Consider the following 115,343-nt stretch of genomic DNA (forward strand, 5'->3'; position numbering starts at 1 on the left):
CGCTGACCCACTTCGCTATCACGTATCACGGCGCTCTACCACCTTACTCTGAGCGGCGTCGTTCGTGGATCGCTTACTCTTGAGCAGATCCAGTGCGACATCGACAATCATGTCTTCTTGACCGCCCACCATTTTGCGTCTGCCCAATTCGACGAGAATGTCGACGGTCTTCAGGCCGTACTTGTCGGCCGCGAGTTCGGCATGACGCAAGAAGCTGGAATAGACGCCGGCATAGCCGAGCGCAAGCGTTTCGCGATCCACACGTACCGGCCGATCCTGCAGCGGTCGGACGAGATCATCGGCAGCGTCCATGAGCCGGTATAGATCGCAGCCATGATTCCAACCCTGTCGCTCGGCCGCTGCAACAAAAACTTCTAGTGGGGCGTTGCCCGCGCCGGCGCCCATCCGGCCAGACTCGCATCGATGCGATCACACCCCTCTTCCACGGCAACCAGCGAATTCGCTACGCCGAGACTTAGATTGTGATGCGCATGCATCCCAGTTTGCGTACTGGCGTTGAGCACATCCTTGAATGCGCGAAACCGATCTCTGACATCGTTCATGCCTAGCGCACCCCCAGAATCGACGACGTACACGCACGTCGCGCCGAAACTTTCCATCAGCTTGGCCTGTTCGGCGAGCTTCTCGGGCGTCGTCATATGGCTCATCATGAGGAAGCCGACCGCGTCCATTCCAAGTTCGCGAGCAAACTCGAGGTGCTGGCGCGATACATCGGCTTCGGTGCAATGCGTCGCGACGCGTACCACGCGCGCACCTGCGTCGAAGGCATGGCGCAGATCGTGAGTGGTGCCGATGCCTGGGATCAGCAGTGTGGCGATTTTCGCAGTCTTGACGCTTTCGGCTGCGGCGGCAATCCACTCGACGTCGCTGTGGGCGCCGAATCCATAGTTGAAACTCGATCCTTCGATACCGTCACCGTGGGCAACCTCGATGCTGTCGACCCCGGCGTCGTCGAGCGCCGCAGCGATCGATTTGACGTGCGCAATGCTGTATTGATGACGGATTGCGTGGCTTCCATCGCGCAGGGTAACGTCGGAAATGTAGAGTGTTTTGCTAACAGAAGTCATTGCGTCGTCTCCTTGTAACCGCGCGCGATGCCAGCGGCGATCCGGCGCTCTGCCATCATGTCACCGCAGGCGAGTGCAGCCGACGTCATGATGTCGAGATTGCCTGCATACGAAGGCAAATAGTGCGCTGCGCCTTCCACCTCGAGAAACACCGATGTCTTGAGACCGTGCTTCAATCCAAGCCCCGGCACGTTGAGCGGCGTGTCCGGAGGGATTTCGTCGAACTGCACCGCCTGCTTGAGGCGGTATCCTGGAACGTACATCTGTACCTTTCGCACCATCTCAGCGATGCTTGCCTCAATGACTGCCTTATTGGCTTGTTCGGACAAGACGAAAACGGTGTCACGCATCATCAACGGCGGCTCTGCCGGATTCAGCACGATGATGGCTTTACCGCGTGCCGCACCTCCCAACGCTTCGATCGCAGCGCGTGTCGTTTCCGTGAATTCGTCGATATTAGCGCGCGTGCCTGGCCCTGCCGATCGGCTGGAGATGGATGCAACGATCTCCGCATAGTGGACCTTGGCAACACGCGAGACCGCAGCGACGATAGGAATAGTGGCCTGACCGCCGCATGTGACCATATTCATATTCGTCGCGTTCTCGTCTTCGAGATTGATCGCGGGAATCACATACGGGCCGATCGCGGCAGGAGTCAGGTCGATCACCTGGATACCATGAGCCTGCAATATGTTATTGTGGCGTCTGTGCGCCCCTGCTGACGTCGCATCGAATACGATGTCGATTTCCTTGAACACATCGAGTTTCAAGAGACCGTCGACGCCTTCCGCGGTCGTCGCTACATTCATACGTGCCGCACGAGCCAATCCTTCAGACCTCGGATCGACGCCGACCATAGCAGCCATCTGCAGGTGTCTGCTATTACGCATCACCTTTATCATTAGATCGGTTCCGATGTTGCCAGGCCCGATAATGGCGACTTTTACCTTGTCGTTCATGTGTGACTCCAAATGTGAATGGTCGCAAAAGCAACACAGGGCGTTACTTCAGTCTTTGACGTTGAAACTCGCGCATCCCAGTTGTTCCATGTCGACCGAAACATGTTGTCCGGGCCTGATCCATTCAGCCGGAGTCGCGCCGCCGGCCATCACAATCCACCCCGCTTGCAGCGGCTCTCCCGCTCGAGCGGAAACACGCGCCGCGGCTACCAGTGAACGGAGCGGATGACCAAGCAATGCAGCCGTTGATCCGACTTGTACGACGCGCCCATCGATGTTCAGGGTTAGACCAAGGTTCGAAAAATCGATGTGCGGGTCATGCCAGGCACCGATTACGAAGCCGCTAGACGACGCGTTGTCCGCTATTACTTCTGGCAGTGAGAACTTAAAGTCCTTGTATCGCGAGTCGATGATCTCAAGCGCGGGAGCGATAGCTTCGACTGCGGCCAACGCTTGTGGGCCAGTCACGTCGCCTTCAAGCGGTCGCTTCAAGATGAAAGCGATCTCCGGTTCAACGCGCGGATGCACAAAGCGCGAGAAGTCGATTGCCGTGCCCTCCTCAATTTGCATGTCGGCCGTCAAACGCCCCCAGATCACGTCCGACAAGCCCATCTGAGCCATCTTGGCGCGGCTGGTGAAGCCCATCTTCACACCTACGCGCCGCTGGCCTCGTTCGATGCGCCGTTGGATGGACGCGGCCTGAATGGCATACGCCGTATCAAGCGACAGACGCCCTTCAGGGTCGAACTGCGAAACTTCTGTCGCATTCACTGCCGCCTCATCGAGCAGCATTGCATATTCCAAAACATTGCTCATTGATGTGCCTTACTCACGTCGTGATCGAAAAGTGCGCGCACGGAACCGAGACCGTTTATCCGTGCCTCGAAGGCGTCGCCCGGGTTGACGCCGACCATAGGCCCTAATGCGCCTGATAGAACCAGGTCGCCCGCCTTCAAGGGCGTGCCACGCGCAGTCATCGTTCGGGCTAGCCAGACGACAGCATTGAGCGGGTTTCCCAGGCATGCCGCTCCGGCACCTACGGATACGAGACCGCCCTGCCGTTCCATCGACATCCCGCAAAGACGCAAGTCGAAACTCGATAGCTTGCGCGGCGCGCTGCCTAGCACGTACGCACCCGACGATGCGTTGTCAGCGATCGTATCGGTAATGCGGATATTCCAGTCGGCGATGCGACTACCGACGATTTCGAGTGCTGGCAATGCGTATTCGATCGCATTCAGAAGGTCGACGTGGCCCGGATTCGGCACTTCGAGATCTCGGCCCATGACGAAAGCGATCTCCGCCTCGATCTTCGGTTGGTGGAGAATCACTGCGGGAATGGGTTCTCCGTCGCCATAGCCCATGTGGTCGAACAACATGCCAAAGTCGGGCTGATCGACTCCGAGTTGCTTCTGCACAGTCAGCGAGGTCAAGCCAATCTTGCACCCTACGAGGCGGCGACCGTTGGCAAGATGATGATCAGTATTGATACGCTGGATCGCGTAAGCATCGTCGATGCTCATTTGTTCATAGGTCTCACGCAGTGGCGCGATACACTCACCTATCATTGCTGCATCGCGCAGCGCGGCCGCAGCCTGTTGAGTGTCCATAAGCTTCCTAATCTCTCCAAAGTCGACAACGAACGTCATTGCTGCGATGGGGACACGACCTAAAAGAACATGCTCTCAAGCGCCGCCCCGGGATCCTCGGCTCGAATCAGTGCTTCCCCAACGAGAAAATTGTTCACCCCGACTGAACGTAGCGTCTGCACATCGTCTCGGGATCGAATGCCGGACTCCGAGATGACGGTTCTGTCCTCGGGTATCAGGTGACGAAGTGCAATGGTTGTCGCAACGGACGTCTCGAACGTTGTGAGATCGCGGTTATTCACACCGATGAGAGGCGTCTTCAGCGCAAGCGCCGTTTCCAACTCCGCAGCGTCGTGCACCTCGACGATCACCGCCACCCCAAGGTCGGATGCAACGCTTTCGAGCTCCTTCATCGCGTGAACATCGAGCAGCGCTGCGATGAGGAGAATGCAATCGGCGCCCATAGCACGCGCCTCCCAGACCTGGTACGCGTCGACGATAAAGTCCTTCCTAAGCACGGGAAGGCGTGTGGCCGAACGCGCGGCACGAAGATCGGATGCGCTTCCGCCGAAGAACTCCCGATCCGTCAGTACCGAGAGGCATGCCGCCCCCGCCCGCTCGTATGAGCGCGCGATGCTGCCAGGATCGAAGTCCGGCCGCAGAACGCCTTGCGCCGGGCTGGCCTTTTTCACCTCGGCTATGACGCCAGGCAGCCCCGCGCTAGTCTTCGCGCGCAACGCACCGGCGAAATCTCTGACATCTCCGGTCGTCGCGATCTTCTGCAGTTCGGGAAGCGGCATGCGCTCGCCAGCCAGCCTGACCTCCTGAGTTTTGAGTTGAACAATTCTTTCTAGAATGGTGCTCATGCCGATATCCGAAGCCTTCGTCCTTCCAACATCACGTTATTGGTTTGTGCTACGTCCAACGCGTGCGACTCGTTAGTGGAACGGCAAGTCGGCGTCAGACCGCATCCGGCCTTTCAGAACTTGTGACGAATCCCGGCCACTACGGCCACTTGTTCCTTTGTACTCGATGGAGAGGACAAGAACAGGACGGCTGGTGCGTTCGATCCTGACGCACGAATATAGTTGGCGAACGCAAATACATCCGTTCTCTTGGAAAGGAAGTACTCCACACTCACCTGCCCCTGGTTCCAGTGCGGGTTGGACGATACGCCCCCGTAAGCGCCGTGGGTATAGAGATATGCAGCGGACAAAAAGAAGGCCGGCGTCACTCTGTACTGACCGACCACGCTGAGATTGTCGAGATGCAGACTTGTGTTGTCGAGATAGTTGTACCGGACATCAGAGACGATGCCTCCCAGGCTGAACTTCTCGAAGTTATACTCTGCCCCACCGGCGGCTACGCGCTGTTTGCGTACGCCGACCGAGTTGCTGAGAGGACTGGTATGGAACAGTTGAAAGGGCGCACCAGCATAATCGTCCGATACCGCACCGCTCGGATTCGCAGTTCCGGGGTGGTCGATTCTAAATAGACGAGCGAATATCGCTGACTGGTAAGGGCGTAATTGAGCCCGGCGCTGAATGCGCGGTTCTGCTGGAAACTGCCCGCCTTGTTGCTGAACGCATATAGCGCCTCGAACCCAAATCCGCCCCATACTGGGCTCGCATATTTGACCGAGTTGCTGTACCGAAAATTGCCTTCGATGTTGTCGTTGCTACCTACGCTGACACCGAGGCCCGGGCCCATCGCCTGTGGTTCGATACGGTCCAGGTAGTCCCATAGCATGTCGTACTGTCGACCGACAGTGAGCGTCCCGTAAGTCGAACTCGACAATCCGACAAACGCCTGCCGGCCGAACATTCGCCCGCCTTGCCCAAGCTTGCCGCTGTTACTATCGAAGCCGTTCTCGAGCGTTCCAACCGCGGATAAGCCGCCGCCCAGATCTTCGCCTATCTTGAATCCAACGCGATTATTCTGGTTGGCGCCGCTGATCATCGTCCAGTTGCTATGCCCGCCCTGGTTGCTGAAGTAACCGAGCCCGTTCGAGATGATCCCGTACAAGGTTACCGAGCTCTGAGCTAACGCGGTCGCAGACGCACAGAACGACACGACAAGCATACCTAACTTTAGCCTCATGACGACGCCTTTTGGGTTGGTGCTCTGCACTGGAGCAAGACTTCTTGCTGTTGGATTGAGCCGTGACAGTTCCGCTATTGCCGTTACGTACGGTCCACTGGTTTATCCCTCAGATCGGCTTTCCTGCGCTCGACTCCCAGTTCCTCATGAGCGCGTTGCTTGGCAGGGTCTCATCGATCATTTTCTTGGCGGTCTGAATTCCGGCGACCGGCAGCCCTGTGGGATCGAGAACGCCAATCTGTACCAGGACCGACGCCTGATCCCAGTAGATGTGCTCGTTATAGAGCTTGTCGCCTCGGAAGCAGATCACGGCGAGCATCGGAATCTCGATGTACTTGCCGGTCGGCGCTAGCCCGGGAAGCATCCAGTCAATCTCGCGATCGTGAGTGGCGCAGAAAATGAACTCATCGACGATGCGGTCCGCGCCGATGGTGCGCGAGACTGGAATGAAATGCGTGTCCGCCGGATTGGCGTGAACGAAGTGATACTTGTAGAACCGTTTCAGATCCTTGTAGCCTACTCCGCCCGTCATGGTCGGCACGTGATTGACATACGGCGCGGCCACCATGGTTGGCAAGATCGCATCGACATCGCGCGAATCGAACTCGTGGTAGCAGTGCAGTTCCCAGAGAGAATTCAGGTCATAGATGGGACCGAGCACTTTGCGCAACAGCGCGATAGTGCGCGAATAAGCCATCATCGCGGCCGGCTTGTCGAAGTGTTCACGTTGCGGAGTCGCAAAAGCGTGGTCACACCCTGGATACACGTACTGTTCGACTCCAGGTACCTTAAAGAGTGCCGACTGGATCGTCTCGCGTGTTGCCTCAGGACAAAGTGCGTCTTCCCCGGCGAAATGAAAAACCATCGGGCATCGGATCGACGAAACGTCTTCCAGATACGCATCGAGCCCCACACCGTAGTAACTCACGGCGCAGTCGAGATCGGTGCGGGCGGCAGCCAGCATCGCGAGTTTGCCGCCTAGACAATAGCCCACCGCGCCGACTTTTCCAACGTGTTGCTCGAGCGAACGGAGGCTCTTGATTGTCGACGAGATGTCCCTCATCGCGAGATCGACATCGAACTCGTTGTTATATCGCAGCGCCGTGGCGAAGTCCTCGCCGGTGTAGCCGAGATTGACGCCAGGCTTCATGCGCCAGAACAGATCAGGCACCAGCACGACGTAGCCTTCTTCGGCGAATCGATCCGCCATATCCATCATGTAGGCGTTGATGCCAAAAATCTCCTGCAACAGGATCAAGCCAGGTCCCGAACCTTGCCGGGGCCGCGCGAGATATGCACAGAAGGTTTGGCCGTTTCCAGCGTCAATGCCAATGTATTCACCGTTCATGATCTTCCTCGTTCGTTACTCAATACAACGTGATTGCGGCTCCCGAGAGTCCTCAGAGCGTCAAAAGGCGCGCGTGCAGGGCCTGACGATCCGCGGCCAGTCCACGAGCGATTTCCTGTGCCATCGTTCCCATGTAGACCTCGTCCGCGTCGCCTTCCAATGCTGCAAGCACGGCGTCGACTGCTTCTCCGACCGGGATTTTCGGGGGCGGGACGTTCCGGCTCATTTCCGTGTCGATCGGTCCGGGAAGGACAGAAATAACCCGCACGCGATGCGGCGCGAGTTCGGCTCGCGCGCCCTCCGTCATGCGAAGGGCCGCAGCCTTCGATGCACTTAGCGACGCCATTGAAGGCAGGGCGACGCGTGCGAGTATCGAGAGAACATTGATGATGGCGCCGCCGTCCGATTTGAGCGCGGGCGAAAATGCGCGCATCATGTTCAACGTCCCGAAGTAATTCACTTCCATCTCGGCGCGTGCCGCTTCTGCGTCATCGGCCTCTAATACCCGCTGGGTTCGGTTCAGCCCTGCGTTGTTGATGAGTAGCGTGGTGTCTTTGGCGTTCGACGCCGCCCTCGCCACCTGTCCGATGTTCGTGATGTCTACTTCAACCGGTACGACGCGCGGATCGCCATCAGCAACGCCTCCCATCTCCTTGACGCCCGCATAGACCTTGCTCGCGCCTCGCTTCAGCAACGCTTCGACCAGTCCCGCACCGAGCCCACGGTCGGCGCCTGTCACGAATGCCACGCAGCCTTCAATTTGCATCACAACCTCCTGAACCGGACGGACGCGCCAGATTGAAAAAACGTTGGGAATTGACGCCGAGAATCTTCTCCTTCGCTGCGTCGCTTAGTTGCGGGTGATTCGAGACCAGGTCGCCAACCCTCTTTTCGCCGAGCGGAAACGGATAGTCGGAGCCGAGCAACACACGGTCTTCGCCCATCGTCTCGACGAGTAAGCGCAGTGCGCCATCGCTGAAGACCGCACTATCGACATAGAATCGATCGACGTACGAAGCTGGTGGATTCGGGCAATTCTCTCGAACGATGTCTCGTTGCTCCCACGCGTTCTGCACGCGCCCCAACAAGAACGCGAAACTGCCGCCGCCGTGGGCGAAGCAAAGCTTGAGCGTTTTGGGGATGCGTTCGAACGCGCCCGAGAGAATCAGCGACACTATGCTTAACTGAGTTTCAGCCGGCATGGCGACGAGCCAGGGCAACATCCACTTCTTCATGCGCCCGTCCGTCATCATGTCCCAGGGATGCACCAGCACCGGTATATCGTCGTTAGCGCAATGCGTGAGGAACGTCACCAGGTGCTCGTCGTCGAGATCGCGCGGGCCGAGGTGATTGCCGATCTGCACGCCCCGATGACCGGCACGGTGTGCGCGCGTAGCTTCGCGGCATGCGAGTTCCACGTCCTGCAGCGGCACTTGAGCCAGCGGCATCAGGCGCTGCGGCGCGTGCGAGCAAAAATCCAGCGCGCGATCGTTCATTCGCATGGCCCATTCATGCGCCGCTACCGCGTCGTATCGATACCCGAACATCACGGGTGTCGCGCACATGAGCTGAATGTCCACGCCGCATCTGTCCATTTCGGCAATCCGCGTGGCGGGGTCCCACAAAGCGCGATAGACGGGTCGAAAGTCACGCTCGCCTGTCATGATCATCCCGGTTTCCCCGTCGGCCCCGATCCTGAGCCATGGTGCATGGTGTGGGTCAAGCGCCCTTGCTTCGTTTTGCGAAATGCGCGGAAAGAAGTGGGAATGCATGTCAATTCGAACTGTCATGTTGATTCGCTTTCGGCAGGTTCGGTTAATCGGTTCGGCCTTGCTTGCCCGGATGAACGACGCCGCAACGTGGACAGCGACGCTTGTCTTCCGATGCGTAAAAAGCGTCGAAGAGCGGCGGCAGGTCGTTGACAATGTTCTTGAGTTGCAGCTCGACGCGATGAACGCGCTCTCCGCATGCATCGCAATACCACTCGAACCCGTCCAGTGTGCCTTCCGGGCGTTGACGCTCTATCACAAGGCACGCGCTACCCGGCTCCGGTCGCTGCGGTGAATGGCGTACGTGCGGCGGTAACAAGAACACATCGCCCTCATTCAGCTCAACGCGCTCGCGTTTGCCGTCGATCCACAAATTGAGGTATGCGTTGCCGCGCAGCTGATAGAAGAACTCTTCGAGTGGATCGTCGTGGTAATCGGTTCGATAGTTCGGCCCGCCCACCACCGTGACGATAAAGTCACTGTCTTGCCATACCTGCTGGTTGCCCACCGGCGGCTTCAGAAGGTGCGCGTGCTCGTCGATCCAACGTTCGAAATTGAACGGCTTTCCGTAACTCAGCATGCTTGTCTCACTCAAAGGAATCGATATGTCATGCGTGCGGTTTGTTTTTCAACGTACCGGCAAATAAGCGACGGCCTTCATCTCGACAAGCAGATGTGGATGCGGCAACTGGTGAACGGCGACAGTCGTTCGGGCTGGACCTGTCTCGTCGAAATATTCCGCATACACCTCGTTGTAGCCACGAAAATCGCTCATGTTCACGAGGAAGGCAGATATTTCGACGAGGTTCGAAAGGTCCGCGCCCACGCTCTTGAGTATGTCGCGCATGTTTTCGATCACCGCGCGCGTCTGTCGACGGATATCGAGCGCGGCAGTGCCGAATTCATCAGCGAATGCGCCATCGATCGTGTTGTCCGGACGTCGAGAACTGGTCCCCGATACGAACAGGAAGTCACCGGCTCGCGTGATGTGCGGAAAGCGCCCCCGCGGCGTCGCCTTGCCCGGCACTACGCGCCCCTCAATGGTCTGATTCATGCGATCCTCACGCAGACGTTCGTCAATTCGGAATAAAAGTCGAGCGAATGGCGGCCGCCCTCACGTCCGAGCCCCGACAGCTTGGCGCCGCCGAACGGCGTGCGCAGGTCGCGCACGAACCAGGCATTGACCCATACGATCCCCGTCTCGATCTGCTTTGCGACCCGATGTCCACGCGCAAGCTGTGTCGTCCAGATGCTTGCGGCAAGGCCATACGCGCTGTCATTGACGCGTTTCACAACCTCGTCTTCGCTATCGAACGGCGCGATGTGGCAGACGGGTCCGAACACCTCTTCTCGTACGCATCGCGCGGAATCGGGCAAGCCCGTCCAGATAGTCGGCATCACGAAGGCACCTTCGTCCCGCGCGTCGCCAAAACTCGGTGCAGCGCCGCCGGTCACGACAGTCGCTCCTTCTTCGACGGCAAGGCGGAAATACGAGAGCACCTTGTCGCGATGGCCGCGCGAAATGAGCGGTCCCATCGTGGTAGCAGGATCGTCCGGCGCACCGACGCGCAGTGCTTCCGCCTGTTCCTTGAGCGCCGCGACGAAGCGCTCGAAGATTGGCCGCTCCACATACACCCGCTCGCTACAGAGGCAAACCTGGCCCGCATTCGTGAAGCTGGATTTGAGAACACCCGCGACCGCCGCATCGAAGTCCGCGTCCGCGAATACGACGGCCGCGTTCTTGCCGCCCAGTTCGAACGACACTTCCTTCACGCCGTCCGCAACGGCCTTCAAATCGCGCTGCCGGTGCGCGACTCGCCTGTGAAGGTAATTGCACTGATATCGCGATGACGCGTCAGGAATTCGCCAGCCGCGTTCTGACCGTGCCCATGAATGAGATTGAAGACGCCGGGCGGCAAGCCGACATCGTGCATGATCTCGGCGAGCAACGTTGCAGAGCTTGGCGTCTCCTCGGAAGGCTTGGCAACGACGCAGTTGCCCATGGCCAGCGCCGGCGCCACCTTCCAGGTGAACAACAAGAGAGGCAGATTCCACGGCGATATGATGCCGATCACGCCGAGTGGCTTGCGCGTTACATAGTTGATCAACTCACTGCCGTCCGCCGCGTGCGTCTCGAAGAATTCACCGCCTGCAGTGCGGATAAGATCCGCAAAGGTCCGGAAATTGGCAATGCCGCGTGCGATGTCGAGGGTGCGAGCCTGCGCGACGGGTCGACCGGTATCGGCGACTTCGGCGGCCACGAACTCATCGAAGCGGGCTTCGATGCCGTCTGCGATCTTATGCAGCCATGCGGCCCGTTGGGCAGGCGTGGTGTCCCGCCAGCCAGCCTTCTGAGCCGCGTGAGCCGCACATACGGCGCTATCGACCAGCGCGGCGTCTGCTTCGCAAACATCGGCTAGCTTGCGACCATCGACCGGACTCAGGTTCGGAAAGGTCGTGCCGTTCGCGACGAACTCACCGTTGATGTAATGGCGCAACAGTTGCCGGTCGCGCGACGTTGAAGCCAATTGAGATGTCACACCCTTCTCCTGCTCGATTGAATTTGCCTTTCCGTGCACTTCTTCGAAGCTGCATGGACCCTGACCCCTACCACGCTCTGCCCGCGTCGTTCCACGAACGATTGCCGCGTCGGTCAGGCGATCGGCAAGGCAAGAACGCGGTTCTGTTCGTCGATTGCAAGCCTGACGGTCTCGCCAGCGCGCACGACGCCCTTGAGTCGCGCGATGACGATCGGACCTGCATCCGTAGTCACGCTCGCAATAACTACGTCCCCGCCATCTTGTGCACCGACGCGACGGCGCACGGTTGTCAATTCGTCGACACTGCCGCGTTCGGCCACTCGCTCGCGCCACTCGGCGCCACCGCATTCAAAGCAGAGATAGCGCGCAGGGAACACGGTTGAACCGCACTGTTCGCATTGGAAGACTTTGAGTGTCATTGCACACCTCGCTCGACCGCTTCGAGCACCACGGCATTCGCGCACATGCCATAGCGATACTCGACCATTCCATAGCCACTCACGACCGCTAGTCGCGCATTCGGCACCTGCCTCTCGCCCGCACGCCCGCGCAACTGGGTCAGCGCCTCCACGAGACCATGCATGCCGCCTGCGGCGCCTGCTTGTCCCGCGGACAGCTGACCACCCGATGTATTCACTGGCAGATCACGCGATTCGATGCGCGCGATCATCGCGCGAAGATCGCCGTCGGGCGCGAAGCCGAGATCGGCCAGTTGTGCAATCGCCATTACGGGGTAGTCGTCGTAGGCCGAGACCATGTCGATGTCGTCCGGCGTGACACTCGCCTGCCGCCATAAATCGCCGGCGATCGAGGCCAATGCAGTCTGTGTGCCGTCCCCTGTTTGATGATCGCTGTTGTAACGGCATTGCAGCGCGCGCACACGAACGTTTCGGGCGCGACGCACGAGATCGGCGCGGGCGATGATCACTGCGTTCGCCCCGCTGACCACGGGTACGCAATCGAATCGGCCCAACGGATCGGCGATCATTGGTGCTTCTAAATACTCGTCGATTGTCAGCGGCGTTCTGTAGACTGCGCTCGGGTTCATTCCCGCCCACGCGCGTTGCGCCACGCAAAGCGCTCCGTAGTCGCGGCGGGTGAGGTTGTAATGCTTCGCGTGACGCTGCGTGAGCATCGCGAACAGTCCGTTCGGCCCGCCGAACTCCAGCGGCCGCAACCAGTTGCGCGTCGTCACGTTGTAGTGGTCGACCAGGCGTTTGAAGTCAGCCGGCTCGAACCGATCGCCGGACACGAGCGCAATGACGTTCGCATCGCCATGCTGGATTGCGCGTATCGCGTGTTGCAGCATGTTGATGGCGCTTGCTCCACCGTGACAATCGTCCATGCACCAGCGTGGACTGAGCCCCAGCCGCCAGGCTAGATCGATGGCATGGTCGGGAGCCAGCGTAAAAGACGCTACGCCGAGCCCATCGACGTCCTTTGCCGAGAATCCCGATTCGTCGAGGGCGGCGGCGAACGCGCGGGCCAGCAAGTCGCCTGTGGACTCCGACGTCGCCTGTCGCCGGTACGGCACTTCCACGCCGGCTGTCAGCAATGCTTCGTCGCGTGTATCGAGTGTCATCTTTAATTTCCTTGGGCCTGACGATCAATGCTCGCGACGGGCAACCGTCTCGTGTGTGAAGAGCAGTGAGATCACGGTGATCATGCCGAGCCCAGCCATGAGCAAGGCAACCGGCCATGCTGCGTGATAGTGAGCGAGCAGTGCCGTCGCCAGCATCGGTGACAAGCCGCCGGCAAAGACCGCGGAGACCTCGTGTCCGAGGGCCATGCCCGAGTAACGGACCTCCGTGCTGAATAGTTCGCCCATCAGCGCGGGTTGCGTGCCGAGCATGGCGCCGTGGCAGACAGCATTGCCCAGCAAGAATGCGAGCCAAATGAGTGCCGGAATCTTGGTATCGAGAAGCCAGAAAAACGGAAGCGCAACGATGACGACGCCCACCGCGCCCATCATGTACACGGGCTTGCGACCTATACGGTCTGACAGCCGGCCCCACAGGATCAGCGTGACCAGTTCCACAGCCATCGACACGATCACACCGGCCAGCATGATCTGATTGGGCACGCCGATGAATTTGCCGTACACGAGAGAAAAGGCGATGACAATGTACGACGTGCCGTTCTCCGCAACGCGCAGCCCCATCGCCATCAGGATTCGCTTCGGGAATCTGCGAATCACGTCGAGAACCGGCATGCGCGCTTTTCTTCCGGCAGCCTCGGCCTTGGCGAACTCTGTGCTTTCGGGCAGTCTCGACCGAACGTAGACGCCTACACCGAAGATGGCGATCGAAAGCAGGAAAGGAATGCGCCAGCCCCACGTCAGGAGCGCTTCTTTGGGCAGCATCTGGACGAGGAAGAACACACTAGCAGACAGCACGAAGCCGCCGCCGACGCCGATCTGGCTCATCGATGCATAGAAGCCGCGCTTTTCCGGCGGTGCCGATTCGCTGATCATCAGTACGGCCCCGCCCCATTCGCCACCGGCCGCAATGCCTTGCACGATTCGCAGAAGCATCAGCAACGCTGGCGCCCACAGTCCGACTTGCGAGTAAGTCGGCAAGAAGCCAATCAGAAACGTCGCGCCGCCCATCATCGATAACGTCCACACCAGAGCGCTCTTGCGGCCATAGCGATCGCCGATGTGGCCAAAGATGGCGCCACCGAATGGACGCGCGGCAAAGCCGACGGCAAAGCCCGCGAATGCCGCAAGCGTACCGATAAGCGGGTCGCCTCCTTTCGGGAAGAACAGATCACCGAATACGAGCGCAGCCGCAGTGCTGTACAGGAAGAAGTCGTACCATTCCAGCGCGTTGCCCGCGACGGACGCGAATACGATGCGCCTCAGGGAACGTTCATCGACGAGGGCGGCCAGAGGCTGGGTTGCCTCCTGGGGCGGCGTGATTGCTGCAGGAAACGTTCGCGTGCTGGTCATCAGAGTCTCCATGTGTACATCCGTCGGATGTACTCGATGTTGCTTTCTCGCTTGGCATGCGTTGCGCAGGTCGTCCCGTTCCGGAGCTTCTCGAAGGCCTCCGTGAACAGTCCGCAGTCACTTCATCGACGTTTGAGCCGATATCCGGAAGTTTCGAGATCCCATGTCGTCGCCGTGACGCCGGTCTCGCGCAATTTGAACTTCTGGATCTTGCCGTTCTCCGTCTTCGGCAGTTCTTGTTCGAAGTCGAGATAACGGGGTACGGCGAAGTAAGGCAGTCGCGGTTCGCAATAGCGGACCAGATCGAGCGGTTCTAACGCCTCGCCATCGCGCAGGCCGATTACGGCCATCACTTCGTCTTCGGCGAGCGTCGACTTGACGGCGAAGACCGCAGCGGTCTCGACCGAAGGGTGGCTCAACAACACTTGTTCGACTTCGTACGAAGAGATGTTTTCGCCGCGCCGGCGAATGGCGTCCTTCTGGCGATCAACGAATCGGTAATAGCCATCGGATTCCCTGATCACACGGTCGCCCGAGTGGAACCATAGATTGCGCCACGCCTTGACCGTCTCGCCCGCCATGCCCAGGTAGCCGCTCGCGAAGGAGAACGGCTCATCGGCACGCAGGATCAGTTCGCCAGGCTCGCCGTCCGCCACCGGTTGGTCATGTTCATCTACGACTCGTGCATCGAAGCCCCGATTCAGCTTGCCCATGTATCCAGGGCGGTGAGCGCTGACGTCGCCGCCCATCACTGAGTTGGTTTCCGTCGAGCCGTATCCGTCGATCAATGCGATGCCGCAGCGGTCGGTGAACTCTTTCTGGAAATGCCCCGGCACGCCCGGCGCAAGCGCGACGCGCACTTTATGGCGTCGCTCGTTGGCCGTTACTGGCCGCCCTAACAAGATCGGCACCATTGCACCGAGAACGTAGGTAACGGTCGCTTGCGTGTTCACCAGCGCGTCGAAAAAGCCGCTCGCCGAGAAACGCCGGCCAACAATGAGATGTGCATCGTTCACCAACGCCTGAAAGAAGCTGTTCAGCGCGTTGGTATGAAAGAGCGGCAAGCAGGTGTACAGCACGTCGCCCGCGACCACGCCAAGACCACCGCCTGTGTTACGTCCCCACCAGTAGAACTGGGCGTGTGGGCAGATAACGCCTTTGGATAAACCCGAGGTGCCAGACGTGTAAAGCACCGCAAACGGATCTCCGTCTCCGATTTCGCCCGCTGCGATAGGTTCCGCCGCCGGTGGAAGCGCAATCGTCTCGTACGCAGGGGAATGAGAGTCTGCCGTAGGTTCGTCGATGATCCAGATGCGCTGCAGCGGAAGGTCGTTCGCGGAGAGCGCATGAACAACATCGACGAGATGCGCTTCGGCGACGAGCAAGCGCGCGCCGCTGTTACGAAGGATATGTTCGAGCTGCGGGCCGCGCGAGGCCGTGTTGATCGGAACGACGACAGCTCCAAGCCATCCGCAGCCTAGGACCATCTCCATGAACTCCATCCGGTTCCCGCAGAGCAGCGCGACGTGATCGCCCCGCTTCACGCCATGCGCGGCCAGTGAACCGGCGCGGCGCGATGCGATCTCGAGGGCATCGGCACCGCTCCATACCGTCGATCCATCAGAAAAGAGAGGTTGGTTACCGCTTCGCGCCGCGCGCGCTGCAAGCAAGGCCGGCAACGTGCGTGATGAAAAGAGCCTCGGCTGCTCTGCGCGCTGTTCGACGACTGTTTCTGTCAATTCCATGAGCTTGGGACCTCTTTCAATGTTGGATCCCACTCTAGAATCCGATAGCATATCGGTCAAATCAATCAATTTTTTACCCCACATCGACATGGTCAATTTCCATCAGGTCGATTTGAACTTGCTACGCGTCTTCCAGGCGATCCTCGAAGAGCGCAGTCTCACGCGTGCTGGGCAAAGACTCGAGTTGTCGCAGCCAACGATCAGCTATTCGCTGGGGCGCCTGCGGTCGTTGTTCGATGATCCGCTGTTTGTGCGCACGCCGGACGGCATGCTTCCGACCCCTACTGCTGAGAGACTGGCGGTGCCTCTTGGCAGCGCCATTGCCTCCATTCGCGAAGCGCTGCGCGAAAGCGAACAATTCGATCCTTCGACGACCACGCGTGAATTTCGCTTGTCGATGTCTGATATCGGTGAACATGTCTTTCTGCCGCCTATCTGCGAAAGACTTCAGCGCGTAGCACCTCACGTCCGTCTGTCGACCGAGCAGATACCGGTGCGCGACGTAGAGGAAAAAATGCGACTCGGCCAGATCGATCTCGCCATAGGTAATCTTCCGTCGCTGATGCCGGTCACGAACCACGCGCTGCTGTTCCGCGATCAGTTCGTCTGCATGACGCGCAAGCGCCCTGGGTTGCCAGTTCGAACGCTATCGAGACAAAAATTTCTGGAGTTCTTACATGTCACCGTGACGACGAGTGACAGTAGCCATCTGACGATCGACGAGGTCTTGCGCAGTCAAGGTCTACATCGGCGGATTGCATTGCGCGTGCCGCATTTCACGGTAGTTCCGCACATTTTGCAGCGCACGAACTGGATGGTGACGCTTCACCGTGGAGCCGCCCAAATGTTCAATGAGACCGGCCACTTCATGATCTATCCAATGCCGGCGGAAATCCCTGACATCGAATCCACCGTCCATTGGCATCGCAACTTCGACAATGACGAAGGGATCCGTTGGTTCCGCGAATTGGTCATCGATACGCTGCATCGCGACTAAGCGCGCGCTCACTCATTCCTCTCGTGCTTTAGCTTCAACTTTGCTCGGTGAACCGCCGAACAGTCGCGGCGTTCAGCCCGATTGCGCTCAGCAACCGAACGCAGCGGCTTCCGAGCGCAACCCCAATAGCGTGCTTGAAGCCGCCATTGGCGAATGGGAGAACGCGTAGGGCAATGGCGGAAGTGCGTCGGCAAGCCGCGCAAGCGTGGTATCCGAACATTAAGCCCTTCGTTCGGCCGAGCCTCTTTCGCGCGAGCGAGTCGTCACTCAAGATAGAGCCGCTCTGGAGCGCAATCAGGGAACCCTCAGCCGCAAGGGCTGCGCTCAATAACGCCGCTCGGTTCTAGCAGCGCTAGGTTCAAGTCCGGTTGAAGCGATCTCGACAATGCCGCACAGGGGCGCCGCGGCTTATGCGTGTGTTGCGCCCGCAACCGCGAACAGCCGTAAGAAGTCACGAAGGCAAGTCTCATACGTGCGTATTCACGGCAGTACGGCAAATGAAGCGCCACTCACTGCGTGTCCGCTCGTGCCTTACGGCCAAGAAGCGAAAAAACGGGCAAAAAGCGCGATGAAACCCACGACAAATCACGGGTTAGTACCTACGACACCGAAAGCTTATGCATCAGATTCATAGCGGGTATTTTTGTCCCGAATTTGACCGAGCCCTGTCCTGGCTCATATCGTGGGCCCATCGCATCGGTACGACCCGCGCCGCTTCTTGAGCCTCAGGGAAGCGGGAACTATCACCTCATGTTTCCCTCCACCATGAACCCTGAAGCTCTGAATCCTGATCTAGGTACGCTCGTTCAAACTCGATCCGCCCGTCCTGCGAGCAACGTGCGCCGTGCCGTCACTACGGCAGTACTCGGCCAAATTCTCGAGTGGTATGACTTCTTCTTGTACGGCACCGCCGCCGCACTTGTCTTCGGCAAGCTGTTCTTTCCGGTTGGCACCGACCCATTGACGGGCACCATCGCTGCATTCGGTGGCTTCACGGTTGGTTTTATCGCTCGACCTATAGGCGGAATGTTATGCGGACATATCGGTGACCGATACGGTCGCAAAGTCGTGATGATGCTTACATTGCTCACGATGGGCACCGCAACCGCTTTGATGGGCGTCTTGCCAACGTATCAGCAAGTCGGCATTGCGGCGCCAATCATGCTGGTCCTTTTGCGTACTCTTCAGGGACTCGCGGCCGGAGGCGAATGGAGCGGCAGCATCTTATTGATTCACGAGAACGCGCCGCAATCGAAGCGCGGCGCGCTCTCGGCATGGAGCCCCTGCGGCGCGGCACTGGGCTTCGTTCTGTCCACCGCTGCGTTCCTGCTCGTGCAGAACTTGCCGGCGGGCGACTTCCAGAGCTGGGGATGGCGCCTTCCGTTTCTCGCTAGCGTCGCACTCGTTGTCCTTGGCCTGTGGATGCGCCGCTCGGTCGGCGAAAGCGCCGCATTCGCCGAAGCAAAAGCCACGCGCCACGAAAGCCGGATGCCTGTCATCGAGGTGCTGCGCCAATGTCCGCGCGAAGTGCTCACCGTCTTTGGCCTGCGCTTCGGCGAGGGCGCGGCGTCCTACCTCTTCTTCGCGTTTTCGATCGCATACGGGCAGTTTCTCGGCATCAAGTCGAGCTGGATCCTGAGCGGCCTGTGCATTTCGATGCTGCTGATGGTCCCCGTTTCGCTATTCTTTGGCTGGGCGACCGACAAAGTTGGGCGCAAGCCGGTTTATCTCGCGGGGGCGGTCGCCATCGTGCTTGTCGGATGGCCCTACTTCGCCCTGCTCGGCACAGGCGAGTACTGGAAGGTGGTTGCGGCGCTCGTCCTTGCCAACAGCATCACGCTGGGCATTCTTCAGGGCGCTCAACCCGCGTTCATCAGCGAAATGTTGCCAGTGCGTTTGCGTTTCTCTGGACTTGGCATCGGCCGGGAAGTGTCTTCCGTACTAGGTGGTGGCCTTTCTCCAATGATCGCCACCATGCTGCTCGCCCACTATCGCAGCGCCGTGCCGGTCGCCATCTATCTGGGCGCACTGGGGCTCATTACGGTCGTCGCTACGTTGCTCGCACGGGAGACGTTTCCCAAAGCGATGCGCGTCGCTGCACGTCGGCAGCCCGAATGACATCCGCATACATCGACCGAGAGGTATCACCTATGCAAGCCCTTCAAAGCGACGCAATCATCGATTCGTTAAACGACTATCCCGAGCATGCAGGACCGTTGTCGCTCGACGCGCTGATCGAAGAAGTCGAGCGCCGCCGCGACGAGTTCGACGCCCTGTCGCATGTGCCGCGCGATATGGTAGCTAAGATGAAGCGCGCGGGAATTTTCCGTTCGAGCACTCCTAAGCGTTTCGGCGGAGAGCCGCTTCCGCCCGCGCGCTTTCTTGAGATCCTCGAACGCATTGCGATAGCGGACGGGTCGACTGCATGGGTCGCAGCGTTCGGCTCCGCTAGCACGTACCTCGCATCATTGCCAGTCGAAACGCAGGCGCAGATCTATGCGACCGGTCCCGATCAGGTCTTCGCGGGCGGCCTGTATCCGCTGCAGAAAGCCGAACGAGTGCCGGGCGGCTTCCTCGTGTCGGGGCAGTGGCGCTTCGCGAGCGGTTGCAAGGGGGCGGACTGGATCGGCGTCGGAATCGGTGGGGTGCCTGCCGGCGCTGACGACAAGAACGCCGGCAAGCCGTTCACTGCGGTCTTTCCGGCGGGCGACGTCGAGATTGTCGATAACTGGAATGTGGTCGGTATGCAAGGCACGGGCAGCCACGATCTGCGTCTGAAGGATAAGTACGTCGAGGAACAATGGACCTTCGTGCGCGGGGGCGCGCCGCTGATCGATGAACCGTTGTATCGGTATCCCGCCATCGCCTACCAGGCGCAGGTGCATGCGGCAGTGAACCTTGGCCTGGCGCGCGCCGCCCTCGACCTGCTGGCAGGGATGTCCGGAGTAACGAAGACCACGACGGGTGCGCCCCGTCTTGCCGATCGCGCGTACTATCGATCGGGGCTCGCGCAGGCGGAAGCACAACTGCGCAGCGCGCGGGCATTCTTCTTCGAGTCCGCGGAAGCATCGTGGCGCACGGTGCTCGCGGGCGATCCGGTGCTGCCCGCAGAAGCCAACCTGTTGCGTCTGTCGGCGACGCACGCGGCCCACACCTGCGCCGATATCGTGATGCAGGCGTACAAGATGGCGGGCGTCGGCGCGATCTATCGCGAGAACCGGATGCAGCGTCTGGTGCGCGATTCGATCGTCGTCACGCAACACGCCTTCCTCGGCGAAGGCAATTACGACGCATCAGGCGCGATCTTCGTCGGCATTCCGCCGGTCACGCCTTATCCCTGAACTTGCAAACGTCGAAAGGACAACAGCCATGACGAACGATCAAGCGCGCACACAGTTTCGCAACGCAATGGCCTCGCTCGGCGCGGCCGTCAATGTCATCACCACTGACGGCCCGCACGGACGCTGCGGTATCACGGCGAGCGCCGTATGCTCGGTGACCGACACGCCGCCGACCATGCTCATCTGCATCAATCAGGCGAGCTATGTTCACGACGTGCTGCTCAATAATGGTCGAGCGTGCATCAACGTGCTGGGCGCGCACGCGCAGGAACTGGCGCGCGTTTTTGCGGGCATGGATGGATGCTCGATGGACGAACGCTTCGCCCGCTGCGGCTCGCGGCCGGGCGCACTGGAACTTCCCGTGCTCGATGACGCGATCGCAAGTCTTGAAGGCCGTATCGTCGACAGTAAGAAGGTCGGTTCGCATTCGGTGCTTTTCGTGCAGGTCGAGCACATTGGCTCGCGCAACGACGGCGATGGTCTCGTGTATTTCGGGCGGCAGTTTCATCGGCTCCCCCGCCCCGCTTCCTGCGAGGCAGCGTGATCATGCAAGTCTGCCCGCTTCTTATAGGTGCAAGCGGATAAGCGGCGCTGTGAGATGTCGCGCCGTTGAAGGACATCGGCGGCTTGCGCGGCCGTTGATGTGATGCACGACACCCTAGACTTCGCAGATAATGCGTCCTATCCTCACCTCTCCGCATTCGCGACGCATGGCGGCAAGCTCATCATCTTTCAAGGGTTCGCCGATGTCATTTAGGTGCCTGGAGCTGTAATTCTCTACCGCCAGAGTGTCGAGAAAGGCATGCCTAGTCAGTCCGATGAATTCATAAAGCTGTTCATCGCACAACGGGGAATAACCACTGAGTTCAATCACGCCTACGCGGGCGTCCTGTCGGATGACGGGACGCCCGCTCGTTTACGTGCGTTACGTGCTGCGAATGATGCGGGCGGGAAAGCTCTCACAGTACGCCTTGCCGAGCTTATGGGCTCGATTACAAGGCACGTTACGTCGCATTCCTTACTATCGGACCGTATGAAAGCAATTCATATAGCCCATTAATGTCCTGAATTTGACGGCAGAAACTCACTCTTCGATACTCGATTCCGCTCTGCGCCGCAGAGCCCGCCGCAGCAACGGGTCATGGCGGTAAGGTATCCGGGATCATAGAGGGGACGATGGCATCATGACTACACAGAGACGTAAAGCTCCAGCAAAAATCGAACAGGCTATGCTAAAGCAAGACACATCGATGCGCTTGCCCGCATTGCTTACCTTCCCCATTCTCGCTGCGGCGCTGTCTGCTTGTGGAGGTGGCGGCTCTTCGAATTCCGCCGATCCCACAATCGCGATGACGGCCGATGGTGCCGTGCAGGGCGTGGCGGCTAACGGCGTGGTGGCGTACAAGGGTATTCCCTTTGCGGCTCCTCCCGTCGGGAGCTTGCGCTGGCGCCCGCCCCAGCCCGTCTCTGCATGGAGCGGTGTGCGGCAGGCCACGTCTTTTGTTCATGACTGCATGCAAACGAGCGGCCCGAATTCCGCACTGACGGTCGCCCCGTCGGAAGATTGTCTGTACCTCAACGTCTGGCGCCCGCAAAACAGCACTGGCAAGAACTTGCCTGTGATGGTCTGGATCTACGGCGGTGCCTACGTCGTTGGCGGAACATCGATGCCGAAATATGACGGCACACAGTTCGCCAAAGAAGGCGTCGTTATCGTCACTGTGAATTACCGGCTCGGCCGCTTCGGCTTCTTTGCACATCCTGCACTCACCGCGGCCGCTGCCCAGTCCGGCGAAACGTTGGCTAATTACGGTTATATGGACCAGATCGCCGCCTTGAAATGGGTGCAGCGTAACATCTCCAATTTCGGCGGCGACCCCACGAACGTCACGATATTCGGGGAATCGGCTGGAGGTGAAGCTATCCACAACCTGCTGACATCGCCGTTGGCATCAGGACTGTTTGCGAAGGCGATCAATGAGTCCGGCAATGGACGCGTCAACCAGTACTATGGCCGTACGCTCACGCGTAACGCCAAGACGGTTGGGGCGTCGGCTGAAGAACAGGGTGCTTCATTCGCCAGTGGACTGGGAATCAACGGGAGTGATGCCAGTTCGCTGGACGCCCTACGTGCCCTCTCGGCAGATCAAGTTCTCGGCGGGTTGGACACCTCAACGTTGAATACATCGCATAGCCTGGCCACGTTCTCAGGCGGCGCGGTCATCGACGGTAAACTTGTGGTTGACGAACCGGAGAATCAGTACAAGGCGGGACACTTTGCGAAGATCCCGCTCATGATTGGGGTGAACAGTGCCGACCTCGGATTTTCGACTCAAGGCATTACGACGAAGGAGCAGGCGTACGCGATCTTCGGTCCTCAAAACTTGAGCGCTGCCGCTGCGGCGTTCGATCCGACCGGCACCGCCTCTGTGGCGTCCATTGAGAGCCAAATTTCTCGTGTCATTACGATGGATGAGCCCGCACGCTTTGTCGCCCGAATCTTTACGTCCAACGGCGCGCCGACGTATCTCTATCGCTTCTCGTATGTCGCTCAGTCGATCAAAAATAGCGTCGCCGGCGCCACGCATGGTGCCGAGATTCCGTACGTATTTGATACCCTTTCCTCTATCTACGGGACAGCTGTCACGAGTCAAGACGAACAGGTGGCGCGTAACATGATCGCCTACTGGACTGCGTTCGCAAAAACGGGAAATCCGTCTAACGCAGGTCTAACAAACTGGCCGGCATACAACATTGCACTCGACAACCAATTGGAGTTCAATGCAGCAGGCACCTTGCAGGTGAACCAGCCGAATCCGTTGAAAGCGCAACTCGATCTTGTTGAGCCGCTTAATGACGCAAATCAAACGGTAAATCGGCAGTATCAATAATTGATCCGCATGACTGGGCCGATGAGGTCGCTATGCGCGGCTGCCATCGACCCTCGTGATCTAAAGCGAGGTCGCCGATCAACTCGAGCGTGAGCGGCGCGCTGCTGCCCCTTTTTTGCTGTCGGAGCGGAGTGCGCAGTGTTTGCTGAACGCGGTACGGCGGATGCGGTGCCCGCACTTTATGCAGATCAATACGAGTTGTCCGGCGTCACGATCCAGATCGCCGAGGACACGGGCGCGCGCATGCTGGTGCAACTCGACGCGTTCGGCTGTTTCCGCAGGCGGAAGCGACGCCTGGAAATCAGATCAAATTTGACTGTGCTAATGACGCTTCATGGCCGACACCGAAACTTCTTCAGAATGATTGACCTCGTGAGGTCACTGCGTTAGACCGCGTTTCGAATTCGCCGATAGGGACATAAGTCGCCGATGCATTCGCCGGACGCGCCGGATAACTAGCACTTTCGTTGCGCATTACTTTGTTCAAGACTGCCTCGGCTCGCCGACATTCGCCGTTTGCTTAGTCGTCGCGCGCATCCTATATTCTTAACAGATAGCCTTCCCCGCAGGCCCTCTGTGTCGAGAGCAACAGCTAGTCTCGTGCACATGCCTGGCGACTCTCGATCAGACGACACAGCAGGTTGATCAAGCGATCAGCGTTGTACGATCCGACACCATGAAACTCGACCTGCGAAAGCTCTCTTGTGTCTTGCTTGTCTTGCTGACTGTCCCGTCGAAGACATTTGCGCACGACGGTGGAGTCGGTGAGAGCGACCGCGATCGCCACGATGGTCCTCGAAAGCTGCGGGTATTCGACAGCAGGGGCATTGTGGTCGGACCACTCGTTGATGCTCCATTCTCGAGTTTCTCGAGTGGTGCTCTCATCACTGTCAACGGCGCGAATGTCGTTGTCCCCATAAGGCGGATGACGGATAGCGGCGGTCACGTCTCGTCCACTCAATATGCGTGAGCGGAAGGAAAACCGTGGTACTCAACAACTGATTGCAGCGGGCCCCCGGTGATCATCGACACCTTCGCCGTGCTAAGACCGCTAGAAGTCGTACGACGCGGCACCGATGTGACAGCCTACATTGCTTCGGATACTGACACGGCTTCGGTCGACCTCAGGTCCTACTCCGACGCTAAAGATCGATGCAGCGCCTATGACCTTCCAGGCGTGGGAGGGGTCTGGATGACTGGGTTTGCTTATTCACTAACTCAGTATTTCCTTGAGCCGCTCACCGTCCACTATTGAACGCGATGACAGGACTGCGAGTACGCGAAGGAGTCTCTCGTGAAAGCTACAGTCAAGACTGCGGTGATTGTAGTGGCCCTTGCCTCGATGTGGAGCGGCCGCGGATCTGCCGACGATGTAGGTACACGGCATGAAGGTGAGCATCGCTCTCTGAGAGTTGTCGATGCGCGCGGAAGTTTCGTAGGCACCTTAACGTCCGGTCACACTGACTTCTTCGGCAACTCGTCCCCGGGTGTGGTTCTGACGGTGAACGGGGCCATTGTATTCGTACCGATTCACCGGGCGAGCGATGCGAACGGCCATACCGTCGCGTCGCAGTACGTCTGGGGCGATGTGTCTTACGCGTTCTCCTTCCGAACGAGCGACTGCAGCGGCCCGCCTTTCGTACGGGGAGAGCCAGCCGGCAACCTACGCCCTGTAGCCGTTTCGCGGCAGGGCGGCGAAGCGACGCTTTACATAGCGCCCGACTCATTTTCGTCCGACTTAGCACCGTCGGTACGCTCCACGCGGTATGTCGACGGCTCGTGCATAAGCATCATGCCCGTTGGTCGAGAGGAAGGCTGGACGCCCGAGAGCAGCTTCTCGCTCACCGAGCACTTCCCTGAGCCGCTGACCGTCCGGTAGCTCGCAAGAGTCCCATTGACGGGAGACCGAGATGTGCAAATTGCTTTCTGTCGTTACGCTCCTGTTCATCGCCACGCCAGCATTCGCCGGCAGTGACCACGACGGAGACGGTGTCCATGGCGACGGCCGACGGCACGGGCACGATGTCCTCAAGGTTTTCGACGCCAGGGGCAATGCGGTCGGCCCGCTCGCAATCGATAGCGTCGGCAAAGGCGTGGTTCTGACAGTCGGAGGAGCGCGGACGTTCGTAGGCGTTTATCGACCCTTCGACGAACATGGCCGGCAACATGCGTCGGAGTACGCTTGGTCGGCAGGCGGATTCTCCTTTCCAACCGCAGACTGTAGCGGCCCCCCCGCGATCGTCAATGCCTGGCCAGTGCTGAGGCCTTCCACTCTGGTCAGGAATGGCGCGAAGCTAACCCTCTATCTCGCGCCCGACGGCCCGACCACGACCATAGTCGTTCATTCGAGTTCGGGCGCGGGCTCCTGTTATACCTACCCGGGAGGTCACTCCGGTCCCCCACCTTACACGGCTGAAGCGTGGGGCATTGAGTCAGCTTACCCGCTCGACTACCCGGAGCCACTTACGATCCACTATTGAATGCTCGGCGATTCGCTGCGGGCACCAATGGGGAGGACCGGCCGCTACTCGGTATGCAAGGCAAGCGGTCGATCATATGTCGCCGAGCATGTCAGTTAGCCGAAGTGCGTCGCGCCCCTGCGATGAATGATCGAGGCCCGCCTGTGACTTCGGCGTGAGTGATCCCAGCCCAAAGCTTGGCTTTCGTCCCAAAGGCCGGTTCGCCGACGTAGGCTCGCTCGCAGCGCTCCCACTCAGTGACTCGACGAAGGTTGCCCGACTAGTGCGCGGCTCGGTGCACCGTGGACGGGTCGATGGAGTGCCATCGCTTGAAAGAGAGAGCGCTGCAGAGACTGCGGCTTTCTGCTCACGGATCGTACGTTCCTCGTGAGGGAGTGTGCCTTCACGAGTCACGAGAATATTCACAATCGGCATACGGTTCTCCAAGAGAAAGGGAGGCGCTGATTGCGCGCCTCCCTTAAGTTCAGCGCCCTGCGATAAGGCCGCCATCGACGTGGAGAATCTCGCCGGTCGAGAAGGCTGCGTCCTCGAGGTAGAGCACCGCTCGAACAATATCTTCGACCTCGCCTAGCTTGTTCATGGGGTGAAAGGCAGCCAGCTTTTCCACCATGCTCGGATCGTGCATGGGCGTGCGGATGACGCCCGGCGCCACTGCGTTCACGCGAATGCCGCGTGTGGCGTACTCGATCGCCATGCTCTTGGTGGCGGAATTCATCCCGCCCTTGGTCAGCATCGCGAGGAAAGCGGGAGAGCGAGAGCTCGCAAACTCCGCCGTCGAGGCAGTGATCTGGACAACGTGTCCGCTGCCCTGTTTCAACATCACCGGAATGACTTGCTGGGTCGTGAAAAAGAAACCGTCGAGGTTGGTCTTTAGCTTGAGACGATAATCTTCTTCGGTGTATTCAGTGAATGCCTTGCCGATAAAAATGCCGGCGTTGTTCACCAGCGTGTCGATTCGGCCAAAGCGGTCCAGCGCTGCAGCGACCACACGCTTGCCGGTCTCCGGGTCACCGATGTCGCCCGCGACGGTCACAAGGTCCGGGTCGGCTGAGGGCTGAATGGAGCGCGACGTCGCAACCACGCCGTAGCCGCGCGCGCGAAAAGCCTTGACGATCCCCTCGCCCATACCTTGGGAAGCGCCGGTGACAATGGCTACTTTCTTCTGACTCATGGTATTTCTCCTGGCTGTTGACTGAACTTGGGATGCCGTTGGCATCTCGTGGTATGGACAGGAGGTTAGCGCTGGACTTCGTGAACGGGGAGTCGCTATCCTTGCGCAATGACTGATAAAAAACGCACAGAACTCGACTGGCAGGACATGAGGATTTTTCTGGCGCTTGGACGCTACGGAAGCCTGTCTGCTACGGCACGCGCACTGCGCGTTAATCATGCAACGGTCGCCCGCCGTGTTCAGTCTCTCGAGGAGAGCACGGGTCAGAAGCTGGTCGAGCGCAGGCCAGAAGGATACGTACTGACTCCTGCGGGAAGAAATACGTTGCAGGCTGCAGCGGAGATGGAAGCTGCAGCGCAGAGAATGAAGCATGCCGAGGCGAGCGATGGAGACGGCAGCCTTCGAGGCCTGGTGCGTATCAATGCACCGCCCGCGCTGACGCAGGGCTTCATACTTGCCCGCCTTACCCGCCTCACCGAGTCCTACCCCGGTATCGATATCGATCTTGCGACGAACCTTCGTTCGGTCAGTCTCGATCGTCACAAAGCAGATATCGCGGTGCGCGTGGGTCGCCTTGCCGACGCGGACCTGATCGCCAAGTCACTCGGCCTCATGTCGTTCGGCTTCTATGGCACAACCGCGCAGTGTGAACGAGTCGAACGAGGAGAGCCGCCGGTTTTCGTGAGTTTCAACGAGGAAAGCGCCGACATGCCCGGCACGAGCTGGTTGTCGCAGCATTTCCCTCACTGTCGCGTTTCATTCCGCGCTGAAAATCACATACTGCAAGCTATTGCGGCTCGGGACGGCGCGGGTTTAGCTTTGCTGCCCCATTATCTAGGGCGAAGTCTGTCTGGGCTGCGGTTGTCCGCTCTAGGGCCGCTGCCTCCCCCGCGAGATATGTGGCTTCTCATACGCAGGCAGGACCGTAACGTGCCGACGCTAAGGGTGGTTACGCAGCACTTGATCGATTCATTCAAGGAAAGTGAGGCGCTTTTCAACGCATGACAGGCGATGGCCTGTTGGCCTACCATCGCCTTGCCCCGGCCAGTCGATCTCGGCCCTCAACCGCTGCACTCGAGGGCGAACATTACGTCGAAACGTCCGAGCGATGGCGCATCGACTGACGCTTCATGGCCGCGTGCCACCGGCTGCGGTCGGCTCTAGGCGACCTGTTGCAGCCGGTCGCGCAGTCGCCGTTTTCATTGGAGTGGAACCGTCATTCCGTGCCATCGCTTGCAGGACAGCCATCGGCCAGCTCGCAATGCACGACGCCGACGATCCGATCGCGCCCTATGCCGACTCGCGGCCTCTTCGGTCAAGCTGCCGAGAAACGGCAAGCTGAAAACCTGCAAAGGCTTCCCGCATCATGCAAAGACTGACTACCGCTCGTCCCTTTCATGATCGCGTCGAGCCGCAAACCCAAACACCATCATGCAGCCGATGCACGCAGCGCCTCGAGCGTCGGCCCTTTCGGTCGCAAGCGCATGCGTGCATCCAGATGGCGCCAGGGCAGATCCGCAGGATCGGCGGCCATCGGGCCGGGAGCTTTTGCAACGAGAATGCGCGCGGTAATCGGCTCGAAGTCGGCGCGAAAATGCACCGAGCTCTTGACCACGACGATTTTCATATGCTCCGGCTCGATGCCCGCGACGCGAAACAGATTTCGGTCGAACACCTGCATCTTGATGCTGCTTACCACGATGCGTAATCCTTCGATGCGCAGGCACGCGGTCGGCCCGAGTTCGCCTTTCATGCCTTGAAGCATCGGGCCGTCGAAACGAAATCGTCCATCCGACACAGACTCGACCTCGAACTCGCCTTCGACCGGTGAATCGCCCGGTACATTCGAGCCGCCGCCGAGCGCGAGTCTGATGCGCGCGCCCACGCCTGCGCGATGCGCCGCCCGCGCTGCCTGCTCGTCCCAGATGACGCCTACGGCCGCGTCGCGCGCACGGTGACGCAACAGTGCGCGCACCATGCCCATCGTGTTCGAATCACCGCCGACGCCGGGATTGTCCTGCGTATCCGCGATGACAACGGGCTTTGTCGCAGCGCGGCCGGCGGCGATGGCTTCCAGGACGGCTTCGTCAGGCGAAAGGAAAGACACGCCCCAACGCGCTTCGTCGTGGGTGATCCGCGTGTACAACGCATCGACCGCGTGCTCCGCGCTTGCCTGATCGAGCGCATATCCCCAGATCGCCGGACCGCACGCGACGAAATCCGATGCCGGAAAGCCGGGCGCGAACGATAGCGACACCACCGTCTTTTCCAGCGCCTCGATCGCACCGTACATGCCGCGCGCCGGCTCCACCAGCGTACACATACCGTTCACCGGAATCAGGAACGGCACGCGTCGCATCGCGCGTTTGAACGGCCTGCCGTGCGCGACGCGCTGCGCGAGGAGATGCGCTGCGCGCAACCCGGTCTCGGCCATATCGACGTGTGGATACGTGCGATACGCGACGAGCGCATCAGCGAGTTCCAGCATGCTTGCTGTGACGTTCGCATGCAGGTCGAGCGACACAACGAGCGGCATGTCGTCGCCCACGATGCGCCGCACGCGCGCAAGCAATTCGCCTTCGCCGTCATCGAGATGCTCGGTCACCATCGCGCCGTGCAGATCGAGATAGATTGCATCGAAGCCGCCTTTTTTCACCTGCTCGACGATGGCGCCCGCGATGCGTTCATACGCGTCCTCCGTCACCTGCGCCGATGCGCTCGCGCCAGCCCAGATCACCGGGATCAATTCGTGGCCTTGCGCCTCTGCCCACTTGATGAAGCCGCCGATCGGCACATTCACGTCACGCAGCGCGAGCACTTCGGCGCCGTGCGCCATCGGCGGGAAACCTTCGCCCTGAATGAAGCTCTGGTAGCTTGCCTTCGTCGGCGCGAAGGTGTTCGTTTCGTGCTGAAATCCTGCGATCAAGATCTTCATGTCCGTGGTCCGTGTATCTGTCGATAGAGAGTCAGGCTGCGCGCATTCTTGCGCTCGCGACCGTTCGCTTGTTGGCAAGAATCAGCACGCATGAAAGCGCAGCCATGCCTGCCATCAGGAGCAGTCCGCCGTTCGTGCTGCCGGTCGCGGCTTTCACCCAGCCGAGCGCCGCCGGCCCCCAGAACCCGCCGGAAAGCCCGATCGTATTGATGAACGCGATGCCTCCCGCCGCCGCGGGACCCGCGATGGTTTCCGACGGGATCGCCCAGAAGACCGTGTAGGCCATCCACATGCAGGCGGTGGCGAGGGTGAGCAGCGTGAGGGTCGCGAAGAGATGCCCGGACGCGTAAGGCGTCGCGACCAACAACGCGGCAGCGGCAAGCTCCGGAAGTGCGCTGTGATAGCGCCGCTCGCCCAGCTTGTCGGAGCGGCGGCCGGCTGCATACATGGCGATCGCGGCGGCCAGATACGGAATCGCCACGAACCAGCCGAGGCGGATCGTGTCGTTCACGCCCTGTTCCTTGAGCAGCGTCGGCAGCCAGAAACTGATCGCGTAGATCGAAAAGATGATGCAGAAGTACGCGAGTGCGAGCAGATAGACGCGCGGATTGCGCAGCACCTCGCGAAACGATTCGATGCGATGCTCAGAACTTGCGTGCGCGTCGACTTCCGCTTCGACGACACGTTGTTCGTCCTGCGTGAGCCAGCGCGCATCAGACGGACGATCAGCGAGCACGAACCACACGAGCGCGCCGAGCGCGATACACGGCAGGCCTTCGACGAGAAACATCCACTGCCAGCCGGCCAGTCCGCCGACGCCCGGGAGCGATGAAATCAGCCACGCCGAAAGCGGCCCTCCGATCACGCCGCCGAGCGGCCCCGCGACGAACACGATCGCAATGGCGCGGGCCATGCGCGTCGGTCCATACCAGCGCGACAGGTAATAGATCATGCCCGGTGCGAAGCCCGCTTCGAACACGCCGAGCAGAAAACGCATTGCGTAAAACGCGGGCACGCTGCGCACGAACAGCATGCATGCCGACGTCACGCCCCAGAGAACCAGAATGCGACTGAACGTGAGGCGCGCCCCGAGCTTCGGCAGCATCAGGTTGCTTGGAATCTCGAACAGCACGTAGCCGATGAAGAAGATCCCAGCGCCTACGCCGTATGCGGCATCGGAAAAGCCGAGGTCGCTTTGCATCTGAAGCTTCGCGAACCCTACGTTCACGCGATCCAGATACGCGAACATGTAGCACGCGATGAGCAGCGGTAAAAGCCGCCAATTGATTCTGCTATAGAGCGCCGAAACGGCCTGGCCGTCGCGCAACATCTGAATGGTCGACATCCGCGTCTCCTATTGGGTCTTCCCTCGTCGGGTGAGACCATAGTCGACGCATGCAGCCGTGCGAGCAAGAGCAACTAAGTTCACATGTCGTTGTCTTTCGAGCAACGCAAGGTTTCGAATCGGACGCCCGGTTCACGCGCGAGACCGATCAGCACGACGGTCGGAGACTGGCCAACGATGATGATCGCGGCGGGACGGTGCAGATGATCCGGTCATCGCCCGGGCTCAGCAGCCGCCGTTGAACAGGGAGTCGCCAGGGTCTACGTCGGGAAGCTGCGCTTGGAAGTCGCCAGGCAACTCGCGTCGGTCAGGCGGGAAAGAGCGCAAGATCGACCGCCGCAAGATGCTGATGGACGCAGCCGGCCATTACAACCGTCCCGAACTGCTCAGTCTGATGATCGACCGCACGCCGATGGCTCACGTGCATGAACGCGCGACGCTGTCGGCGCCGGCGCTGGGAAGCGAATCCGTCGCCTAAGACCATCGCGCTTCGGTAGCGTGAATAGGCATCTCAAAGCCATCGGCATAAAGCCAGCCTTACAGCACCATTCATACAACCGTACTCCGCGAGAGCCCATTGCGCACGGCAGCTTCGCAGAATGCCACGTTCTCCACGGCATCCATCATCGCTCCAGGTGCACCAGCACGGTCTCAACCTTATTAGCCCCTCTGTCCACCCGACGTCCATCCAAACGTACGGCTTTAGTAATCCACTCAGCGCCGAAATCCCACAATCGCAAGCTTTGTCACTTCCTTGTAATCCGGCGTCTTTAGCCTCGCTCCTCTAAACGATGTCTAAGACTAACGGAGTGAATCGAATGGCGAGCCTGCGTTTCTGGTCAATGGCCCTGGTGGGCAGTGTGTCTCTACTCGGTTGCGGCGGACATGACGCGTCGCATCCGAACCCTCCGCAGGCAACGCGCACCGTCATCATGGTGTGGGATGGACTGCGCCCCGACTCGGTCACTCAGGCCGATACGCCGAACCTCTACGCGCTCCGTCAGGCCGGCGTCAACTTCACCGACAATCACTCGACGTATCCGACCTTCACGATGATGAACGGCTCGTCGTTCGCGACGGGCTCGTTCCCGAAGACGAGCGGCTTCTACGGCAACACGTTCTGGACACCGCCGCAAGGCGCGTCGAACACCATTCCCGTCGGCAAGTCGGCTTCGGGCGGGAGTCAGGATTACGTCGATCCGGTGTTCACCGAAGACTATCAAGTCCTGACCACGCTCAATAACTACTACAGCGGCCAGTTGCTGCTCGTGAAAAGCCTGTTCGCCACCGCGCAGGCCGCCGGCATGGTGACGGCCGCCATCGGCAAGTCCGGCGCGGCATACATCCAGAATCTGAATCAGGGCGGTTACTTCCTCGACGAAAACACCGTGCAGCCGCGCAGCCTCGTGTCCGAGCTGCAGGCCGCGAACATCGCCGTGCCGAAGAACACGGTGTTCGGCTATTCCGGCAACGACGCGGTCACGCTCGCGTCCAGCAACGGCGATCCGACCGCGCGCGCCGGCTACGTCACGTTCAACACGACGGCCTACGACCCGGCGGGCAAGCTCACGGTCGCCGCGCGCGACAGCGCCGACACGACGCAAGGCGCGCCGGAAGACGCGGCCAACAAGTACATGATGTCCGTCTTCACGCAGTACATCCTGCCGAAGAAGCAGCCCATGCTGTCGCTCATCTGGTTCCGCACGCCGGATAACGTCGAGCACGGCTATGGCCCCGGCACGTCGAACATGAAGGCCGGCCTGCGTTCGCAAGACGCGCGGCTCGGCGAGCTGATCGCAGGCCTGAAAGCCAACAATCTCTACGAGACGACGAACATCGTCGTCGTGTCGGACCACGGGCATTCGACGGTGTCGGGTCCGCTCGCGCTGTATCCGCTGCGCGCGATCACGCCGTCCGCGACGCCGCCTTCGGGCAGCCCCGTCAACGGCTCGACGAGCGGCAGCGACGCCGCCGCGCTGGGCGCCGTCAACGCGAACGGCTACTCGTTCTCCGGCGACGTGCGCTCGGCCGACCTCCTCACCTTCCGCGGCTTCAACGCCTACGACGGCTCCGGCTGCGTCACCTCGGCCATGTACGGTCTGACGGCGAACGGCACGCCCACCGTGCCCGTGAAGAACGATACAACCGGCACGCTGTGCGGCGCGGCCAACACGAAGTATCAGGCGATCAGCGCGAACCTGCCCGCGCCCGTCGCGAGCTTCAAGGTGCCGGCCGTCGGCAGCTTGCCGGCGAACGGCATCGTCATTGCGGCGAACGGCGGCTCCGACTACTTCTACGTGCCGGGCCACGATCCCGCCACCATCCGCAAGCTCGTGCAAGTGCTGCAACAGCGCGAAGAGTTCGGCGCGATTTTCGTCGATAGCCGCTACGGCAACCTGCCGGGCACCCTGCCGATGTCGATGGTCAACCTCGAAAACGCCCAGCGCCAGAACAACGGCCAGCCGGACGTCGTCGCGAGCTTCACGTGGGACGACCAGACGAGCGTTCAGGGCATGCCGGGCATCGAGTTCGAGAGCGTGGGCGGACAGCGCGGCATGCACGGCAGCTTCGGCATCAACGACGTGCACAACACGCTCATTGCGAACGGTCCGTCGTTCAAGCCGTCGACGGTCGTCAGCACGCCGACCGGCAACGTCGATGTCGCGCCGACGGTAGCCTACCTGCTCGGTCTTTCGATGCCGCAGGCCGACGGGCGCATCATCAACGAATCGCTCAAGACTGCCGCGAGCAGCGCGACGCCGAGCGTCGCGGCGTCGGTGGTCACGCCGCCTTCGGTCGCGACGGGCTTGCGCTTCGAACTGCCCACGGACCCGACCGGCGCCACCGCCGACACGTCGCTTGCGCAGGGCACCTACACGATCAACCTCGCGGTCAAGGATCTGACCGTGGACAACAAGACTTATCGCTACTTCGACTATGCCAAGGCCATTCGCCATTAAGCGCGGCCGCGCGGCGATGCTCGCATCGCTGTGCGGCGCGCTCCTGATCTGTTCTCCCGCGCACGGCTCGCCGAAGAAGGTCCATGCGCCGACGTTCGAGTCCGCGTTTTCCGCGCAAGGCGAGCCGCCGACGCTTCACTTCACGGTGAAGTATGCGGCGCGCGACGGGCTCCACACGATGCAGGTCTGGCGCGACGGCGAGTCGCGCCTGCGCCGCCGCACCGACGATGCCGTCGATACGTACGTCATTCGCGACGCGTCGGACCCGACGGATTATCAGATGATCGTCGTCGACTACGACAAGCGCATCACGACGCGCATCGACCGGAACAACCTGGTGCGTCTCGGGCGCTTCTCGGACTGGTTCGATCTCTCGCACGGATTGCGGCATCCGGTCGGCGCGTACCGCATCGTGCCGGCCGAGGCGCCGCCGAACACCGACGCGCCTTTGGCGAGCTGCCGGTGGTATGGGATCGAGCAGGCGGGCGAGACGCATCGCGTCTGCTGGAGCGAGAAGGACCGTTTGCCGCTCGTGATCTGGTCCAGTGCGCAGGGCGTCGTCTGGCGGGTGACGGCGGTCGACCGTGAACGTCTGCCGCGCGATACCTTCCAATTACACGATGCCGGCTTCGTGCGCAATGATGCGAACGCCGAGCTTGACAACGACTGAACGCGCCTAAGGCCCGCCGCTCAATAGAACCAATACAAGCGCAGAGCGGGCCGGCGCGCCACTCACCTCTCAGTCAGCCGGGGATTTACCGGAGCGCACACGTACAAAGTGTTGCGCGAGAGCCGCGGCGCGCTTTCGCGACCGACCGGTCGGATTGCACCCTCCTCGGGCTCTTTCCTACAAATGCCCTTCACGCGGGGCTTTGCAGAACCGCATAGTGTGCGCCGTGCCACATTCGGGCGGCAACTGCGGCGCACCGCGCGCGCGATGACGGGTATCGTATGTCCGGTCGGTCAGATACCGCACTCATGACTTCGCCTGTGCATCTGCCGGTGCACACGGCCCTAACGCGTCCCCGCGCACAAAACATCGATTTAGCCGTAGGAGAATCAATATGGCAAAGAACCCCTATAGCCGCCGGACTTTCCTGAAAAGCTCCGCGTCCGCAGCGGCGTTAATGTCGCTTCCCATTCCCGGCATGACCGCTACCACGGGCCACGTCCGGGTGGAATGGCAAACGTTCAAAACGACGCCGCAATATGCGTCTTTTCTGAATGCCATCAAGCTGATGAAGGCCGTCACCGACGCCAGCAAGCCCACTTCGTGGAACTACTGGGTGAATGTGCACGTGAATTACTGCCCGCACATGAAGCCGTACTTCTTCGCATGGCACCGCGGCTATCTCTATTACTTCGAACAGCAACTGCGAACCGTTAGCGGAGACAGCTCGCTCACGTTGCCTTATTGGGATTACTACGCGCACCCGACCATTCCGAGCGAGTTTCTCGATAGCGCGACCGGTAATCCGTTATACGTGTCCGGCCGCGCGAACTCGAACGTCTATAACGCGCTGACCATGGCGCCGTTTTCGACGCAGGTCAATAACTTCCAGCGCGGCACCAGTAACTCGTACGAAGCGTCGTTCGAAAATGCGCCGCACAATCCGGTGCACGACATTATCGGTGGATGGATGGCCGACATGCAGTCGCCGACCGATCCGATCTTCTACCTGCATCATGCAAACGTCGACCGCCTGTTCGACGGATGGGCGGGCCTCGCGCGAACCAATTATCCGTCGCCGACGGATTCGTACTGGAGCGGCTCGTTCACGTATGCGTCCGGACTCACGATAGCGAAGTCGAAGACCTACCAGCCTTCGCTGCTGGGCTATTCGTACGCGAACAACTCGTTGCCGTCGTCCATGCCGCCGAGCGCGCAGGTGGGCAGAATCATCCGCGTGCAGGCGCAGATTCCGCCGATCCGCACGCGTCCGGCCATCGGCAACTTCAGCGCGACGGGGCCCCGCTCCATCGGCAACGGCCGCCGCTCGCTCGGCGGCGTGGCGAATCTGAAGCTCAACGAGCATTCGGTGAGCGCGGCGGTCTCGCTGGCATCGTCGGATGTGACGGCTCTGCAAACTGCGGTCACATCGCCGTTGACCACTCCCGCGGCCACGAACGCCAACCCGAACGCCCAGGCAGCGCCCGGCCAGGCCAAGTTCGCGAAGATCGTGCTCGACACCGTCACGGTCACGTCGCTCGGCAAGCAAGGCGGCTACTTTTATAACGTGTACGTCAACTTGCCGTCTGCCGGAGACGCCGATCCGAGCGCGCAAGCCCGCTTCGTCGGAACGATCGGACCGTTCGAAGTCTCAGCGGCCATGCACCATGCCGGCGGCACGCTGATGCTGCCTGCCAACGATGCGCTGCGCGGCCTGACGCCCGCGGAACTGAAGCAGGTCGTCGTCTCGCTCGTGCGCGTGAATGGCGACAATTCGCCGACGGGCGTCGTGATGTCGATGAACGAACTGCGCCTCGAACTCGCGACGACTGCCGACTGACGCTGCTGGCGGCATCTAAGCGAAGAAGCCCGTCGCATTGCGACGGGCTTTTTTCTTTGTGCTCGCGCTTCTCGTCACCCGAGCGCCCCGGCCTACTCGCTACCCATCGGCCCCTGAATGGTGAGGCTGTTCTTGACCGACGCGACGCCCGGCGTGTTCGACGCCGCGCGCGTGGCCAAGTCGATCTCCGATTGGTCCGCGACCGACCCTTGCAGCATCACGACGCCGTTTTTCACTCGCACCGTGATGCGCGCGGTGTTGAGCCCCTTCGTGCGGGTGAGCGAGCGGATGACGTCCTTGCGCAGCGCGCGATCCGCGGTCTTGTCTTGCTGACGAGCGGCGGAGGCGGCGTCCGCGCTCGCGGGAACGTCGCTCGCGGCTTGCGCATGCGCCAGCGCGACCGTCGCGCACAACACCGGAAGAAGGAGGTATTGCTTCAAATTCTTCAACATGTTTCCCCTGAAATGACCGCGCCAGTCGATGCAGGCGCGGCAAATGTTCTTCAGCGCTGGACCTGCAACGCCCGTCCGCTGTCGAACTCGAATTCATTCGGATCGCGAAACGCCGTCGCCCGCAATCCTCTTTGCACCGCAAGGATAGGCGCATTGTCCGATGTCCCGCCCCCCTCGTGAATAGGGGGCGCGACTGGCGAGCGCGGGACGGAAGGCCGCGCCTTACCGCGATTCGGTCGTGAGCAGCGCATGAATCATTCGTGCGAGCAGATACGGCGTGTCCGGCGCGGCGAGATAGTCGGGCCGTTCGAGCACCATCGCGCGGGGCAGCGCAAGCAGCGTGTGAAGCACCATGAACCGCGCCTTTTCCGCATCGCGCACGCGGATTTCCGACTGGAAGCGCGCCATCAATGCCGGCGTCGCGCCCGGATGCCAGATTTCCTCCGCCTTGACGAGATCGAGCCGCACGAGTTCGTCGTAGTGGATCGAGCGCACGTTGAAGGCCGGATCGAGCAGCATCTTCTTGCGATGCACGCCGAGCCCGACCGTCAGCGTCAGCAGGATGCCGTCGAACAGCGTCGCGCTGGGCGGCAATGCGGCGATGCCCGCGAGCAGCGCATCGCGCGATTCGTTGCGGTAGTCGTCGAACACGGCGCCGATCAGCGCATCCATCGTCGGAAAGTATTCGTACAGCGAACTGATCGCGACGCCCGCGCTTTCCGCCACGCGCAGCGCCGTCAGCGCTTCGCGTCCCTCGTTTTCCAGAATGCTGCGGCCGGTCTGCTTCAACGCCGTGACGAGCGCCACGGAGCGAGCCTGCCGCGGCGCCTTCCGAAGGCCGCGCGGCCGCTTCACGCGGACCACGCAGTCGTGCTCGGCCATTGCCACCGGACAATCCGTTCGATGCATCCCTTCTCCCGATGATGGCGGCCGCGCGCTGCGGTCCGCGACATGTCCGCCTCGACTATAAGCAGCCGCCGGGGCGCGCTCACCCCTCGTTTCGAGGGGCGGCAGCGTCGGTCACATGCGCCACCATGCCGGTCACAACCGGCACGGCCGCGGAGTCGTCGTCCGCCGCCATCAGAAGCGTGAAGGCCGGCGTCGTCATGCACTCAGACCACTCAGGAAGAACCATGAGCTACACCCCGCCCATCCGCGACATGATGTTCGTGATGACCGAGCTCGCCGGACTCGATACGGTCGTCGCGCTGCCGGGTTGCGCCGATGCCACGTGCGACACGGCGCAGGCCATTCTCGAAGAAGGCGCGAGGCTGTGCGGCGAAGTGCTTGCGCCTTTGAACGCGGCGGGCGACCGTCAGCCTCCAATCTGGCGCGACGGCGAGGTGAGCGCGTCGCCGGGGTTCGCCGAGGCCTTCGCCCAATTCGTGCGAGGCGGCTGGCAAGGCTTGATGCATCCGGTGGAGTTCGGCGGTCAGGGGCTGCCCAAGTTGATCGCTGCGCCGTGCCTCGAAATGCTGATGGCGGCCAACCTGTCGTTCGGCACCTGCCCGTCGCTGACCGACGGCGCCATCGACGCCTTGTTGCTCGCGGGCTCGGCCGAGCAGAAAACGCGGTATCTGCCGAAGCTCATCAGCGGCGAGTGGACCGGCACCATGAACCTGACTGAGCCGCAAGCCGGCTCCGATCTCGCCCTGCTGCGCGCGCGGGCCGAACCGACGGACGACGGCGCGTATCGAATCTTCGGCACCAAGATTTTCATCACATGGGGCGAGCACGACATGGCGTCGAATATCGTCCATCTCGTGCTGGCCCGCACGCCGGACGCGCCCGAGGGCATCAAGGGCATCTCGCTTTTTCTCGTGCCGAAGGTCCTGCCGAACGCGGACGGCTCGCTCGGCAAGCGCAACGACGTGCACTGCGTCTCGCTCGAACACAAGCTCGGCATCCGCGCGAGCCCGACAGCGGTGCTGCAATTCGGCGACGGCGGCGGCGCGACGGGCTTTCTCATCGGCGACAAAAATCGCGGCCTCGAATACATGTTCGTGATGATGAACGCGGCGCGCTTCGCTGTCGGCCTGCAGGGAATCGGCATGGCGGACCGGGCTTACCAGAAGGCCGCCGCGTATGCGAAGGAACGCGTGCAAAGCCGCCCGGTGGACGGCTCGTCGGAGCGGGCGGTTCCGATCATCCGCCATCCGGACGTGAAGCGCATGCTCGCCACCATGCGCGCGCTCACGGAAGGCGCGCGCGCCCTCGCCTACGCAGCGGCTTCGCATCACGATATCGCGCAGCACCATGCCGATGACGCCGTGCGCGCCGAACACCGCGCGATTTACGAATATCTCGTGCCGATCGTCAAGGGCTACAGCACGGAGCTGTCGGTGGAAGTGACGAGCATCGGCATTCAGGTGCACGGCGGCATGGGCTTCATCGAAGAGACTGGCGCGGCGCAGTACTATCGCGACGCGCGCATTCTGCCGATCTACGAAGGCACCACGGCCATTCAGGCGAATGATCTGCTCGGCCGCAAGACGCTGCGCGATCGCGGCGCGGTCGCCACGCAGATGCTCGCGCGCATCGACCGGACGCTCAGTGAACTGCGCGCGCATCCGGCGTTCGGCATTCGACCGGCGTTCGCGGCGATGCACGACCATCTCGATGCGGGCCGCGCCGCGCTCGCGCGCGCCATCGACTTCATGTTGACGCATGCGAAGTCGGATCCGAACGCGGTCTTCGCGGGCAGCGTGCCTTATCTGATGCTGTCCGGCACCGTGCTGTGCGGCTGGCAGATGGCGCGCGCGCTCATGGCCGCAGCGGCGCTGGAAGCGGGCGATCCGCTCTTCTACGGCGCGAAGGAGGCGACCGCGCACTTCTACGCGACGCATATTCTGCCGCGCGCCCTGACGCTCGAAATCGCGATTCTCAGCGCGCGGGGCGACGACGGCGTGCTCGCGCTGCGGGACGAGCAGTTCTGAGCGAAGGCGCTTTCGCTCGCAGCGTAGGCCCCGCAAGCACTGCACGCGCCGCCCCCCATTTCGGAGGGGGGCGGCGCATTGTTCAGCATTGCTATTCTCGCAACGTGCCGCATCGCCGGCGCCAGCAGCGACGCGAACATCGCGCGTCGGGCTTGCGGCATCGGCTTGCCAGCGCGTCGCGCGCCGCGCTCGCCGGCACTGACTCGCCGCCCGTCCGGCGGGCACACAACCATCGGAGACAGCATGAAACGTTTCATCCCGGCTCTGCTGCTGGCCGCGTCGGCGGCCGTCATCGCGGCGAGCCAGACGCTCGCGGCGCCATCCGTCAGCCCTTCCATCACGCAGCCCACGCGGGTCGAGAACCTGCCCGGCTACAACCAGCCGAACCAGTATCTCGCGCGCCGCGCCACGAAGATCGCGGACAACATGGAGCCCGTCGTCGAGCACGCCGATCAGGCCGACGAGGCAGCGCAAAAGCTCGCGGCGCTGCGCGGCAAGACCGGCAAGCGGCCGAACATCGTCGTCTTTCTGCTCGACGACGTCGGCTACAGCGACTTCGGCTTCAACGGCGGCGGCGACGCCGTGGGCAACGCGACGCCGGACGTCGACCGCATCGCGAAGCAAAGTCTCATTCTGAGTTCGGCGTATTCGCAGCCGAGCTGCTCGCCCACGCGCGCCACCATCATGACCGGCCAGAACATGGCGCATCACGGCATTCAGGTGCCGCCGATGTACGGTCAGCCCGGCGGACTGGCGGGACTCACCACCCTGCCCGAACTGCTGTCGCGTGCGGGCTATACGACCCAGGCGGTCGGCAAGTGGCATATCGGCGAGAACGAAGGTTCGCAGCCGCAGAACGTCGGCTTCGACGACTTCCGCGGGTTCCTCTCCGTCTCCGACATGTACACGGAATGGCGCGATCCGCAGTACAACCCCGAGGTCGCGCTTAGTCCGGAGCGGTATCGCTATGTCCTGAACCTGCCGTTCAACAAGAGCGACGTTCATGCGGTGAAGGGCGGCAAGATCGAAAACCTTTACGAGATCAACACGGACACCATCAAGGATCTCGACCAGAAGTGGCTGGACTACACGGTCGCGTTCCTCGACCGGCAGAAGGACGCCGCGAAGCCCTTCTTTCTCTATTACGCGCCGCGCGCCTGTCACTTCGACAATTATCCGAACGACTACTACCGCGGCCGTTCGGCGGCGCGCACGAACTACGGCGACTGCATCGTCGAGGTGAACGACATCTTCAAGAAGATGATCGACACGCTAGAAGCCAATGGCGAGCTGGAGAACACCATCATCTTCTTCGCCTCCGACAACGGGCCCGAACAGGAAGTGCAGCCCGCCGGACGCACGATGTTTCGCGGCGGCAAGGGGTCGACCTGGGAAGGTGGCGTGCGCTCGCCGTTCTTCGTCTACTGGAAAGGCATGATCGAGCCGCGCCGCTCGGACGGCCTGTTCGATTTCGCGGACATCTTCAACACGTCGGTGGCGCTCGCCGGTCAGCCCGGCGCGGCTGTGTCGAAGCTCGTGCCGGCGAGCAGCTATATCGACGGCATCGATCAGACTTCGTTCCTGCTCGCCGACAAAGGCGTGTCGAACCGGCGTAGCATCTTCTACTTCTGGAACGACGAACTCTCGGCGGTGCGCGTCGACGAATTCAAGCTGATGCAGAAGATGCAAGTGGGCGATTCCGTCACGCGGCAAGGCTACAACGGCGGCTTTTCCGGCACGATGCAGTCGGCGTGGGCCGGGCTCGTCTTCAACCTGTACAGCGACCCGAAAGAAGAGGAGTCCATTGCTGTCCGGCACATTCCGGTTTCGGTGCCGCTCGTGATGGAGATGCAGCGGTATCGCGACGTGCTCAAGAAATATCCGCCGCGGCACCAGATTTCGCTGAAGTAATCCGCGGCGCCCGCGTTCGCGCGAAGGCGGGCGCCACGGCCTGAACGAGACTCGACATGAAGCTCACGATTCGACAACGGCGCTGTGCGGGCGTCGTCGCGCTTGCCGTCGCGCTGGCGGGCTCCGCTCTCGCGTACTACGAATACGAGCGGCGCGAGCCGGCGGCGCTCACCGTCGGCGACGGCCGCAGCGGCCCGAACGACATGGTGTGGATACCGGGCGGCACGTTCACGATGGGCAGCGCTCACCCGCACGCCCTGCCGAACGAAGGCCCGGCGCACACGGTCAAGCTCGGCGGATACTGGATCGATCGACACGACGTGACGAATGCCGAATTCGCGCGCTTCGTCGCGGCGACCGGCTATGTGACCACGGCCGAGCGCAAGCCTCGCTGGGAAGATCTGCAAGTGCAGTTGCCGCCGGGCACTTCTCGGCCGCCCGAGAGCACGCTGGTCCCCGGCGCCCTCGTCTTCACCGGCACCGACGCCCCGGTGCCGCTCAACGACTACACGCGCTGGTGGAAGTTCGTGCCCGGCGCGAACTGGCGGCATCCGACCGGGCCGGACAGCAGCATCGCCGGCAAGGAAAATCATCCGGTCGTGCAGGTGTCGTACGAGGACGCGCTCGCCTATGCGCGCTGGGCGCACAAGCGGCTGCCGACGGAGGCCGAATGGGAGTACGCCGCGCGTGGCGGCTTGCAACAGGCGGACTTCGCGTGGGGCGCGGAATTCGCGCCGGGCGGCCGGCAGATGGCCAACACCTGGAACGACAGCGCCCACGTCTTTCCCGTCAATCTGCCGGACGCGCACGAGAAGGTGCAGGTCGGCACGTCGCCGGTCGGCAGTTTTCCGGCGAACGGCTATGGCCTCTTCGACATGGCGGGCAACGTGTGGCAGTGGGTCGCGGACTGGTATCGCGCGGACGCGTTTCGCATCGAGGCGGCTCGCGGCGGTATCGTGAGCAATCCGGCTGGACCCTCGCAGAGTTTCGATCCGGAGAACGGCCCCACCGCCTACGCGCCTGAACGCGTGACGCGCGGCGGCTCGTTTCTGTGCAGCGAAACGTATTGCCAGAGCTACCGCGTGAGCGCACGGCGCGGCACCGATCCGATGAACGGCATGTCGCACCTCGGTTTCCGCCTGGCGATGGACCAAAGCGAGTGGAACGCGGAGCGGGCGAATAGCCGTTGATGGCAGGATCCGGCCGCGCTTATGCTGGCCGGATTTGGAGTCGGAACGGCGCGGGACGTCGGCGGCGAGCGTCAGGCGCGGCGCATGTCTTTATCTTTCCGAAACGCCGATCCGAGCCGAGTCCGGGACCGCCCGCGGTCGCGGTCGGGCGAGCGCAAGGGTTCTGGCCCTCGGCGCTCTATTAGCAGCAGCGCATTTGCTTTCTGCCCCTTGAAGCACGACCGCGCTGGCCGGGACCTTCGGGTGCAGCGCCGTGTAAGTCATTCGGCATCCGAATTGATCATTCGCGTTAATGTCCGCAACGACCGGCGTTCGCCGTCGGGCGACAGCAAAACATCTGTCCCCCGACTCGACTTCGGCTTTCTTCTAACCGCGCGCCACAACCCCGCCTCAGCAAAATTCCGAATGCACGACGCATCGCCGTCGCACAGGCGCGTCGGCTCGGGCGCTCGCGGTAAGGCGAATCCGGAATCCCGCTGACGTTCGCGCGCAGATACTTGTCTGGCACGACCATCAGAGCGGCGCGCGTCCGCGCGCCGCCTTTCCGTCATTGCTGCCGCCCGAATCCATTCTCGACATGACTCTGCCAACCGAAGACACATCTCTAAAAAGCAAGGTGTCCCTGCTTCTCAACGCGCCCGCCGCACTCGCTGACTATTCGCATCAGCGCTGGAACCACATGCCGCGCGCCGAAGTGGATGCACTCCAACTCGCGGCTTTGCAACAGCGCTTCGCCGACCTGCGCGACCGCGTCCCGACGCTCAAGAAGCTGGCGGACGGCGAAGGCATCGAAAGCGTCGATGAGTTCGACGACATCGTGCCGCTGCTCTTCGAACACACGATGTACAAGTCGTATCCGCCGTCGCTGCTGGAGAAAAAGCAGTTCGCGCAGATCAACCGGTGGATCGGCAAGCTCGTCACGCCCGAACTGGCCGAGGCCATCGCCGCCGCCGACGTGAGCCGCTGCACCGGCCTCGACGACTGGTTCGCAACCATGGATCGCGCGGTGCCACAGTTTCGCATCAGCCATACGTCCGGCACGTCGGGCACGCTGTCGTTTCTGCCGAACAGCACGCGGGAATGGGAGAAGACGGCGGCCCTGCGCCGCATGATCGTCTGGAATACGGCCGGTCCCGATACGCCTTCGCCGCAACTGCACACGGTCTATCCGTACTATCGGCACGGCTATCTGTCGCACGTCCGCGCCAACGAGTTCCTGATTCCGGCGCTCTTGCCCGACGAAGCGCATTTTCACTGCGCCTATCCCGCCACGCTGTCCTCGGATGTGCTGCATCTCGGCGCGAAGATTCGCGCTCATCAGGCGAAAGGCACGCTCGACCGCCTCTCAATCAGTCCGGAACTGATGGCGAAGAAGAAAGCATTCGACCAGCTTCAGGCCGACATGCCGGGGCACCTCGCGCGCTTTTTCGAGCAGATGGCGTCGGACTTGCGCGGCCAGCGCGTGTTCATCGGCGCGACGTGGAACCTGCTGCACGCCATGGCGAAGGCCGGTCTGGAACGCGGACTCGAAGCCGTGTTCCATGCCGATTCGTACATCACGACGACCGGCGGCGCGAAAGGCGTGACGCCGCCCGCTGGCTGGCGCGAGGACGTGCTGCGCTTCACGGGCGCAAAGCACCTGAACGAGACCTATGCGATGTCCGAGATCGTCGGCGGCTCGCACGCGCGCTGCGAGCACGGCCACTTTCACTTCGCGCCGACCGTCATTCCGTATCTGCTCGATCCCGAGACGAGCCGGCCGCTGCCGCGCGCCGGACGCGTGACCGGGCGCGCCGCCTTCTTCGATCTGGGCGCCGATGCGCGCTGGGGCGGCTTCATCACCGGCGATGAAATCACGATCGACTGGGACGAGCCGTGCGCGTGCGGGCGGCCCGCGCGTTACGTCGTGGGGCCGATCCAGCGATACAGCGAGAAAAACGGCGGCGACGACAAGATCACCTGCGCGGCGACCGAAAGCTCGCATCAGGAAGCCATGGATTTTCTGAACCGTCTCGAGAACTGAAGCCATGCACATGTCCATGCCCATCGCCCCGATGATCATTCGCGGCGAAGTCATCACCGACAATCTGATCGAAGTGGGCGGGCGCGGCGGCGATCTCGCGTTCCTCACGCCCGACGCCCACCGCTACGCCGACGCGCTGCCGCTTTCCAACCCCGCGCGCCTCGCCGACCTGTACGCGCTGCGCTTCGAGGACATCCTCGACTATGCGCAAGCCCTCGGCGAGCGTCTCGACTTCGCGAAGAACCCTTACCTTCAGGAAGCCTGCGAGCTCTCGTATCTGACCGCGCCCGTGACGCCGAGCATCGTCAAGGGCGCGTACATAGGTCTCAGGAACCTGCTCGGCCGCGAGTTCATCACGGAGATGGTCGAGAAAACCGTGGGCATTCGCTATCTCGAAGGCTGGGTGAGAGAGCGCCTGCTCGACGGCACCGAGCTCGAAACCCGTTGCTTCGGCGCGCGCACGCTGCATATCGTCGCGGGCAACGCGGTGCCGCTGTCGCTCATCACGATTCTGCGCAACATGGTCTTGCGCAGCGACGCGATCATCAAGGCGCCGTCGAACGATCCGTTCACCGCGCTCGCCATCGCGCGCACGATGGTCGACATGGCGCCCGATCATCCGCTCACGCGTCACCTGAGCGTCGCGTACTGGAAGGGCGGCGACGAGGCGTTCGAGGCGCGGCTCTATCAGCCGCACAACATCGAGAAGATCGTCGCGTGGGGCGGATTCGCGTCGCTGCGGCACGTCACGCGCTATATCCAGCCGGGCCTCGAACTCATTTCGCTCGACCCGAAGCGCAGCGCGAGCATCATCGGCCGCGAGACGTTCGACGACGAGCGCGCGATGCAGGAAGCGGCGCTGCGGCTCGCGAGCGATATCGGCGCGCTGAACCAGAAAGGCTGCGTGTGCGCGCGCGTCGTGTACGTGCAAAGCGGCACCGACGCGGCGGGCCTGCAACGGCTCAACACCTTCGGCCGATACGTCTACGACGCCCTCGCCCGACTTCCGAACACGCTCTCGACGAAGCCGCGGCATTACGACCGGCAGCTCAAGGCGCACGTGGACGCGCTGCGCGTCGACGACGAGTGGTATCGCGTGATCGGCGGCGCCGATGGCGAAGGCGCGATCATCTGCTCGCAGCTTCCCGAAGCGGTGCCGTTCGCCGCGAGTCTCGACGACCGCACGGCGAACCTCGTTCCCGTCGATTCGCTCGACGAAGTGATGGACGCGGTCGACGCCTACACGCAAACCGTCGGCGTCTATCCGGAAAGCATCAAGGACGCGCTGAAGAACGTGCTGCCGCTTTACGGGGCGCAGCGCATCGTTTCGCTCGGCTACGCAGCGGCGATGAAGTGGCAGGCGCCGCAAGACGCCATCGAGCCGATGCGTCGCATGGGCAAGTGGATTTCCCACCAGATTGCATCGCCCGATGCGACGCCCGCGCCGTGGATGCGGCCGTCGATCGATCTCTGAGCGCCGCGCGCGCGCATCAACAATCCAACCACCGAGGACTCCATGACATCATGCACCGCTTTCGGCGTACCCGAAGCTCACGCCGATTTCACTCCGCTCAGTATCGAACGGCGCGAACTGCGCCCGGACGACGTCGCCATCGCCATTGCTTATTGCGGCATCTGCCACACGGACGCGCACTATGTCCACAACGACTGGGGCAGCTCGCGCTATCCGCTCGTGCCGGGCCACGAGATCGTCGGCCATGTGACGGCGGTCGGTTCGGACGTGCGGCAGTACAAGGTGGGCGACCGCGTGGCGGTGGGCTGTCTCGTCGATAGCTGCCAACATTGCGCGCCCTGCTCCGAAGGCGAGGAGCAAAGCTGCGCGCACGGTCCGACGCTCACGTATAACGGCCGCGACCGGCACACGGGCGAAGACACGTACGGCGGCTATTCGGAACACATCGTGGTGCGCGAGAAGTTCGTGTTGCGCGTGCCGGAGGCGCTCGACCTGCGTTTCGCCGGGCCGCTTCTGTGCGCCGGCATCACCGTATGGACGCCGCTTCGCAAGCACGGCGTCGGACCGGGCTCGAAAGTCGCGGTGGCCGGTCTCGGCGGGCTCGGGCACCTGGCGGTGAAGCTCGCCGTCGCGCTCGGCGCGGAAGTCACCGTCATCACGACATCGCCGGGAAAGATGAGCGACGCGCATGCGCTCGGCGCACAACACGTTCTGGTCGCGAAAGACGCCGAAGCCATGAAGGCGGCGGCGAGCCGCTTCGATCTCGTGCTGGACACGATCCCTAAGCAGCACGACGTCAACCCGTATCTCATGCTGCTCGGCCGCAACGGCGTGCTGGCGCTGGTCGGCGCACTGGAGCCGCTCGCGCCCATTCACGGCGCGTTGCTGATGATCAACAATCGCTCGATTGCCGGCTCCCTGATGGGCGGTCTGGCTGCCACGCAGCAGTTGCTGGACTTCTGCGCGGAGCATCAGGTGGTGCCGGACTGCGAGATGGTGAGCGTCGGTGAGATCAACACGGCGTTCAGGCGCATGCTCGCGAACGACGTGAAATATCGCTTCGTGATCGACATGGCCTCGATGAAGGACGCGCTTCGATAAGCAAAACGCCGCGCGCTTTCAGAAGCGCGCGGCGTTCCGGGCGACGCTCCCGCAGCGTCAGTGTTGCGCTTGCAGCACTTCGTCTTCGAGAATGACCGATTGCCCGAGTTCGGCCCACGCGCGGGCAGCCGACAGGTAACGCTCCTCGATACTGCCGCGCCTGATCTTCATCGTCGGCGTGAGCAGGCCGCTGTCGATCCGCCACGAATCCTTGACCACCACGATGAAGTCCAGTTTCTCATGGTCTTCCAGCGTCGCATTCACGTTGTCCAGCAACGCGCTCAGTTCCGCGCGCAACGCTTCGCGCGTCGCCGGGGCGTCGAGGTCGCCCTGTGCCGCCGCCGACAGCATCATGAGCGCGAACGGTTGCGCGAACGCCGGTCCCGTGACGCAGACCGCTTCCACCTTCGGATGACTCAGCCGGTTTTCGATCGGCGCCGGGGCCACGTATTTGCCCTTGCTCGTCTTGAAGATCTCCTTCACGCGACCGGTGATCTTCAGCCGGCCGATCTCGTCGAGCTCGCCGCGATCGCCCGTCTTGAAGAAGCCGTCTTCCGTGAAACTCTCGGCGGTCAGTTCGGGCTGGCGATAGTATCCGAGCATCATCGTGGGCGACTTGAGCAGAATCTCGCCGTTTTCGGCGATCTTGCATTCGACGTCGGGCATCGCCTGACCGGAATAGCCGAGGCGCACGAGGCCCGGGCGGCTGTAGTGCGAATACGAGAAGTTCTCCGTCATGCCGTAGACGTCCAGCAGTTCGAGCCCGAGCGCGCGATACCAGTTCGTGATCTGCTCCGGCAGCGGCGCGGAGCCGGTGAACGCGAGCCGCGTGGCGTCGAGGCCGAGCATGGTCAGAATCCGGCGCTTGAGCGCGGCGGCTTCGGGCGTGTCCGTATGCAGCACCGCCTGTTGCTCTTGCGGCAGTTTCGCGCAGATGCCCTGATAGAACTTGGTCCACAGGCGCGGCATGGAGATAAAGACCGTGGGCCGCGCCCGCAGCAAGTCCTGCGCGAACGTGGCGAGGCTGTCGTTGAAGAACACGCGAAAGCCGCGGCACAGCGAATTGGACTCGACGAAGGAACGCTCCGCCGTGTGGGCGAGCGGCAGATAAGAGAGCACGCGGTCGGCCGGCGTGTAGCCGCCGAAGTCGCCCGAACGCGTGGCGTAGGCGTAGATGGTGCCGAAGCTGTGCATGACGCCCTTCGGACGCCCGGTGCTGCCCGAGGTGTAGATGATCGTCGCGAGTTCGTCGGGCGAAGGCAGATGCACGTCTTCGAGCGGCGCGGTGTCGGCGACGATATCGCTCCACCACGACGCATCGGGCGTGGGCGGCGACATCGGCAGTCCGACGAGCCGCGCGTTCGCGGGAACCACCTTGCGGATGGCGTTCCATGCGTCGGTTACGCCGTCGAGCTTGCCGACGAATACCATGCGCACGTTGCAATGCTCGAAGACGTATTGGGCGGTATCGGGATTGATCGTGGGATAGAGCGGCACCGAAACGTGCCCGGCGAGCCAGATGGCCAGATCCGCGATGATCCAGTGCGCGCTGTTCTTGCCGACGATGGAGATGGAGCTGCCTGGCGGCAACTGTAACGAGCGCAGCCAGCCGGCCATGCGCCGCGCCTCGTCGCCGACGTCCTTCCACGTGTAGTCGACGACGTGTCCGTCCGGCGTCGGTTCGGTCAGATAGATCGCGTCGGGTTGCGCTTGCTCCCAGTGCAGAAAGCGATGAACCAGAGTTCCCGAATTCGTACCGCTCATGATGTCTCCCATTATTTTTTGATGATGTGCCGCGTCCGGGCTTGGTGGGCGTCTGCCGCGCGTGCCGCCTCGGCCGAAGGCTGACGCTCGCTCGCTGCAACGGTGCCGGCGCAATGCCGTCGCGGGCGCGCCGCCGTCGTACGCGAGCTGACACAACAATACGCTGATACCGTTCTGCGTCGCCCACCCGTAAATAGGGGGGACGCGGCAGCGGAAATGGATGAAGCGCGTGCTTAAGCGGGAGCGGCGCAGCTTAGGGCGAGCTCGGACTCGGATTGTATTCGGGAACATGCGCCCGGCGGCCGGGGCGCGGTGGCACGCAGCGGTGCCTGAATGACGAACGCGGCAGCCGCGGACTCCTCACGGAGCCGCGCGCCGCCGCGTGCAGCGCAGGCTCGCTTGCGCGAGCCCGGCATGGGTCGCCTGAACCTGTCGCTCAGGACTGAATGAACGCGAGCAGGTCGGCGTTGAGCGTTTCCGCGTTGACCGTCAGCATGCCGTGCGAGAAGCCGGGGTACGTCTTCAGCGTGCCGTTCTTGAGCAGCTTGATGGACTTGAGCGCGGCATCGGCGATGGGCACGATCTGATCATCTTCGCCGTGCAGCACGAGCGTCGGCACGGAGATGGATTGCAAGTCTTCCGTCTGGTCCGTCTCGGAGAACGCCTTGATGCCGTCGTAGTGCGCCTTGGCGCTGCCCATCATGCCCTGGCGCCACCAGTTCTGGATCACGCCCTGATGCGCGGTCGCGCCCGGACGATTGAATCCGTAGAACGGGCCTGCGGGAACATCGACGAAAAACTGCGCGCGGTTGTCGGCGAGCGCCTTCCGAAAGCCGTCGAACACGTCGAGCGGCAGACCTTCGGGATTCGCTTCGGTCTTGAGCATGAGCGGCGGCACGGCGCTGACGAGCACGGCCTTGGCCACGCGCCCCGCCGGTTCGCCGTGCTTTGCCACATAGCGCGCCACTTCGCCGCCGCCCGTCGAATGGCCGATATGCACCGCATTGCGCAGGTCGAGCGCCTCGACGACGGCAAAGGCGTCCGCCGCGTAGTGGTCCATGTCGTGCCCTTCCGAGACCTGCGTCGAGCGGCCATGACCGCGCCGGTCATGAGCGATCACGCGATAACCCTTCTGCACGAAGAAGAGCATCTGCGCGTCCCAGTCGTCGGAAGACAACGGCCAGCCGTGATGGAAGACGATCGGCTGCGCATCCTTCGGACCCCAGTCCTTGTAGAAGATTTCGACGTTGTCTTTCGTTGTGACGTACGGCATGGTCGTTTCCTTTTTGACGTTATAGAGCATGAGCCGGCGATCATTTTCCGGCGCCAATATGACAACCGCTACCGTGAGTGGCGGCTGGTACGACGAAGTACGCAACGCGATGTGGGGAGAGTACGGACGCCGGCATCTTGGTGGAAGAGCGGCGGATGCAATGCATTGTTGCACTGGTGCGACGTGCCTTGCAACGAAGGTGTCCGGATAACAGAGTTGGGGACGATGCGATGCTCAACGCTTAGCCGAATGAACGGCGCGGCGCGTTGCGCACGATGACGCCGCCGTGCGCGAAGCCGGTGCGAGTGTTCACTGATTCAGCGATATCTGCATGATTGCTGCGCCTGTCGTGCACCAGCAGTAAGCCGGTTGACGAACGTCTTGCGGTGAGTCCGCTATGCGCGGCCGATGAGATGCCTGCCGTCGTCCGCCGTTGCGCGTCACAGTTGCGTAGTACCGACCGGCTCGACCAGACTGCCGGTCTCGATGACGCCCTCTTCCACGACGCGAGCCGTGACGCCTCCGAAACCTCGCACCGCGTTGTATCCGCCGACACCGAACGTTTCTTCCATCCGCGAACAGGGATGACATTCACCCGTCACCAGAAGAACCGCGCCGCCGATGCGGACCTGCCGGTCCTTCAGCGCGTTCAGGTTGATGCCCTCGGTGACGATGTTGCGCCGAAGATCCAGTGGCGAGACGTGCTCGCGCCCGAGATGGCTCGCAATCGCCCGCAGACTTTCGGCTGCGATCAGCGTGACTTGTCGGTTGCCGCGCGTGCGGCTGTAGTGATCGCCTTCGAGCCCTTCGTTCGTCGATGCGCGAACCGAGCGCACTTCCACGAGCGGCGCGCGCCGCGCCGCGCGCAGGCCGATCCAGACTACATGGCCCGAGCGAACCGGCGCGAGCATGAGGCGAGTCAGCGGGGAATCGGGATTGAGCGGCATCGGTGAATGAGCGCAGCGCGGCAGTGGGCCATTCTCGCGCGGTTCAGCTATCGGCGCTGGTCGGCGTCCAGCCGAACGCGTCCTCGAAGCGCTCGCGAAACGGCGTCCGGATGCCGGCGGGCGATTGCCGGACATAGGCTTCGGCGCGGATGCGTTCTTCTTCGCCGAGCGATTGGAGGTAGGTCACCGCTTCATCGACACTCGGCATGCGGCCGTTGACCTCGCGCGATTTGGGCGGCAGCGCCGTCCAGATCACGGCGTCGGCCCCGTTGCGTTCGAGCCATGACGCGATGGCATGCGATTGCGGATACGCCATGCCATGAGGCGCGGGAATGCTCCCGATCCATTCGACTACATTGGCGCGGACATCCTCGCGCGCGCGCAACGCCTCGCGCGCGGCGTCGAGGGAGTCGAGAGCGACCCGTGCCCAAAATGTGGGTTGCAACGGTCCCGATTCCAGGACGACCAGACTCACGATCTCGCCGTCCGAATGACGCGCGAACTCCAGCGGAAGCAGCGCACCGCCCTCGCGCCATTCTCCGTCGATGGGGAACCCTTTTAGATTCCATAGCAACGACCCCCAAGCCACACAGACGATGTTCATGCCACTTCGCTTTCGATGTTGAGGCTGGAGGCACGGAGCACGCCGCGTGCCCATGAGATGCGGGGCGCGCGGCGCCAGCCATCATGCGGATTCGCGTTGACTGCCGGTTGGCGCGACGGCAAGCGTGGCCGGAGCCGAAGCGCGCCGCAATGCGACCAACAGCACGAGCGCCCCGCCGATCAGACCGAACGCCATCACGTCGAAAGCCACGTACAGGCTTCCCGTCGCGGACTGTATCGCGCCGACCGCCGCAGGACTGACGATGCCCGCCGTCGTGCCGATGCTGCTGATCATCGCGATGCCGCCCGCCGCGCCGCCCGGTTTGAGCAAGGCCGGCGGGATCGTCCAGAAGAGCGAGATTGCCGACAGTGCCGCCGCGCAGCCGACGCTCATCAGCGCGATGGACAACGCCAGATGGCCGCGCGCGAAGCCCAGCGCGATGAAGCAGCCGGCCCCGGCGCACATGGTCAGCGCGAGATGCCAGCGCCTTTCCTGACGGCGATCGGAACTGCGCCCGAGAAGGTACATGCCGGCGAGCGCCACTACATAGGGCAGGCTGGCTAACGCCCCGATCGTGCTCAGATTATCGATGCCCATGCTGCGGATCAGCGTCGGCATCCAGTAGGAAACCGTGTTGGATCCGCCGTAGATGCAGAAGTACACGAGTCCCATCACGTAGACGATCGGGTTGCGCAGCACCTGCGCGAACGATGCGTGTCCCGCCGCTTGCTGATGCTCTGCGGCCAGCGCCGCGGCGATCACCTGCTTCTGCGCGTCAGTGAGCCACTGCGCGCGGGCGGGCCGGTCCGTCAGCCAGAACCACGCGACGACGCCCATGACGACCGCGGGCATGCCTTCGACGACGAAGAGCGCTTGCCAGTCGCGCAGCCACGCGTCGTGGCCGACATGCGTCATGATCCAGCCAGCGAACGGTCCGCTGAGGATGCCCGCCACCACGCCCGACATCAGAAACGCAGCGGTAATGCGCCCGCGCAACGCGGACGGAAACCAGTAGCTGAGATACAGGATCATGCCGGAGAGAAAGCCTGCCTCCGCGACGCCGAGCAGAAAGCGCATCGCGATGAGCTGATTCGGGCTCTTCACGAACGCGGTCAGCATCGTGACCGCGCCCCACAGGATCATGATGCGCGTGAGCGTGGCCCGCGCGCCGGCACGTTGCAGATAGAGATTGGCCGGGACTTCGAACAGCACATATCCCAGATAGAACACGGCTGCGCTCAGGCCATAGGCGGCGTCGCTCAGGCCGATGTCGTGCGCCATGCCCAGCTTCGCGAACGATATGTTCACCCGGTCGATCGCGTTGATCATGAACGCGATGAGCAGAAACGGCATCAGGCGTCCGATCACCTTGCGATAAGCCGCGCTCTCCTCCTGCACCATAGCCCCGCCTGACAGCGCGGCCGGTTCGTTCAACTGGCTCATGAAGCTGCTCCTCACATGTTGATATGTTCTGGTTTGCGTAGAAGGATAATGCTTCGTACTTCGATGTATTAAACGCGTGCCTGAATTGCGTCATGCCTCGATGCGTCGCTCGCATGCACCGCCGTCTATCTAGCGGTGCATGCAGGCGTCATGCGCATCCGCGGGACACGCACGCGCGCCGCGTCGCGAACATCATTTCGATGCGGCTTGCGACGGTTCCGTTGCCGCGAGACTCTGCGCGCGCTTTCGGCCGGGCGCGCGTCGGACGGGCGCGTCCACTGGCGCGGGCGCTTCATTTGCCGATGCCACCTCTTCCTGCATGACGGCGGGCTCGGTCGCAACGGCCTGCGTCTCTGCGGGTTTCAGTCGGCGAATCGCCTCCAGTTCCGCGACGAGATGCCCGATGAGTTCCTGCGACTCTTCCTGCGACAGCACATGCCTGCACGCCGTGATGCCGAATTCCATCGACCCGGCGTAGCTTTGCACGGTGATGTTCACCGCGAGCCCGTGATACGGAATCGCCACCGGGTAGTAATGCACCATGCGGGCGCCGGCCATATAAAGCGTGGTCGGCAGGCCGGGAACGTTCGAAATCAGCACATTGGCGACGCTCGGCAAGCGGCTCTGCAAATCGGTTCGCCCGAAGAGCGAAGCCATGCCCGTCATCAGCCACGGCGCGCCGAAGACCGGCACCTGCGCGCCGAGCACCGGCTTCAATTCGCGGACGATGGCCTTCGCCGACTCCGACGACGCGTGGATCGCCTTGAAGCGCTCGGCGCGGTCGGCAATGTCGGTCGCGAGATCGACGCGAACCGCGGACACCTGATTGTTCATGGACCGGTCGTCGTCGCTGCGCAGGCTGACCGGCACCATCGCGATCAACGAGCTGTCGGGCAGCAAGTTGCGCTCGGCCAGAAAGCGCCGCAACGCGCCGCTGCACATGGCCATGACGAGCGTGTTCACCGTGCCGCCCACCGCCTTGCTGAGCGACTTCATCTCCTCGAACGGCAAGGACATGGTGGTGAACGAACGCTGATTGGTGATCGACGCATTGAAAATGGTCTTCGGCGCGATCCCGAGGTCGAGGCTGCGCTTGTCCTCGGTCAGCTTGCGCGAAGCGACCGCCTGCGTCGCGGTGCCGAGCGCCATGAAAGCCGTCGGCAGCAACGCGCCGATGTCGCTGTACATCTTCGTGGTGTTGGAGACAGCGGCCTGCAACAGTTCAATGACGCCGAGCGGGTTCGCGTGGCTGCGGCGCGTGCGGCGCGCGGGCGGCACCTCGCGGATCACCGGAGAAACGTCGTACAGCACCTTGCCCATTTCCACGGCGGCCTTGCCGTCGATGGTGCTGTGATGCACCTTCGTGTAATACGCGATCTGGCCGTTTTCCAGGCCGTCGATCACATACGCTTCCCACAACGGCCGGCTGCGATCCAGGAGCGACGAATGCAGCCGGGCGACCAGCTGCTCCAGTTGCGCCATGGTGCCCGGCCGACGCAACGTGAGACTGCGAACGTGATAGTCGATATCGACATCGTCGTCTTCCACCCAGATGGGATCGGCCAGTTCGAACGGCATTTGCGCGAGCTTCCGGTGAAACAGGCTGCACAGATGCAGGCGCTTGGCGAGCACCGCTTTGACGTCCTCGAAAAAATCGCCGTTATAGCCGTCCGGAAGCTCGAAAAGCATCAGACTGCCGATATGCGTCGGCGTCTCGGGTGTCTCCAGATGCAGATACGAAGCGTCCGTGCTGCTCAGATGGTCCATTACCGTGTCTCTCGTATTCATATAGTTTTCTGATGCCGATGGCACTCCGTGACCCGGATCGCTCTCGCTCCGGGTACGCCTGCCGATGGCCATTACGACATTTGCGACGTCTGCGACGTTTGCGACTGCTGCTGCGCTTCCGACGGCTGCAACGATCCTTGCAGATTCGTGACCCTTTCCTGCACACGGTCTTGCAGCACCTTCCAGGTCCTGTTGCGCACGGACCCTTCCAGCTCGATCAGCTCGCGTATCCCCTGCATGGCCCGCGCGAGCGACTTCTGCCCGATCTCGGCGCGCTGTGCGATTGCCTGCGGACCCGTCAGGCCGTTGATGAGTTCGGTCCATTGCGCCAGTTCTTCGAGCAGCAGCGCGTTGCGCCGCTCGACGATGGCATGGAAGCCGTCGTAGGCATCGCGGTTCGCCTGAAGCAGCGCGTCGATATCCTTGCGATGCGATTCGGCCATCGCCGACCAGTTGAGATAGCGCGCCCGGAGGCGTTCGATGAAATTGCCATAGGCGATCAGGCCCGGCGGAAACGCCGGCTGTTCGGTTTGCGGCGTAGGGTCCTGCGTCGTCGTGCTTGCCATGCATCCTCCTCGAGCGGGTTGTACAGGTGTGGAACGCTTTGAATGCGGGAACTCAGGCGGCGGCAGGCCGCTGGCCGTCCCCACGAGCCGGGTCGCCGTACACGAAACGCCGCCAGCCGGCCTCGCGGTCGAAGGGCCGCCACTGGCCTTCCGGCTGCGCGAGTCGGTCCGCGATTGCGTACAGCACCGCGGGATGGTGACCGAGACCGCAATGGCTGCTTTCGACCTCGATGTTCTCGGAGGTCGCGCTCACGCGTTCGAGGCAGCCCTGCCATGCCACGACGCCGTCGCTGCGGCTGTAGATCGCCGTGCTCGGCACGGGCGGCGGCTCTTTCATGAGTTCGCGTTGCGGCCAGTCGTCGGCTTTGCGCCCGCTTAAGTGCTCGTAGCAGCGCCAGCCGTGATTGGCTCTCGGCTCGCCCGCGAACGGACTGCCCAATGTGATGACGCTGCGCACGAGTTGCGGCGCATGGCGGGCAAGCTCCCGCGCGAACACGCCGCCGAGACTCCAGCCGATCACGCTGACTTTGCGGCCGGCACGCTCGGCGATGTCGGCGAGTTGCGCGCGCATGTTGTCTTCGACGCCGGAGCGCGGGCCGAGATTCGCGCCGAGCGTCCAGCCGAGCGCGTGATAGCCGCGATTGCGCAGGAACATCCGCAGGAGCCGGGTCGAGAAGTCGCTCGCGCCGAAGCCGGGCAGCACGAGGACCGGATGCCCGTCGCCGGTCGGCGCGAATTGGAGGAACGGGACGGCCGCGTAAAAGGCGCCGAGCTCGCAGATCGCGCGGGATTCGAGCATCAGAAGAAATCTCGACGGCGGCGCTGAAGGGTCGGACGGGGAATCCATGAGCATTCCTTGTTTGATTGAGGGTTGCCGCCGCGCATGTCGAACGGTCTGTTGCATGCCGAAGCGCAGCGTCGCCGTGCGTGACGGCGATCAACAGGCGGAAAGTGCGTCGAGAATAGGCAGGAATCGCAGCGCGCACACCCCCTCGAAGATAGGGGTATCGCGCGCCTCGTCGCGCGGGGCGATCGTTTTAGCCGATGCCATGCGAGGCCGGCCGCGTCAGCGAAACGCGGAACGCGCCGCCGAAGTCGCAACGCTCGTCATGGCAATGGCCCGGCTTTGCGGGCTCTGGCCGACGCCCGAATCCGGAATCGCGCGCGAGCTTCGTTGCTCATACTTTCGGGTCAGTGCGGATCAGAGCCGCAAGCCCCCTTTTCCGGAACGACCCATGACAACGTCCGAAGCGTGTAGCACCATCAACGGCGCCGAGAGTCTCGTCAGGACGCTGCTGGCCTGCGGCGTCGATACCTGCTTCGCCAATCCGGGAACGAGCGAGATGCATTTCGTCGCGGCGCTGGATCGCATTCCCGCCATGCGTTGCGTGCTCGGCCTGTTCGAAGGCGTCGTGACCGGCGCGGCGGACGGGTATGCGCGCATCGCGGGCAAGCCGGCCGCCACGCTGCTGCACTGCGGTCCGGGCCTCGCGAACGGTCTCGCGAACCTGCACAACGCGCGGCGCGCGCAGACGCCGGTGGTCAACCTCATCGGCGATCAGGCGACGCATCACCGTCAGTACGACGCGCCGCTCACCACCGACGCAGAAGCGTGGGCGCGCCCCGTCTCGGTGTGGACCCGAACCGTCGAACAGGCCGATGCCGTCGGCGCGGCCGCCGCCGCCGCGGTGCAGGCGGCCCGCGCCGCGCCCGGCGGAGTCGCCAGTCTGATCTTGCCGTCGGATGTCTGCTGGGACAGCGGCGGCGTGATTGCCGCGCCGCTCGAACCCGATCGCGCGGCGAGCGTGTCGCCGGACGAGATCGAGCGCATCGCGCGTGTGTTGCGGCAGGATCAGCCGTCGTTGCTGCTGCTCGCCGGCGCGGCGCTCGAAGAACACGCGTTGGCCTGTGCCCATCGCATCGCGGCCGCGACGGGCGCGCAGCTCATGTCGACGACCTTCAACGCACGCGTGCCGCGTGGCCGCGGGCGCTTTCCGATCGAGCGCATGCCCTACTCCGGCGATGCCGCACGCGCCCGGCTCTCGAGCATTCGTCAGGTGGTCCTGGTGGGCACGCCTGCGCCCGCCAACTTCTTCGCCTATCCGGGCAAGCCTGCGCGTCCCTTTCCGGACGATGCGGCGATCCACGTCCTCGCGCGCCCCGAGGACGATCTGCCCGACGCGCTCGCGCGTCTCGCCGACGCGCTGAAGGCGCCGGCCGTGCGCGTTCCCGCGTTCGCTTCGGCCACGCCGCGCGTCGGCACAGGCGCGATAAGTTCTCAGGCCGTGGCGCAAACCTTGAGCGCGTTGATGCCGGAAGAGGCCATCGTCGTCGACGAAAGCGTGAGCTTCGGACACGCCTTCTATCCCGGGACGGTTCACGCCGCGCCGCACGACTGGCTTCAGCTAACGGGCGGCGCCATCGGCGATGGCCTCCCGCTCGCGCTGGGCGCGGCAGTCGCCGCGAAGGGCCGGCGCGTGATTGCGCTTCAGGCGGACGGTTCGGCGATGTATACGCCGCAAGCCCTGTGGAGCATGGCGCGCGAAAAGCTCGACGTCACCGTGGTGCTGCTCGCGAATCGCCGCTACGCCATCCTCCAGCACGAGCTCGCCAGCGTGGGCGCGACGGCGGGCAAGACGGCGATGGACATACTGGACATCGGCAATCCGGATCTCGACTGGGTGAAGATCGCCGGCGGCATGGGCGTGGAAGCGGACCGAGCGAGCGACATGGCGCGCTTCAACGAACTCTTCGCGATGGCCGTGCGACGTCCCGGCCCGTTCCTGATCGAGCTTTGCATTTGAGGCGCGCGAAGTCGCAAAGTGATCAGCCGTTGAACCGCGCGTCCGGACGCACGACTCAGGCCGCTTGCGGCTCGAACGGAAACTGCTCGACTTCGCCGCCCTGCGCGACGACCACGGTGCTCTCCGGAATCTCCTGCCACCATCCGGGCAAATCGGCGAGCGGCTCGGACACGACGAGGAAAGCATCCTCTCCGGCCATCGCGATGCGCGGATCGTCGGGATACAACGCGTGCAAGTGACGGAACGACGTGTTGTGAAAGAGCGAGCGCGACTGCCGCTCGCTCGAATAGCGGACGGCCACGATTTGCTCGCCGTCGGTCGCGCAGACGGTCATGTTCAGCGGGTCGGCTACGCCGTGGCGGCGGGCGGTGTCCTCGACGAATGCCACCATCCGCTTGAGCGCGGTGACAGGCGCATGCGCCAGGCCGAACGTGAGCGCGAGAAAGAACAGCACTTCCGAATCGGTCGATCCTTCGATCGACGGAAACAGCTCGGGCGCGACCGCCACCATCAGATCGCGGCGCAACACCGGGTAGTTGCGCACGAGGCCGTTGTGCACGAAGAGCCACCGGCCGTAACGGAACGGATGACAGTTGGTTTCCTGCGACGGCGTGCCGGTCGCCGCGCGCACGTGCGCGACGAACAGCGGTGCGTGGATGGCGCGCGCGGCTTCGCGCAGGTTGCGATCGCTCCACGCCGGCTGAATGCAACGATAGCGAAAGGGAATGTCGGTCGGATGTCCGTACCATCCGATCCCGAAGCCGTCGCCGTTGGTGGTGGTCTGGCCGAGCCGCGCATGCAGGCTCTGGTCGATGAGCGAATGTTTCGCGTTGAAGAGCACGGTTTCGAGCTGAAGCGGATTGCCCGAATAGGCGAGCCAGCGGCACATGATCTTTCCTGTGGAAGGGGCGTGAGTCGGCGGCCGAAGTCTGCCGCAGCGGGCCGGACGATCAGTTCGAGCCGCGCCGGCAGAATCGACGATACACCGATTGTTCGCGCGCTGCCTTCGCCTGAGGATAGGTGCCGTGCCTGGCACTCAGCCAGACACTCGCGACGGCTTAAGCCCTCCGAAGATTCTCGAAGATCGCCGCGATGCCCTGCCCGCCTCCGATGCACATCGTCACGAGCGCGTAGCGTCCGTTGATGCGCTCCAGTTCGTGAAGCGCCTTGACGGTGATGACCGCGCCCGTCGCGCCGATCGGGTGCCCGAGCGATATGCCCGATCCGTTCGGGTTGACCTTTCGCGCGTCGAGTTCCAGCAGCTTCGTCACCGCGCACGCCTGAGCCGCAAATGCCTCGTTCGATTCGATCACGTCGAGATCGGTCGCGTGCAGACCGGCGCGCTTGAGCGCCGCGCGTGTCGCGGGCACCGGACCGATGCCCATGTACTGCGGATCGACACCCGCGTGCGCATACGAAACGAGACGTGCCAGCGGCCGAATCTCGCGCGCTTTCGCCGTCTGCGCGTCCATCATCAGAATCGCAGCGGCCGCGTCGTTGATTCCGGAGGCGTTGCCCGCCGTCACCGTTCCGCCATCTTTCAGGAACGCGGGACGCAAGCCGGCAAGCTCGCCTTGCCGGAGGTCGTGGCGCACGTGTTCGTCGGTATCGAAGACGGTGCTTTTGCCCTTGACGTGCGTGGCGATTGCAGCGATCTGGCCTGCGAAGCGGCCCTCGGTTATCGCGCGCGCCGCCCGCCGATGCGACTCCAGCGCGAGCGCATCCTGCTGCTCGCGCGTGATGCCGTACTTGCGCGCGACGTTCTCCGCGGTCATGCCCATGTGGATCGAGTGGAACGGGTCGTGCAACGCGCCGAGCATCATGTCGATGAGCCGGCTGTCTCCCATGCGCGCGCCGAAGCGAGCGTCCGTCGCAAGGTAGGGCGCGCGACTCATGTTCTCGGCGCCGCCGCCGATCGCGACGTCGGTATCGCCCAGCGAAATGGCCTGCGCCGCGCAGATGATCGCTTCCAGTCCGGAGCCGCATAGACGGTTGACGGTCATCGCGGGCGTGTGCTCGGCGAGGCCGGCGTCCAGCGCGGCGACACGCGCCAGATACAGGTCTCTAGGCTCGGTAGCGATGACGTTGCCGAACACGACCCGACCCACGTCCTGCGCGGGCAGGCCGGTTTTGGCCAGCACGTTGCGCACGACGTGCGCGCCTAGCGCCGTGGGCGGCTGGTCCTTGAGACTGCCACCAAACTTTCCGATTGCGGTGCGCGCACCGCTGACCACGACGACATCCCTTCGCATTGTTCACTCCTTCGAACTAGAACTGTTCACCCTGCAACGCGGGAACGCCTTCGACGTCGAGCCCGGCGACAACGGCCGCTTCGAGTGCGATCGCTCGCGGCAGCACGTGTGTCGCATAGGCATGCGCCGTGGCGATTCTCGTGTCATGGAAAGCAGGGTCGCTTTCTTGTTTGTCCGTGGCGGCGATCAATGAGCGCGCAAGTTGCCAGCCGCAGAGCACGATGCCCGCCAGCTGCAAGTACGGCACGCTTCCCGCGAACACGGCGTTCGGTTCGCGGCGCGCGTTGTCGACGACGAAGCACACCGAACGCGCAAGCGCGTCGTGGCCCGCGAGAAGATGCGCGTGCATCGACTGGAACGCCGCGCTCGTGTTGAAAGACGCGTGACTCTGTAACGTCACGATGGTTTCTTCGATGCGGGCGAGAAGACGCATCGCCACCGCGCCTTTGTCGCGCAGCGTCTTGCGACCGATCAGGTCGTTCGCCTGAATGGCGGTCGTGCCTTCGTAGATCGGGAGGATGCGCGCGTCGCGGTAGTACTGGGCAGCGCCAGTCTCCTCGATGAAGCCCATGCCGCCATGAACCTGAATGCCGAGGCTCGTCACTTCGAGCGCCATCTCCGTGCTCCACCCCTTCACGATAGGCACCAGAAACTCATAGATCGCCTGGTTCGCTTCACGCACCTTCGCGTCCGCATGTGCGTGAGCCCGGTCGGCATGCGCCGCCGCGACGTAGGCGAGCGAGCGGGCGCCTTCCGTCAGCGCGCGCATCGTCAAGAGCATCCGGCGCACGTCCGGATGCGCGATGATCTGCACCGGCTCGCTCGACGATCCGTCGACGGGGCGGCCCTGCACGCGCTCTTTCGCGTAGGCAACGGCCTTCTGATACGCGCGCTCCGACACGCCGATGCCCTGCACGCCCACGCCGAAGCGAGCCGCGTTCATCATGACGAACATGTATTCGAGGCCACGGTTTTCCTCGCCCACCAGAAAGCCTGTCGCGCCGCCGTGATCGCCGAACTGAAGCACGGCGGTCGGGCTCGCTTTGATGCCGAGCTTGTGTTCGATCGAGACGCACGTCACGTCATTGCGCTCGCCGCAGGAACCATCCGCGTTGACGAGCCGCTTGGGCACGATGAAGAGCGAGATGCCCTTCACGCCTGCCGGCGCCTCGGGCGTGCGGGCAAGCACGAGATGCACGATGTTCTCGGCCATGTCGTGCTCGCCCCACGTAATGAAGGTCTTCGTGCCGAAGATGCGGTACGTGCCGTCGCTCTGCCGCTGCGCCCGCGTGCGCAACAGCGCGAGGTCGGACCCCGCTTGCGGTTCGGTGAGATTCATGGTGCCGGTCCACTGGCCCGAGACGAGCTTGGGCAAGTAGGTCGACTTCTGTTCATCGCTGCCCGCGATAAGCAGCGCTTCGATCGCGCCATCGGTCAGCAGCGGGCACAGCGCGAGCGACAGGTTCGACGCGTTCAGCATCTCGGTGCACGCGGCTGCGATCAGCTTCGGCAGCCCCTGTCCGCCATATTCTTGCGGATGATGCACGCCTTGCCATCCGCCTTCGACGAAGTGGCCGAAGGCTTGCCGAAAGCCCCGAGTCGATTCGACCGCGCCGTCCTTCCATGTGCTCGGATTGCGGTCGCCTTCTGCGTTGAGCGGCGCCCAGACCTCGTTGCACAGCCTCGCGCATTCTTCGAGCACGCCTCGGGCCGTATCGTGATCTGCATCTTCGAAGCCGGGCAAGGTGGCGATATCGTCGAGGCCCGCAAGCTCGGTCATCGTAAAGAGCATCTCGTTCAATGGTGCGGCGTAAGTCATATTCGTTTAGTCCAGGTGTTGCAAAGTGATGTTCGTTAGGACGACTACATGCCGCCAAGCGGCTTTCTCACGGTCAGCTTGTTGGTCACCGACGTCACGCCGGGAACCGCCTTCGCGATGTCCTCGACCTCTTTGATCTGCTGCGCGTCCGTGACCGTGCCGCCGAGCGTCACGGCGCCGTCTTTCGCGATGACGCTGAGATCACCGGCACTGATCTCCTTGTGCTTGCCGATTGCCGCATACACCTTTCTGCGCAGCGCGCGATTCGCCTTTCTGCCGGTTTCGGGCGCTGCGCTGGCGGAAGCCGCCGTCGCTGAGGCGGCCTGTGCGCCGGATGCATTGTTAGTCTGAGACCAGACGCTCGCGGACGTTATTGCGATCAATGACGCCACAGCGACTTGTAGGGCGCGGACATGCTTCATGGGTTTCTCCCGTCGTTTAGGGTGGCGCGTTCAGAACACATGGCGAATGCCGACCATCGCGGCCGTGGTAGAGACGCCCGGCGCCACCGGTGCGCCGTAAATGATCGTCTGGTTCATGGTGCCCTTGTTGTCGACATAACCGACTTGCGCGTACGCCCGGGTTCGGGGAGATACGCTGTATTCGGCTCCCAGTGAGAATTCGCTGGAATGGTTAGCCGAATTGTTCCGGTCCTTCAGGTAGTAGAAACCGGATGTCACCTTGAAACGCGAGTGGAACTGATAGCCGAGACCACCGGATGCCATCTCGAAGTTCACGGTGTTGCTTCTGGACGGGTTCTTGCCGATGCCGTAAGACGCGGAAATCGACACGCCGTCGATGGTGTACATCGCGCCGAAGTAATAGAAGCGGTTGTTGTCCTGTCCGGTCGGCGTGATGGCGGGCGCAGCCGGATAGTTGATGGGATACGGATTGGTGTCGTGTCCGTTGTAGTAGACGGCGGACAGGTTGAGGCCGTAATTCGAATACTTGAGCACGGCCGATTCGCGCGTGCCGCCCTGAAACTGGCCCGCGACGCCGCCCAGCGCGTATTCCAGCGCAAGCGATGCGCCGTAGAATTTCGGCGTCGTGTAGACGAGCGCGTTGCTGTCATACAGCGCGCCGATGGGCGCATTCGTGCTCGTGCCGGGCCAGCCCGCAGCCTGATTCACGCCCAGCCACGCGGTCAGAATGCTGCCGAAGTACTGCGCGCCGCGCACGTCGGTTTCCGCCATCGCGTAGATCATCGGGATGATCTGCCGGCCGGCGTCGAATGTGCCGAACGGCCCCGATGCGCCGATAGTCGCGTACTGGTTGAAGATCGCTGTCGTGCCGGGAGTATCGGGCAGCCCCGTGCGGCCGTTCGCGCTGTTGAACGAGCCTTGCAGCTTGAAGTTGATCTTGTAGCCGCCGCCGAGGTCTTCGCTGCCCTTCAGGCCCCAGAAGCTCGCGTAGATGCCGCCGTCCTTGAGTTGATACACATGCCCCATGTTGCGCGCGGTCGGCAGGAACGTCGCCGCTGACGTGCTTTGATAAAGCAGCCCGCTGTCGAGCACGCCATACAGCGTGACCGACGATTGCGGGTGCGCCGCAGTCGCGAACATCAGCAGCGCCGCGGCGCCGCTCAACTTCAATTTCATTGCGTGTCTCCAACGATGTGCCGCATGCGAGCGGTCTTGTGTGAGTAGTGCCGGAACGAATCTGCGTCGATGCGGGCCGGTGTCAGCCCGGCACGAAGTAGTCCGTGAATTGATCGCGTAGTCGATGTTTAAGGACCTTGCCGGTAGCGCCGTGCGGCACCGAATCGATGAAGACCACCGCGTCCGGCATGCACCACTTGGCCAAGCGTCCGTCGAAGAAACGGAGCAGCTCGTGTTCGGTCACCGCGCTATCCGGCTTCTTCACGACGAGCAGCAACGGCCGCTCGTCCCACTTCGGATGCCTCGCGCCGATGCACACCGCAGTCGTCACGTCCGGGTGCAGACAGGCGATGTTTTCGATCTCGGCCGAGCTGATCCATTCGCCGCCCGATTTGATGACGTCCTTGCTGCGGTCCGTGATCTGCATGAACCCGTCGGGGTCGATCTTCGCGATGTCTCCGGTCGGGAACCAGCCGTCGGATAGCGGCGAGGCATCGTCGCTGCCGAAGTACTGGCGCGTGACCCACGGGCCGCGCACCATGAGATCGCCGGCGCTGCGGCCGTCCCACGGCAGTTCCGACCCTTGTGGACCGACGATCTTCATGTCGATGCCGAACACCGCGCGGCCCTGCTTCGCCTGAAGCGCGTAGCGGTCAGCGTCTGGCAGCGCGACTTGATGCGCCTTGAAGCTGCATACGGTGCCGAGCGGACTCAGTTCGGTCATGCCCCACGCATGCAGCACGTCCACCTGATAACGCTCTTGAAAGGCGGTAGCCATCGCCGTCGGACACGGTGCTCCGCCGATCACCGTGCGTCGCATCGACGAGAAGCTGCCCTTCGTTTCGTCGACATGCGCGAGCAGCCCCTGCCACACGGTCGGCACGCCAGCGGACAGCGTGACCTGCTCGCTTTCGATCAGTTCATAGAGCGACGCGCCGTCGAGGGCGGCCCCGGGGAATACCAGCTTCGCGCCCACCATGCAGGCGATATACGGCAAGCCCCATGCGTTGACGTGGAACATTGGCACCACGGGCAGTATCGAGTCACGCGCCGAGCAATTGAGCGAATCCGGCAGCGCGGCGGCGAAGGTATGCAACAGGGTCGAGCGGTGGCTGTACAGCACGCCTTTCGGATGCCCCGTGGTCCCCGATGTGTAGCAGAGCGACGACGCGCTGTTCTCATCGAGGAGCGGCCAGTCGAATGCGTCGCTGCTTGCGTCGATCAGATCCTCGTAGCACATCAGCATGGTGGACAGACCGTGCGTCTGTGGCATGTGCGCGCGGTCCGTCATCGCGACGAACACCTTCGGACTCTTGACGCGCGACGCGACCGATTCGATGAGCGGCATGAACGTCATGTCGAAGAACACGACGCGGTCTTGCGCATGATCGATGATGTAGGCCAGCTGGTCGATGTGGAGCCGAGGGTTCAGCGTGTGCAACACGGCACCCGAGCCGGAGGCCGCGAAATACAGTTCCATGTGCCGGTAGCCGTTCCACGCCAGCGTGGCCACCCGATCACCCGGCTGAATACCGAGCGCGGCCAGCGCGTTGGCCATGCGGCGCGCGCGTTGCGCGAGATCCCGATACGTGTAGCGGTGAATGTCCCCTTCCACTCGCCGGGACACGATTTCCCGGGCACCGTGATGCCGTTCGGCATGGGTGAGCAGCGAAGCGACCAGCAGCGGTTGCTGCATCATCAAGCCTTGCATGATTCGTTCTCCTGATGGCGCATCACGGCTGACGTTCCGGCGCGCGCTTTCAACGGGTTATGACACTACGCGGCATGCGGTGCAGACTGCCCGCATCCGTTCACACGAGTTCCTGAATGAGACGGTGCGCCATCTTCCATTCGCCGAAGCCCGACGCGGGGTTCAGGTGTCCCACGTCGCCGAGATCGACGAGTCGGCTGCCCCAGTCCTTCGCCATCCCGGACACGCGCTCGAAGCGCGCAAGCGGGTCATTGCGGCTCGCGGCGACGATGCTCGGAAACGGCAGCGTCCCGCGCGGAATCGGAAGCCAGCCGTTTTGCGCCAACGCTTCGAGCGTCGGATAGCCAGCGGGCAGCGGCGTCTCGAGATCGGCCGGGGCGGCCAGCACCGCACCGTGGATCTCGCGCCGGCGATGCTGCGCCCAATGTACGGTGATCATCACGCCCGCGCTATGCGCGACGAGAATCACGGGACCGTCTATCTTCGCGAGCGTTGCATCGAGCGCCGCCACGCGCGCCGCGCAACTGAGCGTGTCGTGTTCGAGCGGCGGCACGCAGGCGGACTTGGGCAATTCTTTTTGCAGCAACGTTTGCCAGTGTTCGGCGACATGACCGCGCAAGCCCGGCACCATGACAACGGTCGGCATCGTAGGTGAATTCATGAAGCGGCCTTTTTGTTATCAATAAGGCTTGTCGCCGATGATTCCCGCGCGCTCCATCTTGCGATGACACGGCGGATAGTCCATGACCGCATAGTGCTGCGTGCTCCGGTTGTCCCAGATGGCCACGCTGTTCTTCTGCCAGCGCCAGCGCACCTGATACTCGGGGATGTATGCCTGACTGATCAGATAGCGCAGCAGGTCGCCTGCGCCCGGATTGGCGTCCTGGCCGAAGCGCACGCGATCGGGCGTGTGATAGTTGGTGAAATGCGTCGTGAAGGCATTCACGAACAGAATCTTCTCTCCGGTCTCGGGGTGCGTGCGCACAACGGGATGTTCGGCATCCGGGAACTGCGCCTTGAGTGCATGGCGCTTTTCCGTCGGCATTGCAGCGCCGAAGCTCGCCTCGATGCTATGACGCGCGCGCAGGTCGGCAATCTGCGTCTTGATGTGCGCGGGCAGGTTCTCGTACGCGAGCGCCATGTTCGCCCACATCGTGTCGCCTCCGACGGGCGGACATTCCACGCAACGAAGCACCGCGCCGAATTGCGGCGCCTCGCGCCACGTTGCGTCCGCGTGCCATGCGTTCTCATACCGGTCGTTCGGCTGATCGGGTGTCTTGTAGATGCGCACGAGCCCGGGATACTCGGGGTCGCTGCCTGCCACCGGATGATCTTCCAGTTCACCGAAGCGGCGCGCAAACGCAACATGCTCGGCGCGCGTGATGTCCTGTTCGCGCAGAAACAGCACGCGATGCTTCAACAGCGCCGCTCTGATCTCGCTGAAGAGTCCGTCGTCGTGAATGCCGTCGGCCAGATCGACGCCGAACAGTTCCGCACCGATTGCACATGTGAGAGGTTCGATTCGCATCATGGCCTCCTTAGATGATGAACACCGATGAACCGGTCGTCTTGCGCGATTCGAGATCGCGGTGAGCTTGCACCGCGTCTTCGAGCGCATAGCGCTGATTCACCTGGATATCGATACGCCCCGCGGCCACATGCGCGAAGAGTTCGGCGGCGAGTTCGTTTTTCTCTGCTTCATCGGCGATGTAATCGGCGAGCGCGGGGCGGGTCAGATAGAGCGAGCCCTTCATCGCGAGTATCTGCGGATTGAAGGGCGGGACCGGACCGGATGCCGTGCCGACACAGACCATGAGGCCGCGGCGCTTCAACGAATTGAGCGACGCGTCGAATGTGTCCTTGCCGACGCTATCGAACACCACGTTCACGCCGACTCCGTCAGTCAGTTCGCGCACTCGCGCCGCGACGTCTTCCCGGCTGTAGTCGATCACGTGATCGCAGCCATGCGCGCGCGCCACTTCGCCCTTCGCTTCCGTCGATACGGTGCCGATCACGGTGAGTCCGAGCAGCTTCGCCCATTGCGACACGATCAGGCCGACACCGCCCGCCGCCGCATGCAGCAGAATCGTGTCGCCGGCCTTGAAGTCGTAGATACGGCGCATCAGGTACGCGCTCGTCAGACCGCGCATGGTCATGCCGGCAGCGGTTTCGAACGAGATCGCAGCGGGCAGTTTGATGAGCGGCGCAGCGGCGATCAAACGCTCCGTGCTATAGGCGCCGAGCGTATTGATGAAGCCTGTGTAGGTCACGCGGTCGCCGGGCGCGACGTTCTCCACGCCCGCGCCGACAGCTTCGACCACGCCCGCGGCTTCGACGCCCATACCCGAAGGCAGCGGCACCGGATAAAGACCACTGCGAAAATAGGTGTCGGCGAAGTTCAGCCCCACGGCCTCATGACGCAAACGGACCTGTCCCGGACCCGGATCGCCTACTGCGACCGTTTCGTAGCGCAAGACTTCGGGACCGCCGGTTTCATGGAAGCGAATCGCTTTAGCCATGTTCAATCTCCTCTCGATTACGTAACTGCTCAATCAATTTGGCCGTCGATGCAGGCGCGTTCAACGCACGGCCTGCTCGCGCAGCGTGTTCAGGCGATCCAGATCACCGGCGTAGTTGCGCTTGCCGATGTAGAACGCAATTCCGGCGACGAGCGGCGCGAACGGCACGAGTTGCAACGCGCCCAGCAAGCCGATCCGGTCGGCGATGACGCCGGTGAGAATCGCGGCGGGCGCGAGGCCCAACAGGTTGTTCGCCAGCGTGAGCGTCGCGAATGCCGATGCGTGGATCGACGGCGGCGTGAGATTGGCGACCATCGCGCCGGCCGGACCGCTTGCGCCTGCGCTCAGGAACATGCCAGCGCCGATCACGATGAGTTGCATGGGCCCGGCCGGCATGCGCAAACCGATAGCGAGCAACGCGGCACATGTCACGCAAAAGGCGATTGCGGCGGCCCACTTGGTTTCTCGCGAATGCTTGCTCAAGCGGTCGGCCAGATTCCCGCACACCACCATGCCGAGGCCGGTCACCAGAACGAATGCGGCTGCGCTCATCGCGGCCTTGCCGACCGGCATGCCGTAATAGCGGTTGAGGAAGCTCGGCATCCATGCCCACATCGCGGCGGGAACGAGCAGATGAATGCCGCTGCCGATATAGGCACACACCACCGACTTCGTGGAGAACAGTCCCTTCAACAAAGCGCGCAGACTGAGGCGCATGCCGACTTCGCGCGGGCCGCGGTTCACGCTCACGCTCGCGGGCTGAAGCGGTGCCAGCCGTTTTTCGGTCACGACGAACCGGTACACGACGACGAGCACGAGACCCAGCGCGGCCATGACGCCGAACGCCGGGCGCCAGCCGAGATGAGCCGCCACCGCGCCACCGAGCGCCATGCCCAGCACCGAGCCGAACGCGCCCCCTGCCATGAACGCGCCGGTCAGCGTCGCGCGTAGCCGTGCCGGGAAGATGCTCAGCACGACCGCGATGCCGACGCTGCCGTAGGCCGCCTCGCCGATACCGACGAATGCACGCGCGACCAGCATCTCGCCATAGTTGGTGGCGAGCGCGCAGCCGAGCGTCGCGAAGCTCCAGATCGCCGCCATCAGAAGAATGCTTTTCACACGCCCCCAACGATCCGCGAGCACCGATAGCGGAAAGGTCAGCACGCCGACCATCAACGCGACCACGCTGCTGAGCGACCCGAGGCGCGTGTCGGTCAACGCCCAGTTCGCCTTGAGTAGCGGGAATACCGCGTTCAGGACCTGCCTCGACATGTAATCGGACAGCAGCAATCCGACCGTCAATGCGAACACGACCCAGGCATAGCCGGGCACGTCCGCTTCCGATACCGCAACATCGCCCGTCGCGGGCTGCGCATGCTGAACAAGCATTGTTTGTCTCCTTCACGTCTGGCTGGTTACCGGTCGTCTTCACTAGCGGCAAGGGTTCGTCGGTGAAGTCGTTCACCGCCTCGCGCATGCACAGCCGCTTACGAAGCTATCTGATTACAACCGCGCCGTCATTGCACGATACGGGAACGGCAAACTACAATTTCGTGCTGAGCGCCATGTTTTTGTGTTTCCGTGCCACTCCGTGAAAACACCGATGAGCGGCGCGGGCGGCAAGCGGCAACGCATACACGCACCGAAGGAAAGCCATGGAGACGATGCTCCGGTCGATCGCGATGAGCGGTTATTTCGAAGTCACGCGGCGGCTCGGCATCAGCGCGGTCGATATGGCGCAGCGCGTCGGCATCGATCCTTCCGCGCTCGCGAATCCGGACAGTCGCGTTTCAGCTGCCGCCTGCTGCCGGCTACTCGAACTGACGGCAGACGCCGCGTCGTGTCCCACGTTTGCATTGCAAATGGCCGAAACGCGGCACAAGTTCGGCACAGGCGTGGTCAACCTGCTGCTCGCCCATAAGCGCACGCTGCGCGAGGTGTTGCTTGCCGCGGCCGAATATCGGCACCTGCTCAACGAAGCGCTCGCGATCTACGTGGAGGACGCCGGCGCGACGGTCACGATCCGCGAGGAACTCGTCGTTGCGCCGGGCACGCCGACCAACCAGGCAATCGAACTCGCACTCGGCGTGCTCGCGCGCCATTCGAGCGCTCTCTTAGGCGCGCACTGGAAACCGCGCACCGTCCATTTCACGCACGCCGGCCCCGCCGACCTCACGTACCACCGACGGTTCTTTGGTTGTCCTATGGAATTTGGAAGCGACTTCAACGGCTTTGTATGCGCCGCAACGGATCTCGACTACCCGAATCCTGCCGCCGACCCGGAGCTCGTCCGCTACGCCGAGAGTCTCGCCGCGCCGCTCAAGCAAGCGCAGGGCGATTCCATCACGCTGGAAGTGCGCAAGGCGATATACCTGCTCTTGCCGCTCGAACAAGGCACGGTCGAACCCGTTGCGCGGCAACTGGGACTGAGCGTGCGCACGATGCAGCGCCAGCTCGAGATGGCGAGCACCAGCTTCTCCGAACTCGTCGATGAAGTGCGCCGCGAACTCGCGGTGCGCTACATGAGCAACCCGCGCTATCCGATAGGACGCGTCGCCGCGCTACTGGGCTATAACCAGCAAGGATCGTTCACGAACTGGTTCACCTCGCGCTTCGGCATGACGCCGCGCGACTGGCGGAGCAGCCGGCGGCGTTGATCGGCGCCGGCTGCTCTATGCGCGGAGTCGATATCGGTACTTCGCGATACCGCGCCGTCAGACGGCCTTGCGCAAGAAGCCCTGCGTGCCGCCGTTGCGGTTGGGCGCGAAACCGTTCGCGACCAAGGTTTCCTCGACCGTGTCATAGAACACGCCGATCTTGTTGATGGCTCGCGCTTCATCGGCGGTGGCGATATCGCGGCCGAATTCGCGCGAGATGCGCACCAGTTGCTCGATCTGTTCGACGGAACTCATCTTTCGCGTGCGCGACTGATTCCACAGGTTGTCTTCGGTGCCACAGCGAACGTGCAGGCCCATGGCAATGCCCATCATGTTGATCGGCAGCACGTTGCGCATCGAGCTTTCCACGGTCAGCACCGCGCCATCGGGCGTCGCGCGCAGGAAGTTCGCGAGGTTATAGATGTTCGGCGCGTCCATGCCGCCACCGATGGCCACCCAGTTCATGACGAGCGGGCCTTTGTACACGCCGCGCCGGATCAATCGCTCGACGGACTCGAAGCTGTTGATGTTGTAGCACTGAAACGCGCTCTGAATGCCCGCCGCGTTGAGGCGGCGAATGTGCTCCTCGGCCCATCCCGGCTGCGCCGGCACGGTCATTTCTTTATATGCGTTATACACTTCGGGGTCCTCCATCGAGGTTCCCTTGACGTCGTCGTCTTCCCAATGCTCGACCACGTTCATTTGCGAGGTGTTGATGGTGACCGTGACCTGATCGGGCTTGGGATCGAGTTCGGCCAGCATATGGCGCGTGTCGTCGCTCAGCCATTTCGCTGCGGCGCCTTCGGATTCCGGCGCGAAGCTGATCGACCCGCCGACCTGGATGATCATGTCGGGCACTGCGTTGCGCACGCCGGCGATGAGTTCGTTGAACTTGGACAGCCGCTTGCTGCCCTTGCCGTCGAGTTCGCGCACGTGCAGATGAAGCACGGTGGCGCCGGCGTTATAGCAATCCACCGCTTTTTGAATCTGCTCGTCCATCGTGACGGGAATGTCTTCCGGGAAGTCGGAAGGCACCCATGCCGGCGCATACGGCGCGGCTGTGATGACGAGGGGCGGCTGATTTTCAGTGTAGAGGGAACCGTCGAGGAAGTTCATGGCGTGGTCTCAAAGGACAGGCTGCAAGCCGGGAAAGGATTGGAGCGTTCGCCGGTGTCGCACGCGGCGAACGAACCCGCGCGACTAAGTTACAGGCTGCCCGAGAATGGGATTTAGGCCGGCGCGCCAAGAATTTAGGCTTCGGTGCCAGTCAGCGTTTACACCGACGTTCACGCATTCTTCGCAAAGACTTCGCCCCGGTCAAACCTTTTCCTTCTGCACGATCGACTCGCGTTCCGGCTGGTCCTTCACCCACCGCCAGAAAAGCTTGTACGCCACCGCGAGCATGACCGGGCCGATAAAGAGTCCGATCACCCCGCCCGTCACCATGCCGCCCAGCGCGCCGATCAGAACCACGGGCATGGGCACTGCCACGCCACGGCCCAGCAGCAGAGGCTTGAGCACGTTATCGGCGAGCCCCGCTATGAAGACGTAGATCGCGAAAGCAATCGTCGCCGCGCTGAAGCCCTCGGTCAGCACGACATAGACGATGACCGGCAGCGTGATGAAGGTCGCGGGAAGCTGCATGATTCCGATGAGCAGCACGGCCAGCGCGAGCAGACCGGCACCGGGAATGTCCATCACGATGAACGCGATGCCGATCAACAACATCTGAATGAACGCGATGCCGACCACGCCCTGCGCGACGGCGCGGATCGTGGCCGTGGACAGATCGGCGATCTGTCGTCCGTTCTCCGGTCCTGAGATCCGCGATGCGATCAACACTGCGCTCTGATAGCCTTTCTCGCCGTGCGCCATGAATATGCCAGCGACGATCAAGGCCAGGAAGAACACGACGAGTCCCGCACCGAGACCGGTAATCGTGCCGAGCACCGCGAGCCCCGCTTGCTTCAACTGAGGCGTGAACTTCTGTGCGAGAACGGTGATATCGGTCGATGCTTGCGCCCAGAAGTCATAGACGTGTCGGCCCACGAACGGCCATGCGGCCACCGATTCGGCCGGCGGCGGAATATGCAGCGTGCCGCTCCGGATGATGGACATCGCGTGGTCCATCGAATTCGCTATTGCCACGCCGAGCAGGTACGTCGGCACCAGAATCACAGCGAACGCGACGAGGATGATGAGCGACGCGATGAGCCCGTTCCTGCCCCCGAGCGGACCGCGAAGCTTGACCTGTAGCGGATACAGCGTGACAGCCAGGATGAGCGCCCAGACCATGAGATTTAGAAATGGCACGAAGACGCGAAAGCAGAAGACGGCGAGAACGGCGACGAGACCTGCGCGAATCAGGACATCGAGTAACTCGCGCGAGAGCGTGCGTTCGGTAACGGGAGTGAGCATTTCGTGCCTCCTCGCGGCTTGCCGCGGAGCGTGACGCACGGCTGACCACGGTTGCCGGGACCATCGACTATGAGCGCGCCGGCTCGCGAACACAGCGCCGGTCCGACAAGATGCGACCACTGATCGCACGACGCGGATACGACGTGCACCCGCAGAGGCGCTGAGAAAAGCGTTCCCCGTCCAAGTCTAGGACGGACAATCCGACTTCTCAAACAAATCCAGTGCAATGCAGCGACGGGACGTGCCACGTTGTAATCGGGAATCGTTTGGCGCGGAGAAAACGGCTTATGACACGCGCATGGCATCCGCAGCACAACTCAACGCGCCGTAGGGACAAGCGAGGGTCGCGCTTCCGGGTCCATGTGCTATAACTTTCCTTGCACCCCGTGTCTCAATTCAACGCTTCGTTAGCCAAACGGTGGAAACCATGATGCAAAGACGAATTCTCGTGACGGCATCTTCCGCCGTCCTGGCGCTGAGTTGCCTCGCACTGACTGGCTGCACCACGAACAGAAACGCGGGCACCGAGCAAGCGGCGGGTGCCGCCGACCAGCGGCGCTCCATCGACGCCGATGTGGACAGCACCATCCAGCGGCTCTATGCCAGCGTACCCGGGTCGCGGGAACTCGTCGGCAAGGCCCGCGGCGTACTCGTGTTTCCGTCGGTACTTCAGGCCGGCCTCGTGGTCGGCGCGCAATACGGCAAGGGCGCGCTTCGCGTAGGCGGCCACACAGTCGGCTACTACAGCACGACTTCGGGCTCGTTCGGCCTGCAGGCCGGCGCGCAATCGAAGGCGCTCATCTTCCTCTTCATGACGCAGGAGGCGCTCGACAACTTCCGCAACTCCAAGGGCTGGTCGGCGGGAGCGGATGCATCGGTGGCGCTTCTCAAGATGGGCGCGAACGGCACGATCGATACCACCACCGCCACCAAACCGGTGAACGCGATCGTATTGACGAACGCCGGCCTGATGGCGGATGCCTCGCTTCAGGGCACGAAAATAAGCCGACTGGACGAATAAGTCCGCGTCGCTTCCTACGAGCATGAGATCGCGCAGCGCCCGCATCAACGGGATGCGCGATCCATCACGCTGCGCGCGTGACGCGCGATCATCAGTTCTTCGTTCGTGGGGATCACCCACGCGCCGACTTTGCTCGTCGCCGTGCTGATGCGTGTTTCTCCGCGCGCGTCGAACGCGGCGAAGCGCGGCGAGCCGAAGAGCCCTTCCGCTTGCCCGCGCGAAACGAGCGCGAGATCGGGGCTTTGCGCGTCGAATGCGCTGAACTTGATGCTCGATGAACCCGCGTTCAGAACCAGAATGACGTCGGCCATCTTTTCACCCCGTCACGTGCAGTTCTTCGCGGCGCTTGGCCGCGACCAGCGAGGCGATCGCGCACGAAGCCAGCCGCGATTGCAGCGAATCGGCGCGACTCGTCAGGATGATCGGCACGCGCGCCCCGAGCACGATGCCCGCCGCATCCGCGCCCGCGAGAAACGACAGGCTTTTCGCGAGCATGTTGCCCGCTTCGAGATCCGGCACGATAAGCACGTTCGCGCGCCCCGCGACCGGCGAGTCGATCTTCTTCGTGTGCGCGGCTTCGAGATCAATGGCATTATCGAGCGCGAGCGGCCCGTCGACGAGCGCACCCGTGATCTGATGCCGGTCCACCATCTTGCAGAGCGCCGCCGCTTCGATGGTGGACGGCACTTTCGGGTTCACCGTTTCCATCGCCGAGAGAATCGCCACGCGCACTTCCTCGAGGCGCAATGCATGGCCCAGATCGATTGCGTTCTGCACGATGTCGACTTTATCCGCGAGCGTCGGCGCGATGTTGATCGCCGCATCGCTGATGATGAGCGCGTTCTGATGCCCCGGGACGTCCATGATGAAGCAGTGGCTCACGCGCCGCGCGGTGCGCAGGCCGCCTTCGCGCTTTACGACCGCCGCCATGACTTCGTCGGTGTGCAGGCTGCCTTTCATGAGCGCTTCGACGCGCGCTTCGCGCACGCTGTCCACCGCCAGCTGCGCGGCCGCGTGGCTGTGCGGCGCGTCGACTAGCGGATAGCGCGAGATGTCGAGCCCGCACTCGCAGGCTATCTCGTGGATACGGTCGCTCGGCCCGAACAGTTGCGGCGCGATCAGCCCCATTTCGGCCGCCTTCACCGCGCCTTCGAGCGACGTCCGGTCGCACGGATGCACGACCGCAGTGGCAAGCGGCGGCAGCGTCGTGCAAATCTCGATCAGCCGTTGATACTTCTCATGCGTATGCTCCATGAATGCCTCCAGCAGGAATTTCAAGGGAGCGCAGGCGCGCTCATGACGTGACCTTTAAGGCGATCCCGATGACGCCCAACGATGCCGCCATGCCGACGGTCAACGCGACTCGCTCGTTGCAACGGTCTCGCGATATCTGGCGACGACATGCTCCAGGTTGTAGAACATGCGTGCCTCGCCCAACGACTCGCCGAGCGGCGAACGTCGCACGCTGTCGAGCACGCTCGGATTCAAGCCCGCGAGCCATAGCACGGTGCCGTTTGCGCTCAGGCGTTGTTCGGCTTCCGCCAGCATCTTGAGGGCGGTGTATTCGAGGTCGAAAACACGGCTCAGATCCAGCACGACGATGTTTGCATCGGATTCCTGAACGATCGGACGAATTTTGTCGGCCACGCGCTGCGCGTTGACGAAGAAGATTCGTCCTTCGGGACGAAGCAGGAGCATGCCGGGAAACGTTTCGTCGTCGGGATGTCGCGCCGATGCCGGCCGGAATACGTTGGTGCCGGGTATGCGCTTGAGCACGTACAGCGGCGGATTCGACACCTGATGCGCGAGCATCAGCAGCGAGACCACGATGGCGACGACAATGCCCGCGAGCGTTCCCAGCAACACGACGCCCACGCATGCAGTGAGCGCCCAGACGAACTCGGTCTTGCGCACTCTCAGGATCGCCCGAAATTCGGCCACGCTGAAAAGGCCGATCGAGTAATACACGACGACTGCGGCAAGCGTTGCGTGCGGCATCAACGCCATCAGCGGCGCGAATATCAGCATGACGGCTAGCGCGATGAGTGCCGTGACGATCTGCGCGCATTGCGTGCGTGCGCCGGCTTGGCGGTTGACGGCGGTCTGGCTCGTGCCGCCTCCAGCTACCATGCCTCCGAAGAGCGCGCTTCCGACATTCGCGATACCTGTCGCGAAGAGTTCGCGGTTGGCGTTGGGTGGCGGCTCGTCGTTGCGCGCGAACGCGCGGCCCGCCGCAATGCTTTCGGTGAAACTCATCAGCGCAATGCCCAGTGCGTGCGGCCACAGCGCAAGCGCAAGCGCCGGGTCCGGCTTCACCCACGAGGGCAGTCCTGCGGGAACCGCGCCCACGGTTTCCACGCCGCGCGAGCGCAAGCCAAAGACGGCGACGGCCGCAATCGCCGCCCCCACGACGATGAGCGGCGCAGGCGCGCGCGGCACGCAGCGCTCCAGCGCGATCAACGCGGCGATGCTGATGAACGCGAGCGCCATCGTGACCGGCGACGCGTGCGGGAGGTTGCCGATCAACGACGCCACGTTGTGAAAGAACGATTCCTTCGGGAAATGAATGCCGAATAGCTTCGGCAACTGATCCACGACGATCACGATGGCCACGCCTGCCTTGAATCCCACGAGCACAGGCTCGGAAATGAAGTCCGCGACGAAGCCCATTCGCAACACGGCCGCCGCCATGAGCATGCCGCCGACGAGAGCGGTCAGCGTGGCGTTCAGGGTCGCGAGCATCTGCGGGTCGCCGGCATTGCTCATCATGCCGAGCGTATCGCCCGCAAGAATCGCCAGCGTGGTGGTCGTGCTGACGCTCAGCACGCGCGACGCGCCCGTGAGCGCGTAGATGAGCATCGGCACGCACGCTGTGTAGAGGCCCACTTGCACGGGCAAGCCTGCGATCGTCGCGTAAGCGAGCGCCTTCGGAATGACGACAGCCGCAGCCGTCGCGCCCGCGATCACGTCGGCATGCGCCCACTGCCTGTCGTAGCGCGACAGCCACTCGGGGATCATCCCGGCGCGGGTGGCGCGAGCGGCGGATGCGCGTTCCGGCATGACGACTCCCTCGGTGGGCGGGCGGTGCGGCGTCGACGGAAACAGGCGTCAGAACCGCTCGGGCACGTACCTGAGCGGATGATCGCTCTCGCGATAGCCCTCCGGCTTCTGCCTTTTCGGCAGCTTCACCTTTTCGCGGGGAAGCACGGTGTAAGGGAAGTTATCGAGCAGGTGACTGATGAGATTGAGTCGCGCGCGCCGCTTGTCGTCCGAACGCACCACGTACCACGGTGCATCGTCGGTATCGGTGGCAGCGAACATGTCGTCACGCGCGCGCGAATAGTCGTACCAGCGGCTATAGGACCGCAGGTCCATCGGCGAGAGTTTCCAGATCTTGCGCTCATCGTGGATGCGCGCTTCGAGGCGGCGGGTCTGCTCTTCTTCGCTCACTTCGAGCCAGTACTTCAGCAGGATCACTCCGGAGTCGATGATCGCGCGCTCGACGAGCGGCACGCCCTTCAAGAAGGTCTGCACTTGCTCGGGCGTGCAGAACCCCATCACGCGCTCCACCCCCGCACGGTTGTACCAGCTACGGTCGAATAGCGCGATTTCGCCTGCGGCGGGAAGGTGCGGGATATACCGCTGAAAGTACATCTGCGTTTTCTCGCGCTCCGTGGGCGCCGGCAGCGCGATCACGCGAAAGATGCGCGGACTCACGCGCTCCGTGAGTGCCTTGATGGTGCCTCCCTTGCCCGCGCCGTCGCGTCCCTCGAACACCACGCATATTTTCGCGCCGGTATGCACGGTCCACTGCTGTAGTCTCACGAGTTCCACATGCAGGCGCGCCAGTTCCTTCTCGTACTGCTTTCCGCTCAGACGATTTCCCGAGCGCGCGCCTTCCGATTCCCCGGCAACCTTGTCTTCCATCGCGTTGGCTCCTCATTGGTTCTCGAGCTGTAGTCATGCGTGGCGCTCGTTTCAAGCGACGCACGCGTGCTTCACGTTTCGTTGCGCTCGGGCATGACCTGCGCCACGAGCGTGCGGTCCTTCCAGAACATGTTGTGGACGCGCGGCTGGAGCGTGCGCAACATGTGCGGCTCGAGCGAGTGAAAGCTCACGACCGCAGCGGGACGTTCGCCGGTGCCGGGAACGCGCTCTATCGCGTCGAACGCAGGAAACCCGTACTTGCAGAGAAAATCGCGAATTTCATCGTCCGTCGTGTTCGGTTCGACATTGCCTAGCCAGAGATCACTCATCGCGATGTCCTCCCTCAATGCACCGGTTAGAGCCAGGTGAGTTCGACGAGCCGCGTGCCTGGTCGTGTCGCGCGTCGGCTGCGTGATGTGCTTAACGAATCAACCGCGTTCGTCCCGCGCCTTAGATTTGCGCTGCGCGAGCGGATTGAGCGCGCTCACGAATATGACGATGCCCAATGCGAGCGCCAGCATGCCATAGCGGAATTCGGATGTGGTGTCATACAGAAGACCGTGAATCGTGGCATACAGTCCGCCCAGCCAGATGAAAACGCCGATTGCGGCACACACGCTTCGAACCTCGGTTCGTCTCATCCATGCCTCCGCGGTTGCCATGCATCGGATACTTCAGTTTAGGAAATTCTGAGTGGTCCTGTGGACACACTTGCTGCAATCCGCTTGGCGCGTTCGGCGCGTTGGACTAAATTGCTAGCGTATTGCCACTGAAATCGAGCCACTGCGCCGGTCCTGCGAGCGCCACCGGCGGCGCGAAAGGATGCAGGTACGACTTGGACAGCCGTGCATCTCAACAGAGGCCGAACATGCCGAACGCGATTCTGAAGCACGGCCGATTGCATGGATTCGTGGCTTCGTTGCTCTCGCTCGTTCTCTTGATAGCGATGGATCACGCACAGGCTCAGAACACGCCACCGCAGGCGCCGGGCCGCACGTTCGTCGGCGCGAACGTCAAGCAGTACGCGGACGCCGTGCTCGCCATCATGTCGTACACGGCCGTGCCCGACGTGACCACGAGCTCGCTCTCCATCAATAGCGGCACCACCGGCAACCCGGGATTCGGTCAGACGCAATTCGGCGGCGGCTTCACCATCAGCAGGTCGTTTCCGCTCTATCTCGAAGGCACGGTCGCTTATAGCCGCTACGATCCGACCTTCATCGCCACCGACGGCAATCAGGAACGTCCTGTGCCGACCAAATGGAACACGGCGAGCACGACGGTGGGCATCGGCTGGGACTTTCCGATTACCGATGAACTGCGCCTGCGGCCGATCGTGAACGGCATGGTGGGCCGCGTGGCGAGCGACCTGCGCATCGCGCAGACCGTCTTCAACCATGTGGCCGACGCGAACCTGCAATTCCTCGAAGACGGCGTGCTCAACGCCTATGGCGTCGGCGGGTCGCTGATGCTCGATCTCGAGCACTATCGCGAGCATTACGAAGTCGACGTGGAACTGCGCGCGACCGATATCTATCTACGCAGCTTCGGCTCGTCGTCCGACGCCGTGCAGGGATCCGCGACCGCGCAGCAATTCAGCCTGTGGGCTCGCTGGCGCGCGCCGACCGGCCTGAGCGCGTTAGACAGGCCGCTTCGCTACGTGCTCGAAACCGCGTACTCGCATTACTTCGGCGACAGCGCCGGCGCGCTCGGCTTCAACGACCTCACCTCGCTCGGCGTAGGGCTGGAACTCGACAGCAGCAAGTACCCGATCGTCATCACGCGCACGCGCGCCATGGTGCGGTATGTCTTCGGACACAACGTGCATGGCGTGTCCTTTGGATTCGCTGTTAGCTTCTGACTCTGTCGCCACATGCGGCCTTCACCGCTTCTTGATACGCCATTCGCCGCTTGCCTTCTTGCAGGCGACCGGTGTCCAGCTCTGCGTCTGCCCCTTCGCGACAGCAACGAGCGTCACGCTGCGGCACGTTTCGCCGCCGCTTTGCGTGGTGTCGCGCGGCGTGACGGTGCCTTCGATGTGAACCGGATTGCCCGTGCCTTCATTGTTCCAGGGAACCGACTGCCCGTCCTTCTGCGTGTCGAGCGCATGCTGGGCGGCACGGTTGAGCGCCTGGCGGTCAGCGGGCTTCATATAGCTGATCGGCGTGTCGCGCAGGAAGTTCAGATTGTTGGCGAACGCGCAGGCGCAGGACATCGAGAGCGTCGCCGCGACGCTGCATTTGGCGACCGTGTATGCGAGACCGCGCGATAGCCGGATCATGGTTCGGTGTCGTTCATAACACGTTGCGTTGGCTCGGATCGTACTTCGGGTCGGGCTGCTTCTGCGTTTGGCGCAGCACGCCTTGTTCGTCGAAATAAAAGTGGAACAGCATATGATCGATGTTGTTCTCCATGTACCGATACGACCACACGTCGCGATTCATTCGTTTGTAGTGCGCCGTCTCGAACGGGCGGCCGAAGTTCATCAATACGTCATCGCGCGTCCATTTGCCTACTTCCGCGCGGTAGAACTCGTTGTCCTGAAGCACTTGCCGGACGCTCACCACCTTGCCCGATGCATCGACATCGACGGCCGTGGTAGTGCTGCCCATCGGCTGCGTGGGCCACATGAGCCGCTTGCCGCCACCCGGCAAATCATACGTTTCCTTCGGCGTTCCCAGCCGCGCGACGATAGCCTGCTGATCCATACCCGGCTCGACGTGCTGCTCCGGCTGCGCGCAGCCTGCGAGCGCAAGCACGGCGATGCATGCGCCGCGTGATAACGCCACTGCGATGCGTTCTGGCATGGCTATGCCCGGATAATCCATGGTCGCGCGCTGCACCCTATTTCTTCGCGGCCGGTTCCACGGATATCGCGAGCGCCTCCGTATAGACGGCCTTCACCTGATCGCCCTTCTTCACGCGCTTGAGCCGGTCCGGGTCCTCCACATGCAGATCGACCGTATCGCCTCGCGGTCCGCGCAGCGTGACGGTCTTCGCATGCCGGTCCACTGCCACGACGTCGGCGATGATCGTCACTTCGCGGCCTATCTCCCCACCCGGCTTCGCGCCCACGGGCGCGCGTTCGGCCGTCGCCTTCTCGGACGCCGATGGCGACGTCTTCTTGTCGACGAGACTCAGCGTCAGCGATTCACGATACTGCGTGGTCACGAGATCGCCCACCGCAAGCTGGTCGAAATTGCGCGCCTCGTTGGTCACTTCCAGTTCCATCACCTTGCCGGCCGCTGTCTTGAGCGTCACGGTGCGCGTGGCCCGGTCGATGCCGACGATGGTCGCGGTCACTTTCGACACGCCTTGCACGGTAGCGCTGTTTGCGTCCCGCGTAATGGTCGCGTCGGTTTGCGGCTCGGCTGCGAATGCGGTTGTGAAAAGGACAAGGCACGAGATGACGACCAGACTGACACGCTTCATTTCGACACTCCTCATTCGATTGACGCAAGAAACCTCGCTAACGCTACTGGATCGAATAGCCGCGCCCCTGCATGCATGCGGCCCACGCGCGGTTATAGGTATCCATGGCGCCCTGGCTCTGCGCTTGCGCGTTGGCCTGCTGCGCGCGCCGGTTCTGACGGGCCCTCACGCCGCCCGCCATGGTGCCGGCTGTCGCGCCGATGGCCGCGCCCTTGCCGGCATCGCCCGCGATCGCGCCGATCACCGCGCCACCGGCCGCGCCGCGCGCCGCGCCGGCCACGCGCTCGCCGCCGCCGACAGCCGGGCCCGATTGCGGCGGCGGCGCCGTCGATGCGGTCGCGGGGTCGATACCCGTGTTGCTCTTCGCCCAGCTGTAGCACGCGCCGTCATCCTTCTGTTGTTGTTGCGCGCTTTGTCCTTTCGACGGATACGCGATTGGCTTGCTTTGCGCAAGAGCTTCCAGGGCGAGCGAGGCGATCACAATGGCGCAGAGCGCGCGCAAACACAGTGCGTTCATATGGACTCCTTCAATTGTCAGACTTTCAGCCTGCATCGCGACGCAGCGAGCCCTCCGTCACGGTTCGTTCACGCGCGTCCACGTCGGGTCCGGATCGAATTCCGTCAGCGGTTGCGCAGACGGGCCCCGGTTCTTCTGATACACCACGCCGTTGTTATTGACAATGAATGTCATGACGCCGCTCTCGCCGTATTGCGCCGGGTACGCCACCATCGCGAAGCCGGCCAGCATGCGTCCATTGATGATGTAGCTGAAAGCGCCTCCCGGCGCGTTCTTGCCTTGCCGCGTGAGAATGCGAAAGTGGTAGCCGTGATACGGGTCGCCCGCGTGACGGTCCGTGAAATAGGTCGAGCTCGCGGCGATCAACGGACCGAAGGGACTTTGTTCTTCGCCCCGACTCGCATCCGCCGGCCAATAGAGTCCGTCGCGCTTGCCGGGCGAACTGCCGAGCTTGCGCGCGTACTGCAACACGCCGTCCCCCATGCGATCTTGGGAAGCGTACTCGCGCTGCGCATCGAGATACGCGCGCAGCACCTTGATCGCCTCGCGCTCGTTCGCGCCGATACGCCGGTCCAGCACCTCCTGCTCGCCTTCTTCCGTGGCGAAGCGCCAGACGCCGTTCTCTCGAACGAGCGGAATGGGCATTGGCCACGCATCGTCGCCGATCACGAGAATGCGGCGGTCGGGCGAAGCCTCTTCGAGCCGGTGAAACGCCTCGAATTCGGCGAGCGCATTGGCGCGCAACTGGCGATTCTCGGCTTCGTCGGATGTCACGACGAGTCGCTTGTGCGCGCTGCCGAAGATGCCGATGAGCGCGGCGTCATCGTCCGATTTGAGCGCCTGCACGAGTGCGCTCACCGCTTCCTCGGGTGTCGCGAAGGTCTGCTGGTCGGTCGCTGCGAAGAGCGTCGCGGGCGCGAGCAACATCGCGACTGTCGCAAACGCAATGACGAGACGAGTCAACCGGCCATCGGTTCGATGAGTGTTCATAGGCATCCCCTAGCGACGACCCCCGCGGCCGCCGCCGAAGCTGCGACCGCCGCCTCCTGAGAAGCCACCGCCTCCGCCACCACCAAAGCCGCCACCGCCGCCCTGGAAGTTGCGACCGCCCTGGCCGCCTGCCATCGACTGCCGGCTCGCGGCCCCGCGCGCGCTGTCCGCGCGGGCGCTTTGGCCCGAGCCATAGCCGCTGAATGCATCGCCCCCGCGCGCCTGAAAGTTCGACGCGCCCTGCGCGCGAGGCGTGTTCTGCATGGCGGGTTGCGTGCGTGCGGACGCGCGCTCGGTGCCGCCGGCCCCGCCGAAACCCGCGCCTGCTCCGCTTCCACGCGAAGGCGCGTCGCCCACGCGCTGCATCGAGGACCGTCCGCCCGTGCCGGAGACCTGTCCCGGCTTCTTCTCGGAGCGCCATGTGCTCGACTGTTGCGTTGCACCCGATCCCGACCGGTTCGCCGCGCGATTGCTCAGGTTGTTCTGCACGTCGGCTCGATTGGCGTTCTGTTCGCGGTTGATGTTGATGGTGTTATTGCCGCCGTTATAGTTGGCCTCGTACCGTCCGCCGTTCCACGCCGCGGTGATGGCCGCGCCCCAGATCATGCCGGTGGCGAAGGCCGCGCCGGGTGCATACGGATAGTAGTAGACGGGGTAAGGCGCCGGAGCGTACGTATAGACCGGCGTCGGACTGCTCACGACCACTGTGGACGGGTTGTACTGCGGTACATAGATGACTTCCGGGTTAGACGGCACGATCTTGATCACTTCCTTCTCGACCACGACCGTCTGCTTGTCGTCGCTCTTTAAGTTGCCGACCGACTGAGTTTGCCGGCGAAAACGCTGCACGGCTTGCAAGACGGCGTTCTGATCCGCCACGACTGCTTCGCCGAGCGCAACCGTCCAGTCGAGATCCGAGCTCATCTTCTTCACGATCTCGGGATAGTTGAGCAGCGCCTTCACCGAGTCTTGCCAGCGTTCATCGACCGGAAGATTCTTGTCCGTCTTTCTGCGTTCGAGAAACCGGTCGGCCTGCACCACTTCGACCGGATACGTCGAAGCGGGAAGAATGATCGCAACGAGGTCGTCGGGATAGAGCGCGATGGGACCGACGAGCTTGTCCAGATCCGCGGCACTCATTGCCGCGGGCGGCGGGACGCTTGCCGCCGGCGCCTGAGCGAGCGCATGCGTGCCACCTGCGAGCGCCGACACGACCAGAAGCACGTTGATGAACTTGGGCATTGTTGTCTTACCACCGAGGTGGCCGTCTCTCGCCTGTTCTACCCATTCGCCCAAAGCGCAAGCTGTACCCCGCAGCGCATTGGGTCTTTCACCGATCGTTCAAGACAGTGAGACAAACTCATTCACTCTTGCTTAAGAAAAGCTTAAGGGCGTTTGAATACCTTATTGAGCCGAGTCATGATGGGCGGCGGCAATAGCTGCGTCACGTTACTTCGCGGCTTCCGCCTTCTTCTGGTCATAGATGAATCGCGTGGCGTCGGGCACTCTGGAAAACGAGGTGATCCGCAAGGAAATACACGAGCAAAGCAGCGTCGTCATTCGTTACTTTGGTTTCGCCGCTTGTAGCGCAACGCGCTAAAGAGCGCGGCCATGAGCACGAGATAGTGATTGAAAGATATGCGAACCCTTTGGCGAATTCAAGACTCGGGCGCGGTCATTTAGATGCATTCATCGGCTGACCGATCGATCTGACTTACCCGCCCAGCGCGATGATCGCCATCGTCAGAAGCACGCCCAACGTCACCATCGCCAACCCCGCTTTCAGCGCGCCCCATCCAGCATAGGATCCCAAAGCAACGCCGCATCCGAATAGCATGACGAGCGTCAGCGCACGTGACACGAGCAACGCAGTGGGAACATGCCGGATGATGACGAACGGAGCGGCGACCGGAAACGTGGACAGCACGATAAGGATGAAGATGCCGAGCGCGGCAAGAATATCGTCGCGCTCCAGCGAGGGACGCTCAGGGAGCGCATCGTATCGAGCGATCCGGCTGCGAATCGATTCGAGCTCGGCGTCCGTGAAGAATGGCGCGAGAAACGGCGGTAGTCTCGCGCGCAGTTCTCGCACGCCCTCTGCCGCGTCGAGTTCGCGCCTGATCGCAAACGCGAGCGTGCGCCGCCGCCCTCGGTTCACGAGCGTGCGCATCAGATACATGACGGCATCCGCGAGCCCCCAAGCAAGATTGCAGCCGAGGGCCGTGTACAGCATCTTGCGGCCGGCATCTTCGCCGCTCGTCGCTGCCGACACCGTACCGACGAACGTCAGCGCCATGAACAATCCGAAACATAGTTCGGAAACGCGGTCGACCGTGTCCAGCACGGGCGCTCGCGTGTTGCCGCGCGGTTCGACGAGTGCGGCGTCGGCGGTGGTGTCCGGCAGCATGAATATCACCCGGTCTTGACTTCGTTCACGAGCGGTTCGTTATGCTCGAACGCGGTGATGCTCGCGAGCGTGGTCTCACAGATAGTCGATAGCGCCTCGCGTGTCAAATACGCCTGATGCCCGGTCACGATCACATTGGGGAATGAGATGAGCCGCTGAATGATGTCGTCCGGAATGATTTCATTGGACAGATCGCGGAAGAATAAGTCCGCCTCCTGCTCATACACGTCGATCGCGAGTCCGCCTAGTTGCCCGCTTTTGAGTGCTTCGATCACGGCCCCCGTGTCGATAAGCGCGCCCCGGCTCGTATTGATGAGCAAGGCGCCGCGCTTGGCACGCTGAAGCGTGTCCGCATTGATGATGTGATGCGTCGCAGGCGTCAGCGGACAGTGCAGTGAAATGACATCGGCCTTTTCCCCGATCTCACCTGGCTGCGCATAACGCAGGCCCATCGCCTCGAATTCTTGCGAGGGATACGGATCGTAGCCGATGACAGTACAGCCGAAGCCGAGCATGATCTTCGCAAAGACGCAGCCGATCTTACCGGTGCCCACGACGGCCACCGTCTTGCCGCACAGATCGAAGCCGATGAGTCCGTCGAGAGAGAAATTGGAATCGCGCGTACGGTTGTAGGCGCGATGCACCTTTCGATTGATCGCGAGCAACAGCGCGACGGCATGTTCGGCGACTGAGTTCGGCGAATACGTCACGACGCGAACGACCTTCAGCCCGAGCCGCGCGGCGGCTTCGAGGTCGACGTTGTTGAAGCCCGTGCAGCGCAGCGCGAGCAATCCGGTGCCGCCGCTTTTCAGCGCCTCCAGAACGGCGGCGTCTGCCTTGTCATTCACGAAGATGCACACCGCGCCGAATCCCGCAGCCTCCCCGACCGTATCGCGATTCAGCGACACGTCGAGGTATTTGAGCCTGTGGTGCGCGGATTCGTTCGCCTGGTCCAGAAACTCGCGCTCATAACGCGTCGAACTGAATATCGCCACGTCCATGATTTCATCTCCGATACGAGAGCTAGCCGCTAGCCAGCGAGATTGCGATCTGCACGAACAGCACTTTGACGATGGTCATCGACGGGAAAATCATCGCGTACATGACGTCGGGCTGATCCGTGGGCGCGATACGATTGGCGAACGCGAGAATGGCAGGATTACCGGTCGCGCCGCATACGACGCCGGCCGAGGTATCGAAGGGCAGCTTGAATAGCCATAGGCACGACGCGGCCGTTACGCCCACGAGCACGAGCAGCGTGATCACGCCATAAAGAAGCAGCAGCGGCCCCGCTGTGCCCACGGTCGCCACGAACTTCGGCCCGCATGAAATTCCGACCTGCGCAAGAAAGATCGTGAGCCCGAGATTGCGCAGAACCAGATTCGCCGATAGCGGCATGACCCACACGAACGGTCCGTTGCGCCTTGCTTTGCCAAGGCACAGCGCGAGCAGCAGCAACGCAGCGAGACCGAGGCTGAAGCTGCCGAGGCCGGGAAACCGCAACGGAACGGCCCCTAGCAGCAGCCCCGCCGCTGCGCCGATTCCAAGGCAAATGAAGCTGAGGTCCGCTGTGCCCTTGATCGAATCGCCGAAGAACGCCCGAATCGTCGCGCGATGCGCGCGATTCACGAGCACGCCCACGCGGTCCCCTGCTTCGAGAATGAGATCGGGCGTCGAGAGTAAATCGGCGTCGCCCCGGCGCACATGCGCGATCGAACAGTTCACGCCGCCGGGAAATCGCAGCTTGCCGAGCGGCATGCCGACCACCGCCGAATTCGATGCGAACACCCGCATATAGTCGATGTCTTCGCGATCGCTCGCGATGCGTCCTGGCTGCGACTCGCCACATAATGCCGTGGCCTCGTCGAGCAAGCGCTTGTCCGTGGCGGTGACAAGCAGCACGTCGTCGGACTGCACGATGAAGTCGTCGGCGGGCAACTGATTACGATGCGCGCGCCGCACCGCCGCAATCGACACGCCCAGCGGCAAGCGGCTCAATAGTTCCGATAGGCGCAGCCCGAAGAAGCTCGCGTTCTTTAGCGCGATCTCTGCCGTTTCGAGTACCTTCGCTGGCGGCTTCGGAATCGAGACTTTCAGCAATACGTTAAGCGCATAGAGAAAGAGAATGGGACCGGCCACGCCGAACGGATAAGCGACGCTATAGCCCACGGCCGCATCATTGCTCTTCATCGAAGCAATGGCGACCTGAAGACTTGCCGTGCTGGTCCCGCTGCCTGCGAACATGCCCAACGCATCAGCGAGCGTGATGCCGAAGCGGATAAAAGCGCATGAGACGAGACCGGCCGCAATGACGCCGAGGCAAGCGGCCGCGTTCGCCTTCGCCCCTTCGCGGCTCGTGAGCCCTCTGAAGAACTGCGCGCCGTACTGAATGCCGATGCCGTATAGAAACAGCAGCAAGCCGAGCGTGCCGAGCAAGGCCGGCGGCGCCGACTTTGGCGCAAAGGCGCCGATGGCGAGTCCGACAAACAGCACGGCCCCCGAGCCGAGCGCGACGCCTTTGATCGTGATCTCGCCGATGAGATAGCCGAGTGCGATCGTGAGAAACAATGCGAAGAGCGACTGGCTTTCGAGAAACGTTCTGACTGCGTCCATGCGGCCTCCCGTTAATGAATCAGGCAACGCAGCGATACAGAATCATTAAAGGCGGTTTGTCTGAAGCAGTCCAGCGGTATTGACGAGCACGGTCAAGTTGCGTTTCGGTGCGATTCTAGGACGACCACGCTACGTGGCGCGACATGGCAGGCATCCGATTCCGCCTTCGCTGTTACGGTATCCGAAACAATATCGAGCGGCGATGCAAGCGATGTATCGACGATGCGCCGCCAAGTTTGCTTGTCGAGGACAGGCACCGCGACGATACGCGCGTCGTCGTTCATGTTCATGATGATGTGCAACATGGCTTCGCCCGGTGCTTGCGCGGCAAGCGTGAAGGCGACGAGACGTGCGGCGGGGTCATGCCACGGCGGCTCGCCCAGTCGCTCGCCGTGCCATGCAACGTCGGGATAAACGTCGCCGTTCGCAGGCCGCCCCGTCAAGAAGCGTCGGCGGCGCAGGCTCGCGTGCCGCTTGCGCAGTGCGATGAATTCGCGCACGAAGCGCAACATGTCGAGCGCATCGCGCGAGGTACGCCAGTCAAGCCACGACAGCTCATTGTCCTGGCAGAACGCGTTGTTATTGCCTCGCTGGCTGCGCAGGACTTCATCGCCCGCGAGAATCATCGGTACGCCCTGGCTCAAAAGCAGGATCGCCATGAAGTTGCGCGCCTGCTTGAGACGCAGACCGATGACCGCGTGATCGTGCGTCTCGCCTTCCGCGCCGCAATTCCACGAGAGGTTATCGTTGGTGCCGTCGCGGTTGTCTTCGCCGTTTGCCTCATTGTGCTTCGCGTTATAGCTCACGAGATCGAGTAACGTGAAGCCGTCGTGACAGGTGACGAAGTTGATGCTGTTGGCGGGCAGCCTGCCATCCGCCTGGTAGAGATCCGCGCTTCCCGCCATGCACGTACATACTTGCCCGATGAGCCCGGGGTCGCCGCGCACGAAGCGTCGAATCACGTCGCGGTAGCGTCCATTCCATTCGGCCCACGCCATCCCCGGAAACGCGCCTACGTGATAGAGGCCGCCCGCGTCCCATGCTTCGGCAATCAGCGGCACGCGCGAGAGCATTTCCGACGATTCTATCGCCCAAGGCAACGGCGGGTTGCGCATTAGCCCGCCGCCCTCGCCGCGCGTGAAGACGCTCGCGAGATCGAACCGGAAACCATCGACACCGAGGTCGCGTACCCAATACTCCAGACATCGCAGAATGAACGCGCACACCAGCGGATGATTGCAGTTGATCGTGTTGCCACAGCCCGTATAGTCGCGGTAACGGCCGCCATCGGCTGGATCGACGTGATAGAAGATATCGTTCGCGAGCACCTTGAAGTTGATGACGGGACCGTTTGCACCGGCCTCCGCAGTGTGATTGAACACGACGTCCAGCAGCACGCGAATGCCCGCCGCGTGCATGGCGTCGATGAGCGCGCGAAATTCCTGCGGCGCTCGTGCCGCTTCCACGCAATAGCGCGAATGCGGACTTTAGAAGCTATGCGTGCTGTAGCCCCAGAAATTCGTGAGTCCTTTTGCGGCTGCGGAAGGCGGAACGTCCTGCTCGTCGAATGCCATGACCGGAAGCAACTCGACATGCGTGACGCCCAACTCCTTCAGATAAGGGATTTTCTCGATCACGCCGGCGAACGTACCGGGACATCGGACACCGCTCGACGGATGCCGCGTGAAGCCGCCTACATGCAACTCATAGATGATGGCATCGTCCAGCGTGCGAATGTCGACGTCGTCCCGCGTTTCGAGAGGTTCCGTGACGATGGCTCTCAACGATGCGTGTGGCGCGCCTTGCGCCTCCGAAGCCTGCTGGCGGTTCCAGAAACGCTCGCTGACCGCCCGCGCGTGTATATCGAGCAGTTCCTTGCGGCTGGCGGCAGCGTCATCCATTTGGGGTACGCCATGTGGACCGCAGGCACGCCACGTGTAGCAACAGTGAACCGGTAGATCTTCGACAAAGACATGCCAGAAATAGAACGTCCGGTTCACCTCGGGCGCGAGCGAGACAATCTGGAACGGCTCGGTGCTTTCCGTCGAAGCGTAGAGCAACAGCTCCATGCCTGTCGCGTGCCGGCAGAACAGGCAAAAGTTGACGCCGCCCTCTGCGACTGTCGCGCCGATAGGAAACCGCGAACCCGGCTGCACACGATAGCTGTGCGCGCTGTCGACGTTAGCTCTGAGCAAGGTCGATCCTCACTGCCGACGTTTTCCAGATGCGCTTGCAGTATTCGCTGATCGCGCGGTCTGACGAGAACTTGCCCGAATGCGCGGTGTTCATGATCGACATGCGAGTCCATTGCTGCACATCTGCCCATGTTTCGCTTACGCGTTCCTGGCATGCGCAGTAATCCGCGAAGTCGGCCAATACGAGGAACGGGTCAAATTGCACGAGGTTGTCGACCAGCGGCCGAAATACATTCTTGTCGCCGCCCGAAAAGCGCCCTTGCGCGATGTCTTCGACTGCATCGCGCAAAACTTCATTCGACTCCATGTATTGAGCGGGCCGGTATCCTTCGCGCTTTGCCTGCTCGACCTGTTGAGCAGTGAGTCCAAAGAGAAAAAAGTTCTCGGCGCCCGCTTCCTCGCGAATCTCCACGTTGGCGCCATCCAGCGTGCCTATTGTCAGCGCCCCGTTCATCATGAACTTCATGTTGCCGGTGCCCGACGCCTCTTTTCCCGCCGTCGAAATCTGCTCGGAGAGGTCGGCCGCCGGATAGATCCAGTGCCCGTTCTTGACATTGAAATCCGGATAGAAAACGACTTTCAGCCGCCCCCTGATCGCGGCGTCGTTGTTGACGACATCCGCAATGCCCGTGATCAAACGGATAATGAGTTTGGCCATCGCATAACCGGGAGCAGCCTTTCCGCCGAAGATAAAGCAGCGCGGCGCACAGGGAATGTCCGGGTTCGCGCACAAGCGACGGTACAAGCTCACTATATACAGCGCATTCAAATGCTGGCGCTTGTATTCATGGATTCGCTTGACCTGTATGTCGAAGAGCGCGTCGGGATCGACGACGATTCCAGTGGCATCCCTGATGCGCTCCGCGAGCGCCGCTTTGTTCTCGCGCCGCACGGAACGCCACGCGTCATGGAACCCGCGATCATCCGCGAGCGCTGTCAGCGCATCGAGCCTCGATAGATCAGTGGCCCATCCGTCGCCGATGGTCGTGTCGAGCAGACGTGTCAGTCCGGGATTGCTCAACATCAAGAAGCGGCGCGGCGTCACGCCGTTGGTCACGTTGCAGAACCGTTCGGGAAACATGTCGGCGAAGTCCCGCATCACCGTCTGCTTGAGTAGATCCGAATGCAGTGCTGCGACGCCGTTCACTGCATGACTACCGACCGTGGCGAGGTGCGCCATGCGCACCTTTCTGTCGCCGGCCTCGTCGATGAGCGACATGCGCGCCACGCGGGCATCGTCGCCCGGAAAGGCGCGCCGTACATCTTCCAGGAAACGGCTGTTTATTTCATAGATGATTTCGAGCGCGCGCGGCAGCATGCTCTGGAAGAGCGGCAGGCCCCACGTTTCGAGCGCTTCGGGCAACAGGGTGTGATTGGTATAGGCGAACGTGCGCCGTGTGATGTCCCACGCTTCGTCCCACGGCAGGCCGTGCACGTCGAGAAGCAGACGCATTAATTCGGCTACCGCTATGGACGGGTGCGTATCGTTCAGTTGGGCAGCGAAAAGATCGGCGAAATGGTGTACCGACGTCCCTTTGATTGTCATTAGCCGCAACATGTCCTGCAGCGAGCACGATACAAAGAAGTACTGCTGCGCGAGTCGCAGTCGCTTGCCTATTTCCGGTTCGTCGTTCGGATATAGCACCTTGGATAACGTTTCCGACAAGACTTTCTCCTGCACCGCCTCGTAATATTGGCCGGCGTTGAAGTCTTGAAAGTCGAATGACTCGACTGCCTCGCTCTTCCACAGCCGAAGCACGTTGCAGGTGTCCACGCGGTAGCCTTGCACCGGGAAATCGCATGCCACGCCCTTGACCTGCTGCGCCGGTTTCCACTCGATGCAAAGACGGCCCTGATCGTCGGTGCGCTGTGTCGTTTGTCCTCCAAAGCCGACGTAATAGCACACGTCCGGCCGCGCGATTTCCCATGGACTGCCCTTCTCGAGCCACTTGTCCGTGACCTCGACCTGCCAGCCATCGCGGATCTGCTGATCGAAGATGCCGAACTCGTAGCGAATGCCATAACCGATCGCGGGTATCTCGAGAGTAGCGAGCGAGTCCATGTAGCAGGCAGCGAGGCGCCCCAGTCCGCCATTACCGAGGCCCGGTTCTTCTTCGACCGCAAGCAGGGCGTCGAGGTCTTGGCCGAGCGCATTCAACGCATTGCGAGCCTCGTCCTGCATGGCCAGATTCAGCAGGTTATTGCCGAGTTGCGGACCGATCAGGAATTCAGCCGACAGATAACACGCGACCTTCACGTCTTTCGCCGCATAGATTTTCATCGATGCGGCCCAGCGCGCCAGCATTCGGTCTCTCACGCTGAACGCGAGCGCCATGTACCAGTCTTGGCGAGTAGCGATGTCCGGGTAGCGCGCCTGACGACAAATCAGGTTCCTTACGATGTCGTGCTGCAACGGATTATCGGCGAGCTCATTCGTCGCTGACGCGCGACGGGAGGCTGCGTCTAGGACAGGAGCATCGTTCATGGTCGCCTCGTCATTCGATACGTTGCAAGGATATGTTAGGAGCTACAAATTTCAAGCGCTTGAACTCTGGCGCTTTCACGCTCCACTTTCTCCACGAAGACTATTCATTCACTTACAACATCTCTCTCAATGACGTCAGAGAGCAAGGCCACACTCTCAGGAAAAGGCGCCTTGAAACGAACACTGATTCGCCTAAAACGTATTCACGGCCTAACGACAAATGCGCGATGCATTGTTCCGTGCGCCATGTCTAACGGACCGGCCACGCATTCGGTTCTTCAACCGGGAAGTCAATGAAAAGAGCTGCCGAAAGCATCTGCGCGGTCGTCCTCGCAGCCCTCCTCATGCTCGCGTTGCCGGCCGCATCCCTGGCCGCCGGTTCAGAGACGCTCGCTCAGATCGAGGCGAGAGGCGCACTGCGGTGCGGCGTGAGCGAAGGCATAGCCGGCTTCTCGGCTCAGGATGCGTCCGGGCGCTGGACGGGAATGGATGCCGACTTCTGCCGTGCCGTGGCTGCCGCCGCCCTCGGCGATCCTGACAAGGTCGCATTCGTTCCTCTCAGGACGTCCGCACGCTTTCCCGCACTTCGAACGCGCCGCATCGACCTGCTCGCGCGCAATACGACCTGGACCTTGCTTCGCGAGGGGACGCTCGGCGTGCAGTTCGCAGGCGTTCTCTTCTACGACGCACAGGCGTTCATGGTGTGGACGAAGAACCCCATACGCGCGTCCTCGTCCCTGAATGGCGCGACCGTATGCGTGCTGCGCGACACGTCGAGCGAGGGCAATCTTTCCACGTATGCCGAAGCGAATGCGCTGGATATCAAGCCGCTCGTCGTCGGATCGGTGGATGCGCTAGAGCGCGCGTTCCTCGAGGGCCAATGCAGTGCGTCCACGGGGGACGCGTCGCTACTCGCTGCCCTACAAGCTCGCGCGCCGGGCGGGGCATCGTCGGTTGTCATTCTTCCCGAACGCATATCGAGGGAGCCGCTCGGCCCTGTCGTGCGAGACGACGATAGCGCGTGGCTTACCGTCGTGCGTTGGGTTCTTTTCACGTTGATCGCTGCCGAAGAACTCGGCGTGACGCGCGCCAATCATGTCGAACGCATGCGCGATCCGCGCGTGGCTCGCGCGCTGGTTCCGGATGCAGCAGTGACGACCATGCTCGGCCTAAAGCCCGGCTGGACAGCAAGAGCGCTGAACAGTGCCGGTAACTACGGAGAAATGTTCGATCGCAATCTGGGCAGTGCAAGTCCTCTGCAGATGAAGCGAGGACTCAATGACTCATGGACGCGCGGCGGCCTGATGTACGCCCCGCCGATGCAATGAAGAGGGAAGAACGCATCGTGAGCGACTGGCAGATCTATCTCGTCGTCGGGGTCTTCTCGGCGGTCATACTCGTGATCGCCTTTAATGTCATCGACATGACCGTGGCGGCGCTCGTCGGGGCCAGCATACTCATTGCGCTGCGCATTCTCGACGAACAGGACTTGCTCGCCACCGCGCGAACCTCGGCGGGCCCTATCAGCCTGCTCTTCGGCGGCATGGTCGTGGCGCGTATTCTGGCGACCACTGGCCTCTTCGACGTGATCGGCGACATCTATCTACGGGCCACCGCGGGAAGCGGCAAGCGCTTCCTGCTACTGCTGATCGTGGTGGTCGCGCCGTTGTGCGCCCTTTTGCCGAACGCGACGACAGTGATCCTGCTCGCACCAATCATCGTTCGCGTGGCCCGTGCATTGGATGTGGACATTGCGTCGCCGCTTATTCTCACCGCCATGCTCAGCAATGCTGCGGGGCTGCTGACGCTCGTCGGCGACCCCGCCACGTTTCTTGTCGGCAGTTCTATCGGCATGACCTTCGGCGAGTACCTCAGGTACGCGAGTCTCGGCGGCCTGCTGTCCATCGTCGCGGTCATTCCGTTGTTGCCGCTTATCATGCGGGACATATGGGGCGTCGTCAGGCCCGTGCCGAAGCGCGTCCAACATGCGAGGTTGCAAAGGCCGGTTTATGCAGCGCTGTCCCTTGTCGTGCTCGCGCTGATGATGCTGCTATTCATCCTGGGCGAGGAACTGCCGACGCGCATCGTTCCGCCAGCCGTCGCCGTGATCGCGAGCGCGCTCGCGCTTCTCGTGGCCTATGCGTTCAAGATCGAGCCGACCGATCGCGTGCTGCGCGACGTCGACTGGAAAACGCTCGTGTTTCTCGCGTGCATCTTTTGTCTCGTGCAAGCAATGGTCAAAACCGGCCTGCTTCAGGTGATGGCGCTCAGGCTTCATGAATGGTTCGGGACCAATCTGACGCTCGTCACGCTCGCGATGATTAGCGGCATCGGCCTGCTGTCGTCGTTATTGGCCAACGTCCCGGTTGCGGCAGCTTCCATCGTGATGTTGAAAGCCTATCTTGTGACTGCCGAATTCGTCCCTGAAGCGGCGATGGCCGATCAATTCACACAGTGGCCCCAAACAGTGATACCCGTATTCGTCGGCATGATGTATGGCGCGACGCTCGGGGGGAACGCCACGCTGATCGGGTCGGCGGCGAACATCGTCGCCGCGGGTGTCTGCGCGAACGAAGGACGCCCGGTCACGTTCGCCCGCTTCCTGCGCTATGGCTTGCCCGTCACGCTGTGTCAACTCGCGGTGACAGCGGCTTATGTGATGGTCCTGTCGAAGATACTGCGTTGACTTCGTATGAACGATTGCTGAACTCACGCTGCTACGCTGGGCTTCTTCTTTCCATCAATCTTTCGGGTTGTTCAACCACTGCACGGTGTCTGCATCAGCGATCATTTCTCTGACGCACTCGACGAGATAGGCCGGCTCGACTGGCTTGCCGATAACGCGCACTCCAGCCGGACGTCCGCTAATCTCGCTACCGAACCCGGATACGATGATCGCAGGCAGATGCGGGGCCGTCTGCCTGAGACGCTCGATAAGCTCTTGCCCGTTCATCCCCGGCATACGAAAGTCAGTGACGAGTGCGTCGATGGTCTCGCTCTGACTAATGGCAAGCGCGGCGTTTCCATCGTAGGCCGCAGAAACACGGAATCCGCGCAACTCGAAGTAGCGCTGAAAAACATAGGCGATCGCGACCTCGTCATCGACAATCAGTACGTGCCTTGTTCGGGTCTCATCCTTCATGGCGAAAACCATCAGCTGCCTGCGACGGAAACTTCTTCTCGAGCGAGGCGCGCACGTGCTCGGCCAGGTCGCTCACCCGATAAGGCTTCGTGAGCGTGGTGATGGGCGCTGCGGACACGTTCGCGGCGGGAAGCTGATCCATATAGCCCGTCGCGAGCAACACGGCGATATCCGGTTGTCGCTCTCTGACTCGCTCCACGAGCTGCAACCCATTCATTCCTCCCGGCATGATGATGTCAGTGAAAAGCAAATCGACATCGCCATATCGCTCGATGACTTTCAGTGCTTCCTCGCCGCTCTGCGCGGACAATACGCGATAGCCGAGATTCTTCAAATGGCCATACGCGAGTTCCCGAACGTCGCGGTTGTCGTCCACGACCAGCACCGTATGCTTGCCGAGAATGGCTTCGGTGCTCCAGTTCAGAGATTTGTCGCCTTTCTGGCTGACATCGGTTTCCGCCTGACTGACCACCGGGAAGATCATGCGTATGGTCGTTCCCTGTCCGGGCGTGCTGTCTATTTCGAGTCGGCCATGCGACTGTTGTACGAAGCCATGAACCATTGCGAGTCCAAGACCCGTGCCCGGCCCTTTGGTCGTGAAGAACGGCTCGGTGGCCCGTCTCACGACGTCCGGCGTCATGCCTTCTCCATGATCGATCACGCAGATCACGACATAGATTCCGGGCGTCAGGTTATGCGCCTCGATTCGCTCAGCGTCATTGATGACCGAGGTGGCGACCGTGACTCTCCCACCCTTCGGCATCGCGTCGCGAGCATTGATGAGCACATTCAGCAATGCCATTTCCATATGCGTGGCATCGAGGGTGCAAGCCGGCAAGCCGGGCTTCAGATCGAGGTGCAGGTCGATCTTGTCGCCGAGCGTTCTGACTAACATCTCACTGAACTCGACCACCAGCGTATTCAGATTGAGTTGTTTGGGTTCCAGGCGTTGCTTGCGAGCGAACGTGAGTAGTTGCTGAGTGAGTTTGCCCGCCTTCTCTCCCGCCGACATGGCGCGCCCGATTGCTTCGCGGGTTGCCTGCCTGTCGTGCAGAGACGCTGCGGCCAGTTCCAAATTCCCCGTGATGATCTGCAGCAGGTTGTTGAAGTCGTGCGCGAGCCCCGCGGTCAGTTGCCCGATGGCCTCCATCTTCTGCGCCTGCAGGAAGGACTGCTCCGAGATCCGGCGGCGAGTAATGTCCATCTGCGATGAGAAATAGTAGAGTAGTTTCCCATCCTTATTGAACACGGGGCCGATAAATAACGCATTCCAGAAGGGCTTGCCGCTCGCCTTGTAGTTCAGCACGTCCACTGCGACTGCCCGCTGCTCACGCAGGGCGTTACGGATTTCTTCCACAGCGCGCGCATCGGTTTCCGCGCCCTGCAGGAATCGGCAGTTGCGTCCGAGAACCTGCTCCTCGGTGTACTCGGTCAGGTCGAGAAACGCGCGGTTGGCGAAAACGACAGGGTTGTCCGGTTGATTCGGGTCGGATACGACCATCGGCATTCGCGTCATTTCGACGGCAGCGAAGAAGATATTGCTGCGGTCGTCCAGTCCAGGGCGGGAAATCTGGCTTGCCTGCCAGTGCTTGATCCCGGGATTGCCTAACGGTGAATAAGCGCTGCCTTCCAGTTCGCCGTCTGCCGGCCGGCCGATGCTCTGGCCATCTCCCTGTTCATCGCCGTGCTTGCTCAAAACTTCGTCTTTGTCGCTGCCCTTTGCCATATCTTATTCGCCAGTGTGTGTGATGTTGGCCCCATCGCGGAAGATGCATCGAGGGGATGCCGGCAACCTTCGGATAGTACCCTTTACTCGATGCAGACTCGTTCCTTGCTATGACTGCGCCTTCTCGACGCGGTGCAGCCACGCGAGCGAAATAAGCACGATAACGACCGTGATCGCGGCGAACGTGATCGTCGCGGGTGTGATGCCGATACGTTGCACCGCGACGCCTATCGCTATGACGGGCAGCGATATCGCCACATACAGCACGACGAAGAACGCCGCGGTCACTTCCGCCTTGCGCTCGGCCGGACTGCGATTGGATAGCTCGCCGAGTGCAGCACGAAAGCTGATGCCCTGCCCGAGTCCGCATAGCATCGTCCCGATGACAAAGGCGGTGGACGAACGCTGCCATGCGCATAGCGCAAGCAGCGCGAGACCGACGACAAGCGCGACCGAACCAGCAGGTTGTCGCCATCTTTGCGGGATACGTTTCTCGACCGCCTGACCGATCGCCGAGCAGAGAAAGATAAAAGACACAGCCAGGCCAATCAGCAAGCCGCTGTGATATCCGAGCACGTTGCGCATGAGTTGCGGCGAAACGGCGGTAAAGAATCCGACAACGACGAAGCCCGCAAATCCAGACAACGCTGCCGGCACGAACGCAGCACGCACCTCACGCGGGAGCGAGATGCGTTGCATATGCAATTTCGGGTGATCCGCCACGCGCACCGTTTCAGGCGCGGCGCGTAGCAATAGGAAGGCGAGCACCAGCAATGCGATATGCGCGAGGTACGAAAGACGCATGGGCCAGGACGCGAACTCGACAAGCGCTCCACTGAGGACAGGTCCCAAGCCGAGCCCGAGCATGTTCGACGACGTTGCAGCGAGCATCGCCTTCGAGCGCGAGTCGGACGGACTTGATTCGATCACCGCGACCGTCGCCGTCGACGTGAAGATGCCCGCCGAGATGCCCGAGACGAGACGACCGAGCAAGAGCATGAGGAGGCCGTCGGCAAATACAAAAATCAGCGCAGAGACGGCGGCGGCAGCAAGGCCCGCCTTGAGCATGCGCTTGCGCCCGAGTTGATCGGACCAGCTGCCCATCGCCAACAGCGCGCCGAGCACGCCGATCGCGTAGGCCGCGAAGATGACCGTGATGGTCGCGGGACTGAAGCCGTAGGTCGTCTGATAGTCGTGATAGATCGCGGTAGGCAACGTCGTGCCCGCCATGTTGATCATGAATACCAGTGCCAGTGCGAGATAAGCCGGCATGCAGAGGTGGGTCTATTTGTCGAAGGATGCGGGTGCTTTAGCACGCTCCGTGCACGCACCGAACTTTTCGCGTGCCGGCGGATGGATGCTGTCTTTTGAATACCGGCTTCAAGGACGCCTCATGCCGCGAGCGCTCCCCTCGCCACGTTCCGGTGCGAAAAAGAACGCCTTGACAGAGACTCTTACGATATATATCTTTAGATATGTTTTACGACATAAAGGGAGTGTGTCATGAGATCACGTTGCTTTCACGGCAAGCGCGACGATTCGCGCGGCTTCGGTTCCGGTCTTCCGTTCGATGCGCTGGACCGCCTCGATCGCCTTGCGTGGCGCGGCTGGGAGATGATCGGACGTCATCGGCACAGCGGCGGCGGGCGCTTTGGCGGCGGCTTCGGCGCGGGCGGCCCCGGTGGTGCGGGCGGTTTCGGCGGGGGTCCCGACGACATGGGCGGCATGCCGCGCGGCCGCAAATTCTCGTCCGAAGACCTGCAACTCTTGCTGCTCGCCATGCTGGCCGAGGCGCCGCGCCACGGTTACGAGCTCATCAAGGCGCTGGCGGATCGCTCCAACGGTTTCTATGCGCCAAGCCCCGGCATGGTGTATCCCGCGCTGACGTATCTGGAAGAACTGGGCTATGCGACGGTCGAGATGGAAGGCAACCGCAAGCGCTACGCGCTGTCGGATGCGGGCAGTGAATATCTCGCGGCGAATCGCGAACGGGTCGATCTGATGCTCGCGAAGCTTTTGCATTTTGCACGCAAGATGGACCTGGTACGGCGTGCCTACGCGGGCGAGCAGGCCGACGAGGATGCCGGCGACGGCGGCTGGGTGCCCGAACTCATCGCAGCGCGACGCGCCCTGAAGCGGGCGCTACTCCTGCGCACCGATGCATCGCCGCAAGAGCAGCGCCGCATCGCCGCGATTCTTGAACGCGCGACGGCCGACATCGAACAAGACAATGCGCCGAAACAGGCAAAAGGAACGACAGAATGAGCCATTCACTCGTCGAAGCACAACAAGGCCGCTCCGAACTGGAAGTCACGCGCGTGCGTCACCCGCTGAAATTCCGCTTGCTTCAGGTCAAGCGAGTCAGGCCGATTAATCCGCATCTTGTATGCATCACCCTGACGGGCGAGGCGCTCGCAGACTTCGAGAGCGCCTCTTTCGACGACCACGTGAAGGTCTTCTTTCCGCAGCCGGGCGGAAGCATGCCGGTGGTGCCGGAGGCCGGCCCGGACGGTCCCGTGTTCGATCCCGCCAAGCCGCGACCCATTGCCCGCGACTTCACGCCTCGGCGCTTCGACCGGGCGGCGCGCGAATTGGATATTGAATTCGCGCTTCACGACGCCGGCCCGGCGACCGCGTGGGCCGCGAAGGCCGCGCCGGGGGACTACCTCGGCATCGGCGGGCCGCGCGGCTCGTTCGTCATTCCGACGCGGTTCGACTGGCATCTGCTGGTAGGCGACGAGACCGCGCTGCCCGCCATCGCCCGTCGCCTGGAGGAGCTTCCGGCCGGCACGCGCGTGGCGGCGCTGCTCGAAGTCGCCGATCCCTCCGCGCGAATCGAATTCGATACACGCGCCAATCTGTATGTGCAGTGGTGCTACCGCAGCGAGTCCGCGTACGCGGGCGGCGATCTCTTGCTCGCGTTGCGCGGAACGTATCTTCCCGACGGCGAGGGATACGTGTGGGCCGCGGGCGAGGCTGCGCTCATGCGCGCAGTGCGCCAGCTGTTGTGCAATGAGCGAGGCATCGACAAGCGCCGCATTCGCGCCTCCGCCTATTGGAAGCGCGGCGAGCAAGGCGTGCATGGCACGATCGAAGACTGAACTCGCGTCCCGGCGTGCCGATAAACTAAACTGATGGCTATAACTCTTTCAGCATAGCCATGGATAACCGCGAACTGCTCAACCTCGCTTATCTGCGCGCGTTCAGGCTCGTGGCGCAGACGGGCAGCGCGACGCGCGCGGCCGCCGCCCTTTTTCGCGCGCAGTCCGCTGTCACGCGCTCCTTGCAGGAACTGGAAGCAGCCGTAGGCGAGACGCTGTTCGAACGTCGCCCGTCGGGCATGTTGCCGACACCTGCAGGTCGCGCCGTTCTTCTCCGTTGCGAACGGATCTTCGCGGAGCTCGAAGCGCTGGGTCAATGGTGCACCGCACGGCAGTCACGGCGACGCTCGGCTAACGGCAACGCGTTGCCTGCGTTCCTGCTGAATACGCGGCGGTTACAGCTATTCTCGGCATTGGCGCGTCATCGGCACATGCCGAGCGCCGCGCAGACGCTCGGCATCAGTCAGCCCGCAGTCAGCAGCGCGATCCGCATCATGGAAACGGGCGCAGGTATGCAATTGTTTTATCGCAGCCCGCGCGGCCTGTTGCTCACGAGCGAAGGCGAGACGTTCGTGCTGCACGTACGTCGCGCGCTCAACGAACTGCGCCACATCCCGGACGATATCGCGGCTCTGCGCGGCACCATTCAAGGCTATGTGACCGTCGGCGCGCTGCCGCTCGGCCGGACGCTGATTCTTCCGGGGGCGATCGCGCGCGTGGCCTCGCAGTATCCGGGCGTACGCATCGCCACGGATGAGAGCGCCTACGAACCGCTCGTGGCCGGCTTGAGAGCGGGCGATATCGACTTCGTTCTGGGCGCGCTCAGGCCGAACGATGCATCGAGCGGATTGACCAACGAGCGCCTGATGTCGGAGGACATGGTGGTCATCGCGCGGCGCGATCATCCGCTGGCTAAGGCCAAGGCTTTGACACTGAAAGAGTTGAGCGCCGCGCAATGGGTCTTGCCGCGTAGTCACGCGCCCGCACGCGGCATGTTCGAGGCGCAATTCAAGCGGCTCAGGCTCAAACCGCCGATGCCGACGGTCGAGACCGCCGACCTTGCCGTGATCCGTGGCTTGCTCACGCACACCGACATGCTCGCGGTCGTATCGGCCCAGCAGTTGTTCTATGAATGCGAGTCGAGGCAGCTCGTCGTGCTGGACATCGCGATGCAGAACACACGGCGCGATATCGGGCTTACGTTACGCGCGGGCAGCACGCCTTCTCCGGCCGCCCGCGCGCTGATCGACGCGATTCGCCTGACTGTCGATCAACTCGCGCATTCGGCGGGCGTCGCGAAGATATCGAAACATACGGCATGATGCGGCGATGCTGCCGACCGTTTCATCCATTACTCGTCTGGTACTCTTGAAACTCAATGAGTGATTCTTCGCGCGAAACTTCAAGCCATGAATGACCCCACAAGCGCTATCGACGCTATCCAATATGCTCAGGTGACCGGTAGCCTGTATCCGCTATCCATCGAATATCAATGGCTCAACCCCGAACTCAAAGACGCGCCTATTGCGGTATTTCTGCACGAAGGACTGGGTTCCATTGCGTTATGGAAAGACTGGCCGCAGTCGCTATGTGATCGCCTCGGTTGCCGCGGACTCGTGTATTCGCGTCCGGGTTATGGACGTTCGACGCCGCGTCGCGCAGACGAGCACTGGGCGGGCGATTTTCTGCATCATCAAGCGCAGGTCGTGCTGCCTGCGCTGCTGGATGCAATCGGCATAAACGAGAGCGAGCGCGCACGCATGTGGATCATCGGGCATAGCGACGGCGGGTCGATCGCCTTGCTTTATGCAAGTGCTTATCCCGAGTCGTTGGCGGGGGTCGCGGTGCTGGCCCCGCATGTGTTCGTCGAGCCGATGACCGTTCAGGCGATCACTCAGGCACGAAGCGCTTATGAGAGCGGCGCCTTGCGCTCGCGGCTTGAGCCCTACCATCAGAACGTGGATTCCGCTTTCTATGGTTGGAACGACGCATGGCTGGATCCCGCGTTCCTTCATTGGGACATTACGACGACGCTCGAATCCATCCGCCGGCCGCTGCTCGCCATTCAAGGCTACGACGACGAATACGCGTCCATGCAGCAGATCGACAAGATCAAGGCAGCGGTTCCTCACGCTCATCTCGTCAAACTGCCGGGCTGCCGTCATTCGCCTCACCGCGACGCAGCCGAAGCAGTGAATGAAGCCATCGCAGCCTTCTTCGATGCACAGCGCACTGCGTGAGTCAATTTTTCCGCCAGAGGCGTTCGGGGTTCGTTCGGCTACCGGGCAAGCATTTAGCTAAGTGTCCGATAAAGGAAACCTTGTCTGCGTTTATCGAAGGAGAAATGCCATGCTGCTTACCGATGAAGAACTCGCTCGTCTGGAAACCGTTGCGCCGTTCCTGCAGAGCGAAGCGCGAACATCCCTCGAATTCGAGGCGGACTACGACATCACGATGGAACTCGCGGAACATTTGCAACCGGGCTTGCGCGTGCGCGCTCCGGGCGCGACGGCGGCAACGGCCGCGGCGGCCGCACTTGCTGCTCCGCCGTATCCGCTCGACTTGTTCGTCGGACTTCCGCTCAGCGAACTGCGCTCGCTCGCGCATGCCGACGACCGGCGCCGCGATGACGCCATCGCGCTGTTCGGCGCAACATTTTCGCCGCGCCTCTTACGCGCCATTGCAAAGATGACGCCCAATGAAATCGACCTCGATGCCGGCGTGCAAAGCGAAGCCGGCACGCTCGCAGTGATGCTCGAAGAGAACGAAGGCGCATAAGCGGCACGCGCTCCGTATTTACCCGTGAACTCACGCGAGGCGCGCATTCGACGCGCCTTGCGTTGTTATAATCTTATCAACGTAAGACCAGAAACTCACATTCGGCGACGCGTGGAAAGCACTGCAAAACGATGGCCAAGATCGACCGCCTCCGCACGCTCTCGAGCGCATTAGAAAAACAAAACGTGATGCGTCTGCGCGATGCCGCCGCGCTTCTCGGTGTCTCCGAAATGACGGTGCGCAGAGACGTTGCGGCCAACCCCGGGCAGTTCACTTACCTGGGCGGCTATATCGTGAGCGCGGCGGACTTGCCGAATGCAGCGGGCTATACCATCGACGAAGAGAAGGATCACTTCGCGCAAGCGAAAGCCATTGCGTCGAGTCATGCCGCCCGCCTGCTCACGAACAACGAGACTGTGTTCATCGACTGCGGCACGACGTTGACGACACTAGCACGGCAGATTCCCGCTGAGATGCATCTGACCGTGGTGTGTTATTCGCTCAACGTCGCGGAGATTCTGCGCCGCAAGCCCAACATACGCATGATTTTGCTTGGCGGCGTGTACGTGCCTTCGTCGGAATCATTCGCCAGCGATGAAAGCGTCGAAACGCTTAGGCGCATGGGAATCAATAAGGCATTCATGTCGGCCGGCGGTGTCGATGAAGTACGGGGCGTGACGTGCTGGAACTTTCATGAAGTCGCCATCAAGCAGGCGGCCATGGCGAGCTCCGTCGAACGGCATCTTGTGGTCGATGCGAGTAAGTTCGGCAAGGTGAAAGCGGTGCGCTTCTCGCAGATCTCCGACTTCGACTCCGTCATCACCGAGGAAGGGCAACGGCGCACGGACTCACGCGAATAGCAGAAGCGTAAGTCCCGTAAGTCCAAATGCGCCGCGCGTTGCGCTACTGCCTGCGACCCAATGCGAAGAGCGTTCCTGCGATGAGAATGAATGCGCCGATGATGACCTTCTGCCACGTACTCGGCACGCCCACGAGAATCAGCACGCTATTGATGAGCGTGACGAGCACCACGCCGAGCAGCGTGCCCGTCACCGTTCCCGTGCCGCCGGTAATGCGCGCGCCGCCGAGAATCACCGCAGCGATGACATCGAGCTCCGTGCCGACGAGATCGAACGGATTGGCGAGCCGGTTCGTCGATACATGCAGAATGCCCGCTACGCCGGCGAGCAAACCCGTGTAGCCGAATACGAATAAGTGGATCGCGCGCAGGTTATAGCCGAGCCGTTCCGCAATGGCGAGACTGCCGCCCATCGCATAGACGCCGCGGCCCATCATCGTTCGATTCAGGAGCCACCATGTAACGATCGCCGCGATCACGAGCGCCAGCACCGACACAGGAAGGACCGCGCGCAAGCCGTCCGCCGTGTGGTAATAGAAAAGCGGCAAGCGGCCGAACACATCCATGCTGTGCGGAATGTTCATGAAGAACTGCGTGCCGACGAAGGTCAGCAACAAGCCGCGAAACAGGTATTGCGTGCCGATGGTGACGATCAGCGAAGGCGCTTTCAGCCGATGCACGAGCATGCCGTTGACCACGCCGAGCAGCACGCCGCCCAATGCGCCCGTCAACACGATCAGCGCGAACGGACATTCGGGCCACCATGCGAACACCGCCTTGGTGATCGAATACATCGTCAACGCAGCGATGGCGGTGAACGATACGTCGATCCCGCCCGACGCGAGCACGACGAGCGTCCCGAGCGCAAACAGCGACACCGTGGTCGCGGAATGCAGCATGTCGAAGAGCGTCGCGAACTGGAAGAAGCGCGGGTTGAGGCTACCCACGATCAGGCACGTGACGAGAATCAGCCCGACGGTGAACCACTCCGGCTTGCGCATCAACTGCGCGTAGAGACTGCCCTTGCGCACGCGCGGCGCGACATTGCTCACGGCTTGCGGCACGGTCTCGCTTGCGGCGCCGCGGATGGATTCGCTCATGCTCATGCTGCCTCAGAAAGTAGCGCGTGATACAGATCGGCCTCGGTCAGACGATCGGCGCGATATTCGCCGGCGACGCGGCCTTTCTTCATCATCAGAATGCGATCGCAGTTTTGCAGCAGTTCGGGCAGATCATCGCTGATGAGAATGATGCCGATGCCCTCCTTCGACAGCCGCTGCATGATGCGGTAAATGATGTCCTTCGAGCCTACATCGACGCCGACTGTCGGCCCATGCAGAATCAACACGCGTGGATTGATCGCGAGCCAGCGGCCGATCAGCACGCGCTGCTGGTTGCCGCCGGAAAGCGACTGCACTGGCTTGTCGACATCGGGCGTGGCGATTTGCAGATCCTTGACGGTGCGCTCGGCTAGCGCCTGCGCGCGCTTGCGATCGATTTGCCCGATGCGGTCGCGCAGGCTCGCAATCATCGCGGTCACGACGTTATCGCGGATGGGCTTGTCGAGAAAAAGCCCTTCGTTCAGGCGGTCTTCCGGCACATAGCCGATGCGTTGCGTTCTGGCATCCGCGGGCGATTGCAGGCGAACACGCATGCCGTCGAGCGTCACGACGCCGCTGTCCGCAGGCGCCACGCCCGCGAGCGCGCGCGCCAGTTCATTGCGGCCCGAGTCCAGCAGTCCCGTCACGCCGAGTATCTCGCCTTCATGCAGAGCGAACGATACGTCGGCAAACTGACCCTTGCGGCCGAGTTCCTTTACATCGAGCACGACGTTCGACGCACGCGCCTCGCCTTCTTCGCGGTAACGGTCGGTCGAAAGATGCTTGCCCGTCATGAGCTCGCTGATCTGCGCCTTCGTGTAGTGCTCGATCGGTCCTTGAGCCATCTTCTGACCATCGCGCAGCACGATGACTTCGCCACCGATCGCGTAGCACTCGTCGAGCTTGTGGCTCACGAACAGCACGGCCACGCCTTGCGCGCGCAGTCTCGCAAGCACCGCGATCAGGTTGTCGACCTCTTTCTGCGTGAGCGAGGTCGTGGGCTCGTCCATGATGACGAACTTCGCTTCACTCGCAATGGCGCGCGCGATGGCGACGAGTTGGCGCGTCGCCAGCGGCAATTGTTCGATCAGCGTCTTCTGGAACTCCGCATCGCCCGGCAAACCCACGGCTTCGAGCGCGCGTGCGGCGGTCGTCGCGAGCGCGCGCCGGTCGAACGTGCGCGCGAGCTTGCCCGCGTGCTCCGCGAGCTCGGAAGTCAGCGCGACGTTCTCGGCCACGCTCATGTTCGGCAGGAGCGACAAGTCCTGATACACGGTCTCGATGCCGGCCGACAATGCTTCGAGCGGCGAGAGCCGCGCATGACGCGCGCCTTCGATCACGAGCTCGCCTTCGTCCGGCGGCTGCGCGCCCGAGATGATCTTGATGAGCGTGCTCTTGCCACAGCCGTTTTCGCCGAGCAGGTGATAGATCTGCCCGCGCTGAAACGCGAGGCTCACGCCACGCAGCGCATAGACGCCGGTAAAGCGTTTATGGATATCGACGACTTCGAGGAGCGGTGTCTCTTGGGTCATGGCGTATGGATTCGGGCGGCGCGCGCGTCGAACGTCGAACGTCGAACGCTGTGCGCCGCGAACATCACATCAGTCGCATCAGAACGGGTATTGCTTGTAGTTCGTCTTGTCCACGTCCACCCAGCCGGTGCCGCGAACGATCACGCCCTTGCCCGGCCCTTTGCTCACCGTGACCTTGTTATAGCCGGTAATGCCGAGGTCCGCGCCGTTCTCCACCGTCTTGCCGTCGACGAGCATCTGCGCCACCTTGTTCATCGCGATGCCGGCGAGCTTCGGGTCCCAGAATGCGATGCCGTTGATGGCGCCGCTTTCGAGGAACTTGCCCGCTTCGGTGGGCAGACCCGTGCCGTACACGCAGATCTTGCCGACCTTGCCGGCCTCTTCCACCGCGCGCCCGATGCCGATCACATCCAGTGACGACGAGCCCTGAAAACCGGTCAGATCCGGATGCTTGCGCAGCACTTCCTTCGCGACCTGATACGCGCGCTCGCCGTCGTTATTCGTTTCGAGCTTCGGCTCGACGAGATCCATCTTCGGATACTTCGCCTTTGCGTTGCCGATGCCGCCGTCCGCCCATTGCACCTGCGAGCGGCTGCCGAGCGAGCCGACCAGCACCGCCCACTTGCCCTGCTGCCCCATGCACTTCGCGAGACGTTCGTTCAGGCCCGCGCCGTATGCCGTGTTGTCGAACGCTTCGATATCGACCATCGTGTTCTTTGCGTTGTCGGCTTCATGCGTGACCACCTTGATGCCGCGATCCATCGCCTTCTTGAGCGCGGGTTCGAGCGTCGGCGGATCGTACGGAACCACTGCAATCGCAGTGACTTTCTTCGCGATCAAGTCCTCGATGATCTTCAATTGCTGCGCGGCGTCGGCGCGGCCGGGTCCGGTCTGATAGACGTTGATGTTCGGGTTCGCCTTGCCGAACTCTTTCACGCCGTCGTCCATGCGATTGAACCAGTTGATGCCGGTCACCTTGACGACCGTGACGATGGTTTCGTTCGTCGCGGCCTGGGCGGCCATGACCGCGCCGGCAGCGAGCGCAATGGCGGTCAGCGCGGTGCCGAAAGTCTTGAGCTTCATCGTGTTGTCTCCTTTATGTTTGGAATGTCGTTCGATGGTCTTTTGAAGCAATCACACAGCGAGTGGTCAACGTCCCGTCGATGCTGGCGGCGGTGGAATCTTGGATGTGGGCCTGGCGCCGCCGATGCCGAAGATCGCGCGCACGCGTTCGCCACCCGCGAAGGCGAGCGACGCGAGCAGCAGGAAGCCCCACGCGCAATCGCCGAAAAACTGGGAGACGCCGAGCAGATTGAAGAGACTCGACAGGAATTGCAGGACCGTTGCCGCGAGAAACACGCAGACAATGCGTCCATAGCCGCCCGCCGGATTCACGCCGCCCATCACCGCGATCAGGATCGCGATCAAGAGATAAGAGTTGCCGTAATCCCACTTCGCGCTGGACGTATGCGTTGCGCTGATGAGACCCGCCAGCGATGCGAGCACGCCGCACATGCCGTAAGTCAGAATCAGCATGCGCGCGCGCGGAATGCCCGCATAGAAGGCGGCTTTGGGATTCGTGCCCATGAGGTAAAGCCGCAGGCCGAACGGCGTGCGCTTGAGCACCCAGCCGAGCCCGAGCACCGCCGCAATGAAGATCCACAGCGAAATGGGCACCTGAAGAAACGTGCCATTGCCGATGTTCGAGAGCGGATCGACATATTCGACTCGCACCGATGCGCCGTTGCTCAACACGACGGCAATGCCCGTGAAGAGCAACTGCGTGCCGAGCGTGCAGAGAATCGGCGTCAGCCTGAGCTTGGCAATGACCACGCCATTCAGCAGGCCACCGACCACGCCCATCGCAACAACGATGCCGACGAACACGGCCGTATAGAGCGCGGGCGAATCGTCGGCGGAGACGATATGCGGCAGAGCCATCGCCGCGACCATGCCCGAGAGGTTCGCGAGGCCGACGCCCGAGAGGTCGATGCCGCCATTGCCCGAGACCATCGACAACATGATGCCGAGCGCGAGCAAGCCGAGTTCGGGCAATTGGCCGCCCATCGACTGAAGATTGTCGATGTCGAGAAACTGGCCGTGCGAAAGCCATGTCGCGACGATCACGACCAGCAGATTCACGCCGATCAGAAAGTTGAACTGCCGGTCAGCGAGCCACTTCGACGCCTTCATTGCGTCACGCTCCTTTCGCTCAACAATGCATTGATTTCGTCGAGGCGAGGCATCGAGGGCGCGGTGCCTGGCCGCGTGACCGAGATGCTCGCCAACGCGCATCCGAAGCGGACCGCATCGAGCGCGCTGTCGCCGCGCGCGAGCGCCGCCGCGAAACCACCGGTGAAGCCATCGCCCGCGCCGGCCGTTTCGACCACGCGCCCGCATTCGAACGCAGGAACCAGCACCGATTCGTTCGCGCTATGCAAAAGCGCGCCCGCCTCGCCCAACGTGATGATCGCCGCGCGCGCGCCCTTGCTCAACAGAACATTAGCCGCGCGACGCGCATCGTCGACAGACTTCACGGCGACTCCGGTCAACGCCGCCGCCTCGGTTTCATTCGGCGTGATGTAGTCGCAAAGCGGATAGATATCGTCGTCGAGCGCGAGCGCAGGCGCCGGGTTGAAGACGGTCGTCACGCCATGCTTCCGGGCCAGTTCGAGCCCGCGTTTCGCGGCCGGAACCGGCTGCTCCAGTTGCGTGACAAAGACGGCTGCCTTCGCGATGTCCGCTTCGATCGCATCCACGTCATCGGGGCCGAGCGTGCCGGCCGCGCCCGCCGCGACGATGATCGCGTTGCCGCCGGTGTTCTCGTCCACATAGATATGCGCGGCGCCGGTCGCGATATCGTCTATCACGCTGGCGCGCGATGTGATGCCTTCGGCCGCCCACGTGGCTTGCGCGATCTTGCCGAACACATCGTTGCCGATGCGCGTGCAGAAGACGACGTCCGCGCCCGCGCGAGCGGCGGCCACGGCCTGATTCGAACCCTTGCCGCCCGGTCCCATCGCAAACGCGGAGCCCGCCACCGTTTCGCCAAGCAAGGGCATGCGCTGCGCGCGAAAAGCGAGGTCCGTCACATAGATGCCGAGGATGACGACGCTGCCGCTCATGGCGCGTCCCCTTGCGGCGCATCCGGCGCGAGCTGCACGCCTTTCTTGAAGATGAAACAGCCGTAGCCGCGCGTCTCGCCCGTGCGGATGACGCAATACGCCTTCTTCGCGCGTTCATAGAACGCGAAGCGTTCGATCGGCGCGAACGCCACTTCGCGGGCTTCCGCGTGATCGACTTCGCGTTGCGCTTCGCGCTGCACGGCGGGTAACGCGGTCGCGTCGCCGACGACTTCCATGCGGCCTGCGGGATCGTCCACGAACGTGTCCAGCGGCATCACCGACAACACCGCGCGCACGACGCGCGGCGCATTCGCGCCGTCGATCCGCAAGAGCTTGCCGAGCACCGTCTGGCGCGCGACCGAATCGCCGGGAAAGTTCGCGTCGCAAATGACGACTTCATCGCCGTGTCCCATCGCGGCGAGCGCGTAGAGAATGTCGGCGTTCAGAAGCGGGTCAATGTTCTTCAGCAAGAGCGTCTCCTCCATGCATGGCGCGTCCTGTTTTCGGATCTGCGCCGTTGAACCTCGGATTACGAGTGCCGCAAATCAATCTCCATACGGCACCCAGATATTCTTGACTTGCACGGCTTGGCGCAAGAAGGGCAAACCTTCACTCGATGCATCATGCCAGTCGAACAGTCGTCCGTGATCGACAAAGGTTCGCTTCAGATTGCCGACCGATTCGCGCTCGGCCATCGCCGAAAGCGCCGCGCCATTGAAGCACCAGAGCGCGTCGACGTCATCGTGCTGGGCGAGCGTTTCGCCAAGCGAGCGCGCGTCGCCGGTCACGATGTTGAGCGCGCCGCCCGGCACGTCGGACGTATCCGCGACCTGATAGAAATCTGTCGCCATGAGCGGGCACGTCATGCTCGGCACCGCCACGACCGTATTGCCCAGCGCGAGCGCGGGCGCGATCAGCGAGACGAAACCGAGCAACGGCGCTTCGTCCGGACAGATGACGCCGATCACGCCGACCGGCTCGTGCATCGCCAGCGCGACGCCATGCAACGGCGGCGCATGCACCGCGCCGTCGAACTTGTCGGCCCACGCTGCGTACGTGAACAAGCGGGCAATCGACGCCTCGACTTCGCGCTTCGCATCGCGTTCGCCGGAACCCGCGCGCGTCACGAGTTGGCGCGCGAATTCCTCCGCTCGCGCGCTCAGATTCTCCGCGAGGTAATACAGCACCTGCGCGCGGTTGTGCGCGCTCGCTGCCGCCCATTTCGTCATGCCGCGCGCCGCCGCCACAGCATTGCGAATGTCCTTGCGATTGCCCTCGGCCACTTCGCCGACGATCTCGCCCGCAGGCGAGCGAACGAGCCGCGAGTAACCGCTATCCGGCCGCGTCTGCTTGCCGCCGATGAAGAGCTTCGCCGTGCGGTCGATCGCGCTGACATTAGCCGACTCCATCAGCGAGTCCGGCTCGACGGGCGGCGCTTGCGTGTCGGAGCGCATCGGCAGCTTGGACCATGCGCGCGGCTTGAGATATTCGTATATGCCCTCGCGTCCGCCTTCCCGCCCGAAACCGGACTCGCGATAGCCGCCGAAGCCCACTGCCGCATCGAACAGATTCGTCGCGTTGATCCATACGACACCGCACTGCAGGCGCGGCGCGACGTCCAGCGCGCGGCTGATGTTCTCGCTCCAGACGCTCGCGGCGAGGCCATAGCGCGTGTTGTTCGCCAGGGCGACGGCTTCGTCGGGCGTGCGAAAGCTCATCGAGACGAGCACGGGCCCGAAGATTTCTTCTTGCGCAAGCGTCGATGCCGGCGCGACGTTGGTCACCAGCGTCGGCGCGAAGAACGCCCCGCCTTCGGGCAACGCGAGACGCGAGGGCTGATGAATCTCGCATCCTTCGCTTTCGCCCTTCGCCACGAGCGCGCGGATGCGTTCGAGTTGCACGTCATCGACGATGGCGCTCATGTCGACGCCCTTGTCCAGCGACGGCCCGACGCGCAGCGTTTCTATGCGGCGCTTGAGCTTGTCGATAAAGCGTGCTTCGATGCCTTCCTGCACGAGCAAACGCGAACCCGCGCAGCACACCTGGCCTTGATTGAACCAGATCGCATCGACGACGCCTTCCACAGCCGAGTCGATATCGGCGTCGTCGAACACGATGAACGGCGACTTGCCGCCCAGTTCCAGCGTGAGCGATTTGCCCGAGCCCGCTGTCGTCGAGCGAATCTGGCGGCCGACTTCGGTCGATCCGGTGAACGCGATCTTCGCGACGTGCGGATGCTCGACGAGCGCCGCGCCCGTGCGGCCATCGCCGGTCACGACGTTGAGCACGCCCTTGGGCAAGCCGGCGCGGTGCGCGAGTTCCGCGAACAGCAACGCCGTGAGCGACGTGTATTCCGCGGGCTTGAGCACGACGCAATTGCCGAGCGCGAGCGCCGGCGCGATCTTCCACGCGAGCATCAGCAGCGGAAAATTCCACGGCACGATTTGCCCGATCACGCCGAGCGGCGCCCAGTCCGCGAACTCGCGATCCTGCAATTGCGCCCAGCCCGCGTGATGCAGAAAATGCCTTGCGACGAGAGGGATGTCGATGTCGCGCGATTCGCGAATCGGCTTGCCGTTATCGAGCGATTCGAGAACGGCGAAGAGGCGGCTATGCCTTTGCACCATGCGCGACAGTGCGTACAGGTGCCGCGCGCGGCCCGCACCGCCGATGCCTTGCCATGCTTCCAGCGCATCGTGCGCGGCTTGCACGGCGGCATCCACGTCGCCGCTCGATCCTTGCGCAATCGACGCGAGCACGCGGCCCGTCGCCGGCTCGCGCGAATCGAAGCGATGTTCGTCCCCGCCGTCTCGCCATGCGCCGTCGATGAAATGGCCGAAGCGTCCGGCGTGTTGATCGAGCCATGCGCGCACGGCGCGATCGTCTTCCGGTGCGGGTCCGTATTCCATCGAAGAAAAGTAGTGGGCTACGCTCATGAGGCTTGTGTCTGTATTGGGCTGGTTCAGGCGACCGGATGGCGGTTGAACGCCGAATAGCGCCCGCTCACGTGATGTTCGAGTTGCCGCTCGATATCGGCAAGCAGGCTGGACGCGCCAATGCGAAACAAGTCCGCTTCGAGCCATTCGCGCCCGAGTTCCTCCTTCATGAGAATCTGATAGTTCAGCACCGATTTCGCGGTCGACACGCCGCCCGCCGGCTTGAAGCCGATCGCGATCCCCGTGCGCGCCAGATATTCGCGAATCATGCGCACCATCACGAGCGACACGTCGAGCGTCGCATTGACGCCTTCCTTGCCCGTGGATGTCTTGATGAAATCGGCGCCGGCCATCATGCAGATCATCGAAGCCTTTGCAACGTTGGAGAGCGTGCGGATGTCGCCGGTGCCGAGAATCGCCTTGACGTGCGCGTCGCCGCAAGCCGCGCGGAAGTCGCGCATCTCGTTGTAGAGCGCTTGCCAGTTTCCGGTCAGCACGTGCTCGCGCGTCACGACGATGTCGATCTCCTTCGCGCCGTCCGCCACCGATGCTTCGATCTCGCGCAGCTTGAGCGCATGCGGATTCAGGCCGGCGGGGAATCCGGTGGACACGGCGGCGACCGGAATGCCGCTATCGGCGAGCGCGTCAACCGCCGTCTTGACGAAGCGGTGATAGACGCACACGGCGCCTGTCGTGATCGGCTGATCCGACATGCCGAGCGCGTCGAGCAAGTCCTCGCGCAGCGGGCGGCGCGCCTTGGCGCAGAGCCGTTGCACGCGCGCGGTGGTGTCGTCGCCGCTTAGCGTCGTGAGGTCGATGCAGGTGATCGCCTTCAAGAGCCACGCCGCCTGCGCGTCTTTCTTGACGGAGCGACGCAGGCCGAAGCTCGCTGCCCGGCGCGCGACCGCCGATTGATTGACGCGCAGTCCTTCGAGCCATGCGAGGTCGAAAGGGACGCCGGGATTGCGCGCGCGCGTGGCCGGGTGAGCGGTTCCGGGCCACGCGACGATGGACTTCGATGCGGTTTCCAGCATGAGATCGGTAGGCTGTGCGCTTGCGCAACGCACAACAGCTTTTTGATAGATTGATCTCAGTCTATCGCAACGTTGTTACGATCGTAACATAGGGAAAGTGCGGAGATGGGCGGCTTCGGCGTACCGCCTTTTGTCGACGTCAGGCCGCCCGCGCTTCGGGCTCCACCGCAGGCGCGCCCCGGCCCGCCGGTATCGCGAGTCCCAAGTGTCCGCGCAGCGTCGTGCCCTCGTAAGCGCGACGGAAGATGCCGCGGCGCTGAAGGATCGGCACGACGCCTTCGGTGAACGCTTCCAGACCATCGGGCAGCACGTCCGGCATCAGATTGAAACCGTCGGCCGCGCCGTTTTCGAACCAGTGCGTGATGTCGTCGGCTACCTGTTCGGGCGTGCCGACGATCACGCGATGCCCGCCGCCGCCCGCCAGCGCACGCACCAGTTCGCGCACCGTATAGCCG

The 115,343-nt window shown here is 62.4% G+C and carries 97 protein-coding genes and 4 pseudogenes (1 of these 101 running past the window's edge); 29 read left to right on the forward strand and 72 right to left on the reverse strand.

The features are described from left to right. Positions 1 to 18: 18 nt before the first annotated feature. The 16 genes and pseudogenes from dmpG to NCR34_RS19460 all read right to left on the reverse strand — a co-directional run bounded on the left by dmpG (position 19) and on the right by NCR34_RS19460 (position 16,088). Positions 19 to 1,088, reverse strand: a pseudogene (gene dmpG / locus NCR34_RS19380) (4-hydroxy-2-oxovalerate aldolase). Further along, entirely contained in the window at positions 1,085 to 2,047 is a 963-nt protein-coding gene (locus tag NCR34_RS19385; protein ID WP_248324734.1) for an acetaldehyde dehydrogenase (acetylating), read from the reverse strand. Before NCR34_RS19385 ends, dmpG begins: the two are co-directional and overlap by 4 nt. Before the next feature lie 48 nt (positions 2,048 to 2,095). After that, the gene (locus NCR34_RS19390; protein ID WP_248324735.1) at positions 2,096 to 2,863 is read right to left on the reverse strand and encodes a 2-keto-4-pentenoate hydratase; all 768 of its coding nucleotides are present in this window, start codon (positions 2,861 to 2,863) and stop codon (positions 2,096 to 2,098) included. Then, a complete protein-coding gene (mhpD, locus tag NCR34_RS19395) occupies positions 2,860 to 3,657 on the reverse strand; it encodes a 2-keto-4-pentenoate hydratase (protein WP_284506629.1) in 798 nt (265 codons plus the stop codon). Before mhpD ends, NCR34_RS19390 begins: the two co-directional genes overlap by 4 nt. 59 nt (positions 3,658 to 3,716) lie before the next feature. Continuing rightward, a complete protein-coding gene (gene trpC, locus NCR34_RS19400) occupies positions 3,717 to 4,502 on the reverse strand; it encodes an indole-3-glycerol phosphate synthase TrpC (protein ID WP_248324737.1) in 786 nt (261 codons plus the stop codon). A 113-nt stretch (positions 4,503 to 4,615) separates the two neighbouring features. Then, a pseudogene (locus tag NCR34_RS28365) lies at positions 4,616 to 5,718 on the reverse strand (porin). Positions 5,719 to 5,845: 127 nt separating this feature from the next. Then, on the reverse strand, positions 5,846 to 7,084 hold the full coding sequence (locus NCR34_RS19415; RefSeq protein WP_250501000.1) for a dienelactone hydrolase family protein: 1,239 nt from the start codon (positions 7,082 to 7,084) through the stop codon (positions 5,846 to 5,848). Between the two features lie 52 nt (positions 7,085 to 7,136). Next, positions 7,137 to 7,850 carry an SDR family NAD(P)-dependent oxidoreductase gene (locus NCR34_RS19420; protein ID WP_248324739.1) on the reverse strand — a complete coding sequence of 238 codons (714 nt, stop codon included), beginning with the start codon at positions 7,848 to 7,850 and terminating at the stop codon, positions 7,137 to 7,139. After that, positions 7,840 to 8,874: an amidohydrolase family protein gene (locus NCR34_RS19425; RefSeq protein ID WP_248324741.1), complete on the reverse strand. Its 1,035-nt coding sequence runs from the start codon at positions 8,872 to 8,874 to the stop codon at positions 7,840 to 7,842. The genes NCR34_RS19420 and NCR34_RS19425 overlap by 11 nt, the downstream gene beginning before the upstream one ends. A 25-nt stretch (positions 8,875 to 8,899) precedes the next feature. Continuing rightward, positions 8,900 to 9,433: a 3-hydroxyanthranilate 3,4-dioxygenase gene (locus tag NCR34_RS19430; RefSeq protein ID WP_248324743.1), complete on the reverse strand. Its 534-nt coding sequence runs from the start codon at positions 9,431 to 9,433 to the stop codon at positions 8,900 to 8,902. Between the two features lie 48 nt (positions 9,434 to 9,481). Then, positions 9,482 to 9,907 carry a RidA family protein gene (locus tag NCR34_RS19435; protein WP_248324745.1) on the reverse strand — a complete coding sequence of 142 codons (426 nt, stop codon included), beginning with the start codon at positions 9,905 to 9,907 and terminating at the stop codon, positions 9,482 to 9,484. Next, positions 9,904 to 11,393, reverse strand: a pseudogene (locus NCR34_RS19440) (2-hydroxymuconic semialdehyde dehydrogenase). Before NCR34_RS19440 ends, NCR34_RS19435 begins: the two are co-directional and overlap by 4 nt. A 113-nt stretch (positions 11,394 to 11,506) precedes the next feature. Continuing rightward, positions 11,507 to 11,812 carry a Zn-ribbon domain-containing OB-fold protein gene (locus NCR34_RS19445; protein WP_248324746.1) on the reverse strand — a complete coding sequence of 102 codons (306 nt, stop codon included), beginning with the start codon at positions 11,810 to 11,812 and terminating at the stop codon, positions 11,507 to 11,509. Beyond that, positions 11,809 to 12,975, reverse strand: a complete 1,167-nt coding sequence (locus NCR34_RS19450) for a thiolase family protein (protein WP_248324748.1) — start codon at positions 12,973 to 12,975, stop codon at positions 11,809 to 11,811. The genes NCR34_RS19445 and NCR34_RS19450 overlap by 4 nt, the downstream gene beginning before the upstream one ends. Positions 12,976 to 12,999: 24 nt before the next feature. Then, the gene (locus NCR34_RS19455; RefSeq protein WP_248324750.1) at positions 13,000 to 14,355 is read right to left on the reverse strand and encodes an MFS transporter; all 1,356 of its coding nucleotides are present in this window, start codon (positions 14,353 to 14,355) and stop codon (positions 13,000 to 13,002) included. 110 nt (positions 14,356 to 14,465) lie between these two features. After that, on the reverse strand, positions 14,466 to 16,088 hold the full coding sequence (locus NCR34_RS19460) for an ATP-dependent acyl-CoA ligase (RefSeq protein ID WP_248324752.1): 1,623 nt from the start codon (positions 16,086 to 16,088) through the stop codon (positions 14,466 to 14,468). An 88-nt stretch (positions 16,089 to 16,176) separates the two neighbouring features. Between NCR34_RS19460 and NCR34_RS19465 the strand changes: the two genes are divergently transcribed. The 4 genes from NCR34_RS19465 (at position 16,177) to NCR34_RS19480 (ending at position 20,970) form a co-directional block, all read left to right on the forward strand. Beyond that, positions 16,177 to 17,085, forward strand: coding sequence for a LysR family transcriptional regulator (locus NCR34_RS19465; protein ID WP_248324781.1), 909 nt, complete (start codon positions 16,177 to 16,179; stop codon positions 17,083 to 17,085). Positions 17,086 to 17,850: 765 nt separating this feature from the next. Further along, positions 17,851 to 19,203, forward strand: coding sequence for an MFS transporter (locus NCR34_RS19470; protein ID WP_371747514.1), 1,353 nt, complete (start codon positions 17,851 to 17,853; stop codon positions 19,201 to 19,203). Between the two features lie 32 nt (positions 19,204 to 19,235). Beyond that, a complete protein-coding gene (locus NCR34_RS19475; RefSeq protein ID WP_248324755.1) occupies positions 19,236 to 20,426 on the forward strand; it encodes an acyl-CoA dehydrogenase family protein in 1,191 nt (396 codons plus the stop codon). A 28-nt stretch (positions 20,427 to 20,454) separates the two neighbouring features. Next, positions 20,455 to 20,970 carry a flavin reductase gene (locus tag NCR34_RS19480; protein ID WP_248324757.1) on the forward strand — a complete coding sequence of 172 codons (516 nt, stop codon included), beginning with the start codon at positions 20,455 to 20,457 and terminating at the stop codon, positions 20,968 to 20,970. A 114-nt stretch (positions 20,971 to 21,084) separates the two neighbouring features. Here the strand turns inward: NCR34_RS19480 and NCR34_RS19485 are convergent, their stop codons facing one another. Next, positions 21,085 to 21,300, reverse strand: a complete 216-nt coding sequence (locus tag NCR34_RS19485) for a hypothetical protein (protein ID WP_248324759.1) — start codon at positions 21,298 to 21,300, stop codon at positions 21,085 to 21,087. A gap of 310 nt (positions 21,301 to 21,610) precedes the next feature. On the opposite strand from NCR34_RS19485, the gene NCR34_RS19490 reads away from it, so the two are divergent. Together NCR34_RS19490 and NCR34_RS19495 are read left to right on the forward strand one after the other, a co-directional pair. After that, a complete protein-coding gene (locus NCR34_RS19490) occupies positions 21,611 to 23,317 on the forward strand; it encodes a carboxylesterase/lipase family protein (protein ID WP_250501001.1) in 1,707 nt (568 codons plus the stop codon). Between the two features lie 138 nt (positions 23,318 to 23,455). Further along, entirely contained in the window at positions 23,456 to 23,707 is a 252-nt protein-coding gene (locus NCR34_RS19495; protein WP_248324761.1) for a hypothetical protein, read from the forward strand. Positions 23,708 to 23,909: 202 nt separating this feature from the next. On the opposite strand, the gene NCR34_RS19500 is transcribed toward NCR34_RS19495, so the two are convergent. Both NCR34_RS19500 and NCR34_RS19505 read right to left on the reverse strand, forming a co-directional pair. Continuing rightward, positions 23,910 to 24,263 carry a hypothetical protein gene (locus NCR34_RS19500; RefSeq protein ID WP_250501002.1) on the reverse strand — a complete coding sequence of 118 codons (354 nt, stop codon included), beginning with the start codon at positions 24,261 to 24,263 and terminating at the stop codon, positions 23,910 to 23,912. Positions 24,264 to 26,260: 1,997 nt separating this feature from the next. Further along, on the reverse strand, positions 26,261 to 26,968 hold the full coding sequence (locus NCR34_RS19505) for an SDR family NAD(P)-dependent oxidoreductase (protein ID WP_248324252.1): 708 nt from the start codon (positions 26,966 to 26,968) through the stop codon (positions 26,261 to 26,263). Between the two features lie 108 nt (positions 26,969 to 27,076). Here NCR34_RS19505 and NCR34_RS19510 point away from each other — a divergent pair, with 108 nt between their 5' ends. Beyond that, positions 27,077 to 27,973 carry a LysR family transcriptional regulator gene (locus NCR34_RS19510; protein WP_250501003.1) on the forward strand — a complete coding sequence of 299 codons (897 nt, stop codon included), beginning with the start codon at positions 27,077 to 27,079 and terminating at the stop codon, positions 27,971 to 27,973. A gap of 424 nt (positions 27,974 to 28,397) precedes the next feature. Here NCR34_RS19510 and NCR34_RS19515 read toward each other — a convergent pair whose 3' ends face one another. Together NCR34_RS19515 and NCR34_RS19520 are read right to left on the reverse strand one after the other, a co-directional pair. Then, complete coding sequence (locus NCR34_RS19515; protein WP_248324254.1) at positions 28,398 to 29,903, reverse strand: M81 family metallopeptidase; 1,506 nt, start codon at positions 29,901 to 29,903, stop codon at positions 28,398 to 28,400. A gap of 31 nt (positions 29,904 to 29,934) precedes the next feature. Next, positions 29,935 to 31,248 carry an MFS transporter gene (locus NCR34_RS19520; protein WP_250501004.1) on the reverse strand — a complete coding sequence of 438 codons (1,314 nt, stop codon included), beginning with the start codon at positions 31,246 to 31,248 and terminating at the stop codon, positions 29,935 to 29,937. A 343-nt stretch (positions 31,249 to 31,591) separates the two neighbouring features. Between NCR34_RS19520 and NCR34_RS19525 the strand changes: the two genes are divergently transcribed. The 4 genes from NCR34_RS19525 (at position 31,592) to NCR34_RS19540 (ending at position 36,718) form a co-directional block, all read left to right on the forward strand. Further along, positions 31,592 to 31,726, forward strand: a complete 135-nt coding sequence (locus tag NCR34_RS19525; protein ID WP_350029444.1) for a hypothetical protein — start codon at positions 31,592 to 31,594, stop codon at positions 31,724 to 31,726. Between the two features lie 340 nt (positions 31,727 to 32,066). Beyond that, positions 32,067 to 34,208 (forward strand): alkaline phosphatase family protein, encoded by a 2,142-nt coding sequence (locus tag NCR34_RS19530; protein ID WP_250501005.1) that lies wholly within the window; start codon positions 32,067 to 32,069, stop codon positions 34,206 to 34,208. A 16-nt stretch (positions 34,209 to 34,224) separates the two neighbouring features. Then, positions 34,225 to 34,878 carry a hypothetical protein gene (locus NCR34_RS19535; RefSeq protein WP_250501006.1) on the forward strand — a complete coding sequence of 218 codons (654 nt, stop codon included), beginning with the start codon at positions 34,225 to 34,227 and terminating at the stop codon, positions 34,876 to 34,878. Positions 34,879 to 35,272: 394 nt separating this feature from the next. Further along, positions 35,273 to 36,718 (forward strand): tyrosinase family protein, encoded by a 1,446-nt coding sequence (locus NCR34_RS19540; protein ID WP_248324257.1) that lies wholly within the window; start codon positions 35,273 to 35,275, stop codon positions 36,716 to 36,718. 92 nt (positions 36,719 to 36,810) lie between these two features. Here the strand turns inward: NCR34_RS19540 and NCR34_RS19545 are convergent, their stop codons facing one another. Together NCR34_RS19545 and NCR34_RS19550 are read right to left on the reverse strand one after the other, a co-directional pair. Beyond that, positions 36,811 to 37,170 carry a BON domain-containing protein gene (locus NCR34_RS19545; protein WP_248324258.1) on the reverse strand — a complete coding sequence of 120 codons (360 nt, stop codon included), beginning with the start codon at positions 37,168 to 37,170 and terminating at the stop codon, positions 36,811 to 36,813. A gap of 222 nt (positions 37,171 to 37,392) precedes the next feature. Beyond that, the gene (locus NCR34_RS19550; RefSeq protein WP_248324259.1) at positions 37,393 to 38,079 is read right to left on the reverse strand and encodes a TetR family transcriptional regulator; all 687 of its coding nucleotides are present in this window, start codon (positions 38,077 to 38,079) and stop codon (positions 37,393 to 37,395) included. A 224-nt stretch (positions 38,080 to 38,303) separates the two neighbouring features. On the opposite strand from NCR34_RS19550, the gene NCR34_RS19555 reads away from it, so the two are divergent. From NCR34_RS19555 to NCR34_RS19580, 6 genes are all read left to right on the forward strand, one after another. Beyond that, entirely contained in the window at positions 38,304 to 40,106 is a 1,803-nt protein-coding gene (locus NCR34_RS19555) for an acyl-CoA dehydrogenase (protein WP_248324260.1), read from the forward strand. Between the two features lie 243 nt (positions 40,107 to 40,349). Further along, complete coding sequence (locus NCR34_RS19560) at positions 40,350 to 42,017, forward strand: sulfatase-like hydrolase/transferase (protein WP_248324261.1); 1,668 nt, start codon at positions 40,350 to 40,352, stop codon at positions 42,015 to 42,017. A 56-nt stretch (positions 42,018 to 42,073) separates the two neighbouring features. Next, positions 42,074 to 43,207 (forward strand): formylglycine-generating enzyme family protein, encoded by a 1,134-nt coding sequence (locus NCR34_RS19565; protein WP_248324262.1) that lies wholly within the window; start codon positions 42,074 to 42,076, stop codon positions 43,205 to 43,207. Between the two features lie 616 nt (positions 43,208 to 43,823). Then, positions 43,824 to 45,230 carry a phenylacetate--CoA ligase family protein gene (locus NCR34_RS19570; RefSeq protein ID WP_250501007.1) on the forward strand — a complete coding sequence of 469 codons (1,407 nt, stop codon included), beginning with the start codon at positions 43,824 to 43,826 and terminating at the stop codon, positions 45,228 to 45,230. A gap of 10 nt (positions 45,231 to 45,240) precedes the next feature. Further along, positions 45,241 to 46,704 (forward strand): acyl-CoA reductase, encoded by a 1,464-nt coding sequence (locus tag NCR34_RS19575; protein ID WP_248324263.1) that lies wholly within the window; start codon positions 45,241 to 45,243, stop codon positions 46,702 to 46,704. Between the two features lie 42 nt (positions 46,705 to 46,746). After that, the gene (locus tag NCR34_RS19580; protein WP_248324264.1) at positions 46,747 to 47,805 is read left to right on the forward strand and encodes an NAD(P)-dependent alcohol dehydrogenase; all 1,059 of its coding nucleotides are present in this window, start codon (positions 46,747 to 46,749) and stop codon (positions 47,803 to 47,805) included. A gap of 57 nt (positions 47,806 to 47,862) precedes the next feature. Here the strand turns inward: NCR34_RS19580 and NCR34_RS19585 are convergent, their stop codons facing one another. From NCR34_RS19585 to NCR34_RS19620, 8 genes are all read right to left on the reverse strand, one after another. Further along, positions 47,863 to 49,569, reverse strand: coding sequence for an AMP-binding protein (locus NCR34_RS19585; protein ID WP_248324265.1), 1,707 nt, complete (start codon positions 49,567 to 49,569; stop codon positions 47,863 to 47,865). Positions 49,570 to 50,005: 436 nt separating this feature from the next. After that, positions 50,006 to 50,842: an alpha/beta fold hydrolase gene (locus NCR34_RS19590; RefSeq protein WP_248324266.1), complete on the reverse strand. Its 837-nt coding sequence runs from the start codon at positions 50,840 to 50,842 to the stop codon at positions 50,006 to 50,008. Positions 50,843 to 51,282: 440 nt separating this feature from the next. Further along, on the reverse strand, positions 51,283 to 51,789 hold the full coding sequence (locus NCR34_RS19595; protein WP_248324267.1) for an MOSC domain-containing protein: 507 nt from the start codon (positions 51,787 to 51,789) through the stop codon (positions 51,283 to 51,285). A gap of 43 nt (positions 51,790 to 51,832) precedes the next feature. Next, on the reverse strand, positions 51,833 to 52,447 hold the full coding sequence (locus NCR34_RS19600) for a hypothetical protein (RefSeq protein ID WP_248324268.1): 615 nt from the start codon (positions 52,445 to 52,447) through the stop codon (positions 51,833 to 51,835). A 27-nt stretch (positions 52,448 to 52,474) separates the two neighbouring features. Further along, positions 52,475 to 53,836, reverse strand: a complete 1,362-nt coding sequence (locus NCR34_RS19605; RefSeq protein WP_248324269.1) for an MFS transporter — start codon at positions 53,834 to 53,836, stop codon at positions 52,475 to 52,477. Positions 53,837 to 54,028: 192 nt separating this feature from the next. Further along, a complete protein-coding gene (locus tag NCR34_RS19610) occupies positions 54,029 to 55,624 on the reverse strand; it encodes a WS/DGAT/MGAT family O-acyltransferase (RefSeq protein ID WP_248324270.1) in 1,596 nt (531 codons plus the stop codon). Between the two features lie 71 nt (positions 55,625 to 55,695). After that, positions 55,696 to 56,190 carry a phasin family protein gene (locus NCR34_RS19615; RefSeq protein WP_248324271.1) on the reverse strand — a complete coding sequence of 165 codons (495 nt, stop codon included), beginning with the start codon at positions 56,188 to 56,190 and terminating at the stop codon, positions 55,696 to 55,698. Positions 56,191 to 56,242: 52 nt separating this feature from the next. Beyond that, on the reverse strand, positions 56,243 to 57,037 hold the full coding sequence (locus tag NCR34_RS19620; protein ID WP_248324272.1) for an esterase/lipase family protein: 795 nt from the start codon (positions 57,035 to 57,037) through the stop codon (positions 56,243 to 56,245). Between the two features lie 415 nt (positions 57,038 to 57,452). On the opposite strand from NCR34_RS19620, the gene NCR34_RS19625 reads away from it, so the two are divergent. After that, a complete protein-coding gene (locus NCR34_RS19625) occupies positions 57,453 to 58,994 on the forward strand; it encodes an acetolactate synthase large subunit (RefSeq protein WP_250501036.1) in 1,542 nt (513 codons plus the stop codon). Between the two features lie 55 nt (positions 58,995 to 59,049). On the opposite strand, the gene NCR34_RS19630 is transcribed toward NCR34_RS19625, so the two are convergent. From NCR34_RS19630 to NCR34_RS19675, 10 genes are all read right to left on the reverse strand, one after another. Further along, positions 59,050 to 59,883, reverse strand: a complete 834-nt coding sequence (locus tag NCR34_RS19630) for a class II glutamine amidotransferase (protein WP_248324274.1) — start codon at positions 59,881 to 59,883, stop codon at positions 59,050 to 59,052. Between the two features lie 169 nt (positions 59,884 to 60,052). Then, positions 60,053 to 61,246 carry an acetyl-CoA C-acyltransferase family protein gene (locus NCR34_RS19635; RefSeq protein ID WP_248324275.1) on the reverse strand — a complete coding sequence of 398 codons (1,194 nt, stop codon included), beginning with the start codon at positions 61,244 to 61,246 and terminating at the stop codon, positions 60,053 to 60,055. A gap of 16 nt (positions 61,247 to 61,262) precedes the next feature. Next, positions 61,263 to 63,065, reverse strand: coding sequence for an acyl-CoA dehydrogenase (locus NCR34_RS19640; protein WP_248324276.1), 1,803 nt, complete (start codon positions 63,063 to 63,065; stop codon positions 61,263 to 61,265). Between the two features lie 44 nt (positions 63,066 to 63,109). After that, positions 63,110 to 63,487 (reverse strand): BON domain-containing protein, encoded by a 378-nt coding sequence (locus NCR34_RS19645; RefSeq protein WP_248324277.1) that lies wholly within the window; start codon positions 63,485 to 63,487, stop codon positions 63,110 to 63,112. A 30-nt stretch (positions 63,488 to 63,517) separates the two neighbouring features. Next, the gene (locus NCR34_RS19650) at positions 63,518 to 64,663 is read right to left on the reverse strand and encodes a porin (protein WP_250501008.1); all 1,146 of its coding nucleotides are present in this window, start codon (positions 64,661 to 64,663) and stop codon (positions 63,518 to 63,520) included. 82 nt (positions 64,664 to 64,745) lie between these two features. Next, positions 64,746 to 66,374, reverse strand: a complete 1,629-nt coding sequence (locus NCR34_RS19655) for a 3-(methylthio)propionyl-CoA ligase (RefSeq protein ID WP_248324279.1) — start codon at positions 66,372 to 66,374, stop codon at positions 64,746 to 64,748. Positions 66,375 to 66,474: 100 nt separating this feature from the next. Beyond that, positions 66,475 to 67,035 carry an RBBP9/YdeN family alpha/beta hydrolase gene (locus tag NCR34_RS19660; RefSeq protein WP_248324280.1) on the reverse strand — a complete coding sequence of 187 codons (561 nt, stop codon included), beginning with the start codon at positions 67,033 to 67,035 and terminating at the stop codon, positions 66,475 to 66,477. A gap of 18 nt (positions 67,036 to 67,053) precedes the next feature. Further along, complete coding sequence (locus NCR34_RS19665; protein ID WP_248324281.1) at positions 67,054 to 67,902, reverse strand: TauD/TfdA dioxygenase family protein; 849 nt, start codon at positions 67,900 to 67,902, stop codon at positions 67,054 to 67,056. Between the two features lie 10 nt (positions 67,903 to 67,912). Then, the gene (locus tag NCR34_RS19670; RefSeq protein WP_248324282.1) at positions 67,913 to 68,893 is read right to left on the reverse strand and encodes a quinone oxidoreductase family protein; all 981 of its coding nucleotides are present in this window, start codon (positions 68,891 to 68,893) and stop codon (positions 67,913 to 67,915) included. 60 nt (positions 68,894 to 68,953) lie between these two features. After that, entirely contained in the window at positions 68,954 to 70,282 is a 1,329-nt protein-coding gene (locus NCR34_RS19675; protein ID WP_248324283.1) for an MFS transporter, read from the reverse strand. Between the two features lie 266 nt (positions 70,283 to 70,548). On the opposite strand from NCR34_RS19675, the gene NCR34_RS19680 reads away from it, so the two are divergent. Further along, positions 70,549 to 71,550 (forward strand): AraC family transcriptional regulator, encoded by a 1,002-nt coding sequence (locus NCR34_RS19680; RefSeq protein WP_248324284.1) that lies wholly within the window; start codon positions 70,549 to 70,551, stop codon positions 71,548 to 71,550. Positions 71,551 to 71,607: 57 nt separating this feature from the next. Here NCR34_RS19680 and NCR34_RS19685 read toward each other — a convergent pair whose 3' ends face one another. Beyond that, entirely contained in the window at positions 71,608 to 72,666 is a 1,059-nt protein-coding gene (locus NCR34_RS19685) for a beta-keto acid cleavage family enzyme (protein WP_248324285.1), read from the reverse strand. A 201-nt stretch (positions 72,667 to 72,867) separates the two neighbouring features. Next, positions 72,868 to 73,968 carry an AI-2E family transporter gene (locus NCR34_RS19690; protein WP_248324286.1) on the reverse strand — a complete coding sequence of 367 codons (1,101 nt, stop codon included), beginning with the start codon at positions 73,966 to 73,968 and terminating at the stop codon, positions 72,868 to 72,870. Positions 73,969 to 74,398: 430 nt separating this feature from the next. Here NCR34_RS19690 and NCR34_RS19695 point away from each other — a divergent pair, with 430 nt between their 5' ends. Next, positions 74,399 to 74,989: a BPSL1445 family SYLF domain-containing lipoprotein gene (locus NCR34_RS19695; protein WP_248324788.1), complete on the forward strand. Its 591-nt coding sequence runs from the start codon at positions 74,399 to 74,401 to the stop codon at positions 74,987 to 74,989. 44 nt (positions 74,990 to 75,033) lie between these two features. Here the strand turns inward: NCR34_RS19695 and NCR34_RS28225 are convergent, their stop codons facing one another. The 6 genes from NCR34_RS28225 to NCR34_RS19725 all read right to left on the reverse strand — a co-directional run bounded on the left by NCR34_RS28225 (position 75,034) and on the right by NCR34_RS19725 (position 79,557). Beyond that, positions 75,034 to 75,300, reverse strand: coding sequence for a hypothetical protein (locus NCR34_RS28225; RefSeq protein WP_350029445.1), 267 nt, complete (start codon positions 75,298 to 75,300; stop codon positions 75,034 to 75,036). Positions 75,301 to 75,304: 4 nt separating this feature from the next. Then, a complete protein-coding gene (locus tag NCR34_RS19705) occupies positions 75,305 to 76,243 on the reverse strand; it encodes a phosphate acetyltransferase (RefSeq protein ID WP_248324287.1) in 939 nt (312 codons plus the stop codon). A gap of 99 nt (positions 76,244 to 76,342) precedes the next feature. Then, a complete protein-coding gene (locus NCR34_RS19710; protein WP_248324288.1) occupies positions 76,343 to 78,049 on the reverse strand; it encodes a SulP family inorganic anion transporter in 1,707 nt (568 codons plus the stop codon). Positions 78,050 to 78,097: 48 nt separating this feature from the next. Continuing rightward, a complete protein-coding gene (ppk2, locus tag NCR34_RS19715; RefSeq protein ID WP_248324289.1) occupies positions 78,098 to 78,916 on the reverse strand; it encodes a polyphosphate kinase 2 in 819 nt (272 codons plus the stop codon). Between the two features lie 71 nt (positions 78,917 to 78,987). Further along, the gene (locus NCR34_RS19720; protein ID WP_248324290.1) at positions 78,988 to 79,245 is read right to left on the reverse strand and encodes an RNA recognition motif domain-containing protein; all 258 of its coding nucleotides are present in this window, start codon (positions 79,243 to 79,245) and stop codon (positions 78,988 to 78,990) included. 99 nt (positions 79,246 to 79,344) lie between these two features. Further along, the gene (locus NCR34_RS19725; protein WP_248324291.1) at positions 79,345 to 79,557 is read right to left on the reverse strand and encodes a DUF2964 family protein; all 213 of its coding nucleotides are present in this window, start codon (positions 79,555 to 79,557) and stop codon (positions 79,345 to 79,347) included. Positions 79,558 to 79,862: 305 nt separating this feature from the next. Here NCR34_RS19725 and NCR34_RS19730 point away from each other — a divergent pair, with 305 nt between their 5' ends. Further along, positions 79,863 to 80,777 carry a hypothetical protein gene (locus tag NCR34_RS19730; RefSeq protein ID WP_248324790.1) on the forward strand — a complete coding sequence of 305 codons (915 nt, stop codon included), beginning with the start codon at positions 79,863 to 79,865 and terminating at the stop codon, positions 80,775 to 80,777. A 21-nt stretch (positions 80,778 to 80,798) separates the two neighbouring features. Here the strand turns inward: NCR34_RS19730 and NCR34_RS19735 are convergent, their stop codons facing one another. From NCR34_RS19735 to NCR34_RS19785, 11 genes and pseudogenes are all read right to left on the reverse strand, one after another. Further along, entirely contained in the window at positions 80,799 to 81,197 is a 399-nt protein-coding gene (locus tag NCR34_RS19735; RefSeq protein WP_371747497.1) for an RT0821/Lpp0805 family surface protein, read from the reverse strand. A 13-nt stretch (positions 81,198 to 81,210) separates the two neighbouring features. Beyond that, the gene (locus tag NCR34_RS19740; protein WP_248324292.1) at positions 81,211 to 81,723 is read right to left on the reverse strand and encodes a hypothetical protein; all 513 of its coding nucleotides are present in this window, start codon (positions 81,721 to 81,723) and stop codon (positions 81,211 to 81,213) included. Positions 81,724 to 81,760: 37 nt separating this feature from the next. Further along, positions 81,761 to 82,348, reverse strand: a complete 588-nt coding sequence (locus NCR34_RS19745) for a hypothetical protein (RefSeq protein WP_248324293.1) — start codon at positions 82,346 to 82,348, stop codon at positions 81,761 to 81,763. A gap of 43 nt (positions 82,349 to 82,391) precedes the next feature. Continuing rightward, complete coding sequence (locus NCR34_RS19750; protein ID WP_248324294.1) at positions 82,392 to 82,865, reverse strand: glycine zipper family protein; 474 nt, start codon at positions 82,863 to 82,865, stop codon at positions 82,392 to 82,394. A gap of 57 nt (positions 82,866 to 82,922) precedes the next feature. Next, positions 82,923 to 83,855, reverse strand: coding sequence for a DUF2950 domain-containing protein (locus NCR34_RS19755; RefSeq protein WP_248324295.1), 933 nt, complete (start codon positions 83,853 to 83,855; stop codon positions 82,923 to 82,925). A 9-nt stretch (positions 83,856 to 83,864) separates the two neighbouring features. Further along, positions 83,865 to 85,097, reverse strand: coding sequence for a DUF3300 domain-containing protein (locus NCR34_RS19760; RefSeq protein WP_248324296.1), 1,233 nt, complete (start codon positions 85,095 to 85,097; stop codon positions 83,865 to 83,867). A gap of 472 nt (positions 85,098 to 85,569) precedes the next feature. After that, positions 85,570 to 86,262, reverse strand: coding sequence for a hypothetical protein (locus NCR34_RS19765; protein WP_248324297.1), 693 nt, complete (start codon positions 86,260 to 86,262; stop codon positions 85,570 to 85,572). Between the two features lie 5 nt (positions 86,263 to 86,267). Then, positions 86,268 to 87,263, reverse strand: a complete 996-nt coding sequence (locus NCR34_RS19770; protein WP_248324298.1) for a 2-hydroxyacid dehydrogenase — start codon at positions 87,261 to 87,263, stop codon at positions 86,268 to 86,270. A gap of 22 nt (positions 87,264 to 87,285) precedes the next feature. Beyond that, positions 87,286 to 88,875 carry an aspartate-alanine antiporter-like transporter gene (locus tag NCR34_RS19775; RefSeq protein ID WP_248324299.1) on the reverse strand — a complete coding sequence of 530 codons (1,590 nt, stop codon included), beginning with the start codon at positions 88,873 to 88,875 and terminating at the stop codon, positions 87,286 to 87,288. Positions 88,876 to 88,967: 92 nt separating this feature from the next. Next, positions 88,968 to 91,031 (reverse strand): annotated as a pseudogene (locus tag NCR34_RS19780) (glycogen debranching protein). A gap of 25 nt (positions 91,032 to 91,056) precedes the next feature. Then, positions 91,057 to 93,555, reverse strand: a complete 2,499-nt coding sequence (locus NCR34_RS19785) for a glycogen/starch/alpha-glucan phosphorylase (protein WP_248324300.1) — start codon at positions 93,553 to 93,555, stop codon at positions 91,057 to 91,059. Between the two features lie 293 nt (positions 93,556 to 93,848). On the opposite strand from NCR34_RS19785, the gene NCR34_RS19790 reads away from it, so the two are divergent. Both NCR34_RS19790 and NCR34_RS19795 read left to right on the forward strand, forming a co-directional pair. Then, positions 93,849 to 94,883 carry an amino acid ABC transporter substrate-binding protein gene (locus NCR34_RS19790; RefSeq protein WP_248324301.1) on the forward strand — a complete coding sequence of 345 codons (1,035 nt, stop codon included), beginning with the start codon at positions 93,849 to 93,851 and terminating at the stop codon, positions 94,881 to 94,883. After that, positions 94,880 to 96,241: an ArsB/NhaD family transporter gene (locus NCR34_RS19795; RefSeq protein WP_248324302.1), complete on the forward strand. Its 1,362-nt coding sequence runs from the start codon at positions 94,880 to 94,882 to the stop codon at positions 96,239 to 96,241. The genes NCR34_RS19790 and NCR34_RS19795 overlap by 4 nt, the downstream gene beginning before the upstream one ends. Positions 96,242 to 96,295: 54 nt before the next feature. Here the strand turns inward: NCR34_RS19795 and NCR34_RS19800 are convergent, their stop codons facing one another. The 3 genes from NCR34_RS19800 to NCR34_RS19810 form a co-directional block, all read right to left on the reverse strand. Further along, complete coding sequence (locus tag NCR34_RS19800) at positions 96,296 to 96,697, reverse strand: response regulator (protein ID WP_248324303.1); 402 nt, start codon at positions 96,695 to 96,697, stop codon at positions 96,296 to 96,298. Then, on the reverse strand, positions 96,687 to 98,423 hold the full coding sequence (locus tag NCR34_RS19805; RefSeq protein WP_248324304.1) for a histidine kinase famiy protein: 1,737 nt from the start codon (positions 98,421 to 98,423) through the stop codon (positions 96,687 to 96,689). The genes NCR34_RS19800 and NCR34_RS19805 overlap by 11 nt, the downstream gene beginning before the upstream one ends. A gap of 108 nt (positions 98,424 to 98,531) precedes the next feature. Next, on the reverse strand, positions 98,532 to 99,695 hold the full coding sequence (locus NCR34_RS19810) for an MFS transporter (RefSeq protein ID WP_248324305.1): 1,164 nt from the start codon (positions 99,693 to 99,695) through the stop codon (positions 98,532 to 98,534). A gap of 231 nt (positions 99,696 to 99,926) precedes the next feature. Here NCR34_RS19810 and NCR34_RS19815 point away from each other — a divergent pair, with 231 nt between their 5' ends. The 6 genes from NCR34_RS19815 (at position 99,927) to NCR34_RS19840 (ending at position 105,162) form a co-directional block, all read left to right on the forward strand. Next, complete coding sequence (locus NCR34_RS19815; protein WP_248324306.1) at positions 99,927 to 100,688, forward strand: PadR family transcriptional regulator; 762 nt, start codon at positions 99,927 to 99,929, stop codon at positions 100,686 to 100,688. Then, complete coding sequence (locus NCR34_RS19820; protein ID WP_250501009.1) at positions 100,685 to 101,524, forward strand: siderophore-interacting protein; 840 nt, start codon at positions 100,685 to 100,687, stop codon at positions 101,522 to 101,524. Before NCR34_RS19815 ends, NCR34_RS19820 begins: the two co-directional genes overlap by 4 nt. A 59-nt stretch (positions 101,525 to 101,583) precedes the next feature. After that, positions 101,584 to 102,846: a LysR family transcriptional regulator gene (locus tag NCR34_RS19825; protein ID WP_248324308.1), complete on the forward strand. Its 1,263-nt coding sequence runs from the start codon at positions 101,584 to 101,586 to the stop codon at positions 102,844 to 102,846. Positions 102,847 to 102,933: 87 nt separating this feature from the next. Then, positions 102,934 to 103,764, forward strand: a complete 831-nt coding sequence (locus NCR34_RS19830) for an alpha/beta fold hydrolase (protein WP_248324794.1) — start codon at positions 102,934 to 102,936, stop codon at positions 103,762 to 103,764. A gap of 109 nt (positions 103,765 to 103,873) precedes the next feature. Continuing rightward, positions 103,874 to 104,302 (forward strand): hypothetical protein, encoded by a 429-nt coding sequence (locus tag NCR34_RS19835; protein ID WP_248324309.1) that lies wholly within the window; start codon positions 103,874 to 103,876, stop codon positions 104,300 to 104,302. Positions 104,303 to 104,433: 131 nt separating this feature from the next. Beyond that, complete coding sequence (locus tag NCR34_RS19840; protein WP_206470872.1) at positions 104,434 to 105,162, forward strand: DeoR/GlpR family DNA-binding transcription regulator; 729 nt, start codon at positions 104,434 to 104,436, stop codon at positions 105,160 to 105,162. A gap of 43 nt (positions 105,163 to 105,205) precedes the next feature. Here the strand turns inward: NCR34_RS19840 and NCR34_RS19845 are convergent, their stop codons facing one another. From NCR34_RS19845 to NCR34_RS19885, 9 genes are all read right to left on the reverse strand, one after another. Further along, positions 105,206 to 106,267 (reverse strand): ABC transporter permease, encoded by a 1,062-nt coding sequence (locus NCR34_RS19845; RefSeq protein WP_371747498.1) that lies wholly within the window; start codon positions 106,265 to 106,267, stop codon positions 105,206 to 105,208. Next, entirely contained in the window at positions 106,264 to 107,793 is a 1,530-nt protein-coding gene (locus tag NCR34_RS19850) for a sugar ABC transporter ATP-binding protein (protein ID WP_248324310.1), read from the reverse strand. The genes NCR34_RS19845 and NCR34_RS19850 overlap by 4 nt, the downstream gene beginning before the upstream one ends. 78 nt (positions 107,794 to 107,871) lie before the next feature. Next, positions 107,872 to 108,876, reverse strand: coding sequence for an autoinducer 2 ABC transporter substrate-binding protein (locus NCR34_RS19855; protein WP_175945355.1), 1,005 nt, complete (start codon positions 108,874 to 108,876; stop codon positions 107,872 to 107,874). Between the two features lie 66 nt (positions 108,877 to 108,942). Continuing rightward, complete coding sequence (locus NCR34_RS19860) at positions 108,943 to 109,986, reverse strand: ABC transporter permease (RefSeq protein ID WP_248324311.1); 1,044 nt, start codon at positions 109,984 to 109,986, stop codon at positions 108,943 to 108,945. Beyond that, positions 109,983 to 110,918 (reverse strand): ribokinase, encoded by a 936-nt coding sequence (rbsK, locus tag NCR34_RS19865; RefSeq protein ID WP_248324312.1) that lies wholly within the window; start codon positions 110,916 to 110,918, stop codon positions 109,983 to 109,985. The genes NCR34_RS19860 and rbsK overlap by 4 nt, the downstream gene beginning before the upstream one ends. Then, entirely contained in the window at positions 110,915 to 111,388 is a 474-nt protein-coding gene (locus tag NCR34_RS19870; RefSeq protein WP_248324313.1) for an RbsD/FucU family protein, read from the reverse strand. The genes rbsK and NCR34_RS19870 overlap by 4 nt, the downstream gene beginning before the upstream one ends. 75 nt (positions 111,389 to 111,463) lie before the next feature. Beyond that, the gene (locus tag NCR34_RS19875; protein WP_248324314.1) at positions 111,464 to 113,854 is read right to left on the reverse strand and encodes an aldehyde dehydrogenase family protein; all 2,391 of its coding nucleotides are present in this window, start codon (positions 113,852 to 113,854) and stop codon (positions 111,464 to 111,466) included. A gap of 26 nt (positions 113,855 to 113,880) precedes the next feature. Then, positions 113,881 to 114,888: a deoxyribose-phosphate aldolase gene (deoC, locus tag NCR34_RS19880; RefSeq protein ID WP_248324315.1), complete on the reverse strand. Its 1,008-nt coding sequence runs from the start codon at positions 114,886 to 114,888 to the stop codon at positions 113,881 to 113,883. 139 nt (positions 114,889 to 115,027) lie between these two features. After that, positions 115,028 to 115,343: the 3' end of an LLM class flavin-dependent oxidoreductase gene (locus tag NCR34_RS19885; protein WP_248324316.1), read on the reverse strand. Its footprint extends 1,043 nt past the window's final position; only the last 316 of its 1,359 coding nucleotides appear in the window; its start codon lies beyond the right edge, outside the window; its stop codon occupies positions 115,028 to 115,030.

It is taken from the genome of Caballeronia sp. GAWG1-5s-s, assembly GCF_023631445.1.
Lineage (GTDB): Bacteria > Pseudomonadota > Gammaproteobacteria > Burkholderiales > Burkholderiaceae > Caballeronia.

Bases quoted from the DNA above. Each gene is read 5' to 3' on its own strand.
- NCR34_RS19590 (WP_248324266.1), bottom strand. From the start codon at position 50,842: ATGCCGTACGTCACAACGAAAGACAACGTCGAAATCTTCTACAAGGAC.
- NCR34_RS19535 (WP_250501006.1), top strand. From the start codon at position 34,225: ATGCTCGCATCGCTGTGCGGCGCGCTCCTGATCTGTTCTCCCGCGCAC.
- NCR34_RS19765 (WP_248324297.1), bottom strand. From the start codon at position 86,262: ATGCTGCCGGACACCACCGCCGACGCCGCACTCGTCGAACCGCGCGGC.
- NCR34_RS19710 (WP_248324288.1), bottom strand. From the start codon at position 78,049: ATGCCGGAACGCGCATCCGCCGCTCGCGCCACCCGCGCCGGGATGATC.
- ppk2 (WP_248324289.1), bottom strand. From the start codon at position 78,916: ATGGAAGACAAGGTTGCCGGGGAATCGGAAGGCGCGCGCTCGGGAAAT.
- NCR34_RS19820 (WP_250501009.1), top strand. From the start codon at position 100,685: ATGAGCCATTCACTCGTCGAAGCACAACAAGGCCGCTCCGAACTGGAA.
- NCR34_RS19830 (WP_248324794.1), top strand. From the start codon at position 102,934: ATGAATGACCCCACAAGCGCTATCGACGCTATCCAATATGCTCAGGTG.
- NCR34_RS19420 (WP_248324739.1), bottom strand. From the start codon at position 7,850: ATGCAAATTGAAGGCTGCGTGGCATTCGTGACAGGCGCCGACCGTGGG.
- NCR34_RS19835 (WP_248324309.1), top strand. From the start codon at position 103,874: ATGCTGCTTACCGATGAAGAACTCGCTCGTCTGGAAACCGTTGCGCCG.
- NCR34_RS19455 (WP_248324750.1), bottom strand. From the start codon at position 14,355: ATGGAGACTCTGATGACCAGCACGCGAACGTTTCCTGCAGCAATCACG.
- NCR34_RS19520 (WP_250501004.1), bottom strand. From the start codon at position 31,248: ATGTCGACCATTCAGATGTTGCGCGACGGCCAGGCCGTTTCGGCGCTC.
- NCR34_RS19465 (WP_248324781.1), top strand. From the start codon at position 16,177: ATGGTCAATTTCCATCAGGTCGATTTGAACTTGCTACGCGTCTTCCAG.
- NCR34_RS19735 (WP_371747497.1), bottom strand. From the start codon at position 81,197: ATGATCCGGCTATCGCGCGGTCTCGCATACACGGTCGCCAAATGCAGC.
- NCR34_RS19850 (WP_248324310.1), bottom strand. From the start codon at position 107,793: ATGACCCAAGAGACACCGCTCCTCGAAGTCGTCGATATCCATAAACGC.
- NCR34_RS19505 (WP_248324252.1), bottom strand. From the start codon at position 26,968: ATGAGTCAGAAGAAAGTAGCCATTGTCACCGGCGCTTCCCAAGGTATG.
- rbsK (WP_248324312.1), bottom strand. From the start codon at position 110,918: ATGAGCGGCAGCGTCGTCATCCTCGGCATCTATGTGACGGACCTCGCT.
- NCR34_RS19720 (WP_248324290.1), bottom strand. From the start codon at position 79,245: ATGAGTGATCTCTGGCTAGGCAATGTCGAACCGAACACGACGGACGAT.
- NCR34_RS19695 (WP_248324788.1), top strand. From the start codon at position 74,399: ATGCAAAGACGAATTCTCGTGACGGCATCTTCCGCCGTCCTGGCGCTG.
- NCR34_RS19490 (WP_250501001.1), top strand. From the start codon at position 21,611: ATGACTACACAGAGACGTAAAGCTCCAGCAAAAATCGAACAGGCTATG.
- NCR34_RS19725 (WP_248324291.1), bottom strand. From the start codon at position 79,557: ATGAGACGAACCGAGGTTCGAAGCGTGTGTGCCGCAATCGGCGTTTTC.
- NCR34_RS19655 (WP_248324279.1), bottom strand. From the start codon at position 66,374: ATGCAAGGCTTGATGATGCAGCAACCGCTGCTGGTCGCTTCGCTGCTC.
- NCR34_RS19550 (WP_248324259.1), bottom strand. From the start codon at position 38,079: ATGCATCGAACGGATTGTCCGGTGGCAATGGCCGAGCACGACTGCGTG.
- NCR34_RS19785 (WP_248324300.1), bottom strand. From the start codon at position 93,555: ATGAACGATGCTCCTGTCCTAGACGCAGCCTCCCGTCGCGCGTCAGCG.
- NCR34_RS19525 (WP_350029444.1), top strand. From the start codon at position 31,592: ATGCTGATGGACGCAGCCGGCCATTACAACCGTCCCGAACTGCTCAGT.
- NCR34_RS19390 (WP_248324735.1), bottom strand. From the start codon at position 2,863: ATGAGCAATGTTTTGGAATATGCAATGCTGCTCGATGAGGCGGCAGTG.
- NCR34_RS19775 (WP_248324299.1), bottom strand. From the start codon at position 88,875: ATGGACGCAGTCAGAACGTTTCTCGAAAGCCAGTCGCTCTTCGCATTG.
- NCR34_RS19705 (WP_248324287.1), bottom strand. From the start codon at position 76,243: ATGGAGCATACGCATGAGAAGTATCAACGGCTGATCGAGATTTGCACG.
- NCR34_RS19445 (WP_248324746.1), bottom strand. From the start codon at position 11,812: ATGACACTCAAAGTCTTCCAATGCGAACAGTGCGGTTCAACCGTGTTC.
- NCR34_RS19875 (WP_248324314.1), bottom strand. From the start codon at position 113,854: ATGAGCGTAGCCCACTACTTTTCTTCGATGGAATACGGACCCGCACCG.
- NCR34_RS19660 (WP_248324280.1), bottom strand. From the start codon at position 67,035: ATGAATTCACCTACGATGCCGACCGTTGTCATGGTGCCGGGCTTGCGC.
- NCR34_RS19460 (WP_248324752.1), bottom strand. From the start codon at position 16,088: ATGGAATTGACAGAAACAGTCGTCGAACAGCGCGCAGAGCAGCCGAGG.
- NCR34_RS19800 (WP_248324303.1), bottom strand. From the start codon at position 96,697: ATGAAGGATGAGACCCGAACAAGGCACGTACTGATTGTCGATGACGAG.
- NCR34_RS19530 (WP_250501005.1), top strand. From the start codon at position 32,067: ATGGCGAGCCTGCGTTTCTGGTCAATGGCCCTGGTGGGCAGTGTGTCT.
- NCR34_RS19760 (WP_248324296.1), bottom strand. From the start codon at position 85,097: ATGCCCAAGTTCATCAACGTGCTTCTGGTCGTGTCGGCGCTCGCAGGT.
- NCR34_RS19555 (WP_248324260.1), top strand. From the start codon at position 38,304: ATGAGCTACACCCCGCCCATCCGCGACATGATGTTCGTGATGACCGAG.
- NCR34_RS19580 (WP_248324264.1), top strand. From the start codon at position 46,747: ATGACATCATGCACCGCTTTCGGCGTACCCGAAGCTCACGCCGATTTC.
- NCR34_RS19730 (WP_248324790.1), top strand. From the start codon at position 79,863: ATGGATCACGCACAGGCTCAGAACACGCCACCGCAGGCGCCGGGCCGC.
- NCR34_RS19470 (WP_371747514.1), top strand. From the start codon at position 17,851: ATGAACCCTGAAGCTCTGAATCCTGATCTAGGTACGCTCGTTCAAACT.
- mhpD (WP_284506629.1), bottom strand. From the start codon at position 3,657: ATGGACACTCAACAGGCTGCGGCCGCGCTGCGCGATGCAGCAATGATA.
- NCR34_RS19595 (WP_248324267.1), bottom strand. From the start codon at position 51,789: ATGCCGCTCAATCCCGATTCCCCGCTGACTCGCCTCATGCTCGCGCCG.
- NCR34_RS19605 (WP_248324269.1), bottom strand. From the start codon at position 53,836: ATGAGCCAGTTGAACGAACCGGCCGCGCTGTCAGGCGGGGCTATGGTG.
- trpC (WP_248324737.1), bottom strand. From the start codon at position 4,502: ATGAGCACCATTCTAGAAAGAATTGTTCAACTCAAAACTCAGGAGGTC.
- NCR34_RS19575 (WP_248324263.1), top strand. From the start codon at position 45,241: ATGTCCATGCCCATCGCCCCGATGATCATTCGCGGCGAAGTCATCACC.
- NCR34_RS19510 (WP_250501003.1), top strand. From the start codon at position 27,077: ATGACTGATAAAAAACGCACAGAACTCGACTGGCAGGACATGAGGATT.
- NCR34_RS19770 (WP_248324298.1), bottom strand. From the start codon at position 87,263: ATGGACGTGGCGATATTCAGTTCGACGCGTTATGAGCGCGAGTTTCTG.
- NCR34_RS19620 (WP_248324272.1), bottom strand. From the start codon at position 57,037: ATGGATTCCCCGTCCGACCCTTCAGCGCCGCCGTCGAGATTTCTTCTG.
- NCR34_RS19745 (WP_248324293.1), bottom strand. From the start codon at position 82,348: ATGAAGCGTGTCAGTCTGGTCGTCATCTCGTGCCTTGTCCTTTTCACA.
- NCR34_RS19795 (WP_248324302.1), top strand. From the start codon at position 94,880: ATGAAGAGGGAAGAACGCATCGTGAGCGACTGGCAGATCTATCTCGTC.
- NCR34_RS19435 (WP_248324745.1), bottom strand. From the start codon at position 9,907: ATGAATCAGACCATTGAGGGGCGCGTAGTGCCGGGCAAGGCGACGCCG.
- NCR34_RS19630 (WP_248324274.1), bottom strand. From the start codon at position 59,883: ATGTGCCGCTGGCTCGCCTATTCGGGCAATCCGCTTCAGCTCGAAACC.
- NCR34_RS19425 (WP_248324741.1), bottom strand. From the start codon at position 8,874: ATGACAGTTCGAATTGACATGCATTCCCACTTCTTTCCGCGCATTTCG.
- NCR34_RS19855 (WP_175945355.1), bottom strand. From the start codon at position 108,876: ATGAAGCTCAAGACTTTCGGCACCGCGCTGACCGCCATTGCGCTCGCT.
- NCR34_RS19810 (WP_248324305.1), bottom strand. From the start codon at position 99,695: ATGCCGGCTTATCTCGCACTGGCACTGGTATTCATGATCAACATGGCG.
- NCR34_RS19750 (WP_248324294.1), bottom strand. From the start codon at position 82,865: ATGAACGCACTGTGTTTGCGCGCGCTCTGCGCCATTGTGATCGCCTCG.
- NCR34_RS19825 (WP_248324308.1), top strand. From the start codon at position 101,584: ATGGATAACCGCGAACTGCTCAACCTCGCTTATCTGCGCGCGTTCAGG.
- NCR34_RS19680 (WP_248324284.1), top strand. From the start codon at position 70,549: ATGGAGACGATGCTCCGGTCGATCGCGATGAGCGGTTATTTCGAAGTC.
- NCR34_RS19690 (WP_248324286.1), bottom strand. From the start codon at position 73,968: ATGCTCACTCCCGTTACCGAACGCACGCTCTCGCGCGAGTTACTCGAT.
- NCR34_RS19755 (WP_248324295.1), bottom strand. From the start codon at position 83,855: ATGAACACTCATCGAACCGATGGCCGGTTGACTCGTCTCGTCATTGCG.
- NCR34_RS19515 (WP_248324254.1), bottom strand. From the start codon at position 29,903: ATGAAGATCTTGATCGCAGGATTTCAGCACGAAACGAACACCTTCGCG.
- NCR34_RS19675 (WP_248324283.1), bottom strand. From the start codon at position 70,282: ATGCTTGTTCAGCATGCGCAGCCCGCGACGGGCGATGTTGCGGTATCG.
- NCR34_RS19545 (WP_248324258.1), bottom strand. From the start codon at position 37,170: ATGTTGAAGAATTTGAAGCAATACCTCCTTCTTCCGGTGTTGTGCGCG.
- NCR34_RS19610 (WP_248324270.1), bottom strand. From the start codon at position 55,624: ATGAATACGAGAGACACGGTAATGGACCATCTGAGCAGCACGGACGCT.
- NCR34_RS19565 (WP_248324262.1), top strand. From the start codon at position 42,074: ATGAAGCTCACGATTCGACAACGGCGCTGTGCGGGCGTCGTCGCGCTT.
- NCR34_RS19475 (WP_248324755.1), top strand. From the start codon at position 19,236: ATGCAAGCCCTTCAAAGCGACGCAATCATCGATTCGTTAAACGACTAT.
- NCR34_RS19480 (WP_248324757.1), top strand. From the start codon at position 20,455: ATGACGAACGATCAAGCGCGCACACAGTTTCGCAACGCAATGGCCTCG.
- NCR34_RS19665 (WP_248324281.1), bottom strand. From the start codon at position 67,902: ATGCGAATCGAACCTCTCACATGTGCAATCGGTGCGGAACTGTTCGGC.
- NCR34_RS19740 (WP_248324292.1), bottom strand. From the start codon at position 81,723: ATGCCAGAACGCATCGCAGTGGCGTTATCACGCGGCGCATGCATCGCC.
- NCR34_RS19635 (WP_248324275.1), bottom strand. From the start codon at position 61,246: ATGCGAAGGGATGTCGTCGTGGTCAGCGGTGCGCGCACCGCAATCGGA.
- NCR34_RS19845 (WP_371747498.1), bottom strand. From the start codon at position 106,267: ATGAGCATGAGCGAATCCATCCGCGGCGCCGCAAGCGAGACCGTGCCG.
- NCR34_RS19560 (WP_248324261.1), top strand. From the start codon at position 40,350: ATGAAACGTTTCATCCCGGCTCTGCTGCTGGCCGCGTCGGCGGCCGTC.
- NCR34_RS19685 (WP_248324285.1), bottom strand. From the start codon at position 72,666: ATGAACTTCCTCGACGGTTCCCTCTACACTGAAAATCAGCCGCCCCTC.
- NCR34_RS19790 (WP_248324301.1), top strand. From the start codon at position 93,849: ATGAAAAGAGCTGCCGAAAGCATCTGCGCGGTCGTCCTCGCAGCCCTC.
- NCR34_RS19805 (WP_248324304.1), bottom strand. From the start codon at position 98,423: ATGGCAAAGGGCAGCGACAAAGACGAAGTTTTGAGCAAGCACGGCGAT.
- NCR34_RS19450 (WP_248324748.1), bottom strand. From the start codon at position 12,975: ATGACACTCGATACACGCGACGAAGCATTGCTGACAGCCGGCGTGGAA.
- NCR34_RS19415 (WP_250501000.1), bottom strand. From the start codon at position 7,084: ATGAACGGTGAATACATTGGCATTGACGCTGGAAACGGCCAAACCTTC.
- NCR34_RS19860 (WP_248324311.1), bottom strand. From the start codon at position 109,986: ATGAAGGCGTCGAAGTGGCTCGCTGACCGGCAGTTCAACTTTCTGATC.
- NCR34_RS19615 (WP_248324271.1), bottom strand. From the start codon at position 56,190: ATGGCAAGCACGACGACGCAGGACCCTACGCCGCAAACCGAACAGCCG.
- NCR34_RS19640 (WP_248324276.1), bottom strand. From the start codon at position 63,065: ATGACTTACGCCGCACCATTGAACGAGATGCTCTTTACGATGACCGAG.
- NCR34_RS19600 (WP_248324268.1), bottom strand. From the start codon at position 52,447: ATGGGCACGCGGCGTGCTCCGTGCCTCCAGCCTCAACATCGAAAGCGA.
- NCR34_RS19840 (WP_206470872.1), top strand. From the start codon at position 104,434: ATGGCCAAGATCGACCGCCTCCGCACGCTCTCGAGCGCATTAGAAAAA.
- NCR34_RS19430 (WP_248324743.1), bottom strand. From the start codon at position 9,433: ATGCTGAGTTACGGAAAGCCGTTCAATTTCGAACGTTGGATCGACGAG.
- NCR34_RS19585 (WP_248324265.1), bottom strand. From the start codon at position 49,569: ATGAGCGGTACGAATTCGGGAACTCTGGTTCATCGCTTTCTGCACTGG.
- deoC (WP_248324315.1), bottom strand. From the start codon at position 114,888: ATGCTGGAAACCGCATCGAAGTCCATCGTCGCGTGGCCCGGAACCGCT.
- NCR34_RS28225 (WP_350029445.1), bottom strand. From the start codon at position 75,300: ATGGCCGACGTCATTCTGGTTCTGAACGCGGGTTCATCGAGCATCAAG.
- NCR34_RS19645 (WP_248324277.1), bottom strand. From the start codon at position 63,487: ATGAAGCATGTCCGCGCCCTACAAGTCGCTGTGGCGTCATTGATCGCA.
- NCR34_RS19540 (WP_248324257.1), top strand. From the start codon at position 35,273: ATGGCAAAGAACCCCTATAGCCGCCGGACTTTCCTGAAAAGCTCCGCG.
- NCR34_RS19385 (WP_248324734.1), bottom strand. From the start codon at position 2,047: ATGAACGACAAGGTAAAAGTCGCCATTATCGGGCCTGGCAACATCGGA.
- NCR34_RS19650 (WP_250501008.1), bottom strand. From the start codon at position 64,663: ATGAAATTGAAGTTGAGCGGCGCCGCGGCGCTGCTGATGTTCGCGACT.
- NCR34_RS19670 (WP_248324282.1), bottom strand. From the start codon at position 68,893: ATGGCTAAAGCGATTCGCTTCCATGAAACCGGCGGTCCCGAAGTCTTG.
- NCR34_RS19815 (WP_248324306.1), top strand. From the start codon at position 99,927: ATGAGATCACGTTGCTTTCACGGCAAGCGCGACGATTCGCGCGGCTTC.